97 protein-coding genes, 4 pseudogenes and 1 riboswitch (1 of these 102 running past the window's edge) are annotated in these 115343 nt (G+C 62.0%); of the genes and pseudogenes, 39 read left to right on the top strand and 62 right to left on the bottom strand.

All coding sequences use genetic code 11. From position 1 onward, the window contains the following. The 6 genes from NKH59_RS03990 to NKH59_RS03965 form a co-directional block, all read right to left on the bottom strand. A protein-coding gene (locus NKH59_RS03990; protein ID WP_353021046.1) for a sarcosine oxidase subunit gamma crosses the window boundary here: on the bottom strand, window positions 1-182 show its start. It extends 322 nt beyond the left edge of the window; the window shows 182 of its 504 coding nt (coding positions 1-182); the start codon lies at window positions 180-182; its stop codon lies off the left edge, out of view. After that, window positions 175-3129: a sarcosine oxidase subunit alpha family protein gene (locus tag NKH59_RS03985; RefSeq protein ID WP_353021043.1), complete on the bottom strand. Its 2955-nt coding sequence runs from the start codon at window positions 3127-3129 to the stop codon at window positions 175-177. Before NKH59_RS03985 ends, NKH59_RS03990 begins: the two co-directional genes overlap by 8 nt. Further along, window positions 3126-3407 carry a sarcosine oxidase subunit delta gene (locus tag NKH59_RS03980; RefSeq protein WP_353021041.1) on the bottom strand — a complete coding sequence of 94 codons (282 nt, stop codon included), beginning with the start codon at window positions 3405-3407 and terminating at the stop codon, window positions 3126-3128. Before NKH59_RS03980 ends, NKH59_RS03985 begins: the two co-directional genes overlap by 4 nt. Before the next feature lie 13 nt (window positions 3408-3420). After that, window positions 3421-4677: a sarcosine oxidase subunit beta family protein gene (locus NKH59_RS03975; protein WP_353021039.1), complete on the bottom strand. Its 1257-nt coding sequence runs from the start codon at window positions 4675-4677 to the stop codon at window positions 3421-3423. Between the two features lie 10 nt (window positions 4678-4687). After that, entirely contained in the window at window positions 4688-5836 is a 1149-nt protein-coding gene (locus tag NKH59_RS03970) for a M24 family metallopeptidase (protein WP_353016002.1), read from the bottom strand. 74 nt (window positions 5837-5910) lie between these two features. After that, window positions 5911-7101: a M24 family metallopeptidase gene (locus NKH59_RS03965; protein ID WP_353021037.1), complete on the bottom strand. Its 1191-nt coding sequence runs from the start codon at window positions 7099-7101 to the stop codon at window positions 5911-5913. A gap of 243 nt (window positions 7102-7344) precedes the next feature. On the opposite strand from NKH59_RS03965, the gene ehuB reads away from it, so the two are divergent. The 5 genes from ehuB to NKH59_RS03940 are packed head-to-tail and all read left to right on the top strand — an operon-like array spanning window position 7345 to window position 11157. Further along, entirely contained in the window at window positions 7345-8214 is an 870-nt protein-coding gene (gene ehuB / locus NKH59_RS03960) for an ectoine/hydroxyectoine ABC transporter substrate-binding protein EhuB (protein ID WP_352470567.1), read from the top strand. Between the two features lie 54 nt (window positions 8215-8268). Further along, a complete protein-coding gene (ehuC, locus tag NKH59_RS03955) occupies window positions 8269-8997 on the top strand; it encodes an ectoine/hydroxyectoine ABC transporter permease subunit EhuC (RefSeq protein ID WP_352612531.1) in 729 nt (242 codons plus the stop codon). Beyond that, entirely contained in the window at window positions 8994-9653 is a 660-nt protein-coding gene (ehuD, locus tag NKH59_RS03950) for an ectoine/hydroxyectoine ABC transporter permease subunit EhuD (protein WP_023674259.1), read from the top strand. The genes ehuC and ehuD overlap by 4 nt, the downstream gene beginning before the upstream one ends. Then, window positions 9650-10429 (top strand): ectoine/hydroxyectoine ABC transporter ATP-binding protein EhuA, encoded by a 780-nt coding sequence (gene ehuA / locus NKH59_RS03945; protein WP_023717024.1) that lies wholly within the window; start codon window positions 9650-9652, stop codon window positions 10427-10429. Before ehuD ends, ehuA begins: the two co-directional genes overlap by 4 nt. After that, window positions 10426-11157: a GntR family transcriptional regulator gene (locus NKH59_RS03940; protein WP_353021035.1), complete on the top strand. Its 732-nt coding sequence runs from the start codon at window positions 10426-10428 to the stop codon at window positions 11155-11157. Before ehuA ends, NKH59_RS03940 begins: the two co-directional genes overlap by 4 nt. A gap of 147 nt (window positions 11158-11304) precedes the next feature. On the opposite strand, the gene NKH59_RS03935 is transcribed toward NKH59_RS03940, so the two are convergent. Together NKH59_RS03935 and NKH59_RS03930 are read right to left on the bottom strand one after the other, a co-directional pair. Beyond that, entirely contained in the window at window positions 11305-11736 is a 432-nt protein-coding gene (locus NKH59_RS03935) for a VOC family protein (RefSeq protein ID WP_352470564.1), read from the bottom strand. Between the two features lie 92 nt (window positions 11737-11828). Beyond that, the gene (locus NKH59_RS03930; RefSeq protein WP_353021033.1) at window positions 11829-12500 is read right to left on the bottom strand and encodes an AraC family transcriptional regulator; all 672 of its coding nucleotides are present in this window, start codon (window positions 12498-12500) and stop codon (window positions 11829-11831) included. A gap of 384 nt (window positions 12501-12884) precedes the next feature. Between NKH59_RS03930 and NKH59_RS03925 the strand changes: the two genes are divergently transcribed. Together NKH59_RS03925 and NKH59_RS03920 are read left to right on the top strand one after the other, a co-directional pair. After that, entirely contained in the window at window positions 12885-13250 is a 366-nt protein-coding gene (locus NKH59_RS03925; protein ID WP_353021101.1) for a VOC family protein, read from the top strand. Further along, a complete protein-coding gene (locus NKH59_RS03920; RefSeq protein WP_352470562.1) occupies window positions 13247-13612 on the top strand; it encodes a DoxX family protein in 366 nt (121 codons plus the stop codon). The genes NKH59_RS03925 and NKH59_RS03920 overlap by 4 nt, the downstream gene beginning before the upstream one ends. A gap of 379 nt (window positions 13613-13991) precedes the next feature. On the opposite strand, the gene NKH59_RS03915 is transcribed toward NKH59_RS03920, so the two are convergent. Beyond that, complete coding sequence (locus NKH59_RS03915; protein ID WP_352452141.1) at window positions 13992-14384, bottom strand: GFA family protein; 393 nt, start codon at window positions 14382-14384, stop codon at window positions 13992-13994. Window positions 14385-14551: 167 nt separating this feature from the next. Next, complete coding sequence (locus tag NKH59_RS03910; RefSeq protein WP_353021030.1) at window positions 14552-15400, bottom strand: beta-keto acid cleavage family enzyme; 849 nt, start codon at window positions 15398-15400, stop codon at window positions 14552-14554. Between the two features lie 96 nt (window positions 15401-15496). On the opposite strand from NKH59_RS03910, the gene NKH59_RS03905 reads away from it, so the two are divergent. The 10 genes from NKH59_RS03905 to NKH59_RS03860 all read left to right on the top strand — a co-directional run bounded on the left by NKH59_RS03905 (window position 15497) and on the right by NKH59_RS03860 (window position 27496). Further along, on the top strand, window positions 15497-16402 hold the full coding sequence (locus NKH59_RS03905) for a MurR/RpiR family transcriptional regulator (RefSeq protein ID WP_353021027.1): 906 nt from the start codon (window positions 15497-15499) through the stop codon (window positions 16400-16402). Next, entirely contained in the window at window positions 16399-17730 is a 1332-nt protein-coding gene (locus tag NKH59_RS03900) for an aspartate aminotransferase family protein (protein WP_353021024.1), read from the top strand. Before NKH59_RS03905 ends, NKH59_RS03900 begins: the two co-directional genes overlap by 4 nt. A gap of 94 nt (window positions 17731-17824) precedes the next feature. Beyond that, on the top strand, window positions 17825-18778 hold the full coding sequence (locus NKH59_RS03895) for a TAXI family TRAP transporter solute-binding subunit (protein WP_353021100.1): 954 nt from the start codon (window positions 17825-17827) through the stop codon (window positions 18776-18778). Window positions 18779-18886: 108 nt separating this feature from the next. After that, window positions 18887-21436, top strand: a complete 2550-nt coding sequence (locus NKH59_RS03890) for a TRAP transporter permease (protein WP_353021021.1) — start codon at window positions 18887-18889, stop codon at window positions 21434-21436. Between the two features lie 82 nt (window positions 21437-21518). Next, window positions 21519-22430: a DMT family transporter gene (locus tag NKH59_RS03885; RefSeq protein WP_502908674.1), complete on the top strand. Its 912-nt coding sequence runs from the start codon at window positions 21519-21521 to the stop codon at window positions 22428-22430. 147 nt (window positions 22431-22577) lie between these two features. Beyond that, window positions 22578-23297: a FadR/GntR family transcriptional regulator gene (locus tag NKH59_RS03880; RefSeq protein ID WP_353021015.1), complete on the top strand. Its 720-nt coding sequence runs from the start codon at window positions 22578-22580 to the stop codon at window positions 23295-23297. A gap of 51 nt (window positions 23298-23348) precedes the next feature. Then, window positions 23349-24323 carry a sialic acid TRAP transporter substrate-binding protein SiaP gene (locus NKH59_RS03875; protein WP_023717039.1) on the top strand — a complete coding sequence of 325 codons (975 nt, stop codon included), beginning with the start codon at window positions 23349-23351 and terminating at the stop codon, window positions 24321-24323. A gap of 144 nt (window positions 24324-24467) precedes the next feature. Then, window positions 24468-25040: a TRAP transporter small permease gene (locus NKH59_RS03870; protein WP_352612542.1), complete on the top strand. Its 573-nt coding sequence runs from the start codon at window positions 24468-24470 to the stop codon at window positions 25038-25040. A gap of 3 nt (window positions 25041-25043) precedes the next feature. Beyond that, window positions 25044-26450, top strand: a complete 1407-nt coding sequence (locus tag NKH59_RS03865; protein WP_353021012.1) for a TRAP transporter large permease — start codon at window positions 25044-25046, stop codon at window positions 26448-26450. Continuing rightward, window positions 26447-27496: an L-idonate 5-dehydrogenase gene (locus tag NKH59_RS03860; RefSeq protein WP_352470554.1), complete on the top strand. Its 1050-nt coding sequence runs from the start codon at window positions 26447-26449 to the stop codon at window positions 27494-27496. The genes NKH59_RS03865 and NKH59_RS03860 overlap by 4 nt, the downstream gene beginning before the upstream one ends. Window positions 27497-27688: 192 nt before the next feature. Here NKH59_RS03860 and NKH59_RS33470 read toward each other — a convergent pair. The 12 genes and pseudogenes from NKH59_RS33470 to NKH59_RS03800 form a co-directional block, all read right to left on the bottom strand. Next, window positions 27689-27994: pseudogene (locus NKH59_RS33470) on the bottom strand (type II toxin-antitoxin system RelE/ParE family toxin). Then, window positions 27991-28252: pseudogene (locus NKH59_RS03850) on the bottom strand (CopG family ribbon-helix-helix protein). Before NKH59_RS03850 ends, NKH59_RS33470 begins: the two co-directional pseudogenes overlap by 4 nt. A gap of 453 nt (window positions 28253-28705) precedes the next feature. Next, the gene (locus NKH59_RS03845) at window positions 28706-30448 is read right to left on the bottom strand and encodes a relaxase/mobilization nuclease domain-containing protein (protein WP_352684686.1); all 1743 of its coding nucleotides are present in this window, start codon (window positions 30446-30448) and stop codon (window positions 28706-28708) included. Next, a complete protein-coding gene (locus NKH59_RS03840) occupies window positions 30445-30696 on the bottom strand; it encodes a hypothetical protein (protein ID WP_352470551.1) in 252 nt (83 codons plus the stop codon). Before NKH59_RS03840 ends, NKH59_RS03845 begins: the two co-directional genes overlap by 4 nt. Beyond that, complete coding sequence (locus NKH59_RS03835; RefSeq protein WP_353021006.1) at window positions 30693-31739, bottom strand: lytic transglycosylase domain-containing protein; 1047 nt, start codon at window positions 31737-31739, stop codon at window positions 30693-30695. The genes NKH59_RS03840 and NKH59_RS03835 overlap by 4 nt, the downstream gene beginning before the upstream one ends. A gap of 4 nt (window positions 31740-31743) precedes the next feature. After that, window positions 31744-32070 carry a DUF736 domain-containing protein gene (locus NKH59_RS03830; RefSeq protein WP_023674284.1) on the bottom strand — a complete coding sequence of 109 codons (327 nt, stop codon included), beginning with the start codon at window positions 32068-32070 and terminating at the stop codon, window positions 31744-31746. Further along, window positions 32039-32674, bottom strand: coding sequence for a S26 family signal peptidase (locus NKH59_RS03825; protein ID WP_353021003.1), 636 nt, complete (start codon window positions 32672-32674; stop codon window positions 32039-32041). Before NKH59_RS03825 ends, NKH59_RS03830 begins: the two co-directional genes overlap by 32 nt. Beyond that, on the bottom strand, window positions 32671-33102 hold the full coding sequence (locus NKH59_RS03820) for a replication initiator protein A (protein WP_352470547.1): 432 nt from the start codon (window positions 33100-33102) through the stop codon (window positions 32671-32673). Before NKH59_RS03820 ends, NKH59_RS03825 begins: the two co-directional genes overlap by 4 nt. A 17-nt stretch (window positions 33103-33119) precedes the next feature. Further along, complete coding sequence (locus NKH59_RS03815) at window positions 33120-33410, bottom strand: helix-turn-helix transcriptional regulator (protein ID WP_352502580.1); 291 nt, start codon at window positions 33408-33410, stop codon at window positions 33120-33122. A gap of 125 nt (window positions 33411-33535) precedes the next feature. Beyond that, the gene (locus NKH59_RS03810) at window positions 33536-34060 is read right to left on the bottom strand and encodes a DUF2285 domain-containing protein (protein WP_352684705.1); all 525 of its coding nucleotides are present in this window, start codon (window positions 34058-34060) and stop codon (window positions 33536-33538) included. A gap of 46 nt (window positions 34061-34106) precedes the next feature. Further along, window positions 34107-34292 (bottom strand): transcriptional regulator domain-containing protein, encoded by a 186-nt coding sequence (locus NKH59_RS03805; RefSeq protein WP_352452199.1) that lies wholly within the window; start codon window positions 34290-34292, stop codon window positions 34107-34109. A 168-nt stretch (window positions 34293-34460) separates the two neighbouring features. Further along, on the bottom strand, window positions 34461-34739 hold the full coding sequence (locus NKH59_RS03800) for a DNA -binding domain-containing protein (RefSeq protein WP_352612552.1): 279 nt from the start codon (window positions 34737-34739) through the stop codon (window positions 34461-34463). A 122-nt stretch (window positions 34740-34861) separates the two neighbouring features. On the opposite strand from NKH59_RS03800, the gene NKH59_RS03795 reads away from it, so the two are divergent. Beyond that, window positions 34862-35077 (top strand): helix-turn-helix domain-containing protein, encoded by a 216-nt coding sequence (locus NKH59_RS03795; RefSeq protein ID WP_023674290.1) that lies wholly within the window; start codon window positions 34862-34864, stop codon window positions 35075-35077. Between the two features lie 193 nt (window positions 35078-35270). On the opposite strand, the gene NKH59_RS03790 is transcribed toward NKH59_RS03795, so the two are convergent. The 4 genes from NKH59_RS03790 to NKH59_RS03775 all read right to left on the bottom strand — a co-directional run bounded on the left by NKH59_RS03790 (window position 35271) and on the right by NKH59_RS03775 (window position 39054). Further along, entirely contained in the window at window positions 35271-35600 is a 330-nt protein-coding gene (locus NKH59_RS03790) for a DUF736 domain-containing protein (protein ID WP_352502581.1), read from the bottom strand. An 848-nt stretch (window positions 35601-36448) separates the two neighbouring features. Beyond that, window positions 36449-37384 carry an SLOG family protein gene (locus NKH59_RS03785; RefSeq protein WP_352771556.1) on the bottom strand — a complete coding sequence of 312 codons (936 nt, stop codon included), beginning with the start codon at window positions 37382-37384 and terminating at the stop codon, window positions 36449-36451. Window positions 37385-37696: 312 nt separating this feature from the next. Continuing rightward, window positions 37697-38743, bottom strand: a complete 1047-nt coding sequence (locus NKH59_RS03780; RefSeq protein ID WP_352612732.1) for a DUF7146 domain-containing protein — start codon at window positions 38741-38743, stop codon at window positions 37697-37699. Continuing rightward, window positions 38743-39054, bottom strand: coding sequence for a hypothetical protein (locus NKH59_RS03775; RefSeq protein WP_353021000.1), 312 nt, complete (start codon window positions 39052-39054; stop codon window positions 38743-38745). The genes NKH59_RS03780 and NKH59_RS03775 overlap by 1 nt, the downstream gene beginning before the upstream one ends. 766 nt (window positions 39055-39820) lie before the next feature. On the opposite strand from NKH59_RS03775, the gene NKH59_RS03770 reads away from it, so the two are divergent. Next, on the top strand, window positions 39821-40234 hold the full coding sequence (locus tag NKH59_RS03770; RefSeq protein WP_352470541.1) for an excisionase: 414 nt from the start codon (window positions 39821-39823) through the stop codon (window positions 40232-40234). Window positions 40235-40242: 8 nt separating this feature from the next. Then, window positions 40243-41283, top strand: a complete 1041-nt coding sequence (locus tag NKH59_RS03765; RefSeq protein ID WP_353020997.1) for a tyrosine-type recombinase/integrase — start codon at window positions 40243-40245, stop codon at window positions 41281-41283. Between the two features lie 548 nt (window positions 41284-41831). Here NKH59_RS03765 and NKH59_RS03760 read toward each other — a convergent pair. From NKH59_RS03760 to NKH59_RS03695, 14 genes are all read right to left on the bottom strand, one after another. Next, entirely contained in the window at window positions 41832-42899 is a 1068-nt protein-coding gene (locus NKH59_RS03760) for an ABC transporter ATP-binding protein (protein ID WP_352470539.1), read from the bottom strand. Further along, a complete protein-coding gene (locus tag NKH59_RS03755; RefSeq protein WP_353020993.1) occupies window positions 42899-43687 on the bottom strand; it encodes an ABC transporter permease in 789 nt (262 codons plus the stop codon). Before NKH59_RS03755 ends, NKH59_RS03760 begins: the two co-directional genes overlap by 1 nt. Then, window positions 43687-44556, bottom strand: a complete 870-nt coding sequence (locus NKH59_RS03750) for an ABC transporter permease (protein WP_352470537.1) — start codon at window positions 44554-44556, stop codon at window positions 43687-43689. Before NKH59_RS03750 ends, NKH59_RS03755 begins: the two co-directional genes overlap by 1 nt. A 68-nt stretch (window positions 44557-44624) precedes the next feature. Further along, window positions 44625-45686 (bottom strand): ABC transporter substrate-binding protein, encoded by a 1062-nt coding sequence (locus tag NKH59_RS03745; protein WP_352470536.1) that lies wholly within the window; start codon window positions 45684-45686, stop codon window positions 44625-44627. 39 nt (window positions 45687-45725) lie between these two features. Then, window positions 45726-46712: a PfkB family carbohydrate kinase gene (locus tag NKH59_RS03740; RefSeq protein WP_352502586.1), complete on the bottom strand. Its 987-nt coding sequence runs from the start codon at window positions 46710-46712 to the stop codon at window positions 45726-45728. Further along, the gene (locus NKH59_RS03735) at window positions 46709-47743 is read right to left on the bottom strand and encodes an ADP-ribosylglycohydrolase family protein (RefSeq protein ID WP_352502587.1); all 1035 of its coding nucleotides are present in this window, start codon (window positions 47741-47743) and stop codon (window positions 46709-46711) included. The genes NKH59_RS03740 and NKH59_RS03735 overlap by 4 nt, the downstream gene beginning before the upstream one ends. 27 nt (window positions 47744-47770) lie before the next feature. After that, window positions 47771-48496, bottom strand: coding sequence for a GntR family transcriptional regulator (locus NKH59_RS03730; RefSeq protein ID WP_023679209.1), 726 nt, complete (start codon window positions 48494-48496; stop codon window positions 47771-47773). 849 nt (window positions 48497-49345) lie between these two features. Continuing rightward, a complete protein-coding gene (locus NKH59_RS03725) occupies window positions 49346-50119 on the bottom strand; it encodes a hydroxymethylpyrimidine/phosphomethylpyrimidine kinase (RefSeq protein ID WP_352502600.1) in 774 nt (257 codons plus the stop codon). Beyond that, window positions 50110-50715 (bottom strand): thiamine phosphate synthase, encoded by a 606-nt coding sequence (locus NKH59_RS03720; RefSeq protein WP_353020989.1) that lies wholly within the window; start codon window positions 50713-50715, stop codon window positions 50110-50112. The genes NKH59_RS03725 and NKH59_RS03720 overlap by 10 nt, the downstream gene beginning before the upstream one ends. Beyond that, window positions 50712-51485 carry a thiazole synthase gene (locus NKH59_RS03715; protein WP_352502588.1) on the bottom strand — a complete coding sequence of 258 codons (774 nt, stop codon included), beginning with the start codon at window positions 51483-51485 and terminating at the stop codon, window positions 50712-50714. Before NKH59_RS03715 ends, NKH59_RS03720 begins: the two co-directional genes overlap by 4 nt. Window position 51486: 1 nt before the next feature. Then, the gene (thiS, locus tag NKH59_RS03710) at window positions 51487-51684 is read right to left on the bottom strand and encodes a sulfur carrier protein ThiS (protein ID WP_023679205.1); all 198 of its coding nucleotides are present in this window, start codon (window positions 51682-51684) and stop codon (window positions 51487-51489) included. Beyond that, a complete protein-coding gene (gene thiO, locus NKH59_RS03705; protein WP_352849830.1) occupies window positions 51653-52654 on the bottom strand; it encodes a glycine oxidase ThiO in 1002 nt (333 codons plus the stop codon). Before thiO ends, thiS begins: the two co-directional genes overlap by 32 nt. Beyond that, the gene (gene thiC, locus NKH59_RS03700) at window positions 52651-54486 is read right to left on the bottom strand and encodes a phosphomethylpyrimidine synthase ThiC (protein WP_353020986.1); all 1836 of its coding nucleotides are present in this window, start codon (window positions 54484-54486) and stop codon (window positions 52651-52653) included. Before thiC ends, thiO begins: the two co-directional genes overlap by 4 nt. A 104-nt stretch (window positions 54487-54590) precedes the next feature. Continuing rightward, window positions 54591-54707, bottom strand: a riboswitch (TPP riboswitch). Between the two features lie 181 nt (window positions 54708-54888). After that, window positions 54889-56433: a Fic family protein gene (locus NKH59_RS03695; RefSeq protein ID WP_353020983.1), complete on the bottom strand. Its 1545-nt coding sequence runs from the start codon at window positions 56431-56433 to the stop codon at window positions 54889-54891. A gap of 1134 nt (window positions 56434-57567) precedes the next feature. Here NKH59_RS03695 and NKH59_RS03690 point away from each other — a divergent pair. The 7 genes from NKH59_RS03690 (at window position 57568) to NKH59_RS03660 (ending at window position 65913) form a co-directional block, all read left to right on the top strand. Next, entirely contained in the window at window positions 57568-58023 is a 456-nt protein-coding gene (locus NKH59_RS03690) for a YybH family protein (protein ID WP_353020980.1), read from the top strand. Between the two features lie 525 nt (window positions 58024-58548). Beyond that, a complete protein-coding gene (locus NKH59_RS03685; protein WP_353020978.1) occupies window positions 58549-60546 on the top strand; it encodes a conjugal transfer protein TraG in 1998 nt (665 codons plus the stop codon). 4 nt (window positions 60547-60550) lie between these two features. Next, a complete protein-coding gene (locus tag NKH59_RS03680; protein WP_352502910.1) occupies window positions 60551-60985 on the top strand; it encodes a CopG family transcriptional regulator in 435 nt (144 codons plus the stop codon). A 297-nt stretch (window positions 60986-61282) separates the two neighbouring features. Further along, entirely contained in the window at window positions 61283-62281 is a 999-nt protein-coding gene (locus NKH59_RS03675) for a LacI family DNA-binding transcriptional regulator (RefSeq protein ID WP_352540063.1), read from the top strand. After that, window positions 62278-63795, top strand: coding sequence for a sugar ABC transporter ATP-binding protein (locus tag NKH59_RS03670; protein WP_352502908.1), 1518 nt, complete (start codon window positions 62278-62280; stop codon window positions 63793-63795). Before NKH59_RS03675 ends, NKH59_RS03670 begins: the two co-directional genes overlap by 4 nt. Beyond that, entirely contained in the window at window positions 63795-64850 is a 1056-nt protein-coding gene (locus tag NKH59_RS03665; protein WP_353020975.1) for an ABC transporter permease, read from the top strand. The genes NKH59_RS03670 and NKH59_RS03665 overlap by 1 nt, the downstream gene beginning before the upstream one ends. A gap of 73 nt (window positions 64851-64923) precedes the next feature. Next, complete coding sequence (locus NKH59_RS03660; RefSeq protein ID WP_353020972.1) at window positions 64924-65913, top strand: substrate-binding domain-containing protein; 990 nt, start codon at window positions 64924-64926, stop codon at window positions 65911-65913. A gap of 729 nt (window positions 65914-66642) precedes the next feature. Here NKH59_RS03660 and NKH59_RS03655 read toward each other — a convergent pair. From NKH59_RS03655 to NKH59_RS03605, 11 genes are all read right to left on the bottom strand, one after another. Beyond that, a complete protein-coding gene (locus NKH59_RS03655; RefSeq protein ID WP_352502906.1) occupies window positions 66643-67293 on the bottom strand; it encodes a hypothetical protein in 651 nt (216 codons plus the stop codon). A gap of 32 nt (window positions 67294-67325) precedes the next feature. After that, entirely contained in the window at window positions 67326-73787 is a 6462-nt protein-coding gene (locus NKH59_RS03650) for an RHS repeat-associated core domain-containing protein (RefSeq protein ID WP_353020969.1), read from the bottom strand. 25 nt (window positions 73788-73812) lie between these two features. Continuing rightward, the gene (locus tag NKH59_RS03645; RefSeq protein ID WP_353020966.1) at window positions 73813-76650 is read right to left on the bottom strand and encodes a leucine-rich repeat domain-containing protein; all 2838 of its coding nucleotides are present in this window, start codon (window positions 76648-76650) and stop codon (window positions 73813-73815) included. 65 nt (window positions 76651-76715) lie between these two features. Next, complete coding sequence (locus NKH59_RS03640; RefSeq protein WP_353020963.1) at window positions 76716-78788, bottom strand: RICIN domain-containing protein; 2073 nt, start codon at window positions 78786-78788, stop codon at window positions 76716-76718. Window positions 78789-78852: 64 nt separating this feature from the next. Then, window positions 78853-80898 carry a hypothetical protein gene (locus NKH59_RS03635; protein WP_352612577.1) on the bottom strand — a complete coding sequence of 682 codons (2046 nt, stop codon included), beginning with the start codon at window positions 80896-80898 and terminating at the stop codon, window positions 78853-78855. Next, the gene (locus tag NKH59_RS03630; RefSeq protein WP_353020960.1) at window positions 80895-82235 is read right to left on the bottom strand and encodes a hypothetical protein; all 1341 of its coding nucleotides are present in this window, start codon (window positions 82233-82235) and stop codon (window positions 80895-80897) included. The genes NKH59_RS03635 and NKH59_RS03630 overlap by 4 nt, the downstream gene beginning before the upstream one ends. Further along, on the bottom strand, window positions 82232-86080 hold the full coding sequence (locus NKH59_RS03625) for a coiled-coil domain-containing protein (protein WP_352993709.1): 3849 nt from the start codon (window positions 86078-86080) through the stop codon (window positions 82232-82234). The genes NKH59_RS03630 and NKH59_RS03625 overlap by 4 nt, the downstream gene beginning before the upstream one ends. After that, window positions 86077-87405: a hypothetical protein gene (locus tag NKH59_RS03620; protein WP_352816851.1), complete on the bottom strand. Its 1329-nt coding sequence runs from the start codon at window positions 87403-87405 to the stop codon at window positions 86077-86079. Before NKH59_RS03620 ends, NKH59_RS03625 begins: the two co-directional genes overlap by 4 nt. Further along, a complete protein-coding gene (locus NKH59_RS03615; protein WP_353020957.1) occupies window positions 87402-88532 on the bottom strand; it encodes a hypothetical protein in 1131 nt (376 codons plus the stop codon). Before NKH59_RS03615 ends, NKH59_RS03620 begins: the two co-directional genes overlap by 4 nt. 374 nt (window positions 88533-88906) lie before the next feature. Continuing rightward, window positions 88907-89461, bottom strand: coding sequence for an Lcl C-terminal domain-containing protein (locus NKH59_RS03610; protein WP_353020954.1), 555 nt, complete (start codon window positions 89459-89461; stop codon window positions 88907-88909). A gap of 75 nt (window positions 89462-89536) precedes the next feature. Further along, window positions 89537-89746 carry a hypothetical protein gene (locus NKH59_RS03605; RefSeq protein WP_352993700.1) on the bottom strand — a complete coding sequence of 70 codons (210 nt, stop codon included), beginning with the start codon at window positions 89744-89746 and terminating at the stop codon, window positions 89537-89539. A 1125-nt stretch (window positions 89747-90871) separates the two neighbouring features. Between NKH59_RS03605 and NKH59_RS03600 the strand changes: the two genes are divergently transcribed. Then, complete coding sequence (locus NKH59_RS03600; protein ID WP_353020951.1) at window positions 90872-92458, top strand: serine hydrolase; 1587 nt, start codon at window positions 90872-90874, stop codon at window positions 92456-92458. Window positions 92459-93143: 685 nt separating this feature from the next. On the opposite strand, the gene NKH59_RS03595 is transcribed toward NKH59_RS03600, so the two are convergent. Both NKH59_RS03595 and NKH59_RS03590 read right to left on the bottom strand, forming a co-directional pair. Then, window positions 93144-94157, bottom strand: a complete 1014-nt coding sequence (locus tag NKH59_RS03595) for a substrate-binding domain-containing protein (protein WP_352540051.1) — start codon at window positions 94155-94157, stop codon at window positions 93144-93146. Window positions 94158-94206: 49 nt separating this feature from the next. Continuing rightward, window positions 94207-95565, bottom strand: coding sequence for an ROK family protein (locus NKH59_RS03590; RefSeq protein ID WP_352997916.1), 1359 nt, complete (start codon window positions 95563-95565; stop codon window positions 94207-94209). 352 nt (window positions 95566-95917) lie between these two features. Here NKH59_RS03590 and NKH59_RS03585 point away from each other — a divergent pair, with 352 nt between their 5' ends. From NKH59_RS03585 to NKH59_RS03555, 7 genes and pseudogenes are all read left to right on the top strand, one after another. Continuing rightward, window positions 95918-96745 (top strand): sugar phosphate isomerase/epimerase family protein, encoded by an 828-nt coding sequence (locus tag NKH59_RS03585; RefSeq protein ID WP_352470497.1) that lies wholly within the window; start codon window positions 95918-95920, stop codon window positions 96743-96745. A gap of 41 nt (window positions 96746-96786) precedes the next feature. After that, a complete protein-coding gene (locus NKH59_RS03580; RefSeq protein WP_353020949.1) occupies window positions 96787-97908 on the top strand; it encodes a substrate-binding domain-containing protein in 1122 nt (373 codons plus the stop codon). Between the two features lie 62 nt (window positions 97909-97970). Next, entirely contained in the window at window positions 97971-99140 is a 1170-nt protein-coding gene (locus NKH59_RS03575; protein ID WP_353020946.1) for a levoglucosan dehydrogenase, read from the top strand. Then, entirely contained in the window at window positions 99137-100723 is a 1587-nt protein-coding gene (locus tag NKH59_RS03570) for a sugar ABC transporter ATP-binding protein (protein WP_353020945.1), read from the top strand. The genes NKH59_RS03575 and NKH59_RS03570 overlap by 4 nt, the downstream gene beginning before the upstream one ends. Beyond that, window positions 100713-101684 (top strand): ABC transporter permease, encoded by a 972-nt coding sequence (locus NKH59_RS03565; RefSeq protein ID WP_352470491.1) that lies wholly within the window; start codon window positions 100713-100715, stop codon window positions 101682-101684. The genes NKH59_RS03570 and NKH59_RS03565 overlap by 11 nt, the downstream gene beginning before the upstream one ends. Before the next feature lies 1 nt (window position 101685). After that, window positions 101686-102006 carry a putative quinol monooxygenase gene (locus tag NKH59_RS03560; RefSeq protein ID WP_352470490.1) on the top strand — a complete coding sequence of 107 codons (321 nt, stop codon included), beginning with the start codon at window positions 101686-101688 and terminating at the stop codon, window positions 102004-102006. Between the two features lie 24 nt (window positions 102007-102030). Then, a pseudogene (locus tag NKH59_RS03555) lies at window positions 102031-102755 on the top strand (Gfo/Idh/MocA family protein); the annotation flags it as partial. 225 nt (window positions 102756-102980) lie between these two features. Here NKH59_RS03555 and NKH59_RS03550 read toward each other — a convergent pair. Continuing rightward, on the bottom strand, window positions 102981-103490 hold the full coding sequence (locus NKH59_RS03550; RefSeq protein ID WP_352540049.1) for a ferritin-like domain-containing protein: 510 nt from the start codon (window positions 103488-103490) through the stop codon (window positions 102981-102983). Window positions 103491-103579: 89 nt separating this feature from the next. Between NKH59_RS03550 and NKH59_RS03545 the strand changes: the two genes are divergently transcribed. Further along, window positions 103580-104002 (top strand): KTSC domain-containing protein, encoded by a 423-nt coding sequence (locus NKH59_RS03545; RefSeq protein ID WP_353020943.1) that lies wholly within the window; start codon window positions 103580-103582, stop codon window positions 104000-104002. Between the two features lie 357 nt (window positions 104003-104359). Here the strand turns inward: NKH59_RS03545 and NKH59_RS03540 are convergent, their stop codons facing one another. Continuing rightward, a complete protein-coding gene (locus NKH59_RS03540; protein WP_352997924.1) occupies window positions 104360-104836 on the bottom strand; it encodes a KOW domain-containing RNA-binding protein in 477 nt (158 codons plus the stop codon). Window positions 104837-104897: 61 nt separating this feature from the next. Between NKH59_RS03540 and ligD the strand changes: the two genes are divergently transcribed. Continuing rightward, complete coding sequence (ligD, locus tag NKH59_RS03535; protein WP_502908671.1) at window positions 104898-105095, top strand: non-homologous end-joining DNA ligase LigD; 198 nt, start codon at window positions 104898-104900, stop codon at window positions 105093-105095. 672 nt (window positions 105096-105767) lie between these two features. On the opposite strand, the gene NKH59_RS03530 is transcribed toward ligD, so the two are convergent. Continuing rightward, window positions 105768-106256 carry an SRPBCC family protein gene (locus NKH59_RS03530; RefSeq protein ID WP_353020940.1) on the bottom strand — a complete coding sequence of 163 codons (489 nt, stop codon included), beginning with the start codon at window positions 106254-106256 and terminating at the stop codon, window positions 105768-105770. Then, entirely contained in the window at window positions 106253-106621 is a 369-nt protein-coding gene (locus NKH59_RS03525) for an ArsR/SmtB family transcription factor (protein WP_353020937.1), read from the bottom strand. The genes NKH59_RS03530 and NKH59_RS03525 overlap by 4 nt, the downstream gene beginning before the upstream one ends. 129 nt (window positions 106622-106750) lie before the next feature. Between NKH59_RS03525 and NKH59_RS03520 the strand changes: the two genes are divergently transcribed. Next, on the top strand, window positions 106751-107350 hold the full coding sequence (locus tag NKH59_RS03520; RefSeq protein WP_353021097.1) for a type IV secretory system conjugative DNA transfer family protein: 600 nt from the start codon (window positions 106751-106753) through the stop codon (window positions 107348-107350). 728 nt (window positions 107351-108078) lie between these two features. On the opposite strand, the gene NKH59_RS03515 is transcribed toward NKH59_RS03520, so the two are convergent. After that, window positions 108079-108384, bottom strand: a complete 306-nt coding sequence (locus NKH59_RS03515; protein ID WP_352470477.1) for a hypothetical protein — start codon at window positions 108382-108384, stop codon at window positions 108079-108081. Window positions 108385-109041: 657 nt separating this feature from the next. Here NKH59_RS03515 and NKH59_RS33465 point away from each other — a divergent pair. Further along, window positions 109042-110062, top strand: a pseudogene (locus tag NKH59_RS33465) (IS110 family RNA-guided transposase). A gap of 322 nt (window positions 110063-110384) precedes the next feature. Here NKH59_RS33465 and NKH59_RS03500 read toward each other — a convergent pair. The 4 genes from NKH59_RS03500 to NKH59_RS03485 all read right to left on the bottom strand — a co-directional run. After that, window positions 110385-111278, bottom strand: coding sequence for a hypothetical protein (locus NKH59_RS03500; RefSeq protein ID WP_352997928.1), 894 nt, complete (start codon window positions 111276-111278; stop codon window positions 110385-110387). Between the two features lie 626 nt (window positions 111279-111904). Then, the gene (locus tag NKH59_RS03495) at window positions 111905-112786 is read right to left on the bottom strand and encodes an amylo-alpha-1,6-glucosidase (RefSeq protein WP_353020932.1); all 882 of its coding nucleotides are present in this window, start codon (window positions 112784-112786) and stop codon (window positions 111905-111907) included. After that, window positions 112759-114072: an amylo-alpha-1,6-glucosidase gene (locus NKH59_RS03490; protein WP_353020930.1), complete on the bottom strand. Its 1314-nt coding sequence runs from the start codon at window positions 114070-114072 to the stop codon at window positions 112759-112761. Before NKH59_RS03490 ends, NKH59_RS03495 begins: the two co-directional genes overlap by 28 nt. Window positions 114073-114612: 540 nt before the next feature. Beyond that, window positions 114613-115343 (bottom strand): glycosyltransferase family 4 protein (locus NKH59_RS03485; protein ID WP_353020927.1); only part of this gene is annotated, 731 nt, incomplete at its 5' end.

Here is a 115343-nt window from a genome sequence, read left to right as displayed (position 1 = left end):
CGGATGGTCAAAAGGCCCTTGTGGCGAACCGTCTCTCCCACCGAAGCGGGAAGTTTCGTGTTGAGCGACGCCGAGACGCTCTTTTCGAATTGTCTCAGTGTCGCGTCCCAGCCCTCGATCTGGATAAGCGGACAATCCGCCACGGACAGACTGAAATCCCGAGAAGAGGTCAAGCTAGCCATGCAGCCGTTCTCCCTGCGGATCAATGAATACCGGCCAGACAACGCGGGCGCGAACCGTTTCGGCCTTCATCGGATAGACCGCCACGACCTCGCTTCCTTCTGCCGCGACATCACCGGCAAGCAGGGCCAATCCGACATAGCGGTCGAGTTCTGGGCTAAAGGTGATCGAGGTCACCCGGCCGCGGCCATGGCCCTCGATCTTGTCGTCGGGCAGGAACAGGATCGCCCCGCCGCGGAGGCGCTTGCCGTCTTCGGCGCATTCCAGTCCGACCAGCCGCTGGCGCTCAGGCGCCTGATAGGCCTGGCGGCGGCGCAGTACATCGCCGACGAAGCCGCTGCGCTTGCCGGCCATGCGGCCGAGGCCGAGATCGTCGAGCGTCGTGCGCCCATCGATCTCCGGTCCGGCGACATGGCCCTTTTCGACCCGCAGCGCGCCGAGCGCCTCGACACCGTAAGGCTTCAGGTCGAAGGGTCTGCCGGCTTCGAGCAAGAGGCTCCAGAGCTGTTCACCGGCAGTGGCGCCGACATAGACTTCGTAAGCGCGCTCGCCGGAATAACTGAGGCGCAGGATGCGGAGCCCACGGCCCTGCCACTCGCTTTCGAGTAGCCCCATATGCGGAAGCGCCGCGTCGGAAACGTCGAGACCAGGAAAAGCAGCACCGAGGATTGCGCGGCTGTTAGGCCCGGCAACCGACATCGCCGCCCATTCATCGCTGACCGAGGTAACGGCCACACGCAAATCCGGCCAGGCCGTGTCGAGCAGGAATTCGAGACGCGACAGCACATCGGCGGCCTTGGCGGTCGAAGTGGTCATGAAGAACCGGTTTTCCGCCAGCCGCGTCGTGGTGCCGTCGTCGAAGACGATGCCGTCGTCGCGCAGCATGACGCCGTAGCGGGCGCGGCCTATCGCCAGTTTGGCAAAGCCGTTGGCATAGACGCGGTCGAGGAAGATTGCCGCATCCGGGCCCTGGACATCGATCTTGCCGAGCGTGGAGATGTCCATCAGCCCCGCGGCCTGACGCACGGTACGCATTTCGGCAACATAGGCCTCGTTCACGTCGCGGCCCGACTGCCGGTAGAAATAGGGCCGCATCCAGAGCCCGACCTCGAGCATCTCGGCGCCATTCGCCATGTGCCAGTCGTGCATCGGCGTGCGGCGGATCGGCTTGAAATGATGGCCGACGGCGCGTCCGGCAAGCGCGCCGATCGCCACCGGCGTATAGGGCGGGCGGAAGGTCGTGGTGCCGGTCTCGGGAATCGTTGCGCCGCGCAGCGCTGCCATGGCGGCAAGTGCAGGAAAATTGCTGGTCTTGCCCTGATCGGTGCCCATGCCGAGCGTGGTGTAGCGCTTCAGATGCTCGACCGATTCATAGCCCTCACGATGGGCGAGCTCGATATCCCCGGTCGTCACGTCCATCTGGAAATCGACGAAGGCTTTTCCACGTCCGACCGAAGGGGCTTCGCGAAGTAGCGTCGTAGCGGTCTCGCCGAGATCGAGTTTCGATGGAGCGGGCACCGGCGCCGACTTGCCGCAGGAGGCTGCCGCTTCGATGCCGGCGCGATGGCCGTGCTCGACGGCAGCGGCGGTCGCATAAGCTCCTATAATTGCGCCGGCGCCGAACTGGCTGGCTGAAAAGACGCCCGGCACGAAGCCGTCAATGTCGTCGCGATAGACAGGTTTGACACCGAGGTGGGAGGTGAGATGCACGGTTGGCGACCAGCCGCCGGAGATGCAGACCAGGTCACAGGCGGCCGAGGATTGTCCCTCCGGTCCATTGAGCGTTACGCGCCTGACGGTATGGCCGCCGTGCAGGTCGACGATGCGCGTTGCGGCCCGCACCACCACGCCGAGCCGTGCGGCTTCCGCGGCAAGTGCTGCGGGCGGGACGGCGCGCAGATCGGCAACCGTCACCTCCGCGCCGCCTGCGGCGTAATCGAAGGCGGTGCGCCAGGCACCGTCATTGCTGGTGGCGACGATGATTTTCCTGCCCGGCAGGACGGCGAAACGGTTGAGGTAGGTCCGCGCGGCCGAGGCGAGCATGACGCCGGGCCGGTCGTTGTTCGAGAACACCATTGGTCGCTCGATGGCGCCGGTGGCGAAAACGATGGCGCGGGCGCGCAGCATGGTGACCGTTTGGCGTGTCTCGCCATTCGGCTGCGGATCGGTTGGATCGCGCTGTTCGACCAGTCCAAGCACATTGTCGTCATAGCTGCCGAAAGCGGTCGTCCGCTTCATCAACGCGACGGTTTCGAAGCCCTCCAACTCGGCCTCGGCCTGCCTCAGCCATGCGGCCGCTGCGCTGTCGGACGGTTCCGCCAGAAGCTGGCCGCCAAGCAGGAAATCCTGCTCGATCAGCGCGACCCGCGCCCCGGCCGCGGCGGCCGCCCGCGCCGCCGACAATCCCGCCGGGCCGCCGCCGACGATGGCGACATCGGCGAAGGCATGATGAACCTCGTAGCGGTCGGGATCGGGGCCGGTGCCGGCTTTGCCCAGGCCGGCCGCCTTGCGGATGAAATGTTCGTAGAACATCCAGGCGCGGCGCGTCGGGCCCATGAAGGTCTTGTAGTAGAAGCCGGCGGACAGAAACGGCGCGAAAAGGCCGTTGACGCTTTGCACGTCTAAGGCAAGCGACGGCCAGCGGTTCTGACTCTCCACGACCATGCCGTCGGCGAGTTCCAGCGTCGTCGCCGGCAGGTTCGGCTCGCGCCTGCCGGCGCTCCCGAGCGTAACCAGCGCATTCGGCTCTTCGGGCCCGGCGGAAAAAATGCCGCGCGGGCGATGATATTTGAAGCTGCGCCCGACCAGAGTGACGCCATTGGCGAGCAGCGCGGAGGCGAGCGTGTCGCCGCGATACCCAATCAGCTTGCGGCCATCGAAGGTGAAATCTACCGGCACCTCGGGACTGATGCGGCCACCCGCTGGCAGGCGTTTGCGGTTCGAACTCATGCCGGTTGTTTCCTGACAGTCGATTTCCTGGCGAAGTCGACGGATGCGATCGCGTGGTTGCGGGTGTCGCGTTCGACCACCAGCCATTGCCGGCAGCCGGTCACGTGCTGCCAGAATTCACGGTGCGGGCCGGCCGGGTTTGTCCTGATATAGACGTAGCGGTACCAGGCCTCCGGATCGGCGTCGTCATGGGCCGGACGCGTGACCGAGGCATCGCCGCCATAGCGGAACTCGTCATGGTCGCGCGGGCCGCAGCAGGGGCATTCGATGCGCAGCATTTTGTCCCGCCTCCTATTGCAGCCAGGCGGAAGGGCCGACACCGGCCTCATCGAGCGTGTGGCCGGTGCGGAAACGATCGAGCCCGTAGGCCGCGATCAAGGGATGCGGCTTGCCGGTGGCGATCGTGTGGGCGAAGCACCAGCCGGAAGCCGGCGTTGCCTTGAAGCCGCCATAGCACCAGCCGCCATTGAGATAGAGGCCGTCGATCGGCGTCGGGCAGATGATCGGGCTGGCATCGGGAGTCATGTCCATGACGCCGCCCCAGTGGCGCAGCAGACGGACGCGCGAAATGCACGGCATCAAAGCAATCGCCGCCTCCGCCACCTCGCGCACGACGCCGAGATTGCCGCGCTGGGCGTATGAATTGTAGCCGTCGAGATTGCCGCCGAAGACCAGTCCGCCCTTGTCGGACTGGCTGACGTAGAAATGGTCGGCGCCGTAAGCGACGACGTGATCTACCAGCGGCTTCAGCGGTTCGGTGACAAAGGCTTGCAGGACGTGGCTTTCGATCGGCAGGTCAAGGCCGGCCTTGGCACCGAGCACGGATGTATGACCGGCAACAGCGAGGCCGACCTTGCCGGCGCCGATCCGGCCTTTCGTCGTTTCGACGCCGACGATACTGTCGCGGTCGCGGAGGAAGCCTGTCACTTCGCAGTTCTGGATCATGTCGACGCCATGGCTGTCGGCGGCGCGCGCATAGCCCCAGGCGACGGCGTCGTGGCGTGCCGTGCCGGCCCGGCCCTGGAAGATGGCACCATGGATCGGAAAGCGGGCGGTGTCGGAAAAATCGAGATAGGGCACGAGACGGCGCACCTCGTCGCGGTCGAGGATATCGGCATCAATGCCATTCAGCCGCATGACATTGGCGCGGTGGCTGAAGCCGTCGAGCTGATCGGCCGAATGCGCCGTGACGAGCTGGCCGCGCTGCGAGAACATGACGTTGAAGTTCAGCGCCCGCGACATGCCCTCCCAGAGCTTCATCGAGAATTCGTAGAACTGGGTGTTGCCGTCGAGCAGGTAGTTGGAGCGGATGACGGTGGTGTTGCGGCCGACATTGCCGCCGCCGACATAGCCCTTTTCGAGTACGGCGACGTTACGGATGCCGTGGTTCTCGGCGAGGTAGAAGGCGGTGGCGAGGCCGTGTCCGCCGCCGCCGATGACGATCACATCATAGGATGGTTTTGGCTCCGCCGCACGCCAGGCGCGCTGCCAATTCTTCTGGCCGGCGAGCGCGTTGCGGAAAATCGAGAGTGCCGAGTAGCGCGCCATGCGTGCGGGCCTATCGAACGATCGGGCCGGCCGGCGTGCGGGTGAGCACTTCGGCGCCCGCGTCGGTCAAAAGCACCGTGTTGGAGACGAAGTCATTGCCGCGACCCGTTCCCATCAGCCATGACAGGATGTGGAAGCTCATCCCCGTTTCGATCTCGAGGTCGGAATCGTGTCGCAAGCCGGTCACCGAATTGCCGCCGGTCCATGACGGCGGCTGGCCGGCGCCGACAAGGTAGCCGCAGTGATGGCGGCGATAGTGGGAAAGGCCGGCCTCGTCGGCGACGGCCTGCCAGGCGGCGTAAACATCGCGCGCCTTGGCGCCCGGCCGCAGCGCCTCGACGACCGCGTTGAAGGCCTTGGCGGTCACCTCCGCCATTGCGGCGTCTTCATCGCTGATGTGGCCGATGCGAACGAGCCGGCCGAGCGGGGCATGGTAGCGCGAGATGCACCCGGACAGTTCGACAAAGACCGGCTCGCCCTTGCGGTAGATTCCGTCGCCCCAGGTCGTGTGCTCTTCACCCAGGCGCGCGGCCGGGCGGATGAACGGTCCGAAGCCCGGCGCATGACCGCCGGCGCGGATCATTGCCGCAACACATTGGGCGGCGACCTCCTGTTCGGAAGCGCCATCGGAGATCGCGGCGATCGCGGCACCGGCGGCGGCGTCCGTCACCTTTGCGGCACGCCGCATCAGCGCCTGTTCTTCGGTGCTCTTCACCCGCCGCATCTTGTCGATCAGACCGGAGACATCGCTCCACGTTGCATCGGCTTGCGTCTGGAGCGCCACGGCAAGTCCATGGCTAAGGCCGGCCGTCCAGTATTCGAGACCGATCCGCTTGCCGGACAGGCCGAGCTCCGCAAGCACCCGCGCGGTAAGGTCGGCCGCCGTTTCGCTGTCGGAGTGGCCACGGAATTCCGCTGCCTTCACCTGCTTCTCGATCGTCACCTTCTCCATCGAGCGGGTGACCAGAACAGGTTTTCCCCGGAGCGGAACGACCAGCAGGTGAGGGGCAAAATACCCCCAGTGATCGAGCCCGGTGAGATAGAAGACGTTCTCCGGCGAGGCGAAGACCGCCGCGTCGAGCTCGCGCTCGGCCAGTGCAATACGGACCTTGGCAAGGCGGCCGGCGATTTCGGCTTCGGAAAACGGATTGCGGTCCATCGGGTGTCCTCGTGCTTGTTGCCGGCTTGCTGGCGCGCATGGTCTTTTCGGCAGCCGGTTTCCTGGCCGCCATGTCAGTCGATGACGATGAGTTCGCGCGCCACGTCGCAGAGGCGTTCGCCGCCGCGTTCCGTGACGACGAACGATTCCGAGATGGCGATGCCGAAATCGTCGAGCCAGACGCCGGCCATGAAATGGAAGCACATCCCGGACTGCATCTCGGTAGTATCGCCGGGACGAAGGCTTGCGGTGCGTTCACCCCAATCGGGCGGGTAGGCGAGCCCGACCGGATAGCCGACCCGGCTTTCCTTCTTCAGCCCGTTCCGTCGCAGGACTGCCTGCCAGGCGGCTTCCACCTGTTCGGCGGTGTAGCCGGGGCGCGCCTTCTCGAGGCCGGCGTCGACACCCTCGACGATTGCCTTGGCCATGTCGAGGATGGCTAGCGGCGGCTTGCCGAAATGTATGGTCCGCGTCAGCGCCGCGTGATAGCGGCGCCTCACGCCGGCAATCTCCAGAATGGCGGGGCCGCTGTCCGGCAGCGGCGCGTCGGACCACGTCAGATGCGGCGTGCTGGTGCCCTCGCCAACGGGCATAAGCGGACAGATCGCGGCATAGTCGCCGCCCGCTCCGGGCACCCCCGTGATCTGCGCGTGATAGATTTCCGCAATGACATGGTTCTGAGGCACACCGGGCCGCATTTTCCCGATGGCGCGGTTCATGGCATGCGTGCAGATCGCACCCGCCTCGCGGATCAGCACCAGCTCGGCTTCGGATTTGACCAGCCGCGCCCAGTTAACGAGATCGTGGTTGTTGGCGAAATGCGCGTCGGGCAGCCCCTCGACAAGGTGGGCGTGGCAGCGCGCAGTGTAATAATGCGCGTCCATCTCGACGCCGATACGGGCCTTTCCCCAGCCGCGCGACCGGATCAGTTGGGCGAGTTCGTCATAAGGGTGTTCGACCGGATGCTGCACCAGCCGTTCCGAGAACGGCACGATGTTTGTCTCGGGCAGGCCGGTGGTCAGGCGTGCGCTCTTGGCATCCTGCGCCCTGCCGAACCAGATCGGCCGGTCCTCCTCCAGATGGACGAGCACGCACTGCGGAACGTAGAACGACCATCCGTCATAGCCGGTCAGCCAGCACATGTTGGCTGGATCCTGACAGACGATGAGATCGAAGCCGGCTTGTTGCATGCGTGTCTTCACGCCGGCGAGGCGCTGCCCATACTCCGCTTGCGTGAATGTCCCGAAGCCCTTCGCGGTCGCCACCGAAATCCTGCCTTCCAGGTACGCCGCTTGCTCTTTGATAAAATATGGGCAAGCAGGCCCAAATTGTGCACAACTCGACGTCAATTTGTTGGCGAACTACGAATTATCGCCGAATTTCCATGGTTTCTATATCTCTGCTTGCGAAATGTCTAGGGCAGTTGTATACGTCTGATCAAGCAGGCGTCGACCTCGAAGAAGGCCGCGCCCTGGGAACCATCTACAGTTGTCCAATGGGAGAAAAGCATGTTCAATTCATCGATATCGCGCCGCATGGTCGTGAAAGCGGCTGCCTGCATCGCGCTCGCCGCGACGTCATTGACCTCGCTGTCCGCTCACGCGGAAACCACCCTCGAACGGGCCAAGAAGGACGGCTACATCCGTGTCGGTTTCGCCAACGAGGCGCCGTTCGGTTACGCCACGCCAGACGGCAAGCTGACCGGCGAGGCGCCGGAAGTCGCCAAGGCGGTACTCGCCAAGATGGGCATACCGCAGGTCGACGGTGTTTTGACCGAATTCGGCTCGCTCATTCCAGGTCTCAAGGCCGGCCGCTTCGACATCATCGCCGCCGGCATGTTCATCACCCCGAAGCGCTGCGCCGAGATCAACTACTCCGAGCCGTCCTACGGCATCGGCGAGGCTATGCTGGTGGCAAAAGGCAATCCGAAAGGCATCAAGGATTTTTCCAGCATCAAGGATAATCCGGATCTCAAGCTTGCCGTGATGGCCGGCGCCGTCGAAGGCGGCTTCGCCAAAGAAGCGGGCGTTGCCGATGGGCAGATCGTCTCCTTGCCCGACCAGTCCAGCCTGGTCGCCGCCGTCCAGTCGGGCCGCGCCGATGCTGCCGCGCTTACCGCCCTTTCGATCGCCGACATGGCCAAGAAGGCCGACGGTGTCGAATCGACCAAGCCCTTCGGCGAGGTCGCCGGCAAGTCGGTGAAAGGCCATGGCGGCTTCGGCTTCCGCAAGGAAGACACCGACCTGCAGCAGGCTTTCAACGCCGAGCTGAAGAAGTTCATCGGTTCGCCGGAGCATATCGCGCTGGTCGAGCCACTCGGCTTCGGCAAGGATTATCTGCCCAACAAGACCACCGCAGAGCTCTGCGCTGGCAAATAGGTTCCCAACTGCTGGCGGCGCGAAAGCGCCGCCCTTTTTTCCCGGGGGAATCGCATGGGAATCCGTACGCTCATTGCCATGCTGGTCATCGCGCTGGTCGTGATCGGCGCGTTGGCAACGCAGGACAGCTATAGAGTGTTCATGCCGGGCCTGCTGCAAGGCGCGGTCCTGACGGTCGAGATCGCCGTCCTCGGCAGCCTGCTCGCAATTATCATGGGCGTGCTTGCAGCACTTGCAAGGATGTACGGCCCGACGCCGCTCAGATGGCTGGCCACGGTTTACGTCGAGATCTTCCGCGGAACGTCGGCGCTGGTGCAATTGTTCTGGCTGTTTTTCGTGCTCCCGCAATTCGGCGTCACGATCAACGCATTCGTGGTGGCAGTGCTGGCGCTTGGCCTGAATGTCGGCGCCTACGGATCGGAGTGCGTGCGCGGCGCGATCCAGTCCGTCGCCCGCGGGCAGTGGGAAGCGTGTACGGCATTGAACATGAGCCGCCCACAGATGTTGCGCCGGATCATCCTGCCGCAGGCCTTTGTCGCGATGATCCCGCCCTGGGGTAATCTGTTCATCGAGCTTCTGAAATCGACGGCGCTGGTTTCGCTGATCACGCTTTCGGACCTCGCCTTCAAGGCGCAGCAAATGAACCAGAACACGTTCAAGACCATTCCGATCTTCACCCTCGTCCTTTTGATGTACCTGGCAATGTCGCTGGTTGTGACCATCGGCATGCGGCTTCTCGAAAGGCGAGCGTCGCTCGGACTGGCGCGGGGGAAGGCGGCATGATCTGGGATTGGGGATTTGCCCTGGAAATCCTGCCGGTGCTTGCCCGCGCCGCCGTCATTTCCATCGAAGCGACGCTGATCGGCTTTGCGCTTGCCGCCTCGCTCGGCCTGGTGCTGGCCGTTGTCCGCATCGCCGTGCCATGGACCAGCTGGACGATTTCGGTGCTGGTCGAGCTGATCCGCTCGACCCCGCTGCTCATCCAGATATTCTTTCTCTATTTCGTTTTTCCGAAATTCGGTGTCGTGCTCGACGCTTTCACCGCCGGGGTGCTGGCCATCGGCATCCACTACGCCGCCTATTGCTCCGAGGTCTATCGCGCCGGTTTCGACAACATCCATCGCGGCCAGTGGGAAGCTTCGATCGCGCTCAATCTCTCGTCCTGGACGACGTTCCGCGACATCATCATTCCGCAGGCGATCCCGCCGATCGTTCCGGCGCTCGGCAATTATCTGGTAGCCTTGTTCAAGGAAACGCCGTTGCTTTCCGCAATCGCCGTGATGGAACTGATGCAGACCGCAAAGATCATCGGCTCCGAAACGTTCCGCTACACCGAGCCGATCACGCTGGTCGGCCTGTTTTTCCTTGCCATGAGCCTGGTTTCGGCGGCGCTCATCCGCTCCCTCGAAGGGCTGCTCAACCGGAGGACCACGCGATGACTGAACAACCGATGGTCCGCTTCGACAATGTATCGAAACGCTACGGCACGTTAACCGTTCTCGACGGGCTCAATCTCGAAATAGCGCGCGGCGAAAAAGTCTCCGTCATCGGTCCGTCGGGTTCGGGCAAGACGACGGTGCTGCGCATGCTGATGACGCTGGAGACGATCAATGACGGCGTCATCTGGGTCGAAGGCGAGCCGCTGACCCATATGGAGAGGAACGGCAAGCTTGTTCCCGCCGATCTCGCCCACATCCGCAAGATCCGCGCCAAGATCGGCATGGTGTTCCAGTCGTTCAACCTGTTTCCGCATATGACGGCGATGCAGAACTGCATCGAGGCGCCGATAACGGTGCTCGGCATGAAGCGGGCGGACGCCGAGGCACGAGCGGCCGAGCTGCTGGAGCTGGTCGGTCTGGCCCAGAAGAAGGACCACTATCCGTCACAGCTTTCCGGCGGCCAGCAGCAGCGCGTCGCCATCGCCAGGGCGCTGGCAATGCGGCCCAAGATCATGCTGTTCGACGAGGTGACGTCGGCGCTCGACCCGGAGCTTGTCGGCGAAGTGCTGCAGGTGATAAGGCAAATCGGGCGCGAGCATGATCTCACCATGCTGATGGTCACCCATCAGATGGGCTTCGCCAAGGAGTTTTCCGACCGCGTTTGTTTCTTCTATCAAGGCAAGATCTGCGAGCAGGGACCGCCAAGCGAACTGTTTGGTGCTCCCAAGAACGAGCGGACACGGCAATTCCTGCACGCTGTCCTGGAGGCTGGGTGACGATCGAGACAGAGGCCAAGCCGCCTACGACGGTGACCGCGGCGCCGCCGCGCCCGCTCTCCGCGCGGGAGCGGTTCGAGCGCATCTACCGGATATTGCGCGACCGCATCTGCCTGCTCGATTATGCGCCGGGAAGCCACCTGTCCGAGGAAGAACTTGCCCAGGAATTCCAGATCAGCCGCACGCCGGTCCGGCGCGTGCTGGCGCGCCTTGAATCCGAGGGTCTGGTTCAATCCGTCCACGGCGTCGGCACGATCGTCACCGACGTCGAGATCGAGGAATTGCAGCAGGTCTATCATCTGCGCCTGGAACTGGCGCTCCTCGTCGGCAAGCTTTCGCCGATTCCGCGTACGGCGGACGATCTTGACCGGATACGGGCGCTCATCGCGCGCTGCGATGCCGATATACTCAATCCCGACCAGCGCGCTTTCCTGCGCCTCAACATGGATTTTTTCTACGAGCTCACGGCGATGACCGGCAACCAGCCACTGCGCGAGATCAGCGAGCGCCTGTATTTTCAGGTCGCGCGCGTCGTCCTGAAGCTGATGCCGCAATTGGGCCTTGTCGAGGAATTCACCGCATTCCGCCGCGAAATGGAAGACGTCCTTGCCGCCGCCGAAATCGGCGACTGGGAGTCCATCGGGCACATAAGGCGGGCGCATATCTCAATGAGCTTCCGCCGCATGATGCGCCATGCAGGCGTGGCGAATCTGGATAGAGCTACATAATCAGCCCCCGTAAGATTGTGCTGGTGGACTGCCGTCGAACTGGCTTCGTTTGCCAGGGAAAGCAGGCCGCCCGCCCCGATCCCGATAGAATTTTGCCAGCACTGGGAATGACCGGAACGGCCCGATCCTACAGGGCCATACCTGCCCTCAGAGAGCGTCCTCATTCGGTATGTTGGCGGGGTTCCAGACGACCTCCCACAGGTGTCCGTTCGGATCGCGGAAGTATCCGGCATATCCGCCAAAGAACGTGTCCCGGGCAGGCTTGATGATCTCGGCTCCGGCGCGAGCGGCCTCATCCATCACTTGATCGACTTCTTCGCGGCGCACAACGTTGTGTCCGACTGTGAACGAGGTCGAGCTGATCGGCGCCTTGGGCAGGCCAGTGTCGTAGGCGAGGTCGTCCTGCGCCCAGATCGCGAGCTTCAACCCGCCGGACAGCGTGAAGAACGCGACGGCGCCATGCTCGAACTCGCGGCCGATGATCCCTTCCGTTGGCAAGCCGAGACCGTCGCGGTAGAACGCCAGAGAACTCTCGAGGTTGGCGACAGCGATAGTCAAAACCGAAATGCGCGGTTTCATGGCGATCTCCTCTGGTTGTCGGAGACACCAGGATAAAGTCGGGCGACAGTGAAGACTTGAACAAAACGGCCAATGAAGAGCGCGACGAGGTTTCACCCGTTCTGCAGCAGGTGATGAATCTGTCGCGGGGTGCTTCCTGTCAGGCGTCGGCTCTCGCGGACAAGATGCGCCTGATCGGAATAGCCCGCCTCGGCTGCCAGGATGGCCGTAGCGCTGTTTGATTGGCTCGAAAGCCGCAGAAAGCGCTGGTAGCGGAGGATACGGTCAAGCGTTTTGGGGCCATAGCCGAAGCTCTCGTCGAAGCGCCGGCGCAACGTTCTTTCGCTCATCTCGAGTGCGCGCATCAACCAAGGGACGAGCGGCGCGTCGGGTGGCGGCCCGCGCTCGATCAAGCGATATGCCGCCTGCATGGGAGCGTCTGGCGCGCGGGAGGCCGCCTCCTCAGCGACGACCTGTTCGAGCGAACAGGCCAGATCTTCGAGATTGTCGCCAGCGCGCACGCGGCTGGCGAGGCGCCGGGCTCGCGCTCCCCATAAATCGTCGAGCGACAGCCTCTTGCCGACCAGTTCGATTTGCGGCACGCCGAGCCATGCCGCCGCCGTGGCAGGATGGAAGCGCAAGCCGATCACGATCTCGTCTGCCGCCAGGACCTCGGTCTGCGGCTCCTTGTCGGGGCCGGCAATTCGGAAGCTGCCTCCGATCCATTGCAGGTCGATCGTTGCATCGGGCATGACGACGATTGGCGGTGCGCCCGCCGGGTCCATTCGATGCGCCCACACCGAAGCAAAGCTTCCGCGAAGCCGCGCCGACGCTGGACGTTGCTGAAATGAACCCGTTGCCTGCGCTGGGACGGGATCGCTCATCTCGCTCCTCTTCGGATTACCGGCGGTGAACCTACGACGCAGTGGCAGCGCCCGCCGTCGCTCGAGGCAATAATCTGCACGACCGACAACGTCTGCCAATCGAGAACGGTTGCAAGAATCGGTTGTTTTCTTCCGGCCGGAAGGAAGAGGGCAGGTGAATAATCATGTCAGATGCATCGCCTCGGCGGCGCCGTGTGAAGCCATACGTCGATGGCCGTTTTGTTCAATCCGGCAGGCGAGATGCGTGCTTATCTTTCGCCGTCGTACATCACACGAGAGGTATGCATCATGAGCAACAACAACGATCAACGGATCGACTACGTCGAATTCAACGTGAAAGACATTCAGCGGTCACGCGACTTCTACGGAAAGGCCTTCGGCTGGACCTTCACTGACTACGGCACGCAATATTGCGAGTTCAACGACGGGCGCTTGTCAGGTGGCTTCGCCGCTGGCCCAGCGAGGTTCGGCGGAGGCCCGCTCGTCATTCTCTATGCCGATGATTTGCCGGCAACGGTCAAGCGGGTCGAGGAAGCGGGAGGCACGATCGTCAGGCCGATTTATGAGTTCCCCGGCGGCCGGCGCTTTCATTTCGCGGATCCGGATGGTTACGAGCTAGCGGTTTACACCGAGGACGGCAGCAAGGAATGATCGCGTTCCTCCACCACCTTGGATTGGTTTTGCTCGGCGGCGTCTTTATCTGGGCGGGCGCCGAGCATTTCCTCAGGTTCCGGGCAGTTACAGCGTCCCTGGCCGAGCGGGGCTTTCCTGCTCCCAGGCCTCTTCTCGCGGCCGGATCGGTGCTGGAGATCGCAGGCGGCTTTTGCCTAGCAGCGGGCCTTGGTGGACCCTTTCCCGCCGCGACCTTGGCCGTATTCACCATTGCGGCGTCGTTCATGGCGCTCAACTTCTGGCGCTACAGCGGCGATGAACGCGAAGCGCTTCGTACCGGCTTCACCATCAATGTCGCCGTCTTGGGCGGGTTGATTGTCGCCGCGACCACTAGCCTGTGATCATCGTTTCGAGGCGGCGGGCCACTGGACCTCGACAGAGCCATTCCACGACGCTGCGCTGCTTGGGCATTTCGTTGATGGCTTCCGCAAGGCCGATCTTCCGGCGTGACCTCCTACACGGCCAGCTTTGAACGCGGCGCTCTGTACAAAGCCTGCGTCAGGATCGCGACGATGAATCCCATCCCCTGCGATCCTCCTCTAAGGTCCGGCGCCTTGGCTGTCACGGGTCGCCTTAGGCGCTCACGAATGCCCATGGGGCAATGTGGATGAAGGCAGCGCACCTTGTAAGCATGCAAGTTCACATTTTAGCGGCGTGAGCAGGCGGCCTGTGAAAATCCATGTTCTGATGTCGTTGCCTCCTCGGCACCGTTCCTGCGACCTATTCCTCAAAGCGACCCGTGGCGTCACGATCGCGCTCGTACCGTCTGGTGAGCGGAAACGGCGGCAACCAGGACTCGCGTCGGATGATCCAGCTTTCGTAGGTTGGCATCAGCTGGTCAGGCGCATCCAGGGACCCCAGGTTTACTTCGATTTCGTCTGCGGTGCGTCCGAAAACGGAGGAGCCGCAGCGGGGACAGAAAAACCGCCCGGCGTAGTCGCGTGTTTCGCCGTCGATCGTCACCGCATCCTCAGGAAAAATCGCGGAAGCGTGAAAAAGGGCGCCATGATGCTTGCGGCAGTCGAGACAGTGACAAAGGCCGACCCGGTATGGGCGCCCTGACGCGACAATTCGGACGTTGCCGCACAGGCAACCGCCGGTGAATCGGTCCATGCTGCGTCTCCTCCAATATCAAGCGGCCGGAATGGTTACAACGACCGGCACTGTTGTTGCAATCGCCGCGCCGCGGGCGGGGACGCGTCGTTCTTCCGTGGCGATGACATTGCAGCCGCCTCTCTATGCCTTGCGCGAGCTTGCCGCCGAAAATAGGCTTTGGTTTGTCATACGGAACGAAACGGCGCGTTCCATTGAGCCGCCAACTCGGCGGCCGAGGCGATCTTGACGCCGCAGTCGGCGAGTATGCGTGCGACGGTCGCTACCAGTTCGGCGTTGGACGAGGCTATGCTGCCGTCCGGAAGGAAAAGATTGTTTTCGAAGCCGACCCGGACATGGCCGCCAAGCAACGCTGCGGCGGTCACGCACGCCGCTTCGTTGCGGCCGAAGGCGCAGACGCTCCAATGGTCGAAGCGCGGCATGTTCGCCGCGAGGAATGGCAGGAGATCGGCAGGAACGGACGCCTGTCCCGGCGTGTATCGGCCCAGCACGTAGAGAACCGGTATGCTTGCCCAGGGGATCAGTCCGCGCTGCTGCATGTCCGAAAGCCTGACCGCCTCCTCGGGCGAATAGAGGATGATCTGCGGCGCAACCCCCTCGGTGTGCAGCCAGGCCATGAAGCGCACACAGGCGAGTTCCGATCCGGCATCAGGAACGATTTCGCGAAGCGCCAGCGAGACAGCTTGCGGCTTCACATCTTGTACGACGGCCATCTGTTGGGCCGGCGAATAGATACCGAGCGCTTCGGAGGTGATCTGAATTATCAAGCGGTCGCCGGCAGCACCGCGGATGGCGGCGATCGTCTGGCGGTAGGCGTCGGGGTCGAGCAGATGATTGCCGCTTCTGTCGCGGACATGGACGTGGATCATAGCCGCACCGGCATCGGCGCATTCCGCGGCCGTCCTCGCAAGTTCGGCTGGTGTCAGTGGAATCGCCGGATGGTCGGCCTTGCTGCGACGTCCCCCATTCGGGGCGACGGCTATGGCGATGCGGTCGAGACCAGTGGCCGGCTTCATGGGGATGTTCTGTGCGTGACAAGATTCATATGAATCAATCTTTGATCACACTGAAACAGACGTTGCAATCGTTGGTCTGGCGAGCTAGCAATATCCATGGACCAGGGAGAGCTTGCTGGACAGATCGTCACTGCCTTCGACGGCATGTCGGCGCAGCTTCGGTCCGCTGCACGCTATGTCCTTGATAAGCCGTATGATGTCGCGCTGTTGTCCATGCGCGAGCAGGCTCGGCACGCAGGAGTGCAGCCGGCGACGATGACGCGGCTGGCCCAGCATCTCGGCCTTGATGGCTACGAGGCGGTACGCGATATCTACGCCGCCGCGATCCGGGACGGCGAAATCGGTTTCGCTGGCAAGGCGGGCCTTCAGGTGGCCAGCCAAAAGCTCAAGGGCGACCACGCGCTGGCGGCCGACATTCTGGATTCGATTTCCAGCCAGCTTTCCCATCTGGCCGAAAGCAGGTCGATCGACCGTCTGGTCGACACGGCCAGGGCGCTGAGTGCGGCAAGGCGCGTCTATTGCCTCGGCCTGCGCTCGAGCCATGCGGTGGCCTGGCATCTGCATTACATCCTGTCGCTGATCGGCGAGAAGTCGGTGCTGCTGCACGGCATCGGCGGAACTGATGGCGACGCTCTGACCCATGCGACCAAGGACGACGTGCTGATCGCCGCCAGCGTCCTGCCCTACACGCGCTTCACCATCGAGCTTGTCGAGTACGCTGCCGGCCGCGGCGTACCGGTCATTGCGATCACCGACAGCGGGGTAGCGCCCTTGGCGCTGCTTGCCGATCACCTAGTCGTCGTGCCGACCGGCAGCCCGTCCTTTTTCCACACCATGACGCCAGCTTTCATCGTTGCTGAGATCCTCGGTGCTCTTGTCGCAGGACAGGCAGGCGAGGGCGCCGTTGAGTCGCTGCGACGTTTCGATGAGCAGGGCGCCGCTCTCAAGACCCATCTGAACCAACGTCCGCCGAAGAAAATGCCCGTGAGGGACCGTCGATGACACACATTCTTCATCGAACCATCCACTCGACGCTGCCGGTCGCCGCTCGCGGCCAAGGCATCGAACTGTTCGATGCCGAGGGCAAGTCCTATATCGATGCGTCGGGCGGCGCCGCCGTGTCCTGTCTCGGCCACGGCCATCCCGACGTGATCGCTGCACTGCACACCCAGCTTGACCGCATCGCCTACGCCCACACCAGCTTCTTCACCACCGAGGTGGCGGAGCGCTTGGCGGATCGGCTGGTCGAGGACGCGCCGAAAGGCTTGGACCACGTCTATCTGGTCAGCGGCGGCTCGGAGGCGGTCGAGGCCGCGCTCAAGATGGCCAGGCAATATTTTGTCGAGAAAGGCGAGCCGCAACGGCGCCATCTCATCGCACGCCGGCAGAGCTATCACGGCAATACGCTCGGCGCTCTCGCCACCGGCGGCAACGAATGGCGGCGCGCCCAGTTCAGGCCGTTGCTGATCGAGACCCACCATATCGACCCCTGTTACGCCTATCGCTATCAAAAGCATGGCGAAAGCGACGAAGCCTATGCGGCGCGCGCCGCCCAGCAGCTCGAAGACAAGATCCTCGAACTCGGCCCGGACGAGGTCATCGCCTTTGTCGCCGAGCCGGTGGTGGGTGCGACGCTCGGCGCAGTGCCGCCGGTCGCGGATTACTTCAAGCACATTCGCGCGATTTGCGACCGCTACGGCGTGCTGCTCATTCTCGACGAGGTGATGTGCGGCATGGGCCGTACCGGCACGCTGCATGCGTGCGAACAGGACGGCATCGCCCCCGACCTGCTGACCATCGCCAAGGGACTCGGCGGTGGCTACCAGCCGATTGGCGCGGTGCTGCTCGGCCGGCATATCTTCGATGCCTTTGCCCAAGGCTCGGGCTTCTTCCAGCATGGGCATACCTATATGGGCCATCCAATGGCAGCGGCGGCCGGCCTTGCTGTGCAGGAGGTCATCCGGCGTGACGGTCTACTCGACAACGTCAGCGCAATGGGCGCGCAGCTGGACGAACGCCTGCACCAACGCTTCGATAACCACCATCACGTCGGCGACATTCGCGGGCGGGGTCTGTTCAGGGGAATCGAGCTGGTGGTTGATCGCGCCAGCAAGGAGCCGTTCGATCAGAGGCTTGAACTCAACGCCCGCATCAAGCGCGAAGCAATGGCCCGCGGCCTGATGATTTATCCGATGGCCGGGACGATTGACGGTGTGCGGGGCGTTCATGTGCTTGTGGCGCCGCCTTTCATCATTTCCAAACAGGATATCGATCGGATCGTCGAACGGCTCGGTGAGGCAATCGACGCTGCGATTGCTTCAGCGGCCTGACCCGCACGACGCGGACCGCCTCAAACCAGTTCCAACGCGTCATCGGCGATGGGCCGGGACACCCACCAGAGAGGTAGCAACCATGTACAGTTCGATGAAAACCCTGATCGGCGCGGCGGCCTGCATGCTGCTGGCGCTGCCATCCGTCGCTGCCGAGCAGCGCTTCGTCACGGTCGGCACCGGCGGGGTCACCGGCGTCTACTATGCCGTCGGCGGCGCCATTTGCCGACTGATGAACAAGGACCGGCAGAAAACCGGCATCCGATGCTCGACGGAGTCGACCGGCGGTTCGGTCTTCAACGTCAACTCCATCCAGACCGGCGACCTCGATTTCGGCTTGACCCAATCAGACGTCCAGTACCAGGCCTATGAGGGGACCGGAAATTTCGACGGCAAGCCGTTCAAGGATCTGCGGGCCGTGTTCTCTGTCCATCCCGAGCCGTTTACCGTGCTGGCGCGGCCAGACGCCGGCGTCACCAAATTCGAGGACTTCAAAGGCAAACGCTTCAACGTCGGCAATCCCGGGTCAGGCACCCGCTCGTCCATGGAGGAGTTGCTCAAGCAGATGGGCTGGACGCTCGGCGATTTCTCGCTTGCCGCGGAGCTGAAGGCGGACGAGCAGGGCAGCGCTCTGTGCGACAACAAGATCGACGGTTTCTTCTACGGCGTTGGCCATCCTTCCGCCGCGATCCAGGATCCGACCACGGCCTGTGGCGCCAAACTCATCGCGCTGACCGGTCCGGCAGTGGACGCGCTGTTGGCAGCTCATCCGTACTATTCAGTCGCCACCATCAAGGGCGGCATGTACGCCAACAATCCGGACGACGTGACGACATTCGGCGTCCGCGCGACAGTGGTGACGAATGCCAGCACGCCCGATGAGGTGGTCTACGAACTGGTGAAGTCGGTCTTCGAAAATCTCGACGACTTCAAGAAACTGCATCCGGCTTTCGCCAATCTCGATCCCAAGGAGATGATCAAGACCGGTCTGTCGGCGCCAATGCATCCGGGCGCGGAGCGCTATTACAAGGAAAAGGGCTGGCTCTGAGGCCTTCGATGCGAGGCGCCACGGCCGCTCTCGCATCGCAAATAATTGTGGGGAACGATGACAGATCAAAGCCAGCGAGCGGCAGGGCCTGACCAACCCCTTATCGACATGGACAAGCTTAGCGAGCTCGTCGCCGAGGCCGACACCGGTGGGCGCAAGCCGACCGGCCGCACCGCGAAGCTGATCCTCGGCGTATCGCTGGCATGGTCGCTGTTCCAGCTCTGGTATGCCTCGCCCCTTCCGTTCATGCTCAATTTTGGTGTCGTCAGCGACGGCATCGCCCGCTCCATCCATCTGGCCTTCGCCCTGTTTCTGGCGATGCTGACGTTTCCGGGCTTCAAGACCTCGTCGCGCAGCCGGGTGCCGCTGCCCGACTGGGTGCTAGGCATCGCCGGGGCGGCGTCCGCCCTCTATCTGTTGGTCTTTTACAGCGATATCGCCCATCGGCCGGGCCTTCCTACTACGGCTGACCTGGTCGTCTCGATCGCCGGCGTCCTCATCCTGCTCGAGGCCGCCCGTCGCGCCGTCGGGCCTGCCATCACCGTCATCGCGGCGATCATGCTGATCTATATCTTCGCCGGGCCCCACCTTCCTGGCCTGCTTGGCCACAAGGGCGCGACGTTATCGCGCGCAGCCTCGCAGATGTGGCTGACGTCGGAGGGGGTCTTCGGTGTTGCCCTCGGTGTGTCCACCAACGTGGTCTTCATGTTCGTCCTGTTCGGAACATTGCTGGAGCGCGCCGGCGCCGGCGGCTTTTTCATCCAGCTTGCCTTCTCGCTGCTCGGCAAATACCGCGGCGGGCCGGCCAAGGCCGGTGTCGTGGCTTCCGGCCTGACCGGCATGATTTCCGGGTCGTCGATCGCTAATGTCGTGACCACCGGAACCTTCACCATCCCGCTGATGCGCCGGGTCGGATATTCTGCGGTGAAGGCGGGCGCCATCGAATGCGCGGCCGGCGTCAATGGTCAGCTGATGCCTCCGGTGATGGGCGCCGCCGCGTTCTTGATCGCGGAATATGTCGGCATCTCCTATGCCGAGGTGGTCAAGCACGCCTTCTATCCGGCGCTGCTGACCTATGGCTCGTTGTTCTACATCGTCGATATCGAGGCGATGAAGACGGGGATGAAGGGCCTGCCGTCACGCAGCACGCACTCCGCATTTCAGGGCGCGCTGCGCGGGCTGATGGGCGTATGCGGTTTCATCATCCTCGCAGGGCTTGTCTATTACGGCATTGGCTGGACGAAGATCGTTTTTGGCGCGGCCGCGACCTGGATGATCACTGCCGCGCTGATCGCCGTCTACATCGGCCTTGTCGCCTACCGGGCGCGTTATCCGGACCTGCCGCTGGAGGATCTGGAGGGCGAGATCGTCAGGATTCCCCACTTCGGCGAGACGGCACGCACCGGCCTGCATTTTCTGCTGCCTGTGATCCTGCTGATCTGGTGCCTGATGGTGGAGGAGTTGTCGCCCGGCCTGTCGGCATTCTGGGGCGCTGTCGCCCTTATGGCGCTGATCGTCACGCAGCGGCCGCTCACCGCCTTTTTCCGCAAGGACCGCGCGCTGGCGCAGCATTGGCTTCACGGTTTCGACGATCTGGTCGGTGGGCTGTCCGCCGCCGCACGCAACATGACGACGGTCGGCATTGCCACTGCGACGGCCGGCATCATCGTCGGCACGGTTCTGCTCACGGGCATCGGGCTGGTAATGACCGAGCTGGTCGAATTCATCTCGGGCGGCAGCTTCATCGTCATGCTTTTGTTCACCGCGGTGATCTGCATCATTCTCGGCATGGGCATGCCGACCACTGCAAGCTATGTCGTCGTCGCCACCTTGATGGCGCCGGTCATCGTCGATTTGGCGGCGCAGAACGATCTTGCCGTGCCGCTGGTCGCCGTCCACATGTTCGTTTTCTATTTCGGGCTGATGGCGGACGTGACGCCGCCAGTGGGCCTGGCGGCTTATGCAGCTGCGGCAATTTCCGGCGCCGATCCGGTGAAGACCGGCATTCAGGGCTTCAAGTACGAGATCCGTACCGGCCTGCTGCCGTTCATCTTCATCTTCAACACCGGACTGCTGATAATCGATCTCGAAGGTCCGTTCGATTTCGTCGCGATGGTGGTGACATCGACGCTGGCCATGGTCTCGTTTGTAGCAGCGACGCAGAATTGGATGCTCGTGCGCAACCGCTGGTACGAGACGATTGCGTTGCTTGTGGCCTGTTTCATCTTGTTCAGGCCGGGATTGTTGCTCGATCAGGTGAGTGAACCGTATCGGGTAGTACCCGCCACCGAACTCAGCCGTATCGTCGACGAGACAGCCGAGGGAGGCGCGGTTCGCTTGCGCCTGACGACACTGAACCTCAACGGCGATGAGATATCGAAGCTGGTTCGGCTGCAGCTCGGGCCTGCAAATTCATCGGCCGAACGCCTGAAGGCTGCGGGCCTGGACGTCAGTGCGCTTGGCGATAGCGTGACGGTCGGCGTCGTGCGACTGGGCAGCCAGGCGGCCAAATTCGGCCTGCAGCCCGGCGACGAAATCAACCAGGTGCTAGTCCCTGCGGAACGGCCATCGCGCTATTGGTTTACCATCCCGGCCCTGTTGTTGGTCGGTCTCGTCTTCTGGGTTCAGAAGCGGCGAAGGAGGACAATCGGTCTGTAAGCGTCTTGTGAGCGGAAGAGTGTTGGCCAGCATGTCAGTAACAAGAGAACCAAACGGCGCCGCGGAACCGGCTAGCGTGGAAATGCGCTTGACGACGCACGACCGCCCCTTCGAACCGGTCGACTACGGGCTTTACGCGCTGACGGTCATTGCCTGGAGCGCATCGTGGTTCGCGATCGAACTTCAGGTCGGCAGCGGCGTGTCGAACGAGGTCAATCTGGTCTGGCGCTTCGCCATCGCCACGCTGCTGATGTTTGCCTGGGCGGGCTTTTCCGGTCGGCGGCTCCGCTTTCCGATCACCGACCATTTGCGCTTTGCTGTGCTCGGCATCCTCATCTTCTCGTCGAACTTCCTGTTTTTCTATTACGGCGCCGGCTATCTCGTCAGCGGCTTGCTCTCAGTCGTCTTCTCGCTCGCCTCGGTCATCAACATGCTGCTCGCTGCCTTGGTCATCGGCGAGCGCCCGGCGCCGCGCATTCTCGCCGGCGGCACCATCGGCTTCGCCGGAATAGCGCTGATGTTCTTTCCCGAAATCGCCGCCAACGGGCTTTCCGGCGGCACGTTGGTGGGTCTTCTTCTGTGCCTCTGCGGCACGCTGAGCTTCTGCGCCGGCAATCTCGTCTCCGTCGCCAACCAGCGCCGCGGCCTGCCGCTCGTTTCAACGAGCGCCTGGGGCATGCTTTATGGCACTTTGTGGTCGGCGTTGCTGGCCTTCCTGCTTGGTGAGCCGTTCGTGTTCGCGACGACCGCCTCTTATATCGGCTCGCTGGTCTTCCTAGCCGTCATATCGACCGTCGTGGCTTTCGCCGCCTACCTGACGCTGCTCGGACGCATTGGCGGCGCCCGGGCCGGCTATGCGACCGTCATATTTCCCGTCTTTGCGCTTTTGATCTCCACAGCGCTGGAAGGCTATGCCTGGACTGTGTACGCGATCATCGGGCTCGTCCTCGTCGCCGCCGGGAACGTCCTGGTCATTCGCGGGGGACGGCGCTGACGCATGGAATGCTTGCGCAATGCCGCCGCGTTCCGGTTGTGCGGGCCGCGGTTCTATCGAGCTTGACTCTCCGCATCCTCTGTCTAAGCTGCGGTCAATGGGTCAGACCAATGTACCAGGGTTGGCCCGGGAGGGAACTAAACGCGTATGCCGATCCAGGCCGTTGAACCACGCCGGCTTTACCGACAGGTCGCCGATCAGCTCAGGCAGCTGATCGATGCCGGCGAGTTTTCCGTCGGCGACCGCCTGCCGACCGAGCGGGATCTGGCCGACCAGCTCGGAATTTCCCGCCCGACAGTCCGTGAAGCGCTGATAGCGCTGGAGGTTGAAGGCCGCATACGCATCCGCGTCGGCTCGGGTATCTACGTCACCGATCCGCCGAGCGCCGCCGCCTCCGAACCCGAAATAGAGGAAGGCCCGTTCGAGCTGTTGCGCGCGCGCGAATTCGTCGAAGGCGCGATCGCCGCCGAAGCGGCCCTCCATGTCCGGCCTGCAGATATCGAACGGCTCGACGACGTGCTGCGCCGGATGGAGGCCATGCGTCACCCCAACAAGATGACCATTGCGCTCGACCGGGAATTCCACACCGCCGTCGCCGGCATTCTCGAGAACGCGGTGCTGGTGCGCTTCATCGGCGAGCTTTTCGACCAGCGCATGAACCCGTACTTCGAACGCCTGTCGATCTATTTCGAGACCAGCGATTCCTGGCAGGTCGCGGCAAAGGAACATCGTGCCGTGCGTGATGCAATTGCCGCGCGCGACCCCGAGCGGGCCAAGGCCGCCATGCAGCAGCATCTGCGCCAGTCGCAAATCAGATTCTCACGCAATTTCGATGAGAGAGCCGCAGCCAAGGAGGTTGCGGAATAGCAGTTGGCCGGGGGGAGATCCGGCCGTCAAGTTCAACCAGGGAGGAATTAGATGCTGAGAAAATACGCAGTTCTGCTCGGTGCGATCGCCGCAATTGCCATACCCATGGCGTCGGCCTCGGCGGAAACGGTCCTGAAATGGGCGCATGTCTACGAGACGACGGAGCCCTTCCACACCGAATCCGTGTGGGCGGCCGACGAAATCAAGAAGCGCACCCAGGGCCGCTACGCCATCGACGTCTATCCGGCCTCGCAGCTTGGCAAGGAAGCGGACATCAACCAGGGCCTGATGCTCGGTACCGTCGATATCATCATTTCCGGATCGAGCTTCGCGGCGCGCGAATATCCACCGATCGGCGTCACCTATTTCCCATACACTTTCCGCGATGCCGACCATTTGCTGAAATACACCAAGAGCGACGTCTACAAGGCCCTGACCAAGGGCTATGAGGACAAGACCGGCAATCACATCGCTGCCACCACCTATTACGGGACGCGGCAGACCACCTCGAACCGTCCGATCGCCAAGTGCTCCGACATGCAGGGCCTGAAGATGCGGGTTCCCGACGTGCCGGCCTATCTGGCCATGCCGCGTGCCTGCGGCGCCAACACCGCGCCGATTGCCTTCGCCGAGGTGTATCTGGCCCTGCAGAACGGCACGGTGGAGGCCCAGGAGAACCCGCTGACCACCATCGAGGCGAAGAAATTCTACGAGGTGCAGAAGAACATCGTGCTCACTGGCCATATCGTCGATCATCTAAACACCATCATATCGGCGTCGCGCTGGGCCTCGCTTTCCGATGAGGACAAGAAGATCTTCACCGAGGTGATGCAGGAGGCTGCCGCCCGCGCCACGGCAAAGATCGTCGCCCGCGAAAAGGAACTGGTGCAGGTATTCAAGGACCGCGGCATCAGCGTAACCGATGTCGACCGTGCCGACTTCGAGAAGAATGTGCTGGAGAAGGTCACCTTCGAGGAGTTCGGCTACAACAAGGCCGATTGGGAAGCGATCCGCGCCATTAAGTAGGGCACCGGGAAATCAGATGCTTGATCAAGAGGATAGAGCGGCAATCGGATTTGCTGCTTTAACCTGCTCTTCGGTCCGGCTCCAAATTGCGCCGGACGGCCTTTTCAATCCTTGACGACCCACCAGCTTCGGGAGCCCGCGCCGATGGCCGAGGAACACCACATCGAGATCACCGTCGAAGAGATCGCGCACGCCTTCGAGGAGGTGCCGGTACACGTCGATCTGTCGGACCACGGCGTCGAGGACTGGATCACGCTTGCCGTTTTCTGGGGCATGGTCGTGTGTGTCTTCCTGCAGTTCTTCACCCGCTATGCGCTGAACAACAGCCTTGCCTGGACCGAGGAGATCGCCATCAACGCGCTCGTCGTCGTCGTTTTTCTGGGCGCCGCCATGTGCGTGCGCCTTTCGCGCCATATCCATGTCGACGTGCTTTACCACTATCTGCCGGAGCGCGTCGGCCGCTGGCTGGCGCTCGCCGTCGATGTTATCCGCATTGCATTCTTCGGCTACGGATCCTGGTTGATGTGGCGCTACGTCACGATCGTGGCGCATGAGCGCATGGTCACCGTCAACCTGCCGCGGCGCTGGTTCTTCTACGCCGTACTGGCCGGGTTCGTGCTGATGCTTCTGCGCTCGATCCAGGTCTTCATCGGCAATTACAGGCGCGGCTATTCGGTGCTCGAGCGTCCTGGCGCGTTCGAGACGGCGGGGGTCTGAGCGATGCTGCTTCTGGTCGGGGGCTTTCTTGTCCTGATGCTCATCGGCGTGCCGGTCGCCGTTTCGATGGCGGCCGCTTCGATCCTTTACCTCGTCATCTACGGCGTCGCGCCCGATATCATCGCGGCCCAGCGCATGATCGCCGGGGTGGAGAGCTTTCCGCTGCTCGCCGTTCCGTTCTTCATCCTGGCGGGCAACCTCATGAACATCGCCGGCGTCACCGGGCGCATCTATTCCTTCGCCCTTGCCCTGGTCGGCTGGATGAAAGGCGGCCTGGCGCAGGTCAACATCATCGGATCGGTGATCTTTTCCGGCATGTCGGGCACCGCGCTCGCCGACGCCGCCGGCATCGGCACTATCGAGATCAAGGCGATGAAGGACCACGGCTATCCTATCGACGCCGCGGTCGGGGTTACCGCCGCTTCCGCCACGCTCGGACCGATCTTTCCGCCCTCGCTGCCCTTCGTCATCTACGGCATGATGGCCAATGTCTCGATTGGCGCGCTGTTCATGGCCGGCATCCTGCCCGGCGTGGTCATGACCGTGCTGATGATGATCACGGTCGCCATCTTCGCCTACAGGCGCGGCTGGGGCTCCGACACATCCTTCGAGCTTCGGCGGCTTGCCGAAGCGGCGGGCGAGGTGCTGGTGGTGGCTGCCTTTCCGATTGGCTGCTATGTGCTGGTGCAGCTTGGCCTGTCGATCAATATCGCGGTCGGCATAGCGCTGCTGATGCTGATCGTGGCGGACTGGTATTTCGATTTTTCCGCGGTCATGGCGCTGATGACGCCGGTCATCCTGATCGGTGGCATGACGATGGGCTGGTTCACGCCGACCGAGGCGGCGATGGCGGCTGTGATCTGGTCGCTTTTCCTAGGGTTGGTGCGCTACCGCACGATGACGCTGCGTTTGCTTGCCAAGGCCAGCTTTGACACGATCGAGACGACCGCCTCGGTGCTCTTCATCGTCACCGCCGCATCGATCTTCGCCTGGCTGCTCACCGTCAGCCAGGCAGCACAGCTGTTCTCGAACTTCATCTTCGCGCTCACCGAAAACAAGTGGGTCTTCCTGATCCTGGTCAACATCCTGATGCTGGTGGTCGGCTGCTTCCTCGATACGATCGCCGCGATCACGATTCTGGTGCCGATCCTGCTGCCGGTCGCCGCCGTCTACGGCATCAACCCTGTGCATTTCGGGCTGATCATGACGCTCAACCTGATGATCGGGCTTTTGCACCCGCCGCTCGGCATGGTGCTCTTTGTGTTGTCGCGCGTTGCCAAGCTCTCGGTTGAGCGCACCACCATGGCGATCCTGCCGTGGCTGGTGCCGCTTATCGTGGCGCTGCTTCTGATCACCTTCATACCCGCCATCACGCTTTGGCTGCCGACCGAGATGGGCTTGATCCGGTGAGTGGCCAGGCGATTGCCGCGACGCTGTTCGGCCCGCAGGACCTGCGCGTCGTGGAGCGTCCGCTTGAACCGCTGGCACCAGGTATGGTGCGGGTGCGCTTTGGGGCAGGGGGCATCTGCGGCTCCGACCTGCATTATTTCCGCCATGCCCGTACCGGCGACTTCGTCGTCACTTCGCCGCTTGTCCTCGGCCACGAAATCTCAGGCGAAATCGTCGAGATCAACGGCGCCGCGCCCGGCCTCGGCATCGGCGACCATGTCGCGGTCAATCCGTCGCGCTGGTGCGGGCGTTGCGCGCGATGCCTGGAAGGCCGCGCCAATCTCTGCGAGAACATCTATTTCATGGGCTCGGCATCGAAGACGCCGCATATGCAGGGCGGATTCGCCAGTCTGTTCGACGCCACGCCCGCGCAATGTTTCAAGGTTCCATCTGACGTGGCCTACCAGGCGGCCGCACTTGCCGAGCCGTTGGCGGTCAGTCTGCACGCCGTCGCGCGGGTGGGCGACGTCAGGGGCCGCAACGTCGTCCTGTTCGGTGCCGGCCCCATCGGTCTCTTGACCATGCTCGCGGCCAGGCTTGCCGGCTGCGCTGAACTGACCGTCGTCGATATCGCCGCCGCGCCGCTCGCCTTCGCCCGCCGGCTTGGCGCCGACAGGACGATCGACCTTTCCGGCGGCGACGCCGAACTCCAGGCGCTTGCTGCCGGGGATTCGCTTGATGTCGCGTTCGAGATTTCAGGCACTGCCGCCGGCCTTGCCGCGGCGATCGCCAGTGTCCGGCGCGGCGGCACGGTGGTCCAGGTCGGCAATCTTCCCGGTGGCCACATCCCGCTGCCTGCCAATGCAGTAATGGCCAAGGAGATCGACCTCAAAGGCACATTCCGCTTCGGCACGGAGTTCGGCCGGGCGGTCGATCTCATCGTGTCGGGGGAGGTGGACGTCCTGAAGCTGATGACAGCGGAGCGCACGCTTTCTTGCGCCACCGATGCCTTCCGACTTGCCGCCGACCGTTCACAGAGTGTCAAGGTCGTGCTGACCGCGGACTGAATCGTGGTTCTTGCCAGATCGTTAGCAGCCATAACTCATTGCGAACGGACGAAACTCAGAACGTGCTCGACGTATATGCTCCCACCACCCAGGTCTCCGGTTAAACTCGGGAGCAATACCCGGCAGCTTGCTGTCAAAATTGTTGGCAGCAAATCCGCTCGCGATTAAAGCCCCTTCGTCGCGAGATTTCGTTCAGTTCGGCCATTCCTCGTCCTGCCAATCGCGCGCTGCGTGGATCACCCGCAAAATTGAAATGCTTTCTCGGGCGCCCTTGGCGGTCACGGCATAAGCGATGATGTAGGGCAGGCGACTCACAGGTTTTTCATAGGTGCCGGATACACGGCCGGGTCGCCCGGTTGCCATTTCCCCAAGCGCGCCCCTGCGTCCAGAATCCGGTCTGCTACCAGGCGCGCAGCGCGCGGATTATCCTGCGATATAGCCGATCTGTTCCTTGATGTCGTCCAGCTCACCGCGAGACCACTGAACGGCTCGCGTCACACCTTGCGGCCCGTGCCGGCATCAATCGCGGCATAAATTTCTGCCATAGCCTTATCATGAGACACGATGCGCCCAGCTTCGACATCAGCAAGGCCGCAGTTGATACCTTCAATGATTTTCAAGCTCGCGATCGACATACGCTGCGACGGCTTCACCTGCGAGGAACGACTTGCTACGCCGGGTGTCGGTTGCGATCCGGTCGAGCTTTTCCTTTACATCGGGACTGACGCGAATTGTCATAGTGGTGCTAGCGGCCATAGCGGTGTCCTGTGTTGATCTGTGTACACCTTAGCACAGAGCGCCGCGCTGGTTCATTATCCCCTGACCGCCGAGCCGACGATCGAATCCACAAAGAAGCGCTGCAGCAAGACGAAGAGCACCAGTGGCGGGAGCACGGCAAGCGTCGCGCCAGCCATCACCAGTCCCGTGTTTAGAGCGCCTCTGTTGTAGCTGAGCAGGCGACTAAGGCTGATGACGATCGGATATTCGTGTGCCTTGCCCTGTAGAACGGTCAGCGGCCAGAGATAGCTATTCCAGTGATAGACGAAGGCAAACAGCGCCAGTGCTGCGATTGCCGGCGCCAGACTGAATCGAGGATGCGCAAAGTCCCTGTTTTTTGCGAGGCAATCGGCGCTTCACTGTGCAGGTACAAATAGAATGTGCGACCGTGCTGGCTTCCCAGCATCAGGATAGAGCATACGCCTGGAACCTTCATAGCCCGATGCCGCGCTTCTTTCCCAGGTTCCAATCCACGCCCCCCATATCCGAGCACACGACCCCGATGACTTGATTACCCAATCGCTTTTCGAGCGACGGCGACCAGGGCACGAGCTTGAATTCGAGTCCATTGTCGATCATCGCGAGCCGGCCTGAAGCCAGCGAGAAACGCCGCCGGTAAATCCCAGCCACATGATCGCCGTTGGCAGCCTTCGTGAACGAGAGGCCCGTCTGGGCGGCGAGGCGGGCACCGAGCGATTCCACCTCATGATCGTGTAAAGTATCGATCAGATTGCGCACAAGAATGACGCGCTGTCCCTCGCGCCTGGCCAGATCGCGGCTGACAAGGTGGTCGACCCGATCTTGCAGTGCCTGTCTTACGTCCCTACCAAAGCCGCCGTCACCGAATTCGGCAGGCTCGCGTGCAACGAGTTGGCGATCGAGCCAAGTCGCGCCGGAAGCATGGACCTGCTGTTCGATTGACAGGTCGGAGCGGACCGCGAGCGTGACCCGGCCACCGCCATTTGCACTCGCATCGCGGCACAACTCCACGACCGAGCCCGGGTCGGAGTCTCCGGCCGCATCAGGGTCATGGAAGCGAATGTGGTGCGTGCGTCCATCAATGCCATCGACGATGGCATAGGCCGCGCCGCGCCGTTCGTCATAAAGGCCGCGTTCGAGCAGTCGGCCGATCACGGGCGCATCAATCCTTTCGGCGGCTAGCACATAGTCGGCCGTCCCTTTTTCTAGCCCATGCACAGTGAGGCTGCGGTGCATGCGCTTGATGATGTCGCCGCGTTCACCGAGGGCGCGCAAAGTGGGCTCGGCCTGTTCGACCACTATCCACTGGCCGGGACGGATCTCGTTCGCGAGGCCCAGGCTTTCCAGTTGCCGCAGCCGGCCGACTTTGAGCCCCAGGAACTCGTCGGGCCGGCGATCAGGATGTGGCGCGAGATCAATGATACCATGACGGTCGGCGTCACGAACAAGCTGGCGATCGAGCTGCGTCCAGCGCTCAGTGTCGACCTGGCGCTCGATGGCCCGGCGGATGTCGAGGTCCATGCGGAGCCCAAGCGTCTGGGTGAGAATGTCGCTCGCCCGATCGCGCATGCCCTGGCGGATGTAGTCCCGCGAGATGACAAGGCTCTCGCCATCGTCGGCAACGCCGCGAACGAGGATGTGAACGTGCGGATGTTCGGTGTTCCAGTGATCGACGGCTATCCAGTCGAGCCTCGTGCCGAGGTCGCGCGCCATGTCGGCCATCAGGTCACAAGCGAAGTTCTTGAGGTCGCCGAGCTCCATTGCATCGTCTGGCGAAACGATGAAACGGAAGTGATGCCGATCATCCTTGCAGCGGTCGCAGAAGGCGTCATGATCTGCATCTTTGGTGTCGGGACCGAACATCCTCGCCTTCTCACCATCACGTGTAACACCTTCGCGGCGAAGATATTTGAGATGGGTGGCGAGTGGCCCAGACCCTCTGAACTGCCGTACCACACGGGTCTTGACGACGGCGCCGCGTGACCGGTCAGAGATGAGGCGACTGGCGCGGATGCTCGCTGACCTGCCGCGGCCAAACGTTGAAGCTCGCGGGGAGGTGATCCGACCCTCGCGTGTAAGGTGACCGCCGGCGCGCTGTGTGGCCGCAAGAGCCTGGAAGATGAAGGGTCGTGCGCGCTGGCCGGCGCGGGAGCGGATGCGACCAGGGCGGACGCGAAAGCTATCGTCACGCTTCATGCTAGACGGCCACGAGGTGCGGTTTCCATTGAAACACTGAAAAATTGGGAATAGCGCACATCGCTGATTGTGCCAGCACATTGCGAAATGAGACGAAAATTGTAAGGAAAACAATCGGCCGAACCGAGCCGCACCTCGCGGCCCTTTATCCTGCCAATCTCTCTGTTCTCATCCACAGCCAACCCTTCCGCCGGAATTTCCGCGACGGAACAGGCCGGAATGCAATTGAGGAGGAACGTGGCGATCATTGCGATATGGCTAAAGAGGGCTGAGCGAATAGGCCGGAACCGGCGTGGTTCGATTGGAAATCGGTTTCACCCGGCTGTGGCTCGATCGCGGTCAGGTCCGCAGCAGGATTGCCTATTGGCGACCGCATTGCAGACGAATGAATCGCCGCAAAGATCGTCTCGGCATAACCATTGCCATCCGATGCAGCGGCGTTCCGAATGTCATGGGGATGCGGAAAGATCGTTGCACGGAGTGAGCTGGCTCTGCCCCTTCCGTGCCGCGCGCGCCGCGGAGTGAGAACTGCACCATCGAGCAGCGGCGCAAGTTTCCTGACGTAGTCGACCGTCTCGCGTGGCAGCGGACGGCCGGTTAAGAGATGTTCCGTGTACCGACCAGGACCGGCATTGTAAGCGGCAAGAAAGCCGCTGCGCCCGAAGCTGTCGAGCATTTCGCGAAGATATGCTGCACCTGCAAGAATGTTGTCACGCGGTTGATACGGATCGTCACCGAGACGGTATTTGATGCGCAGTTCTTGCCACGTCGCCGGCATGATCTGCATCAAGCCCATTGCGCCCTTGCTTGAAAGCGCACGAACATCGCCGACGCTCTCAACATGCATGACGCCGCGCAGCAACTGCTCTGGAATGGCGAAGCGTTTTGACGCTTCCCGGATATGCCGCGACCACGGGCCAGCCGACAAGATCGTCGACTCGGAGTGCGCCGGCCGTTCACCAGCAGAGGAAGCCGCTGCACCAGTTTCGGGCGCCACGAAGCCGAGCATCACACATGCGGCAAACGTCGTCATGCCTCTGTGGGCTGCGTCCCGCAGACCGCAGAACCGATGCGCCGCCAGCCTGCGACGGTGTTCGCTTCCGTTAAGGGCAGGGGCTCGCCAATCGAACCGGCTTTGCCAAAATTGTGATGAAATCGGCGTCCGCAGCCACAAGCAAGTGTCCGGCCCCCTCTGGGCTGCCTCGCGGGCGGTCGGGTCGAAGGGTTTGACCGGCGCGCAATGGATCAAAAGGGTTGGCGAGAAAGATTCGTCGAAGGGCTCCAGAAGCATCTGTTCAGCCTCGCCCGTCGCGCTTCGATGATCGGTTCCAGTGCAGGCTCCAGACGCTGTTCTCTGCATCGGACCGGAACAGCTTGGCGCGGATCGGCTGCGTAAAGGACGGGTCGTCAATTGAGACGGAGAGGTAATCCCCAGCCTTGTCTCCGGCGCGGTCCCAAGCCGCACCGACCGCCATCCCTTCGCAATAGATCAGATGGTCGGGCGCGTTTTCGGTTTTGGATTTCTCGGCAGGCAGGATGGCAATCTTCGCCTCGATTGTTAGCGTGGAGAGATTGCCGAAGAAGCCGTCATCATTGCGCGTGAAGGTTCCGATCTGGGTCATTGCAGTGCTCCTTTCTGAGTGTTGGTGCGCGTCGAGCCGAGCCCTCACGGCTCGCTAGCGAGGGATCGTTGGTGATATCCAGTACCGGAGTGGTGCGCTCCGTGGTCCAGACGGGAACCGCGCGGCCAACTATCGATGAGAGCGGGAGCGGGCCGAAATAGCGGCTGTCAAAACTGTCGGCTGCACCCGGGTTCATAAGGAAGACGTCGGCCTCGGCAACGTCGCGGCAGCCCTGCCAGATGGGCAGGGATCGACCACGACTGTCACGCTCGCGCGCATGTCCATAGGTCTTGCCGTTGACGATGATCATTGTGCCTTGGCGACAGACGGTTGCGCCCCCGAGTGCCAAAACATGCTTGAGGAGCGGCACATTTTTCGGCAGATAGCCGCGTCTTGCCATGAAGGCCGCCAATGGCTCGGGCGGCATGATGACGGCGATATTGGCAATACCGATTTTGTCGGCCGGCTGGACGCGATAGAGCCCGACGGGGATGCTCGCCGATGCGTTCCAGATGGACAGCGGCGGATGGCTAATCCATGCCGGCGCCGCGGCGAGCACTGCGCCGCCAACCATGGTGGCGATGATCTTTGTGCGTTTGCTCATGACTCGATCCCGGGGCGCAGCAGGAAAGCTTTACGACGCTTGCCGGTGTATGGACTCGGCTGCTCGCGTGCGGCTATCCGGCTGTGGACGTGCCGCCGTTGACGCGGCGACATGAAGGTCAGGATTTGCTGCTGTTTCGCCGCTACCAAGCGGCGCGGTTGCAATCTCCTGGCTTGCGCGTGGATGGTTTGCGACGCAGCCCAGACCAGGATGGCAGCGTTCCAAATCGTTCCCATGCCGTGCACACTTGCCGCCTCAACGCAGGTCGATTCTTCGCCCGCATGAGGGTGGATCGGTGTCAGGCGGCGGGATTTCACCAATAAGACGAGCTGCCGCGCCACGACGTCCCGCGTGCCGCGTGGAGGGAAGCCGGTTGAGGGGACATAAGACAGCGCAAATTGCTGCTGAACGGTCTCGCGATACTGCATTTTCGGTGCGCCACAGATCAGGAGCTGCGGTCGCGCCGGCCGACATAGGCGGGCGCGCGGGCTGCATGGGGTTTTGCCGGCGGAACATAGGTCGCGTTGGCATCGCTGGTGGAGGTGCGTGCGCCCAGCTCTATCCAGGCGTGCAGGTCGTTGATGTCGTAGAGAACGCGCCCGCCGACCTTCCGGTATTTTGGGCCGGTGCCGTAGGTCCGGTGCTTTTCGAGTGTGCGGACGCAGAGCCCGACGATGGGTGCTGCCTCCTTCGTGCGCAAATACTTTTGGGGCGCGTCCGCGGGACCCTTCGACATCGCTCGATCTCCATTCGGTTCTGCTGTCGTCCTGGCCTGCCGGGACGCGCGAAGTGGACCATGATCGAAATGAGGAAAGGCGAGGGAGGGCAAAGATTGGGGGGCGCGTTTTTGCTACCCCTTTGCTATCCCGAAGAAGGACTTCGGCGGCCGGACTTTTCGCTGCGGTTGTGGGGATAGAAGAGAAGATCGCGATAGCCGCCGGCGACTAAAAAAGCTGCACGGCGTAAGATAGCTCGGACCTTGTGGCGGAGATGATGATCACGCCAATCTCGCGGCACAATCGGCTCTTGCGAAAACAGCACCTCCGCGAGCTGACGATAGGTTGCACCCATGCGGTGACCATCATGTGCGCGCAAATTGAGGATATGCCTGGTCTTGGTCTGTTGCGGCAGCGCGCCGTAAGATGAACTTCCTGCCCGGCCGTTCAGTGCGCGCCAGAACCGGCGCGCTGCATCGAGCCGCGTCTCGAATGCAGCGTCGAGCGGCAGAAGGGTAGCGTTGAATTCACCGGCGCGGTCATCAGCGACGAGATGACTTTTCCCAATTAAGGTAGACCAAGTAATGTGAAGGCCTTCGTCCTGCGGCCAAACGCTGGCTCCGGCAAGGCTGGAAGGTCGAACTGTTTGATGGGATGTAGATACCCGCATGACCCGGAGCACGCGCGGCGAGGCCTGTTCCGTCCAGATGATATTGTCAGCTTTCGGAAGTCCGGCACCGGCAGTTTTGAAATCGCGCGCCCCAACGGGCGGCGAGATCGGGCTGACCGGCAGGTTCTCCAGAACCAGCGAGTTGCGATGCAAGCTGGCTGCACTCTGCCACGAATTCGTCATTCCGGATCAGATACTCGGCAGCGAATTCCGTAGCCTGGTAGCTGCACATGTGTGCATACGCCGCCGGATCGGTCCAATCGCCTTGCACTGTTCCTGTCCTCTCCGCGTACCCGGATGTGAGGCGTCGGCGTCAACATTCCCGGCGGATAAGGAAGTTGAATAGTTGGAGAGTCGGCAAACCATTATGCCGACTCAGCAAAGTGGAGCGCCGGCCGCGTCAGTGCGGAGCGCCGCCAGCGAGAAGATATCGGTAGCCGCTGGTCGTCATCCATCGCGCGCGGGCAAGATGGGTTTCCCAGGACCGGTACGCTCGTTCCGGCTCCTGCTCCGGGTCTATATGCAAGACGATCCTGGCCACCTCTCGCCAATCGGCATCTTCCGCCGCCGCGTCAAGCAGGCGAATGTAGGTGAGCAGACGCTCCTCGTCATAGCCGGTCAGGACCGAGGCATCCGGCGCAATGTCGGCGACGTCAGGATCGAGCAGCGGTTTAAGCATGGTATTTGACCATATTTCGATCGCGATCTCGAAGGAGCCGTCCTTTAGATCGAGCACCAATCATAGCGAATAGGAACGATCATTCCTAGAACGATAGTTCCCTTTCTGGTCCCTAATCCGCCATGAATCTCAAGGAGATCATGGCGGCCAACATGCGTCGCCTGCGCCATGACCAGAACGTGACGCAGGAGGAACTGGCCGCCCGCTCTGGACTGAGCATGCGTTACGTCGGATCGATCGAGCGCGCTCGGGTCTCGGCCAGCATCAGTGTTCTTGGGAGGATCGCAACTGCGCTGAATGTGGACCCATGCGAGTTGATCAGAAAATCGGCACCGTGAGTTGACGCGGGAAACACCTCGAATTTTCGATGATCGGCGAGGCGACATGCAGGAATGAAGTCTCCAGTCGCGAACACGACAGGTAGTCGCCCCAAAGTCCGACGGAGCTCGTTGGGCAGCGACTGCGCTCATCTTGCCGTGAAAAGGAGGACGGCCCCGCCCTGTTCGTCCGGGCGGAGCCTTGGTCGGGGCCTTACTCCGCGTTGCGGCGGCCGTTGGGGCGGGACCAGATAAGGCTGTAGTCTTCGCCTTGCTCATCGTTGAAGAGGTTGGCGTAGATCGGAGCCGTGAAGCTCGGATCGTCCACCTTCAGGCCGAGAAAGTCGCGGCCCTCATTGGAGCGCTTGGACCAAGCGGCGCCGATCTCGACCCGCCCGACGAAGACACGGTGACTGGGGGCGTTGTCGCCAGAGCGGTTGGCCTCGGGGACGATGCGGACGTTCTTGGCCTGGAGCGAGAGGGTGACGATTTCGCCGGTGAACTCGTTGTTGCCGGTTCTCTTAAAGCTTCCGATTATCGCCATGAGTTTTCTCCTTGAACTCTGTTTCGAGCCCGCACCATTGCGGCCTCGATAGCGATCGGCGGGCCGGAGGCGATCGACGCCGCATCGCTTGCGACCGCAGCGCCAGCGGAGGATGGCAGCCAAGCGACTTTGTTGTTTGGCGAGGAATGACGGCGCAGCCGGCAGGGGAAGAAAGTCGATCGGCGCCATTGCGGCTTAGGCGATCGAGGCGCAGCCGACCTTCGGCCAGATCAGCCCATTAAAGAGGCCGTTTGGAGCGGCCCACCAGATAGAGACATCAACGGAGAACCTGGCGATACCGTCGCTGGCGAAATCCCGGCTACGACGATCACCGGCGTCGATGCTCCTCTGTACAGGCATCGCGAAGCCGCAAGCTGTTGTCGGAAACGCGCATAAGACACGCACGTGACGGTTCAAGTCACGGCTGACGTGCACCACCGGATATGCGCTATCTTTGGAGCGAGACGGCACGCCGTTGTGGATTCGAACTGTGCGTCGCGCGATGCCGTGTCAGCGACGATCCTAACAATGCGATGGCCGAAAAAAGCATCCTGCCCACGCCGGTTGTTCGGTGAGTTCGCCTAGATCCAGGCCCTGTTCGGTTGAACGGGCGTCGTTATTCGCAGCTGTGATGCCAGCTGCGACGCAGCTGAACGTTGACGGCAAGCGTGACGGCGTCGCGCGCCTTTGCTAGGGCGCGGACTTGAGTATCGCAAAAAGACGGGCGGCGCAGGAAGCCGGAGATCCGGCATCCCGGGCCAAGCACTCCAGCGAGCTGCAAATACAGTACCCGCTGCCCGATCGCGGCCGTATCGTACAATCGAAAAAAGGGTAGCGGCGGGCAGCGCTTACGCGCCGCCTCCCTTGGGGCGGAAGTCGAGGACTGGGATGCCGAGCTTCTTTGCCTTGTCTGCAAGATTGTCCTGAATTCCGGTCCCGGGAAAGACGATGACGCCTATCGGCAGCGCCTCCAGCATTGCATCATTGCGCTTGAACGGGGCGGCTTTGGCATGCTTTGTCCATTCAGGGGCAAAGCCGATTTGGGGTACCTTGCGATGGTCTGCCCAACAGGAGGCGATCTTTTCGCCACCCTTCGGCGATTTCCCGTGCATCAATACCATGTCGGGATGCCTGGCGTGGACCTGGTCGAGCTTGGCCCAGATCAGCTGGTGGTCATTGAAGTCGAGCCCAGCGGTGAAGGCGATTTTCGGGCCAGGTGGCAGAAGGACTTCCTGCGAGGCGCGTTTCTTGGCGCTGAGAAAATCGCGGCTGTCGATCAGCGCAGAGGTCATGTTGCGATGGTTGACCATCGATCCGCTGCGCGGTCGCCAACTCGATCCGGTGTGGCGCTCGTAGTGCTCCGCGGCCTGATCACGCATCAGTTCGAAGGCGCTTTGGCGTTCGATCAGCGTCTGCCCTTCGGCCGTCAGGCGTTCCAGCTCGACGGATTTCACTTCGCTGCCGTCCTGCTCACGCTGGCTGCGGCGTTGCGCCTGCTCGTTGTGATCGAGTTCGCGCTCGATCCGATCTGCGGCGCGGTGAAAGATGTTGACGGTCGACCACAGAAGATCGTCGAGATCGGGCTCGAGGCGAGTGTCTTGCAGTGCCACGATGAGGGCGTCGAAGATGTCGGCCATCGCGCCGGCGACGCAGTGGCCCTCTGGAAGCGGTCGAGGATCAGGCTCATCCACGAAGGGACGGTAGCCATAGAGCTGGAGTTCGGTGAGGACGTGGTCGATGGGTGAAGACGAGTGCTGTGGTTCGTAGTCGTCATGCTCGCTCATTGGATGCTCCGCCGGTTGGACCGCGACCCTCGCGGCCTTCATGGCGACGGAAGCCGGCGGACGGACGGACCTGCACCCGCAGCGAAGCGAAGGGCCGGAGTGTCAGCGGAGGAGGGTGGAGGCCGGCTATTTTGCTTCGCGATGGAAAGCGCTCCCTTGGGGAGCGCGCCGGAAAATAGTCGGCCGGAGACATTGCGGGGCCGAGTCGTTTGCTGGCCGATCGCCCTCTCGAAGGCCCGCAGGCGCGGTTCTCTCCGACTTCAGGAGCATCCAAGTGATGATGGCGACAGCGGACAGGCTGTTCGTTCCGAGTTATCCCGCCACTGCCATGAAACGGGCGATGTCCTGCGGGGCGAGCTGAACACGGACTGCTGCTCGAACGGCATCCAAGCCTAGCGTACAGAGATCTTCGTTGAGGTCCCCAAGTGCCGGCGAGAGCACGACCGGCTCGATCCCGGCAGCATTCGCTCTTTCGATCAAGGTGTCACGCGCGCCGTTACCGGCTGGATCGGCGTCGCGCACGATGTAGAGCCGTCTCAGTGTGAGGGGGAACAGCATGGCAGCAAGATGGGCGGCCGAGAGTGCCGCTGCCATGGCCATATCGGGCAGGATGCACCGAAGCGACAAGACGGTCTCGATGCCTTCGCCGCCCGCCATGACGTCGCCCGGTAGGCCAAAGCGAACCGCGTGACCGAGAAGATCGCCCATCGCGCGCCTCGGCGTACTGACCGGTGCCTTGCCCCTGCCGGAAGGATCAAGCCATGTGCGATGTACGCCAGTCAAATGGCCGTCGAGATCGGTAACGGAAGCGATCATCGCCGGCCAGGTCTCAGTCGGCGCTTGTTCGTCGGGCCGGTAGTAGCAGCGCGGGTGAAAACGCAGGCTTCCGGTCCCGTGCAAAGCGGCAATACTGCGGTTGTGCAGATACGCCTCTACGACCGTACCCGCAATCGGCTGCGACATCGCAAACAGCCGACGCGCTTTCTCCGACATTTCCGACGGCGCGGCCAGCAACTTCGACCGCATTGATGTCTGCTCTGGTCCGGGATGCGGTAGGCCGAGAAACGTTATTGCCTCATGGGCAACGTCCCTGAAGTCGCTCAAACCGCGGCTTTCGCGGATGATATCGAGAAGATCGCCATGCTCCCCGGTCGCCGCGTCAGTCCATTTGCCGGCTGCGCCCTTTCCGCTCTGCGAGCCGACGAGCCGCACGAACATAGAGCGACCCGGCGTGTTTCGGACATCGCCAACAAGCCAGTAGCGTCCCTCGCGATGTCCGTTCGAAAGATAGTGGCGACAAACCGCTTCGGCCTGTCGGCCCAGGCGGTGGGCCAGTTCGGACGCGTCGCGTCGGGGCATCATGCATCCTCCCGCGAGTCGATGCGCTGATAGCGCTCCAGCACCTTGCCCAGAATTGCGGGTTCGGGCGCCTGTGGCTCAGTGGGACTGGCCGACCCTGCGCGAATCTCGACGGCAAGGCGCTCGATGCAACCACTGGTCGTCTTGCGCACGAGGAGGTGCGAGTGGGTCGTCACTTCGGCTACGAGGTCAGGTAGGTCCTCGATCCAGATGTCAGCCTTGACGCGGACCTGGGACATGGAGAACTCCACGTTCTTGAAGGGAATGTCTCGCGAGGACAGAAGGGTAATTTTCTGAGGGGTAGTCGCCATCGGGATGTACTCCGAGACGGGCAGTCGAGAGCCTCTCTCTCGACCTTCAAACTCGTCATGGAGATCCCGGCACTCCTCGTCCTCTTGTGCTTGGCAGCCAACCGAGGTTGTTGCGGGGTAGCAACTCAGTGACGGCGTTCCTGTTTACAAACGCGGCTGCAACATACAAACGTGCAGCAGTAGCGATTAAGGACCACAGCGCGGCGATGAACGACGAGCGGGCCGGTCGCCCCATTGGAAGTATCTGCGTTCTTCATCACGCCTTCGGCGCTGTGGCGTGCGACACCGAGGGCATGCGGCTGAGTTCGAGAGCGAACAGAGCGCTTTTTGCGACGGGAAATCGATTTGGACGTGGTTGGTCATCACGGGCGGCTTGCCGCTAATCGTCGCCAGCAATGACGCTGCCAGCCAAGAAGCGAAGGAGGTACTCCGCTGCCCTGCTCGCCTGAACGCGGCGCGGCGCGCGCGGGCGTTGCGACGCAATAGGCCCTGCCGGCCGTATCGATACTGAAACGATGGTCGGATCCCTTTAGGAGTGTGTCTGGCCGGACTGGAAGCAGAGGCCAGCCATAGACTTGTTGCGCAACCACTCCGATTGACAGGTCGAAGGGGCCTCTTCGCCGCAGCACCTCCGGCGGGCGGTTTTCGCAGCCGGTTTTTTGGAGAAGAGTTCTCCGGCAGGACCGTGTCCAGAACGGCGAGACAGGACGGAGTGCTCAACGAGGTCGGCGAACAGCTCAGACCTAAGAACTGCTGAGGACTTCTTATGAAAATCCCCGACCAATTCGACGAGACCACACCACTGCGCGTCGAAATCGCTGCGCGAATTGCCTTTCCCGACGGCTCGATGAGCGCAGCAGGCCTACGCAAGGAACGTGACGCCGGTCGACTTGAAACGGAGCTAATCGCCGGAAAGGAATACGTCAGCTTGATGGCAATCGCGAGGATGAGGGAACTATGCCGCGGACTTCGAAAGGGCCACGCCTGGTATGGCGTGACGAAAGCTGGAAAAAAGATGGAACGCGCCGAAACAAAGCTGGATGGTTTATCCGCGATGGAACCAGCTTCATCAGCGCTGGCGGCGGCGAAAAAGGCCGTCCAGGAACTGAAGCTGAAAAGGCGCTCGCCGCCTACATTGGAAGCAAATACCACCGAGCGCGGGGAGCCGAGGACGTCTTAATTGCCGATGTGGTCAACCTCTACCTTAAAGAGGTTGCACCGAAGCACGCGACACCAGAAGAGACGGCGGCTCGGCTGGATAAGGTCCTTGATTACTTCGGGGAAAAAACTCTCGCCGCCATCAATGGCAAACTCTGCCGCGAGTACATTGCGTCGCGCCCCACCGAAGCCGCGGCGCGCCGCCAACTCGAGGATCTTCGTGCCGCCATCAACTACTACCGCAAGGAGGGTTATACAACCGCCGCACCGGTCATCACCCTGCCAGACAGGGCCGCCGCCCGCGAACGCTGGTTGACCCGCAGTGAGGCGGCCGCACTGATCTGGGCAGCTTGGCGAATGAAGCAGACATGGAAGGGCCAAGAGAGTGGCCGGCGCACTGGGCGACATCTCGCGCGCTTCATCCTCGTCGCACTTTATACAGGAACGCGCTCGGCCGCAATCTGCGGTGCCGCCATACGCCCAACGAAAGGGCGCGGTCATGTGGACCTAGACCGCGGTATCTTCTATCGCGGTGCCACCGGCGCAAGGAAGACCAAGAAGCGCCAACCCCCTGTACCGTTGCCCGAGCGGCTGCTGGCGCACCTCCGGCGCTGGGCGCGCACTGATCTTCACATCGAGACCAAATCGCGCGGCAAAAGTGCGAACATCGGTCGCAAGATATCGCAGGATTTTGTCGTGGAATGGAATGGAAAGCCGGTGCGGTCGATAGACAAGAGCTTCAAGACGGCGCGCGAAATCGCCGGCCTAGGGCCCGACGTTACTCCGCACGTGTTCCGCCACACCGCGGCGACTTGGATGATGCAAGCCGGCACCGATATGTGGCAGGCTGCGGGCTTTCTTGGCATTACAGTGGATGTCCTGATCGAAACTTACGGCCATCATCATCCTAATTTCTTGGCAGACGCCGCCGAGAAGATCACGAAGAAGCCAGTTTTCTCCAAGTCGCCGCAAACCGTTCCGAGTATAACTCAAATCGCAAGACACGAACGCGGTGTGCTCATCCCACAGGTTTCCCACAGAAACGGCGAAAGGAAACGCGACCAGTCGTGAGCGAACGTGGCGAAGGAGCCCAGGAACAATAACGACTTGCTGGTAAACCCACATCGTTCGGGACGATGGGATCGCACGTTCAAAACTGCCATCCGCACCCCGCTCAAAGGTCTACTCCGGCTCCCCAGGGCGCGTGCTCGCAGCCGTGCCTTGGATCGGTTTGCCGGGTCCCGAAAGCGACATTGAATGTGGGAGGATTAGAGGCAAAGATCGTGATGCCTGGCTTGACGGAGGCTTGTCTTCGAGGCCAATGAATACGCGCCTGGCCAAATCTCAAAACAGCAGCAAACGGCGCACTAGCCGCAAGCCCGGCGCACCGCTTCTGAGTGAAACTGTCAATCGGCAAGACCTTGGCCATGCCAACCATGTCGTTGTCCATCATCATTGCCGGGATCGGTTGCTCCGGGCCGCAAGACCACCAAAAAACTGGCATGGTCTCGTAGGCGGGACGTATCGGCGTTTCTGGCGCGGACCTCAACCAGGAGGTCGCAATCTTTTGCCATCACAAAAGCCCCATCTGAGTCGGTCAGTGGTCCATCTCTGGCCTGCTACCCCGCGACGATCAAGACTGTGCTTTCCGGCGACCAATGCAGCACGACATCCTGACCTTCCGCCAGCCTGACAGCGCCGGTATTCTGCACAATCACCTTGAGCGTCTGGCCAGCACGCTCGACAAAGTAGGTGCTGCTATTTCCGGCGAAGATGCGCTTCGATACCTGGCCTCGCAGCAGATTCGCGTTGGCCGCATCCGGAGCCTCGGCATCGGTGAAGATGCGGATGCGTTCGGGCCGCACGGCGCAGCTTGCCTTGGCCCCAGCGGCAAGCTTGGTACCCGAGCCGACGGCAATCGCTGTGCCGTCCGGCAGCCGGATGCCGTTGCCCGTGCTGTCGCCGCGAAGGATGTTGGCGTCGCCCAGGAAGGTGGCGGCAAACTCACTCGTCGGCCGATCGTAGATCTCCTCGGGCGAGCCTTCCTGCACCAGCTTGCCATCGCGCAGAATGCCGATGCGGTCGCTCATCGTCAGCGCTTCTTCCTGGTCGTGGGTGACGAAGATGGTGGTGATGCCGATCTCGCGCTGGATGCGCTTGAGCTCGATCTGCATGTCGACGCGCAGCGCCTTGTCCAGCGCGCCGAGTGGCTCGTCAAGCAATAGCACGCGCGGCCGGATGACGATCGCGCGAGCGAGCGCAACCCGTTGGCGCTGGCCGCCGGACAGCTGATGCGGCCGGCGGCCGCCGAGCCTGCCGAGTTGCACAAGGTCGAGTGCGCGCTGTACCTCGCTGGCAATCACCGCCTTGGGCTCGCCGCGCACCGACAGGCCAAAGGCGACATTGCCAGCAACGCTCATGTTGGGAAATAGGGCGTAGTTCTGGAACACCATGCCGATGCGCCGTTTTTCGACTGGCACCCGTTCGACGCTCTCACCACCTATGGTGATGCGGCCGGAATCGGGAAAGTCGAAGCCCGCGATTTGTCGCAGCAGCGTGGTCTTGCCGCTGCCTGACGGCCCGAGCAGGGCATAGAAGCCGCCATCGGCGAAATCGATAGACACATCGTCCAGCGCCTTGTGCGTGCCAAAACTGCGCGATACATTCGATACCTGCACGCCCGCCATTATTTCTCTCCGCCGAATTTGAAGAAGCGCGCTGTCAGCAGCATCAGCGCCATCGACACGACAATGATGATCGTCGAGACAGCATTGATCTCGGGCGTGAAACCTTTGCGGATCGCGGCGTAGATTTCGACCGGCAGCGTCGTCTGGCCGGGCGTCGACAAGAAGTAGGATACGACGAACTGGTCGAAGGACACGGCGAAGGCGAACAGCCCACCGGCAATGACGCCCGGCATGATCCAGGGCAGCGTGACGCGGTTCGTCAACTGCCATTGATTGGCGCCGAGCGAGCGCGCCGCCTCTTCCAGCTCGTGCGCGAAGGTCTGCAGTCGGGCCGACACGACGACAATGACGTAGGGAAGCGCAAGCGCGACGTGGCCAAGCAGGATGGCGAACAGGCCGCGCCCAATGCCGACGCCGAAGAAGAAGATCAACATCGCCGTGCCGGTTATCAGCCACGGAATGGCGATTGGGGGAAACAGCAGCGCCTGGAGGAATTTCTTGCCGCGAAACTCATAGCGGTAGAGCGCAAGTGACGCCGCCGAGCCAAGCACGACGCAGATGATGGTAGTGATGACTGCGATTTCGACACTGTTCCCGGTGGCTGAGATAAGCTGGTCGTTCTGCCACAGCGAGACATACCATTCCGCCGTCCATTCGAACGGCAGCTGGTAGAAGGGCGAAACGTTGAAAGACATTAGCGCCATGATGATGATTGGCACATAGAGGAAGGCGAGCAATAGCCAGATGTAAAGGCGGCCGAGCCATTCGAGAACACGTGTCGTCGCCATCACGTAGCCCTCCGCAGCACCGGCGAGGCAACCGCCAGGATGACCAGCACGACGGCCAACAGGATAAAGGAGAGCGCAGCACCCAGCGGCCAGTTGAACACGGCGACGAACTGGTCCTCGATGACAGTGCCGTAAAAGGTGCCGGTACGGCCGCCGAGGATGCGCGGTTCCATGAACGAACCAACAACCGGGACGAAGACGAGCGCTGCGCCCGCCACCAGCCCCGGCATCGACAGCGGAATGATGACTCGATTCAGCACCTGCAGCCGCGAGGCGCCGAGCGAGCGCCCGGCTTCGATTAGCGAGTCATCGATGGCCTGCAGGGTCAGATAGCAGGTCAGCACCATGTAAGGCACGTAGGAGTGCACCAGCCCGATGATTACGGCCGGATAGGAATACATTAGGTCGATGTTGATCTTGAACGGCAGGACGGCGTTGAGCGCAGTGTCGAGAATGCCGCCTTCACGCAACACCATCGCCCAGGAGAAGATACGCACCAGCCCGTTCGACCAGAACGGCAGGATGACGAGCAGGAAAATCGCCTCTCGGGTGCGGCCTTTCAGCACCTTGGCCAGCACATAAGCGGCGGGATAACCGATGACGATGCACCACAGCGTCACCTCGAGGCCGAGGCGCAGCGAGGCCAAAAGCAATGTCAGATAAAGGCTTTGTGAAAAGAAGGCGGCATAGTTTTCGAGCGTGAACGCCCACGGCTTTCCCGACAGCGGCAGGTCGGTCATGAAGGAGAAGAAGACCATGGCTGAGAGCGGCAGGAAGATCGCAACCGTCAGCCAGAGATAGGCAGGCGCCAGCAGTGGCAAGGCCGATCTCAATCCGCTGCGCGACGCGGCCGCAACCTGTGCTGCCATGACATCCACCTCCCAGGATGGGGAAGCATCAGCCGACATGGATGGTCGGCTGATCCCGGCTTCTGCTGTTACTTCACGTCGACCTTGAGCTGCTGCCAGAGCGACAGATAGGTTTCGCGCTGGGCGTCTGTGATCGGCGCCTGGAACTGAATGCGCTTGGCGACTGCCGGGTCACCCATCACCTTGCGGTTGAACGCATCCCCGGGAAGTGCTTCTACAGCCTTGGTGTTGGCGGATACCGGGGCTCCGACCTTGGTGACCCATTCGACATAGAACTTCGGGTCGATCATGTAGTTGATGAAGGCCTCGGCGCCGGCGACATTCTTGGAACCGACCGGAATTGAGAAGGCGTCGAGCCAGGCGACAGCGCCCTCCTGCGGGATCACGAGCGAGACCGGCAGCTTGAAATGGGTCTTGGCGCGATCGGCCGAGCCGCTCCAATAGGTGCCGATGTCGATCTGGTTAGAGGCAGCCATCTGGTTCCAGTCGTTCTCCGAGCTCCAGAACGTCTTGATCTGCGGCATCAGCGAGGTGAGCTTCGCCTTGACCGCCTCGATATCCTTGATGTCGTTGATGTTCTGGCCGGTGGCAATGGCGCCGAACTGAACCGCCTCGACGGCATCATCACGGATGGTGACGCGGCCCTTGTGAGCGGGATCCCACATTTCGGCGATGCTCGTCGGCGGCTTATCGAAGGATTTTTCATTGATGGCGAGCGCCGTCAGCCCCCAGACCCACGGCACGCCATAGACCTTGCCGTCATGGACGAGCATCGGCGATCCGGCCTTGTCCTTGCTGATGTCGGGAAAGTTCGGCAGCTTGGACGTGTCGATCGGCTGGATCAGCTTTTCCGCCATCGCCTGGTCGTTGAAAGCGGCGTTGATCATGACCACATCGTAAAGGCCGGGATTGGTCCTGAGCTTGGTCAGCATCTCCTGTTCGGAATTGAAAAAATCGTTGACGACCTTGTGGCCGGTCGCCTTCTCGAAGGCTTCGATGGCCCACGGCTCGTCGGCGCCGTAGCCCTTCCAGTTGAGTACGTGCACCTCGTCGGCCTTGGCGGCAAATGCGAGTGCGGAGGTGAAGACGGCGGTCGCCGTCAGCAGGGCAGTCAAGTCGGGCATGCGCATGTTCGTTCCTCTCTGTGTTTGCCCGCTTCCCGGGCTTTGTCAGGCTGTCGGGCGTTTGGCCTCTTGCTTCCGGCCATGGAGGCCGATCGGCGGACCGCCGGCATGGCTTAGGAATGTCTGGATTTCGTGGTCGGTCGGCGCTGATGAACCACCGTGGCGGGTGACGGAAATGGCCGCCGCCGCATTGGCGTAGCGCGCTGCTTCAAAAGGCGGCGCGCCGCGCGCCAGCGCACTGACGAAAGCGCCGATATGGGTGTCGCCGGCGCCATTGGTGTCGATGGCGTCGACCTCGAAGCCGGCACTCGTTTGCGCCGAGCCATCGGCCAGCCGTATGTGGCAGCCTTTCGCTCCGGCGCGAATAACGACGCCGACGGCCTTCGGGGAGTGGTCGCTAAGAAGCCGTGACGCGAGTGCCTCGACGTCGCCCGGACCGGCAATCGCGGCCGCTTCCATCCTGTTGCAGCTCAACCAGGTGGTGCGGGCGAGTATCCGAGGCAGGATAGGGCGGGGAATGTCGACGACGACAGGTGTCGGGTCGAGGACAAGCGGTGTGTCGGCCGGAAGTGCCTCGATCCAGTCGACAAGCGCGTCTCGGCTTCCCGGATAGCTAAGCGTATAGCCGGAGGTGAACACCCAATCCCCCGGGGCGACCGAGACGGGCGCCATCATGTCAAGGCTGAGCAAGCTCTCCGCACCAGGCCACGAGACGAAGGTGCGCTCGGCATCGCTGCTGATCATGGCGACGCAATTGCCGCTGTCCATGACGGGCGATGGCGTCGTCAGCGTCTCGATCCCCTCATTGGCTAAGGCCGTGCGCAGGAAGTCGCCATTGGGTCCGCTGCCGAGCTGGCCGCCGAACACCACCTTCATGCCGGTGCGGCTGGCCGCGACCATCATGTTGAAGCCGCCGCCGGCGACTTGCGTGTAGCTCGACGCCGTCTTCTCCGTACCCGGCGCCGGCAAGGCGTCGATGCGGTAGACATAGTCGACCACCGCGCTGCCGACATGGACGAGACGCCCACTCATGCCGCCGCATCCTTGCCGGGACCCGTCCTGTCGGCACGGCGCTTGGATATACGGGCCGCAACAAGGTCGGCGGTGAGCGCGCCAACCGCCGCAATGTCGATGCCCTTGAGGTCTGCAATGCGGTTCTGAGGCAGTCGGGAAAAGCCGGTGCAGGCGCCGGCCATGCCGGTCGCGATGGCGCCGATCGTATCGGTGTCGCCGCCGAGATTGGCGCTGATGACCGCCGCTTGCCAGGGATCACCGCCGGCGACTTCCAGCACGGCGAATGCAGCCGGAACGGACTCCTGACTGGCGACGCCGGTGCCGACCAGATCGGTGATCAGCCGGATCGCGTCCTTCGTCGCCTTGCCGCGCACAAGCTCCTGCGCCCACCCAATGCGCGCAGCAATGTCACCGCCGGTCACCCAATGGCCGAGCGTTGCTCCGCACCTCGCCGCGGCGATGGCGCTGTCGGAAGCGGCGCGCCAGTCGCCGCCTGCGACGCCGCGGCTGACGGCCGCCGCAACGGCGGCTGCGGCCGCAATGGCAACCGAGGTGTTGTGCGTGGCCCGGCAGGTCTCGGCAACTTTGGCGACCAGCGCGTCCAGCGGCTCTGGCGGCATCATGATGCCGACCGGCGCAATGCGCATGGCCGCACCATTTGTGTCGCCGCTGCGCCCCGCTTCCTCGGCCGGCACGCCATTGTTGATGGCGTCGATGGCGCGTTTGGTCGATGGTCCCAGCAGATCGTAGCTGCCGCGCGCTTTGACGTCGCGCTCCCAGTCGAGCAGCGCGTTGACCCACCGCGCATGATCGAAGCGGTTACCGGATTCAACCAGGATACGGCCAAGCAGAAGCGCCTGTTCGGTGTCGTCGGTGATCGTTCCAGCGGGAAGCCCCTTCGACACCGGATGGTCGGCGAAAGGAGCAATGAAGCCCTCTACATGGGCGTAGAGTTCGGCAATCCGGGCCGGCGACAAAAGCTGCGTCGGCATGCCCAGCGCATCCCCCAGTGCCCCGCCGACAAGCGCCCCCATGGCCCGATCAGTCATATTCCCGGTGTTGTCGTCCGGCATCACTCAGAACCTCATATGCAGCGCAAAATGCGCCGGGTTGAGCAGGCTGGTCACATATTCGATCGGCCGGTCATCGGCGGCGCGGGTCAACCGGCGACCGCGAAGGAACGGCGTGCCTTGCGGGCAACCGAGGATTGCAGAGTCCTCGGCGTTGAGCATTTCGATGCCGACCCATTCCTCGCCATGGTCGGGAATGAGGCCCGCGCCGCGCAGCGTCTGGTGCAGCGAGCCTTCGCGCAGGCCGCGCAACGGCACGTCCTCCAGTTCCGGCGACAATGGCAGGCGGCTGCGCTCGATGGAGATGGCGTGGCCGTCGCTGGCATTGGTGCGCACCCGGTCGACAGCGATGAAAAACGGGTTTTCTATACCAAGCAGTGCGGCAAGACCGGGGTCCTCGATCACCTCGAGCCGCAGCGTCCGCGTCTCGGCGTTGGCGCCGGCGTTGGCGAGCGCCCGCGACCAACCGATGGAGTCATCAACGGGCTTGCCATCGAAGGTGACGAAAGAGCCGATGCCGACTTTGGTCGTGATCAGCCCGCGGTTGGACAGTTCCTCGAGGCCTTTGCGGACGGTGTTGCGGCTGACGGAGAAACGCTGGACGAGCTTGTTCTCGCTTTGCAGCCGGTCGCCGAAGCCGAGAACACCGGAGCGGATTTCATGTTCGAGAACGGTGGCGATCTGTTCGGGCTTGCCCGTGCCGGGAGACAGTTGAACCGAGCGCCGCTTCATATGGGTACCTGTTCAGTGAGCCTGTATAATCCTGTTCATATCACGGCAGGCTTGTCAACGAGTGCCGGATGGAGCTGCCATCGGGCTTGATTAGGCGTCGCGACGAGCATAGTTGCCGGTTCCGTCGCCGTGGGACGTGGCGTCCAGCGCCAGCTCCGCATCATCGGCAACATAGCGGGCATTGCGGTAGTCGCGAATGAAGCTGATCCGACCTTCACACCACTCGAGCCACATAAAGTGGTTGGGTTTCGCGTCGGCTCGGTCTCGAACACCGCGATCACCTCCCGGCCCTCGTGCCAAGCCGGCTTGAGCCACACGCCCTCGCTCTTAACCTGGTGAAGAACCTGCTGACGTCTGCTGAGCCTGAGCGAAGCGGATGCAAGGACGGATGAAGCTTCACTGTTTTTCGAAGCCGATAATCCCTTGAATGACAGGGATGGCCTGCATCGCTTGAGCACATCGGCGGTGACGATGAAATGGCCGTAAGACGGACAATGTTCATTCATTGTCGGAGGCAGTTCGTGATCCCGAGTCCGATTCAACAGGACGGCCTAGGGAGCGTCAGCCTAGCGCCGCCGCAGCCGAGACGCGGGATCGACCGCTCCCGTCGAGGGGCGTCGTTTAGCAGGAGCTCGCGACCAAGGTGAATTCCAGGATCGCAGTCGGATGTGGGGAAAGGATGCCAACGCACTAGATACGGCGCACGACGGCCGCCTCGCCATCGTTGATCTCGCGGTCGCCGCCTGGCGAGGCCGTCAAACTACTCCTCTCGAGTGAGGTGAATTACGAGGCGAAATTACCAGCCCGGACCCGCGAGAGGCAGGCGTGTCTTTCGAGAGTTGGAAAATTTTACAAGTTTCGTCGGTCTGCTGCATTCTTCTTAAACATGGCCAAGACAAGCCGCTTGCCTTCGCGCACACTGTCTTCGAGCGGCTTCGCCTTCGCCAGATGCGCCGCAATCGCGCTAGCCAGCATGCAACCCGTCCCGCGGATTGATGCGACAAGACGAGGTGCGTCGAAGCGAATTGGTTCTTGATCGGAACGCAACAGAATATCGGTTGATCGAGGTCCTGATGCGTGGCCCCCTTTGATCAGCAGGCCCGGCACGCCGGCTGCCAGCAATTTCCGTCCCAGTCTCACCGCGTCGCTCTCGTCGGCTGGCGGTTCCGCACCAACAAGGAGCGCCAGCTCGAGGAGATTGGGGGTCACAAGGCAGCAAAGCGGCATCAGGTCGCGCCTCATGGCAGCGATGGCACCTGCTTCCAGAAGCCCCCGGCCGGAGCTCGAGGCCAGCACCGGATCGAGCACTGCCGGCACCTGCGGATTTTCGCGCAGCACGCCGGCAATGGCAACGACGATCTCGGCCGTTGCGAGCATGCCGATCTTAATTGCCGCCACCTTGTTGGCCTGCAGCGCGGCGCACATCTGATCGGCCACAAGATCGGGCTTCGAAGGATGGATTTCCATTACGGCTTCGTGCGTCTGCACCGTCAGCGCTGTGACAGCCAGGCAGGTGCGCATACCAATGGAAGAGATCGTCTCGATATCACGTGCAATTCCAGCCCCACCGCTGGAGTCTGATCCGCCAACCACGAGCACACGCGGTTCTCGCCTCAGCGCCATGGCTTTGTCTTTTCGATCCATTCTCGCGTGCGCGCTTCGGGATCGGCATTCAACGTGATGTCGGTGACCACCGCCGCGCTGTCCGCACCAGCCTCGAAGACACCGTCGAGCCGGTCGGGGTTGAGGCCGCCGATGGAGACCAATGGGATCGGCGCCACCCGATGGTTCCACTCGCTGATCCGCTCGAGCCCTTGCGGCGCCCATTTCATCTGCTTCAGGATGGTGGGATAGATGGGGCCGAGTGCGATATAGTCGGGCTCGGCAGCGATGGCCGTTTCCAGTTCGAGATGATCGTGCGTGCTGAGCCCGAGCTTCAATCCGGCGTACTTAATCGCCAGCAGGTCAGCCGCAGCCAAATCCTCTTGGCCGAGATGGACGAAGTCGCAGCCTTCCTCAATGGCGAGCCGCCAATAGTCGTTGACGATCAGTTGGCAACCATGGACCGCGCAGACGCCGTTCGCGCGGCGGATTTCCGTCCGCAGCGTGGCCTCGTCCCTATCCTTGATGCGCAACTGAACCAGCTTGACGCCAAGTGGCACCAGCCGTTCGATCCAGGCGGCGCTGTCGACGATCAGGTAGAAGGGATCGAGCTTCATGAGAAAACCGCCCTGCCGAATGTTGGTGTCGATGGCACCGCGACGTCGCGGGGTTCGAGCATCCCCGAGCTGAAAGCTTCTCGACCGGCGTCGACCGCCTTGCCGAACGCACGCGCCATGCCGACCGGATCGGCCGCCTTGGCGACCGCTGTGTTCAGGAGCACGGCATCAAAGCCGAACTCCATGACTGTTGCCGCGTGCGATGGCCGTCCGAGACCAGCATCCACGATCAGCGGGACATCAGGGAAATGTCCGCGCATCGAGCGCAGCGCCGTGATGTTGACCGGCCCGAGGGCGGAACCGATCGGTGCGCACCAGGGCATCAAGACCTTGCAGCCCGCCGCAAGCAGCCGCTCGGCGACGACAAGGTCGTCGGTAGTATACGGGAACACCGCAAAACCGTCCTCGCACAGGATGCGGGCGGCTTCGAGCAGACCGAACACGTCCGGCTGCAGCGTGTCGTGATTGCCGATCACTTCGAGCTTGATCCAGGGCGTGCCGAAGACTTCGCGCGCCATTTGTGCGGTCGTGACCGCTTCCTTGACGGAGTGGCAGCCAGCAGTGTTGGGCAGGATTCTGACACCAAGCGACCGGATCAACGACCAGAATTTTTCGCCAGCCCTGCCGCCTCCCATCTCACGGCGCAACGAGACGGTCACCACCGAGGTGCCCGATGCCCTGACTGCATCGGCAAGGATGGCCGGCGAAGGATATTGAGCGGTGCCGAGAAGCAGGCGGGAGGGAAGCGTCGTCCCGAGAAGATCGAACATGCTAGCCTCCCTGCATCGGCGAGAGGATTTCGATCCGGTCGCCGTCGTTCAATTGGAATTCCGCCCGGCTGGCTTTGTGCACGAGGTCGTTGTTGACGGCGGTCGCGAGCCAATCGCCCTCATAGTCAAGCGCGGCAAGCAGCTCGGCCAGCGTGGTGGCGGCAACCTCATGCACTTTGCCGTTGACCATCAGTTTCATGAGCAAGCTCCACGGGTTTGTCGTGATTGAAGACAATTTCGCCCGCCAGGCGCGCCATGGCGGGGGCGAGAAGAAAGCCATGGCGATAGAGCCCGTTGATCGCGACGGTGTCTCCGCTCATTTCGACGCGCGGCAGATTGTCGGGAAAGGCTGGACGGACGCCGACGCCGGCTTCAACGATCCCGGCCCCGCCAAAGGCCGGATGGAGGGCATACGCAGCACCCAGAAGCTCCATCATCGAACGCGCCGTGACCGGTCTGGCGGACCGGCTTTCAATCATCGTCGCACCGATCATGAACTGGGCGTCGGCACGCGGTACCGCATAGAGCGGAAAGCGCGGATGCAGCAACCGGACCGGGCGCGACAGCGAGAAGTCTGGCGTGTTTAGGATCAGCATTTCGCCGCGAACGCCGCGAAGCCTGTCATCGACGGCGGCCATCCCCGGGCAGTCGATCTGACGATCGAAACCGGAAACATGCCGGGCGTCGGTGCCGAAGTGGAATTTGACACCCATGGCTGCGAGCTTGTCATGAAGTGCTGCCATCGCCTGGCGCGGGTCGAGATGAGCCTCATCTGGGAAGAGCAGTCCGCGCCGGAAGCGGCCGGCGAGGTCGGGTTCCAGGAGCGCAATTTCGTCTTCATCGACACGCCGATGGCCCGACGTGCGGCTGGCGAAGCGGTCGAGCTCGCCGGCATCACGCGGGGCGGCCACGACAAGTGTTCCGCCCCGTGTCACCTGACCCGGCAGCACCGCATCCCACCAGTCGGCAGCGTCACGTCCAAGGTCCAGCACCGGCTGCTCGGCGCTTTCACGCTCGCACCATGGCGCCAGCATGCCGCCGGCGAACCACGACGCATTGCCTCCAAGGCCATGCCGGATCTCGGCGACCGTGACCGTCGCGCCGCGGGCGGCGAGTTCGAAGGCGGCGGTGAGGCCGGCGACGCCGGCCCCCTTTATCAGCACCTTCATGATGGCTTACCTGGCTGAGGCGTGAGCGGTGCGCCGATCTCGTCCGCTGGCACGTAGAGATCGCCGCCCTCGCGGTATTTCGCCGCCATCGCCGCCATGCCCTCTTTCTGTGCCTCGGCGCGGATGTCGTGAGAGATACGCATCGAGCAGAATTTCGGTCCGCACATCGAGCAGAAATGCGCCAGCTTGTGCGCCTCCTTGGGCAAGGTCTGGTCGTGGAAGGACCGTGCGGTTTCGGGGTCGAGCGACAGGTTGAACTGGTCCTCCCAGCGGAACTCGAAGCGCGCGCGGGAAAGGGCGTCATCCCTGACTTTCGCCGCCGGGTGGCCCTTCGCCAGGTCGGCCGCGTGCGCTGCGATCTTGTAGGTGATCACGCCGGTCTTGACGTCATCGCGGTCGGGAAGGCCGAGATGCTCCTTGGGCGTGACGTAGCAGAGCATGGCCGTTCCGAACCAGCCGATCATCGCCGCGCCGATGCCGGAAGTGATGTGGTCGTAGCCCGGCGCGATGTCGGTCGTCAGCGGTCCAAGCGTATAGAACGGCGCCTCGCCACAGACGGCGAGCTGCTTGTCCATGTTCGCCTTGATCTTGTGCATCGGCACGTGGCCGGGCCCCTCGATCATCACCTGGCAATCTTTCGCCCAGGCGATCTGCGTCAGCTCGCCGAGCGTTTCCAGCTCGGCGAATTGCGCCGCGTCGTTGGCATCGGCGATCGAGCCGGGACGAAGGCCGTCGCCGAGCGAGAAGGAGACGTCATAAGCGCGGCAGATGTCGCAGATCTCCGCAAAGTGCTCGTAGAGGAAGCTTTCCCGGTGATGGTGCAGGCACCATTTTGCCATGATCGAGCCACCGCGCGAGACGATACCCGTGACCCGGTCAACGGTCAGCGGGATGTAATGCAGCCGCACGCCGGCGTGGATGGTGAAATAGTCAACGCCTTGCTCGGCCTGCTCGATCAACGTGTCGCGGTAGACCTCCCAGGTCAGGTCCTCGGCGATGCCACCAACCTTTTCGAGCGCCTGGTAGAGCGGCACCGTGCCGATCGGCACCGGCGAGTTGCGCACGATCCATTCGCGGATGTTGTGGATGTTGCGGCCGGTCGACAGATCCATCACCGTGTCGGCGCCCCAGCGGATCGCCCACACCATCTTTTCGACCTCTTCAGCCATCGACGATGTGACGGCGGAGTTACCGATATTGGCGTTGATCTTGACCAGGAAATTGCGGCCGATGATCATCGGTTCGCTCTCGGGATGATTGATGTTGGCGGGAATGATCGCGCGTCCGCGCGCCACCTCGTGGCGCACGAATTCAGGCGTGACGAAGTCGGGGATCGCCGCGCCGAAGGCCTCGCCGTCGCGCTCAAGCTTGCCGTGCAGGATCTCGCGACCAAGGTTCTCGCGGATGGCGACGAACTCCATTTCGGGCGTGATGATGCCAGCGCGCGCATAGGCAAGCTGTGTCACCGCCTTGCCGGTCTGGGCCCGGAGTGGCCGGTTGCGGACTGGAAATTCCGGTGTTAGGCGCTCGCCTGCCGCAAACCCATTGTCTTCTGGCCGGACGTGGCGGCCGTCATAGGCTTCGACATCGCCGCGCGCGGTGACCCATTCATGGCGAAGCCGTGCAAGGCCGTTTTCGATGCTGGTTTCGACAGTCGGGTCGGTATAGGGGCCGGACGGATCGTAAGCGGTCACCGGCGGCTCGCCTGCCGTCGGATGGACGGAGATTTCGCGCATCGGCACCCTGAGCTGCGGGTGGATGGTACCGGATTTGTGGATTTTGCGTGAGGCAGGCAGCGGTCCCGTCGACACGGCGGGGGTGAGGGCATTCATCTTGAGGCTCCTTTGCTCGTTGCATTGGAGACCCAGTTCTGTGCCGGAAGGATGAAAAGACGCTTCTAGCGACCTGCCGAAACAGGACCTCGGGCGTAAACTCCCGCAAAGCGCTTGCACCGTCCCTACGCCAGTATGAACTGGATCAGGTTCAACGGGTCACTGCGCCGCGAAAGCCAGCAGTATCTCAGCCCCTTGCCGGGACTCCCCTGGTGAATGCGTGAGGTTGGACGGGACCGCTCCGGTTTGTCAAGCGCGTTCTGGCCGCGGCTGATCGGCGGCCGGTCAGACCGTGCGGAAAAAATCGTGCATGTCTCGGCGACAAGTCAAGCATCGGAGATGAAGGCAGGGACAAGGGAATCGCAAACCGTCGGACTAAAATCGATCCTGATGATCACACCTTCAATGGGCACCAAAGGTTTGCGCGTAGATCGCCTCGATTCTTCCTGCCTCGTCACTGGTCAGCGCGGCGAATTCCTTCTCGCGCGCGCGGTTCGATAGATGGCCATCATTCTGGTGAAGAAAACGGAAGAGCAGATCGGTCAACCGCTCGGGCATGTCGATAAAGGCGTCCACCTGCTGCCGGAACTGATCGTAGCGCTGCAGAAATGCGGTTTCCTCGGGAAGGTCCCGTTCGATCGTCCGCTGAACGCAAGCATAGAGGAATTCGGCGTGCGGGGTTGCATCGAAGAACCGGTAGAAATCACCGGTGTCATTCAGCACCCGGACGTTGAATTGCGGCGTCGGTTCCCATTCCACCAACGGCAGAAGGCGCTGCGAATAGCTCTCGAGCACGCCCCTGTACTCGTTGATCTGGTCCAGGATCGCGGCCGAGACGGGAAAGACCACTCCCGGCGGATTGAAGCCGCGCATGGCAAGGACGTGGTGGATTAGGTAGCGGTGAATGCGGCCGTTTCCGTCCTCGAACGGGTGAATATAGACAAAGCCGAAGGCGAGGATTGCGGCGGCTACGACTGCATCAAGCTTTTGCGCGGGGCCCTGATCGAACGCCGCCATTCCATCGATTAGCCGCGGCAGGTCCTCGGGCCGAGCGCTGATGTGATCGGGCAAGGGCGTACCGTTGTCTCGATCATGCTCACCGACGAAACCTCCTTCTTTTCGGAAGCCAAGGTTTACGAAACGAGCGTCACCAAGTACAATTCTTTGCAGACGCAGCAGCTCATCGCGATCGATCGGCCAGCGGCCGGCTTCGCCGATGGCGCGGCCCCAGCGCTGGATGCGATCTTGCGGCGGGTGCTCGCCCTCGATCGCGTAGCTTGATCGCGAGTCTTTGAGCAAAAGAAAGGCGGCGGTCCGAGCAAGGAGGTCGCGCGGCACGTCCGCTACGATTGCCTCCGCGCGCCGCGGTAGTTCAAGGCCGATGAATTTTTCGAGAATCTTGGTGCGGAACACCAGAGGGCAGAACTCACGCGTGCCGGGGAGATTGTCCCTTACGCGATAGCGCGAAGCGGTCTTGTCGGGTCCGGGCCACTGCAGCTCGGGATCGACAACCGGAATGTATCGTCCGGCCTCCGCGTCCGGCAGATCGATACGCGCGTCCCTCAGCCATTCATATAAAAACCAGATGCGGCGGGCATAACTGCCGGTCGGGCTTTCACGGACCAGCGCCTCGATCGGCGCGGGACCGGTCACTTGGAACAGCCGCTTGAGGACGGCAAGGTCCAGTCCCTCGTACTTGAGCGCAAAGGTCAGGTGGCCTTCGAGGGTAGGATTTGGGGCATGGCGGGGGGTCATGATCCGCCAGCCATCCCGTTCGGTAATGCGATGATGCTCGCCAGTGGCGAACAACCTACGGGGCAAGGGCGCGGCGAGCCTGTAGGCTCCGATCAGGGCGCTGTACCCGGCCGGGGTCGCCGTTTCAGGAAGGCGGATTTCCTGAAAAACGGTAACAGGACCTGAAAATTGGTGCTGTTGCACCGCAGGCATGAAACGCGAATCCTTCCATTGAATTTTGGTTTAGTCGGCAAAACCTATGAAAAATGATCCTATCCCATGAAAAATGATGCCACAAGACAAATTTTCCGAAAACCGATTCTAAAACAGTGCTGAGGTCGATCAAGCAAGAACTCCGCCACCGGCTCAAGGAAGCGACTTCAGACCAAAAAGGTGAGTCCAGGAACCGCCATTCGCCCGTCTTAGTCACGAGGCCGGCACGGATGGCCCGCCTTACGTCGAGCCGGATTGCTCGAGCGCGCCGTTCGGGGCTCACTCATAGAGCGCTCCGGTGCGCGATCCCGATTTGATAGCCGCGATCACGCTCGCGACTGATCTTGGTGACGTGGCGGCGTCGGAGTAGAAAAGTGATGCAGGATCTCGGTGGCGTCGTGTGTGTGTGTGACCTGAAGTGAGTTCTCTGCGGTATGGGGGGCGGCACGCAGCGCGCGTCTTCTCGGCAAACAGATCGACGAAGCGGCACCGAAGGGAAGTTCCTGGCATTCATTCTCGCCATCGCTGCCCCAATTTGCCGATCGGACTGCCGATCGATCTCGCCCAATACTTTGCGCGCGCAAGGGCCGAAGCTGAACTGGGCGGCACCTGCTCATTCGGGAGCTGACTCATGCTTGGTGCCCGAGAGAGCTGTGCCTGATCGAATGCGTGAAATCGTAGCTCGGAGTGGAGAGGCTGACGCGGTCATCTGTCACCCGCCTTCGGGCTGTAACGGAAAGCGCGACATCGTCTCCAATGCTCGTTCCCCACGTCGAGGGGCCCAGCGGCTTGGCTACGGGGGGGACTGTCAGCTAGTGGCCGCTGGGCCTTGACGACCAGCGACCGTAAGAGGAGGCCCTGTGCTGGCTGACGAAAACTTGCGAGCAAAGCCACGGAAAAGCATCATTCGAACGAACTCTTTCGTCGAGACGAGGAGGGCAGTGAGGCGGTAGCCGCCGCTTTGAAGTTCTCCGGCAGCTGCTACGCTGGTCATTCCGAGGGTCGCAGTTGCGCTTGCGCCGTCATATCAGATAAGTCTAATAAAATAGGCGCCTGGCCATCGAACGCGCCGCGGCGCCCTTGGGTCGGCGCTATTCATCGGGTGGGCATGTCGGGCACGCAAGGGAGGACGAAATGAGACTGGTTCAGTCATTTGCATTTGCTGCTGTGCTGCTTCTTTCGTCTGCATTGTCTGCGGCCGCCCACTCGGCTCGTGAGGACATCGAAGCGGCGTTGGTAAAATTCATGGACGCCTTCAACAGCGGAAACGCAGCAGCGGTAGGTCAAATGTATACCGACGATGCCGCCCTGCTGCCACCCGACGGCAAACGCGTCGATGACCGCAAGGGCGTGGAAGAATTCTGGCAGGGCGCAATCAAGGCCGGGATGAAGAATCTCACCCTGAAGGCGCTGGAAGTGGAAGAGAGCGGGAATCTCGCCTACGAAGTTGGCGCATTTACGCTCGGTGTGCCGAGCAAAGGCGGTGCCCCTTCCACCGTTGCGGGCAAGTACATTGTCGTTTGGAAAAAAGAGGACGACGGGACGTGGCGCCTGCATCGGGACATCTGGAACTTTGGTGCGGCCCAATAGATTCCGCGACCCGTGAGGCCGGCGCGCGCAACAGTTCCAACGAAAGTCCATGGCAATAGTTTATGTGACTGAATTGATTAACAAAATTGAACGGACTTGATGGGTCTGCTCATCGAGTCGGCTCTGGATCTATCGCGCTACCGATCAGGGAGGCGGTAAGATTCGAGCTCAGCAGAACGGAAATTCCGGCTGACCACCACTTGCCGGGACTAGAGCGTTCTCCGGCTCGGCGCGCCGCTGAGGGCTCTTGTTCATTTGGTCGTGGGCAATCCGCGGTTCTCCAAGAACCCGTCCATCTCGTCAAATGCCATCTGAGCCGAGACAACTAATTATCATTGGGCAAAGTAGCGGCTCAACGGCTCCAGAAGAAAGCAGCCCCCCGATGCTCGTTCAACATTCGAGCCCGCATCGGGCAAGTCTTTCCACGTCCGGGTACGCCATGCTGCTTCGACCGCCCCTTTCTTCTTGCGGATTTAGGAATTCGAGCTTTTCGGTTGTTCCGATCATCCATTTGGGAAACGATCGATGCCGGCAAGCAAGGTTTTATGGGGCCAGATACTCACCGCCTTTCTGATCGTCGTCGCGACGACATGGGGAGCAACACAGTGGACGGCAGGGCGGCTCGGCTTTCAAAGCCAACTCGGTCCGCCGTGGTTCGAATTGGCTGGACAGCCCGTTTATCCGCCGCCAGCCTTTTTCTGGTGGTGGTTTTTCTACGACGCCTACGCGCCGAAGGTCTTCCTGGAGGGCGCGGCGATTGCGGCGAGCGGAAGCCCCATGGCTATCGTCGCAGCGATCGGGATGTCGCTGTGGCGGGGGCGCGAGGCAAAGGACACCACGACTTACGGCTCGGCGCGCTGGGCGACGCGAGACGAAATCAAGGCCGCTGGGATGATCGGTCAGGATGGGGTGATCCTGGGTATGTTGGGCCGACACTATCTGCGCCACGACGGTCCGGAACACGTGCTATGTTTCGCACCGACCCGAAGCGGCAAAGGCGTCGGCCTGGTCGTGCCGTCACTACTGACCTGGCCGGGTTCGGCAATCGTCCACGACATCAAGGGCGAAAACTGGGAACTGACGGCCGGATGGCGGGCCCGTTTCGGCCACGTGCTTCTGTTCGACCCGACCAATGCTGGATCAGCAGCCTACAATCCTCTGCTGGAGGTGCGACGGGGCGAGTGGGAAGTTCGAGATGTGCAGAACGTGGCGGATGTCCTGGTCGACCCAGAAGGCACATTGGAACGCCGCAACCACTGGGAGAAGACCAGCCATGCGTTGCTGGTCGGCGCAATACTGCACGTGCTCTATGCGGAGAAAGACAAGACCCTCGCAGGCGTGGCGAACTTCCTTTCCGATCCAGAGCGGCCAATCGAGGCAACGCTGCGCGCCATGATGCTGACGCGGCATTTGGGTGATGCAGGCCCGCATCCCGTCGTGGCGTCGGCTGCTCGGGAACTGCTTAACAAGTCCGAGAACGAGCGTTCCGGCGTGCTCTCGACAGCCATGAGTTTTCTGGGCCTCTACCGCGATCCAGTTGTGGCCAAGGTGACGTCATGCTGTGACTGGCGGATCGCAGACCTTGTCGAGGAGGCACGGCCGACGACGCTTTATCTGGTCGTACCGCCATCGGACATCAGTCGCACAAAGCCGCTGATGCGACTCGTGCTTAACCAGATCGGCCGCAGGCTCGCCGAAGATCTTCACGCGAAGGATCACCGGCAGCGTCTTTTGATGCTGCTGGACGAGTTTCCCGCGCTCGGCAGGCTCGATTTCTTCGAAAGCGCGCTGGCCTTCATGGCCGGGTATGGCATCAAGTCGTTCCTGATTGCACAATCGCTCAATCAGATCGAGAAGGCCTACGGACCGAACAATTCCATCCTCGACAATTGTCATGTGCGGGTGAGCTTCGCCACCAATGACGAAAGGACGGCCAAGCGCGTCTCAGACTCTCTGGGGACCGCGACCGAGTTGCGCGCCATGAAGAACTATGCGGGGCACAGATTGTCGCCCTGGCTCGGGCATCTGATGGTGTCGCGGCAGGAAACGGCGCGTGCACTGATGACGCCGGGCGAGATCATGCAACTGCCGCCGACCGAGGCGATCATCATGATCTCGGGCCAGTTCCCAATCCGTGCGAAGAAGGCACGCTACTTTGCCGACCCGCGTCTTGCCGAGCGTGTCTTGCCGCCACCAAGGACCGGAGGGACAACGCAGAACGCTCGCCCTGACGACTGGACCGACACGACACTTCTTGCTGGGCCGGAAGGCAAATCTCGCAAGCTGAGGCTTGCCAGGGATCAGCAGGACGAGGATCCGGCCAATGGCGGCATTCGCCGCCAGCCCGAGCTTCCCGAACACGAAGACATCGCGCCGGAACGAACGGCACGCTGCGACGATGAGTTCGACCTCGACAGGGACGAGCCCGATGATGACGCCGTTCGTCGCCGCAGTGTCGATCAAGCCATGAGACGCGCAGCTCGTCAGGCCGCCCTTGACCCCAATGATGGCATTGAGCTTTGAGCGCATGAAGAACGCCAAGAAAAGACGTCTGTCTGCCTATCTCGACCCTGACATAATGAGGGCACTGGCGGATTACGCTGGGCGGCGCGAGGTCTCGCTGTCACTGGTCGCCGAGGCTGCGCTCGCGTCGTTCCTGTCGCCTGATGCCGAAGAACGAAAGCAAGCGGCGATCACTCGCCGCCTCGACCAGATCGATCGACGCGTGCAGCGGGTCGAGCGGGACGTCGGAATTGCTATTGAGACGCTAGCATTGTTCGTCCGGTTTTGGCTCAACTCGACTCCAGCCTTGCCGGAATCGGCGCAAGCGGAGGCGCGCGCCAAGGGCTTGCAGCGCTACGACAATTTCGTCGATGCGCTCGGTCGCCGGCTCAGCAAAGGACCAAGGCTCAGGCAGGAGATAGCCGACGATGTCCCGCCAGTGCCGCCAGCGAGCCGATAAGGCGCGTGACGCCAGATTGAAGCGTCTCTCGGGACCGTGATCTTTCCGACGGGTTGGTATCTGCTCGCGCACCGTTCCTAAACGTGCCCACAAAGTTCGGGTGGTAAGCGAGCGGACGTCGTATGTCTGCTTTGCTCCATTCCAGACAACATTAGTCTAATCAGATCAAAACGACTATCGAATCGATTGCGCAAACGTTTCGATGGCACTATGGTTATTGTATCCGCCAGGACAGAGCGGGTTTAAAGCGCAACATCAGGGAGGAGCGCTTGCGAGTAGCACTCCGTTTGAGCCGCAATGGCAACGATGGTTGAGGTAGCCCGTCGTGCCGGGGTGTCGGTCTCAACGGTGTCACATGTGATCAACCGCACGCGCTTTGTCTCGCCTGCGAAATCGAGAGCCATTAACGAAGCGATTGCTTTGCTTGGATATCAGCCCAATGGGCTGGCGCGTTCCCTCAAGGTCGCTTCAACCAACAGCGTCGGCTTGGCGATTTCGGCGATCTCGAACCCGTATTTCACTGACATCATCTGTGCCGTGGAAGCGGAATGCGCGCGTCTTGGCCTCATGGTTTTCCTTTCCGACACGCAGGACGATCCTGATCGGGAGCTTGCGGTCGTTCGCGCCTTCCATCAACGACGTGTTGACGGCGTTATTTTGGCGCCCTCGGGTGCCCCAGAGCGAGCCACCAATTACCTTGCCGAGAAAATGGTTCCCTGCGTTCTGATCGACCGGTTTGCCGACGAACGATTTGACCAGATCGGCGTTGAGAACCAATCTGCGATGCGCGCTCTTATCGATCACGTCGCATCCTTCGGCCATCAGCGGATTGGGTTCATTGCAGGGCAGCCGGGCCTTGCTACGACGCGCGAACGTATCGATGCGTTCAAGTCAGCTTTGATGGCTAACGGACTTGCCTACGTGTCGGAATATCTGCAGCCAGGGAACGTCGACACGGCGAGCGCTACGGCATCGACCCGCGCGATGTTGTCGTTGCCTTCGCCGCCTACGGCCTTGGTCACCGGCAACAATATGGCGACGATCGGAGCGGTCCGAGCGGTTCGCGAAAAAGGTCTCGAAATACCTCGGGATCTTTCACTTGTCGGCTTTGACGACTTCGAATGGGCCGATTGTTTTGAGCCGCAACTGACCCTTATTGCGCAGCCTTGCGCCGAAATCGGGCGGCAGGCCGCATCGCTGCTTAGCGCCCGAATTGCATCAACGGATACAGAGCCCCGCTCGGTGCGGCTTCAGGCGACGCTGCATGCCCGTCAATCCTGCGGGAGGCCGGCATGAGCGCGCCGCTTCTATCGGTGACAGGGGCCGTGAAACGCTTCGGCGGCGTTCAGGCACTACGCGGTGTCGATTTTGATCTCAAGCCAGGCGAGATCCACGCCCTGCTGGGCGAGAACGGCGCCGGCAAATCGACATTGATGAATCTGCTGTCGGGAGTTTACGCACCCGACGAAGGTACAATCCAGATTGACGGCAAGCCGGTGCGGTTCAACAACCCGCGCGAGGCGCAGACGGCCGGAATTGCGACCATTTTTCAGGAGCTTGATCTCGTTCCAACGCTCGATGTGGCGTCAAACCTCTTCCTTGGCCGCGAATTGATGCGCTCGGGCGGACTGCTCGATGTGGCGGGGATGCGCCGCGAAGCTCGCAAGCGTCTGGAAGCTATCGAACTGGCTATCGATCCCGCCGGGCTAGTCGGCGACCTCTCGATAGGGCAACGCCAGGTCGTTGCGATCGTCAAAGCGTTGTCCTATGCGACGCGGGTCCTGATCATGGACGAGCCGACGGCGGCCCTAACGGTGGGCGAGGTCGAGAGGCTGTTCGACATCATGCGCAAGCTCGCCGCCAGTGGCGTCGGCATCGTCTATATCTCCCACCGTCTGGAGGAAGTGCCGCAGATCGCGGACCGGGTGACGGTGATGCGGGACGGACGTGTAGCTGGCATCACCGATCCGCACACACCGCAGGCCGAACTGGTGCGGCTGCTCGTCGGGCGCCCACTGGACGAACTCTATCCCCAGCGCACGACGGCCGTCGGCCGGGCTCTGCTCAGCCTGCGCAATGCCAGCTTCCGGCTAGCGCGCGAAAGCGCCGGCTGGCAGGCCCCGACAGGGCTTTCACTCGAGGTGCATGAAGGCGAGATCGTCGGGCTGGCCGGCATCATGGGGGCAGGGCGCACCGAGCTCCTGAGCGCGCTTTACGGCACCGGCCTTTCCGGCCAATGGGAGGGCGGCGTGGTCATTTCCGGCCGTCCGATCAAGCTTGATTCGATCAGAGCCGCGCGCCTTGCCGGCATCGCCTTCGTCACCGACGACCGCCGTGGCAGTGGCCTAATGCTGAGGATGGCGGTTGGCCTCAACCTCGTCATGTCGGTGATCCGGCGAATATCGCCGGGCGGACTGATGTCACCGGGCCGCCAGGCCGAGGCGGTGAAACAATCGTTCGGCCAGTTCGACATTCGGCCGAAGAATCCCGACATCGCGGTCGGCGCGCTGTCCGGCGGCAACCAGCAGAAGGTGGTGCTGGCCAAGGAGATACTTGGCAATCCCCGGCTCTTGCTGCTCGACGAGCCGACGCGCGGCGTCGATGTCGGCGCCAAGGGCGAGATCTATCAGCGGCTGCGGCAGTTGGCTGCACAAGGCCTGGGCATCCTAGTTGCCTCCAGCGAAATGCCGGAGCTGATTGGCCTGTGCGACCGCATCGTGGTGCTGCGCCAGGGGCGCAATGTAGCGGAATTCACCGGTGGCGTTGACGAGCACACCGTGATGGCAGCGGCAAATGGCAGGGAGGCGTGATGTCCGAACAGAAGATTTCGGTTGCGAGCGGTCCGGTGCTAGCCGCACCGGCCGCAAAGCATCGCGATCCACTCGCGCTGATCGTGCGCTTCCAGAGCTTGATCGGCCTGGTGCTGGTGGCGATCGGCGGCGTCATCTTCTCGCCCAGGCGCCATGGCGAGATACTGTTCCTTGCGCCCGACAATATGGCCAACATCGTGCGCGCCGTGTCGGAGACCGGCATTATCGCCGTCGGCATGACCTTCGTCATTATCACCGCCGGCATCGACCTTTCGGTGGGGGCAGTGCTTGGTCTCTCCAGCGTCGTCACTGCGACGATGATGATCTCCGGCGGCTTCGGGCTTATCCCGACCATTCTCGCGGTGCTGGTAATGGGCACCGTCTTCGGCGTGATCCAGGGCACCATTTCCAGCCGCTTTCGGCTTGAGCCGTTCATCGTCACGCTCGCCGGCCTGCAGGCGGCGCGAGGTCTCGCGCTGGTCGTTTCCGGCAACCAGTACATTAATATTTCCTATGGCGAGGGGCCCGGCCTGGCGCCACCTGTCTTCGCGGTACTGGGCGAGCGCCTGTTCAACAACACAGTGCCGGTGGCGACCATCGTCTTCATCGTCTTCGCCGCGATTGCTACCCTGGTACTGAATACCACGCGCTTCGGCCGGTATGTCTTTGCCGTCGGCGGCAACGAGCGAGCGGCGCGCATTTCGGGCGTTCCGGTCTCTATGGTCAAGATCTCGGTCTACGCCATTACCGGATTTGCCGCCGCCCTTGCCGGCATCGTGCATGCGGGTCAGTTCAACTTCGGCAGCGCCAATGACGGTATGGGCTATGAGCTCACGGCCATCGCGGCCGTGGTCATCGGCGGCACCAGCCTGTTCGGCGGCGCCGGCTCGATGATCGGCACCGTTGCCGGCACCATCATGCTCGGCGCGCTCGCCAACATCCTTCAGCTCAACAACATTACCCCCGCCATGCAGCTGCTCGCGACCGCCGCGATCATCGTTCTGGCGGCAGTGCTTCAATCCCTCGTTCGCCGCCGCGAGGGTTTGGGACGATAGGAGGCCGGCGGCAGCATTTGGAAGACCATGAAACCAAGGTCTGGCCATAGGCCCGACGAGGAGGAGAGCAAGCATGACAACGATGGAAAAAGGATCGAGGCGCGCCCTGCAGGTCGCCTTTCTGGCAGGCTCTTGCCTGTGCATGGCGGGTGCTGCCCAAGCGGCCGACCCGATGGTCAAGGCCTGCGCCAAGGACGGCCAGTTCATCATCGGCTTTTCGCAGGCGAACAATGCCGAGCCCTACCGCCAGCATGTCAATGACGAGCTGACCGCGGCGGTCAAGGATGTGCCGCAGTTCACGCTGCAGATCGCCGACGGCGCCGGCAACGTCAACACGCAGACCTCGCAGGTGGACAACTTCATAACCCAGAAAGTTGATCTGCTGTTGATCTCGCCCTTCGAGGCAGCACCCATGACCCCGGCGGTGAAGCGCGCGATGGATGCCGGCATTCCCGTCATCGAACTAGACCGCAAAACGGTAGGCGACCCCGGCAAGGACTACACCGCCTTCATCGGCGGCGACAATTACAAGATCGCGCTCGAAGCGGGCAAATACACCGCAAAGACCCTGCTCCCGGAAGGCGGCGAGGCGGCGGTGCTTGAAGGCCTGCCGAGTTCGACGCCAGCGGTGGAGCGGCTCAACGGCTTCAAGGACGGTGTGAAGGAGAATGCCAAAATCCAAGTGGTGGCCGAACAGGCCGCCGACTGGGTGCCCGACAAAGCTCAGACCGCCTTTTCCGCCATGCTGCAAGCGCACCCGGACATCAAGGTGCTCTATGCCTCGAACGACATGATGGCGGCGGGTGCGCTGCTCGCAGCCAAGGGCGCTGGCAAGCAGGTCAAGATCATCGGCACCGATGGCCTGCCGGGTCCGGCCGGCGGCATCGAGGCCGTGGCCAAGGGCGACTGGGCGGCAACCTTCACCTACCCGACCGGCGCCAAGGAAGCGATCGAGATGTCGAAGAAGATCCTGCTTGAGTGTGCTTCGTCGGTGGAGCCGACGGTGACGGTGGACACGACCGCGATCACGCCGGAAAATGCCAAGCAGATGATGGGAAACTGAGGGCAGGGCCGACAGCAGAGTTGATACGGCAAGGCCCCGGGAGTGGGCCTTGTTGTTTTTGGGAGCGAGCCGGCGTGGTCGTCGTCACTCAAAACTCCGGCTAGAAAAATCCCGGCGGTCGAAGGACGGCAAGCAGTTGAGCGCGTAGACGGCTTCAGCCCGTCTCGCCGCGATTTCAGCTGGATCTTGCAAGCAGCCTTGTCACGGGCTCGTTTCCATTTGGTTGGCGCCAGGCACTCGCGCAAAGCGCGAAAAGCGCCTCTATTCCGGGTTAAACCCGTGACGCCGATGACCGCCACCGTCACCGCCGCCGCCCTCTCGAGAAAAACTTCGGCGCTTATGAAGATACCTCCGTCCGCAATCCGGTCGTCATCACCAAAACGGCGGCACGCGCCGTGCTGCTGGCCTACGGGGGTTTTGTCCGGCTGTTGAGCGCGACAGGCGGGTCGAGCTGATAGCGGAGCTCAACAAGGACGATATCGCTGCGGTCGAAGCCTCCGCATGGAGCCCAGTCTCGACCATCTCACGACGAGCTCTCTGAGCCAAAACCAAAGTCGCACAGGTCTTCCGATATTCCTATCTCTGGCATTGGCACACCGGGAAGGCGCGGAGAAGGCGACAAGGACCGGCCCGCCTGGTGCTGGCGCTGGTCGGCCCCACAAAGCACGTGGACAATACAAGTCTAGCGTTTCGTCGGCGCCAGGTGTTGCTTGCTACCTCGCGGCTAGCCTACCGCAGGTCCAGCTGCAACAGGCCGCTATAATCCTCCGTCGCCAGGAAGAAGCCCTCGTCGATCGCCTTGGCTCTGAAAGCGGGATCGTCGCCGAGGTTGCGAAATTCCGGCTTCAATGTGCCTGATGCATCGAAGTAGCGATCTCGAAAGGTCGCCCGGTCAAGCCCGGCATAGTCTTTACCCTGACCTGCGACCGTGCAGGATTTCAGTTCGGTTTGGTCGGCAGCGTCCGCCGGGAAACTCTTCCTTGCAAAATCCATGGGACCGATGCCTGGAGCAATGCTGCGGGGGAATTGCGTGACGCACCGCTTCGTCGCGTCACCCGCAGCGATCGTCAGATCGAAATAGGGAGGCCTCAGCCCCTTGGTCGCGAGGTAGGCAAAGGCACGAATGCGATTGGCTGCCTTCAACGTATCAAGGTCGGTCGTCTCCAGAATGCCGCCATCGATGGTGAGCTTTCCCGACCCGCCAAGTGCGGCAATTTGCTTCTGCAGCCAGTCTGCGTCACGATCGATCCAGGTCAGGAAATCGAGTGGCATCGCTTGCGGCTCCTTCATCTGCGGGTTCATGGATTGAGCGAGGGCCGCCGCAGTGATGAGCATCGCCAGCCCGGCCAGCGCTGCCGTAGAGAGAGGGAAGTTACGCATGTCATGCCTCCGTCCTTCTGCGTTGCCGCGAATCAGTTGTAGTGGTTGCGCGGCTTGATACCGAGCATGTCGCGCAATTGGTTCTCCGTTATGTCGTCAGGCCGCGGCGTTCCGCCGACACCGACGGTCCGCGCTTCCTCGTCCATGGAGGTATGTGGCTTTCCATCAAGCCCGTTGTAGGTGGCTGGACCCATGCCGGAAATCTGTCCCGCCTGGATGTGGGAGGCGTGGATCTGCTCATGGGCGAGCACGATGCCGGGATCGGCCGGGTTTGTCGCGACCGTGCCGGTCGATTTGTCGAACTCGCTCGACGTGCGGATACGAGCTGCCGCCGGATCGTAAGAGATGACCGCTCCTCCCGGTGTCGTCGTCGGATCCTTCGTGTGATCGGCGAGGTCGGTTCCGGTGCGGCCGGCCACGTTCTGGATCGTCACCGTTTCTGGGCTGTCGACAATCCTCTTGGTGAGTTCGCGCCCTGTATCCATCCCGGTACCGGGTACGAAGAAGTCCTTGACGTCGAGCCAGGCGCCGTGGAGCCAGCTTTGCGAAACCTCGCCGGTCTTGCTGTCGACTCGGGCAGTCGGGTCTGTGCGTTGGATATCCTCCTCAACTTGCCGCCGATAGGCGGCATCGCCGGCCACGATCTCCTTGAGACCTGTCGGGTCGATATAGGCCATCGGATTATTGTTGGCATATGCGAAGAGATTGCATGATGTGGGGTTGCCGGTGCAGCGCTCAGGATCGCCGACATACAGCGGGTCGGGTGAGACGAAGCGGCCAAGGGCCGGATCGTAGTAGCGGGCACCGAAGTAGTAGAGCCCGGTATCGTCGTCGAGATATTTGCCGGTGAACCGATGGTGGGTTTTTTCGCGCGGCAACTCGCCCGAAATATCCGTCAAGTGATCGGCCCAGGCAGGAGCCAGTACTTCCGGCTTGTGCTCGGTTCCGTATGCGCGATAGAGCATTTGCTCGACCGGGGCGCCGCCCGAGGCGATCACATAGTCGCTGCTCTCGATATGATCCTTGAGGTAATAGAACCATTTACCGGTGCCGTGCTCGAGCCGCACCAACTTGGTCGAGGCAATGTTGACATAGCTCTCTTCGCCCTTTGGGCCGACCTCGAATGTCTCCACTGGATAGAGATAAAGCTGGTCTGGCTTCGATCCGTCCGGAGTAACGACCTTCTTGTATAGGCGTCGACCGGTCTGGTCGTAGCCGTAGAAGACGTCGTTGGTCGCGGTTTGCGCTCGGATGAGCCGGCCGTTGATGTCAAAGACAGTGCCGGTAAGGTTCGGCGACGTCGCCAGCTGGCCGAAGCCATCGAAACCATATGGCTTGGACGCGCTGCCGGTCGGAATGAGGCCGGTCGCGCTGGCTGCCGCCGGGACAATCCGTGCTCCGGGATCGAGCTCGTCATTGCGGGCGAAGGTGCCGGCAGGCGAATAGCCGAATTCGGCATGCTTGCCATAGCGATCGATACTCACGAGCTCGTTCTTGAAGTCATAGTGAAAGGTGCCGGAACGGTCGACATGGGTCGCGTCGCCGGCGCCACTGCCCAGCGCATCGACGATCTGTGTGATGGAGCCGTTCGAGTTGAAAGCCATGGTCAAGTCCTGCAGCGGAACGCCTCCCGCTTGCGAGACGATATGCGTCAGGAACAGCGTCGTCGGATCGTAGGTCATCTGCGTGAAGGCGCCGAGCCGGTAGTTGACGCGCTCGACCCGTCCTTCCGGATTGTACGTGATGTTCTCGATCACTTTCTGCGGGCCGGCGAAGTCCGGATGGGATACCGTCACGGAGCGGAGATTCTTGTCCGGTCCGAGCGCGAATTTCGACGTCAGGCCGCGTGGGCCGATCGATGAATCGATCCGGCCATCAAGCGTGTGATGGAAGCGATCGGCATACTTTGCGTGGTTGATCTCCACCTCGTTGGCGGTCATGCGGCCGTTCGCGTTGTAGGCGTAGCGTTCGGCCGCATCGAACAGGCCGTTGGGATCGTGGATGATGACCTCGGTTATTTTATCGAGCGGCAACGCGATCGGCACTTCGAACCCGGCCGCAGAGGCTATCTCGACGCCCCGGTCGTAGCGGTATTCGAGATGGAGGACACCGTCGTCAACCTCTGTGAGCTTGCGGTTAAGGAAGTCGTAGGTGGACGTCTGCACGGAAGCTTCGCCGTTCACGCCGACGCGCGCGATCGCTGATTGCCGCCCGCGCGCGTCGTAGAAGGCGTACCGGTCGCCCATTCCGGGGATCGACTGGAATTCGATGTCGCCGACCGAATTGTAGATCAACCGTCGAGGCGCAGTTTCGCCCGGCAGCCAAATCTCGCTCAAATAGCCGAAGGAATCGCGCACGAAGCGGGAAATTTGCATCACGCCGTCGCCATTGGCGGCGATGAAGCCGGTCACCCCGTTCTCGTTGCTGAGCGAATATTCCTCGCTCCGCACCGTACCGTCGAACTGATCGGCATAGGTCGTTATTGTGTGCGTGCCCCAAGGCCCGAAGGTCATCTCGGAAACCTTGCCCGACGGGTAAGACTCACGCACCATGCGGCCCGTTGCGTCGTAGGTATATGTGTTGCCGATTTCGTGATCCGGACGCGGAACGTCGCCCAGCTCGAAGACCTTCTGCAGGTTCAGATCGTCGATACCGCCGAAGCTCCTGACGACGAATGGGGTCCAGCGGAAGACCAGTTTCTCGTTGCGATTGTAGAGCGCGAAGTTGCGGACCCGCACGCCCCCCTCGGCAACGCTTTCCAGGTCGGCGATCTGGTTGCCGCGGGCGTTGTAGGCGGCGAGCTCGGCAATGAATTCGCTCTCGCTTTCCGGAGTTTGGGCAGCGCTTGCGTAACGGCGCTTCGATGTCAAGATCAGTGAGGGCAGGCCGCTCTCGCCGATCTTGTAGCTGTAGAATTTCTCCGCACCGTCGGCTGCCACCTCATGGATCCTACGGCCGAGCGCGTCATAGTCGTTGGTGACGACCATGCCGAGGGGAGTCATCATCGTTCGCACAGCTCCGGCCCGTGGCCCGTCGTAGGTCATTGACGTGATCTGGTTGAGCTCAGGCGCACCACCCGCCATCTTGGTGTGGCTCATCGGCAAGGTGCCGGTCTCTTCGTAGAGAACGGCCTCTGTCTGCCCAAGGTCGTCCGACAGCGCGGTGGTGTTGCCGAAGACGTCATAGCCCATTCTCTTGGTGAGGGTGCGGGTGGCGTTGCGGAACTGCTCGAGCGACGCCGGCAAGTTGCTGAGGCCGGAAAAGACTTCGAGTGTCCGGGTGCCCATGCGACCGCCCGCGTCGGCTAGATAGGTGAAGCTTTCACGGCTGAGCAGTCGCGTTCCGGTTAGGATACGGCGCTCGGATGCGGCGTTGACAATGCCGAGCGCGGCGAGATCGGCACGCGACTGCCCATACCCGGTCTGGGTGGTGCGGCTAAAGCCCTGAACGGTCAAATCCGCGGGTCCCGGGATATCGCGAACCTGCACAGTTTCCGAGGCGGGCATATTGAATTCGTCGAAATCGGCATACGTCTGGACCTTCACCGGGTCCTTACATTCGGGATCGGCCGGGTCCTGCTGTTCGGCGTCGCCGGCGGAACCGGTCAGCGTCTCCTTGACCTTTCTGAGATAGGACGAGCCGTCGCCACGCGAAAACGTCTCCCACACCGACGACTCGCACTTCAACATCATCCCGGTCGTCGGCAGCTTCTGGGTGCGCGTGGCGGTCGACAGCGAGTGCAGCGCCGCCGCCGACGGATCGAGCGTCTCGGTCGTCTCCGCGCTCGCGACGAGCGTCGCCTCGGGCTTCACTTCATAGGTCTTGCGGATCTTCAGTTTGCCGGCGAGGTTCAGGTCAGCCGCCGTTTCCGCGAAGGTGTAATACTGTTCGCGATCGAGGCTTGAGCGCTGCGTGACCCGCTGGCCGGCCGCGTTCTCGTCGCCGTACGCGATCCTCTCGACGTCCGAGAAGCCGATAAAACGGCGATTGATCACATCGTAAAATGGATTGTGGTAGAAATATTCGTCCGTCTGCACTTGGGCGCGAACCTGGCCGGGTATGCCCTGCGACGTGACGAGTTGCTTGGCAACGACAACGGGAAAATGCAGGTTGCGCGTCGGCTGGCCGTTGGCGCGGTCGCGCAGCATCTCGTCGATCGAAGTCGCATAGCGAATGTCGTGCCGGCGGCCGGAATCGAAGTCGACGACCGTGAGCAGGTTGGCCTTGACCAACTGCACCGTGTCGGTGCGATTGAAGTCAATCACGACGACGGGCTTCACCTCGTCGCCGGACGGCTTCTGGAACACGATGATTTCGCTCTGGCCGTCGCCGTCGATGTCTGCGACGCGCGAAGCGAAGGTCTGCGTCGACGCGCCAAGTTGAACCCGCAGATTGAGCGCGATGCTGAGCGGATCCTTCAGGTAGGTCCCGTCGCCGAAGCCGAGCCAGACGCGCATCTGGTCGGTGCGCTCGCCCATCGACGCGAAATCGATGATGCCGTCGCCGTTGGCGTCGATGTACCACATTGTGGCGAGATTATCGCCGGGCTGCATGCCGCCAATCTTCGAGAAGCTGCCGTGACCGCAGACCGGATCGTTGATCGCGACGTCGCCAAACAGCAGCGCATTCGGGTCCTTCGAGAACATGTTGCCCTGGTTCTCATAGAGGCAGAAGCCCTGATCAGCCGGACGGATGACGACGAGATCGGGCAGCCGGTCGCCATTGATGTCAACCATCCGCACATTGTTGCGGCCGAGTATCTGGCCGTCCTGACTGTTGAATGGGAACGCTTTGGTAAGCGCTCCGAAATTGACGCTGTAACCCCCGTCGGCCTGGCGCCGGGTGAGATTGAGAAATATCCGCCATTCCGTGCGGCCATCAGCATTGAGGCGCGTCGTGACGATGTCGGACAGGCTGTCCATATTAACGTCGGCGAAGCGGCCGTTGCCGCCCGCGAATGTCGTCGGCGAGACGCCGGGCAGCGGGATCGAGCGGCCGAGATAAGAGAAGGTCCCGTCGGCCTTGCCATCATAGACGTGCATCAGCCCGTCTTCGATTTCGACGATATCGACGAAGCTGTCGCCAAGGATATCGGCAAAAGCGAAGCGATTGTCGGTGAGCCGGGGGGCGATCTGGCGCATTAGTCCAGCCTCGGTCGGACGCGACAGCACGAGTTGGCTGGTGTCGCCAAAGGCGCTGTTCAGGTCGCCGCTTCCGAGATGCACTGTCGCGCCGTCATCCTTGGTCTGCACGATGTCGACCAGTGCATCCATGTTGAGGTCGGCCAATTCGAAATTCTGCGGCGGGATGTCGCCGGCGAACGCCATTTTCGGCGCTTCGAACACCACGGGGCGCGACGCCAGTTCGGCGCTTGTCCACGATGAATAGCCGAAATGGATGTCCGGGAACTTCAGCGTCGATTGCGCCAGCGCCTCGCCGCCGGTGTCACCATACCGGTAGAGCACGCGAAGCTGGTCGAGCACATTGACCGACTGCGCGTCGATGAGCGGCGTGAGGTCGGCCTGAGCCTTCGCCAGGCAGTCCGGATGCGCCCGGACGACGAACTTCGACGTGTCACTGGTATCACGGCCGACATATCCCATGCACCATTGGGCGTAGACGGTGTCTTTGAACTTGGCCGTCACCTTGCCGTAGAGCCGGGCGTTCTCCTGTTTGCTGCCATTGGTGTGGCTTACGAGCGTCGATTGCGTCTCGATCAGCTCGAACTGATAGCTGCTCTGACCGCCGGCGAAGCTGGCCTTTGTCAGGTAGCTGCGTCCACCGAAACGCTGGTACTCGTAGCGGATGGCTTCGCGGTTGGCATTGAGCTGCAGCACCAGCGGCCATTTCGTGACGTAGGGCGCGGCTACATCGAAATTGCCCTCCGCCACGGAGGAATCGCCGCTGAAGATCAGCCGTGTTCCGTTGGCGTTGATCACCTCGAAACCGGAGGAGATGGTGTCGGTGTGTAGGCCGCCCGTCAGGTCGAGCGAAAGGACGTCGAACGCGCCAGTGTGGTAGAGGATCTTGACGAAATCCTCGGCATATTCGGGCTTGTACTCCCAGACGCCGTTCTGGTTGCCGAGGAAGATGAGTCGCGCGCCCATATACGACAGGCGGGAGAAGAAATCGCCGCCTGGCTTGGTGCCGGGCACGGCCGTGCCGAGATCGTCATTGACGGCGATCGCCTGGGTATTGAACTGCCAGCCGATACCGAGCCCGTTGCCGGTATCGCCCGCGAACTGGCTGTAGGTGAGGCTCAGTTGCGGCCCGAACTGGCCGCGCGTCGGCAGGGTGGGTAGCGGCACGGTGAAGTTCGCCGATCCCGTATTGTTGTTCAGCGTGAAGCTGCCTTCCTCCTGCGTGACAGTGCCGCCCGCAGCGGGCAACTGCACGATCGACGTCGCAGATTTGTCTTCGGCGCCGGCCGGTGAGCCGAGTACTGCGGCGCCAGCGGCCAGGGCTGCGAGGGCGGTAAGGGTCTTTGTGAACATGGGACTACCTCTCCGGATGCAGGCACTACTGATGAATTTGCGGACCCACGATGATGAGCTGTAAGCAGTTCGGGCGCGGACAGATGACCGAGGGCTGGACGGCGATCGCGTCGTGCAAGTGAATGTTTCCATCGAAGATGCGCCACGGCTCACGGTTGCAGGCTTCGGCGACTTGAGGAAGGAGCGGCTGCGGGAAGGAGCAGATCGGATTGTTGCCCAGATAGGTCTTTCCGATCACCGGATGGACGCTAGCGAAGTTCTCGATCCGATTGCCTCTCAGATCGACGACTGACAGCGCCGGAAGCGAGCCGAGCGGCAGCGCATCGAAGACCCGGTTGTTGCGCAGATCGATATCCGACAACGCCGGCATGTTCGATAGATTGCCGACATTGGTGATCTGGTTGTCGTTCAGGTAGATGTATTTGAGCCCGCTCGATCCGAAGCGCGGGATCGCGGATAGCCGGTTGGTGGCGAGGTTCAGTTTCTGAAGTCCTGTCAGCGAAGCGATCGGCGACGCGTCGGTGATCACATTGTCGAAGAGGTTAAGTTCGCCCAGCGCCCGGAAATGGACCACGGGGTTGACGGCGATGATCGATTTCTTGTTCAGAGTCAGGCTGGTCAGTGACTGCGCCCAGTTCTGCGCTGCACTGCAATCTGCGCTGTCGACGTGGTCGGCCTGCATGCGGCTGTCGAGCGCCGCCATGAAGCCGCGGGCGTCGCCGAGCGCAATAGAATCGAACCGGTAGACGATGCAGTATTCAGCGAAGCTGGCGTATTGCAGCGGCAGATTGCGCATGCCGGCATCCTCGAGCAGCGGCAGGTCCGCCAACGGCGTCACGGATTGTACGTGTGTGTTCGAGAAATAGAGCTTTGTCAGCTTGTTGAGCATCCCGATGCCGATCAGGTTCGACAGGGGATTGCCGTCGATGTTCAGTTGTTCGAGGCGGCGCAGCTGGAGGATGCCCTGGATCGAGGGGATCTGGTTGTTGCGGATCCAAAGCTTCGTCAGCCCCGGTACCGCCGACAGCGCCGAGACGTCGGACAATTGGTTGTCGGACAGGTCGATGGAGGTCAGATTTCCCATCACTGGGAAGAGCGAGACGCTGGTCAACCCGCGGTTCTTCGCATCGGCGAACTGGCGCGAACTGAGATCGTCATAGGCTCTGCCGCAAACAGTCTTGCCCGAGATCGATAGCAGCGCGTTCACTTCCGCGGTTTGCGCGGGCGTTAGAAAGTCGGTCTGGTTCCGCATCATACATGCCGACAGGAAGTCGCTCGCCTGCACGGGATTGTCGGAAAGATCGAGACTGATCAGGCCCGACAGCGCTGCCAGCGGTCTGACATTGGCGATCGAATTCTTCGACAGGTTGAGTGTGCCGAGATTGGTCAGGCCGGCAAGCGGCGAGACGTCCGTGATGGCATTGTTGGACAGGTTGAGCGAGGTGAGTTGCGGTAAGGTGGCGAGCGGACGCAGGTCGCTGACGATCTTCGACGACAGATCGAGTGCGGTGGTCGCCAGCAGCTTGTTGCCGACCACCAAGCACGTCCCGCCACCCTCCAGTTCGACCATGGCTCGTATGGTTTGCCCAAGCGGGGTCGCCGCGTCGCGGTGCAGCACGCACAGGTCAACGAAGCTCTGCCCGCCATTCGCCACGATTGGATTGCCGCTGAGATTGATGGCCAGCGTCGAGGGGAAGCTGCCGAGATTGGCGAAGGTCTCGATCTTGTTGTTGGCGAGGTTCAGACTGGTCAGGCCGCCGAGCGCGCTGAGCGGATCGAGCATGTCGCCCGTGAGGCCATTGTTGGCGATGGACAGGATCGAGAGCGCCTGCAGGAATTGCAGCGGCTCAAGGCTGGCGATCTTGTTGTCGTCGAGTGTGAGGTTCGTCAGCAACGCGAGCGCCGACAGCGCGCGGATGTCGGTGATGTCGTTGTCGGAGACGTCGGCCCGCGTCAGCGCGATCAGTGGCGCCAGGGCGTTGATGTTGCTGACGTGATTGCCGGAAATATCAAGAAAGGTCAGTGTCTTGAGCTTGGCCAGCGGCCCGAGTTCGGCGATCGAGTTGTTGCCGGCGATCGACAGGCTGGTGAGGTTCGTCAGCACCGCAATCGGCTCGAGTGATTGCACGCCCTTGCCGCTCAGGTTCAGCGTCGTGATCGATTCCAGGAAGGTCTGTGCGGTGGCGCAGGCGGCCGGGTTGCCGAGCGCGGAGACTCCGCCGGGCGTTGAATCGAGCACCGCCATCACGGTCGCCGTTTCAGCCGGCGTGCGGTCGCCCTTGATGCACCATTTCGCGAAGGTGGTCGGCTTGTTGACCAGCGGCGCGCCCGAGAGGCACGTGATGGTGTGGATCTTGCCGGCGAAGAACGGCGTGGGGTCGGCGTTCAGCGCCTGGTCGAGATTGAGCTTCAACTCGGTGACCAGCGGTGCGCAGGATGGAATGTAGAGCCGGTCGGAAAATGTCGTCGCGCCGAAGTCTGAGGGAAATTGCAAGTAGTAGATGAGGCCGCTGCCATTATCGTACGCGAACACCTTTATTGGGTATGTCTCGCCCGAGGGGCACAGCAGCGGATTGGCGGCCGGATCCGCGGCGGCGATCGCGCTGTCGACGGCGGTCAACACCTCCGAGGGAACCGTCGCGAAGCCAAGTCCGCGGATCACTGCTTCCTCGTCCGCCTGGTCCTTGCAGCGGATGCGGTAGCCGCGCCCGTCGGAGATAAGCAACGGATAATGCAGCCGGTTCGCCTCCAGCGCCGGATCCTCGAACAGCACAACCTTCGGCTCGTCCGCGCGGGCCGGGCCGGCGGCGGCGGCCACGAGCATGACCAGAACAAGGAGCAGCGATTGGCCGATGCGGTTCATCTGGTTTCTCCTTTCGAGGCTCAGGCTGATCGATGCGGCTCAATCAGCCCGAACCAATGGCAGCGCTACATCTCGTCCGCGGTCTTGATGGTCCAAAAGCTCGACGGCTCGCGATCGCAAGTGAACTGAAGGGCCGGGATGTTGTTCAAGTTGCTAACCCCGCCGGCAATGATCAGGCACTTGCCTGTCTGGACGTTTTCCGCCTGAACTCCGTCGCGCGTCTCGACAAGGTTCCAACGACGCGAAGGATCGCTGTCACAGTTGAACTGCAAGGCCGGGATGTTGTCTTCGGTACTGACTCCGCCGGCAATCGTCAGGCACTTGCTTGTCCGGACGTTGGCCACCTGGAAGCCATCGCCCGTCTCGACCAGCCTCCAGCGCTGCCATTGACTGCCGTCGCAGTCGAATTGCACCGTCGGTGCATTGTTGTCGGTTCGTCCTTCCGCGACCGAAAGGCACCTTTCGGTTTGCCGGTTCACCAGCAACACTTCCGGGTCGGCCGCCCGGATGCTCCAGAACCGCGACGGATCGCGGTCGCAGTTGAATTGGAGGGCAGGGACGTTGTCATCGGTGCTCACCCCGCCGGCAATAGTCAGGCATTTGCTCGTCTGCATGTTTTCAGCCTGGAAGCCGTCGCCGGTTGCGGTCAGCTTCCAGCGCCGCGACGGATCTCGGTCGCAGTCGAATTGAAGGGCCGGGATGTTGTTGTCGGTGCTGACACCGCCGGCAATCGTCAGGCATTTTCCGGTCCGCACGTTCTGTAACTGAAAACCGTCATTCGTCTCGACCAGCTTCCAGCGGCGCCACTGGTCGCCGTCGCAGTTGAACTGTACGGCCGGCGCGTTGTTGTCGAGGCGCCCCTCGGAAACTGCCAGGCATTTGCCGGTCTGCATGTTTGCCAGCACCACGTCTCCCTCCTTGATCGCCGTGATGCAGGCTTCGAAAATTTTCCCGGTGGCCGCGGTCGATTGCTCCGGTCGACTGATGCAGACCGGATTGCCGTCCAGCGAAGGCTTGAATGGCAGGATGGCGCTGACGGACTGCACCGTGGCCAGACGGTTCGCGCGCAGGTTAAGAGAGGTGAGTTCGGTAAGGCCAATCAAGGCGCGCGCATCCGTGACGCGGTTTTTCGACAGGTCGAGCGCCGTGAGCTCTTGCAGAAACCGCAACGGCGACACGTCGGCGATCTTGTTGCTGGCCAGAACCAGTCGCGTCAGCGCCCGCGCCGAGGCGAGCGGCCGCAGGTCGGCGATCTGGTTGAAACTGAGGTCGGCGTCGGCCAAATCCTTCATCACGCCAGTCACGTTGATGTTGCTGATCCTGTTTCGCGACAGATCGAGAAAGGTAAGCTTGGTCAGCTTTTCCAGATCGCGCGTGTCGGCTATTTCATTGCCGGACAAGGTCAGGCGCGTCAGATGGGTAAGTGTCGCCAGCGGCTCGAGATTTGTCAGCCGTCGCCCGGCAAGGTCGAGCGTCGTGCTCGACGCGAGAAAGTCCTGCGCGCTTGCGCACGCCGCCGGATTGCCCAACGCGGAGGCACCGCCGGGTGTCAGCTCGAGCAGCTCCTCGACCGTCGTCTGCTGGGCAGGATCAAGGTCGTTCTTGATGCACCAACTGGCAAAGGTCGTCGGCCGTCCGACAAGCGGCGGGCCCGCCAGGCATGCGATGGTATGGACCTTTCCGGCAAAGAAAGGGGTAGGGTCGGCCTCGATCGCCTGATTGAGCTTGAGCTTTAACCCTTCGACCAACGGCGCGCAGCCGGGAATGTAGAGTTGGTCGGAAAAGGATGTTGACCCGAAATCGGTCGGGAACTGCAGGTAGTAGACGAGCCCGCTGCCGCTATCATGCGCAAAGACCTTGATCGGGTAGTGCTCGTCGGATGGGCACAACAGCGGATTGGCGGCTGGGTCGGCCGCGATGACCGCATTGTCGACGGCGCTCAGCATTTGCGACGGGACGGTTACTAAGCCCAGTCCGCGGATCACTGCTTCCTCGTCCGCCTGAACACTGCAGCGAATGCGGTAGCCGCGTCCTTCGGAGATGAGCAGGGGATAGTGCAAGCGAGTGGCGTTCAGCGTCGGGTCCTCCAACAGAACGAGCTTCGGTTCCTCGGCTCGGGCCCGACCGGCGCCGATCACCGCAAGCAGCGCCAGCAGGAGCAGCGATCGGGCTATGCGGGTCATCTGGTTTCTCCTTTCCGCTCTATTCGACCAGGCTGAAGCGGCCTGGCCCGCAGGCCCGGCTGGTATTGTCGTGTGCAATGTCGTTGCCCGGCAGCAGGAAACTGGCGCTGGAGGCGCTGTCGGCGAAACTGACCGCGCAGCGGAAGCCGGACACCGTCGAGGTGGTGAAATTCGCCGACGAACCGCGCTCGAGCTGGATGGCGGAGCCGACCGTAAGGCCAGCGGCCATGGGCGCGAGCCCGTCCGAGCGACCCGCCACGACCGCGCCGCGCAGAACTAGCGGATTGGCGGCGGCGATGTCGGTGAAGGCCATCCGCATCAGGCTGTCGGAGGTGAGCACCGCGCCGAAGCGTGCGCGCACAATGCTGGAGCGGGCAGGCGCTTGGGCCGAGATCAGCAGCCGTGCCCGAACGCCTTGGATCGCCAGCATGTCTGCTTCGACCCTGAGCCCGCGCGCATAAAGGTCCGCCAGGCACAGCGACGCGCCCCGCGCGATCGGCGACAGTCCGTCCGCCACGGTGCCGATAGTCACATCGTCGAGCGCGACCGCGCCATTCTGCGCGATCACGGCGACGACCTCGTCGGTCGTTTGAGCGGCTGCCCGCGCCAGATCGATCCGCTCGAGTTCGAGCCGCGGCAATCCATCGGCGACGATGATCACGCCTGTGGCTGACAGGATGCATGACGACGTGCCGGCAGGCACTCGGTTGGCGGTGCCGACGAGCCGCGTGCGGGCAACGCCGGGGGCCGGCGCCATGTGCACGGTCTTGAACGGCAATCCCTTCAGGATTAGCGTCTGCGGCATCTGGACCGATGCGGGCAGTTCGAGCCTGAGATTCGCCCGCCCGGCGCAATCGCCCTCGGCAGAGAATTGCGCCAGCGTCAGCGTGCCGCCATCATTGATGCGGCGAAGGCACGTATCGCCGGCCGAACCCCGACAGTCGAACCCGGTACCCGGCGCCGGAGCGGCTGTCAGCGCGCGATCCGTCTCGCCCATCCAGTCGCCAATGCCGGGGGCGGAGAGGCCGAGCGCCAACGTCAGACGCGGGCAACCCGTAAATGACAGGCTTCGCCCCTCCGCGAAGATCCAATCCAGCCGCGCATTGCCGAGGGAGTCAAGCGAGGTGATGGACAGGCCGGCTGACAGCGGCGTCAGGCCGAGGTCGATACCCGGCTGCGCGAAGGTCGAGTGCTCGCGCTGATAGCCATCGCAATTCGACAGACACAGGTCGACGAAGGGCGCCGAACGAAGCGCCGCCACCGCGTCGGCGCCGAGCAGGGTTACGGCCTCGGCCTCAGCGATGCCGAAGAATGATCGCAGCTTCTTCTCCGCCGCTTCCGCTCCGGCTGCATCGGCAATGATGTCGCGCGTCGCCTTGCCGTCAAGGCGCACAATCGGCAGGTAGGAGGGCTGCGCACCTTCGCCCGGCGGCGCGTAGCGCACGACATAGATCGTGTCGCCAATGCTTTCGGCGCTGAGGAAGGTTTCAAACCGGTGCAGACTCCAGCGCGCCGCACTCGCCACCGCTACATTCGATGTGCCGCCAAGATCGGCGCGCCCGCAATCGAACACGAAGGGTGTCCCGACATCGGGCGGCGCGACGAAGCCCTGCAGTACGCCAGGGAGTTGCAACCGCTCGCGGATGGCGAGCGCTGCCTTGATCTCCGCGCAGGCGGCGGGGACGGCGAAATAACCGCTGCCCGAGACGGCGGGGAGATAGTAGTTGCCCGATGCCTCGACATCGGCCCAGATGGCGGTCGTCGCCGGCCAGTCGATATCGAAGGCCGTGCCGGGGCATGGCAAGCGCGGCTGCGCGCCGAAGCCGTTTTCGGTCTGAAGCTTGGCGAACGTTGCCTCCGAGACGATAGCGGTGTCAGGCAGGTGCAGCAGCCGCTTCGCCTGGCCGGCGCTGGCGCAGCCGGCAAGCTCCACCGCCTTGCCGTCGAAAAGCGCGACATAGACGTCCTTGTTCTGATCGGTGACGAAAGCGTCAAGCTGCGGCTCGGCGGGGGCCACCGAAGTGCTGGCGAGAAACAGGGTGAGCAATGCGGCCGCCTGTCTCATCTCAGTTCGCTCAGGCAGCTTGCCGCACGGGTGGGCTCCATATTGACTTCGGTCATCAACGGATCGAGGCCGGCCGACTGGCACAGCTCCTTGACCGAGATCGAGTGCGGCCCCTGGAAATCGACCTTGAGAGTTCCATTGCTCATCTGCCCGTTCTGGCCGATGCACAGCGGATTGTTGGCGAGCGCCGGCCGACGGCAGGTGCGGATGACGTCGGCCATTGCCCGGCGGTTGGTCAGTTCGCAGAAGTAGATGCGGCAAAGCGCGGCGACTGCGGCGCGGTTCTCGGCGTCGGCATTGATGATTCGCTTGATGTCGGTGATCAGGCCGCTCGCATTGGCTGCGAATGCTAGGCCTTCGACGCGAGTTTTCTCGCCCGCGATCTCGCCCGACCGTTCGGTGATCTTCGGCATCAGGTTGATGTTTTCCGAGGTTATGAACAGGCCGCCTTTCCAGCGGTCGAACTCGTCGAGGATCGAGGTCGCCCTCAGGATCGCTTGGCGGTAGGCGTTGTAGATCGGCCCCATCTTGGTGTCGCGCGCCGCCTCGTAAACCTGGTTTAGCGCAGCGTATTCCTTGTTCACCGCGTCGGCGCCCGCCTTGATACCGTCGATGCCGGCGCGCGAACTCTGCACCAGACCCTCGGCACGCTTCAGCTTGCGGGAAAACATCGCCGTAATCGGGCTCTCGACGCTGGCGAAGTAGTTTTCGATCACCTTGCCGGCCGCTCCGTCGGCGAAGGCATTGATCTCGGTGTCAGACAGATTGGAGATCAGGCCGCACTGGGCGTCGAAATCGGCGCTCAATGGCCCGGCCTGGCAGGCGCTCATCTCCGCCAGTCTCTGATCGAGCGTCCGGTTCGAAGCGAGCCCGTCGGCATACTCGAACAGCGCATGGTTCCATTCGATTGCATTCAAGTCAGCCTGGCTGTGCCGCCGGTCGCGGCAGAACAGCGTCTGCTCCATCCGGCTCTGGTTCCCCGAAGCGCGGTAGGCGTCGAGGTGACGCGTCGCCTCGGCGCAGGTCGCCAGACCTGAAATCAGCCCGGCAAGCTGCTGGTGGACGGGCGGCAGTCCGCGTGTCTGCGCCTCCCGCATTAGATTGGCGGCGCGTTGGCTGTCTTCGGGACTGCGGGCCGGGCGGTGGAAGACGCAGAGGCCTTGCTCGAAGGTTTTCAGCGTGCCGTCCGGAATGGCCGGCCCCTCGCAGTTTGGAGCGTCGAGAACACGCGATTCGATGCTATAGCCGGCAAGATTGTCGACGAAGAGGTCGCGCGCGGCCGCTCCCGTCGCGCCAAGCGCCATGCCGAGCGCCGCTGTGGCGATGATCGCTCTCATGGCGCGCTCGCGAAGATGAAATAGAGGGTGAACACAGCGCCGTCGAAGGGGCAGTCGCTCGGCTGCAGCGACAGCCGGTATGAGCCGATCAGCGGCGCGCCGAGATAGGGCAGGATCAGGCTGGTGTCGTTCGACGGTCCGGGTGCGCGGGGGAACTTGCGCGCCTGGTAGCGATCCTGAACCCAATAGCGGATGATCCGGCTGATCTCGTCGCCGCTGTCGGCTTGGTTGAAAAAGGTCTGCAAGGCGACCCGCTCCGGCCCGACCGAAATGTCGGCGCGGACCTCGTTCGACCCCTTGGTCAGCGGCTTGAACACGAAGCCGCTGCCGCGGTGTTGCAAGGCGAAGCGGTTCCACTGCGCGCCAGTGCACTGGTAGTCGGTGCCGACGAAGACATCGATCAGTGTCAGATTCTTGCGGTCGCGGAATTTGTTGGGCGCCCATAGCGCGAAATAGCCGTTCGCTTTCATCAGCCCGTCGGTCGATGCGAAGGGCGAAACCTCGAACTCGACATTCTCGTCGAGCGCCAGCTTGCGGGCGAAACCGGAATTGGCGGGCACTACGATCTGGGCGACATCGATATTGATCTGCCGCTCGTCGAAAAAGCGCTTGGCGACAATGTCGTCGATCATTGCCTGCAGCTGGGTTGCGTTGCGCACATAGACCTCGGGCACAGTCGCGGCCTCGCCGGTGAAGGCCTGCACCACTTCAAAGCGGCGGCGCATCAGGTGCATCAGTCGGTTGGCGGTCTCAAGCACGCGCCGCTTGGTCACCAGATATTCGGGAATGCCCTTCATCAGGTCGGCTACGGTGTCCTGGGTCGCGATGAACAGATTCTTGCCCGTCGCCGGATCGTCGATTTGGGTAACGAGCTTGGTCATGTCTTCTTGCTGCTTTGTCACCTCCGCCTGAATATTGCCCTGGAACTTCAGGATGCTGTCCTGGAGCGCGCGGCTCTTGAGACCGAGATCCTTGGCCTGGTTCAGGCCCGCGACGAGTTCCTCGGTGTTGCCGCGCGACTGCGTGATGCGCTGCTCGACGAAGGCGAGTTCGGCATCGTTCAGTGCCAGCATCTTGTCCCTCTGCCTGTCGCGTAGTTCGTTGATCAGGTTGGTCGAGGCATTTGATTTCTCGGCGAGGCCGGTAACGGTCGTCTGCGCAGCGCGAACGCGCTCGATGCGGCCGTTGGTTGCCGCGACCAGTTCGGCAACACGTGCATTGTCCTCGTTGAGCTGAGCTTCCGACAAGGACAGCTTGTCGAGTTCGAGATTGAGGATCGCGATCTCATTGGTCAGCCGGTCGATCGTGCGCTGCTGGTCGGTGATCTGGAAACTGAGCATGTCGTTTTCGCGCGCCTGAAGATCGAGTCCGGCAAGTATTCGTTCATGGTCGGACGTGAGCCGCGCCACCTGTTCGTCGATGCCGAGATCCTGGCTCTGGCAGTCGACCGCCGCCATCGAGCCCTGCAGTGTCAGCTCCTTGATCTCTTCGGCCCCTTGCGCCAGCCGGCCGGCGAGTTGGAAATGCGTGTCGATCAGCGCCCGGGCCTTGAGCGCCTTGTCGAGGTCGAGTTCCTCATTCGCTTGGCGCAGCTGCGTGATCCTCTGCTGCAGGCCGTTGATCTGGTTGATGTTCTCCTGCGTCACCCGCCCGGTCGCGATGATCGTCGACAAGATCGACTGTGCCGCTTCGAGCGACGCCTTGACGACCTTGGAGGTGTCGATCTTGGTCGCCGCGCCGCTGGCGAGCCCGCAGGCGCAGACGTTGACCTCGGGTATCGCCGCGGAGATCGCGTAGGCGGCCTGGATGGCGGTGAGCGTGATCTGCGCGGCCTGCGTCGTGCCGTTGAACGCAGCGAACCAGGCGATCACTTCGGTCAACTGGCCGTCGACCTGGTCGCGGGCTTCCTCAAGGTCCGCCTTTTTCTTGGCATAGGCGTCACGCTCGGCTTCATAGAGCTTCTTGGCGAAGTCGGTTTCCGTCTGTGTGAACGAGCCGCAACTGACGTTCGCCAGTTCCTGCGGCAGCGAGACGTTCGACGTGATCATCTGCTGGTCGGACATCAGCGGCTCGACGTCGGCGAAATCGGCGTCACCGATGACGCACTTCATCAGGAAAGCCCTGGCCTGGGTCTGTGTGGCCAAGAGCTGAGCCCTGAGGCCCGACTGTCCATCAGGGCCGCACATCTGGGCGACATACTGGTTGCGCGTGAAGGCCGGCGTCACTGTCTGGCACGGCTGTTCGCCCGCAAGCAGCGGGGTGAATGGATGGGCCGGCGCCTCTCCGATCAGGGCGAGCTGGTTCTCGATACCGCAAAGCTGTTCGCGGTCGACGGCCCGGCGGCGCTGATAGAGATCGGTCTGGCGCAGTTGCAGTTCGGTGATTGCGTCGTTGGCGCGGGCGATCGCACCCTGGTTGTTGGTGATCTGGGTTTGGAGGATCTGCCGCTGGCGAACCGCCTGTTCGAGCTGGTTGGCGTTGCGCTCGGTCTGGCGGGCATATTCGGTGATCTGGCTCTCGAGCGAGGAAATCTGCAGATCGAGGTTCATCTGAGTCATTTCCCAATTCAGCAGCCAGCGCAGTTCGTTGCGCCGCTCGACTTCGGCCTCCTTGGAGAGGACGATGAGATCGAGTTCCTGCCTGTCACTGATCTGACGGCGCTGGTTCTCGAACTCGGCGATCTTGGTGCCGAGCTCGATCTCCAGCGACCTGATCTGCTGGCGATAGCCGAACGTGTCCTTCTCGGCGTCGACCGCGTTGATCTCTTGCTGGACGGTGGTGGCGAAGGTCTGCGCCTCGTGCTCCAGCTTGCCGATTTTGTGGGCGATCAGGTTGACTTCCTGGCTGCGGATCGTCCGCTCCTCATCGATCGCGCGGGTCGCTTGGCCTTCCTTGTTCGCGTACCACCGCTCAACCAGCGCCTCGACATTGCGCTCGACCTCGGTCAGTCGCTGTTCGCTTTCGGCCAGGGCCTGCTGCAGTTCTTCGAACGGGATCGTGGTGAACTGCATGGGGTCGATGTTGAGGAACAGGAAACCCTTGTGCACGCTGTCCATGCGGGCATCGAGGTCGCTGTGCTGCAGCAGCAGGTCGGCGCGCAAGTCGTCGTAGGTGGACTCGCCCGGAATATCCATCTGCGTCTCGACCAGCACCCACATTGCGGCCTCGTAATTGGTGTAGGCCTTGGAGAGGTTGGGTTGGCTGTCGAGGCCGGCGCCTCCGACAGCGCCCAACGTATCGTAGACCAGGAAGTCGAGCGCCTTGACGCGCGCCTCCGAGAGGGTCTGGTACCAGACGTCGCCGGTGTTCATAAGCAACTGGATCTTCAGCGAGGACAGCGCCGTCAACTGCCGCACGAAGCTGCGGTAACTCGCATCCGCTCCCGCCGCGGCTCCCTGGTCGTTGCCTTGTTGCCGCGCGAGAATGCGAAGACCCCTGTCGACGATCTCGATGCCTTGCCGGCCGAATTCCTGCGCCGCCTGCGGCGAAACCGGCGTATCGTTTCGGCTGACACCGCTCGCCGACGACAGGAAGGGCATGTCGGCCGCGAGGAACAGGCGGTAGCGCCCGAGTTGCAGATGGCAGTCGAAATCGCACACGATCGCCAGCCGTCCGGTCGCCTCGTCGCCGCAGGTCGTCAGGAACTGTTCGAGTTCGGTGGCGACTTCACCCATATATTTCACGTCGGCGCGGAAATTAGCGATCTTCAGCAGGGTCGTCAGCTCGCCGGCATGGCCGGCCGCCGCGTCGACGTCGAGCGCCATGCAGTCCTGCGCGCGCGCCATTCCCGCAGCGCCGAAGACGACGCCGGCAACCAGTCCGCAAAGCAGGAAAAACCGTCTCATGGCTGCCCCGTCGTCAGAAGAACCTCGGAAATCTGGCGCACGTGCCGGGCAAGTTCGGCCATCTGCGCCTTGGAAAGCGAAGGATTCTGGAACCGCCCGACCACCGCCCGGGCATGATTGATGCAGTCTTCGTAGGGCCCATTGATCTTCGCAGTCAGCGCGCCGGTGTCCAGCGTGAGGTCGAGCGTCGAATACGCGCCGGCCAGTCCTGCGCAGGAAGAAAGCTCTGACGTGATCGTCGGATCGTCGACGACATGCGCGAGGCCGGACAGAGCCGTCATCACCCCTTCGATTTGTCCGACGATCTGTGCCATCCTTGCCTTACCGTCCTCGAACTCCTTCAGCGAATCCGGCTGGTTGAGGCTGGAGAGATCGACGGCCTGCAGCGTGGCGATCGTCTCGGCTGCTTTCAGCTGGTCCTCCTTGACAAGCACCATGTTGGCCTGAGCGTTGCCGAGTACTCGCTCCAACTCCATCACCTCGGCCGACTTGATCGTCACGTCCATCTCGTTGACCAGCGACTGATATTGGGTCGAAGCGGCGTTCATCAGGTTGAGCGTGTCGTCGACCTTCGTCCTGACCGCCTTGACGATCTGTTCGCGCACCCGCGTCTCGATGAGGCCGGTCGTCTCGGCCCGCCCACGCACTGGCTTGGCCGAACAGACCAGCTTTGCCAGCGCGTCCGAGCCGAGCCGTGCACGCACCGCCCCAACGATCGGGAATAGCGGGCGCCAGGCAGCAGGCAGCGCATCCGCGCTTGCGCCCGACAAAGGTCCAGCATCGATCTCGTTCATACGCGTCAGATGCCGGCATTTCTCCTGCAAGTCGGCCCCGGAAAAGTAAAGCCGCCCGGTGATCAGGTAAGCCTCGATCGCGGCTGCGTATTGTCGCCCGACGAGGGCGGCGAGTTCTTCAGCGTTATCGGTCGAGACCGGGGCGAAGAAGCGGTAGCGGCTGAGATAGATCTCCGCCCAGGCGAGGCGGCGCATCAGCACCGAGGCGTCGTCGGCCGAAAGCGGGATGACCGGAAAGCCGACGCTGCGGCTGCCGCCCGAGGGGGCAGATGCCTCGCCGATCACCTCGCCGGCGAAGGGCAGGCCGAAATCGGGCTGCGTCGCCTCGTGACTCGGTTCGACGGCGACGGGGCCGGGGGCGAGCAAGCTGAACCGGGTCGTTTCGGGCGTCGCGTTCGAGAGCGTGGCGTTCCAGAAGCCGTCAAGTTTTTCCGATGTGTAAGCGCGCTCCAGAATCGATGCGCCGCCGGCTTCGCTGGCCAACACGCAACTGACGATGACGAATAACGCGATGTCTCGGAAGCTTGTCATCGGCAGTACCACACCCTGTCGGCTGCGCCTGCCTGGGCGCAGATGCCGGTCGCAGCGCCGTGCGCCTTCCAGTCCGCCTTAATCTTGGTGAGATCATTGAATGCGCCCTGTGCCACGTTATCGGCATGAACCTCGGCATCCAGTCGCCAGAAGGGCTTTGCCGGATCGGTCGGCAGCAGCACCCCGATCATATTGATGTGGAAGGCGGAGACTTTGAGAAAGTCCTCAGCGCTAGCGACGTTCTTGCGATTAAGATTGGCGTATTGCTCAGGCGTTACGTTGCCGAGCGCCCGCTTGAACTCTTCCTCCGAAACTTCGACGGAGCGCAGCATCTGCGTCGTCTTCGCTGCCAACCCGTCGAGGATTGAGGTGTTGGCGACCAGCATCGCGCCCGCACCGCTCACCGGTCCGAAGATCTCCGCGAAAATGGCGCGGATCGCCTTCAAGTGCGTGTCGGCCGACTTAATCTCGACGCGGCGCAGCGCGATGCCCGTTTCGAGGTCTGACGCCCGACTGACGAAGCCACTCAGCGCGCCTTGCAGCGTTTCGAACGAGGAACGGGCTTCCGGCGGCGGCTGCAGGAACACCGAGCGCGCATAGCGTACGGCCTCACTGCGGGCGATGTCCTCGACGGCGGCGCGTGTGAGTGCCGATTCCGGGCAACCGGTTACGCTGCCGAGGTCGGTCAGCATCTGCGCGGCATGATAGATTTGATCCATTTGTCGCACCGTGCCGAAGGAGCCGCTGGTGGTGAACTCGGTCTCGACGCCGGACAGATAGTCGGTCAGGTATTCGCGCGCGAACTTCACCATCTCGCACTGCACGCCGGCGGCACGTTCGCGAATGTGGCGGCCGTAGAATGAGGCGCCGACGAAGTATTTCTGGTCGGGCGTCGGTTCGAACCGCTCGACGAAGAGCGACTGGATAACGGTATCGTATTCACCGCACGCATAGGTGCGTTCAAGGCATGCGGGGTCGGTCTGCAGGTCGCACTGCGATAGCGCGGGGCCGCAGATTTGCTGGGCTGCAGCGGGGTCAATTCCTTCGCCGTGCACAAGAAACGCCGCAACGATGATCGCTCGATTGAAGATGTACCTCTTCAACGCAACGACCAAAGGAAAATGCACAAAAGCCTCCCTCACCGTCGAAACGGCGGCCTCATTGCTCTTTACTGGCAATATGCTAGCAGGCTACTTCTGGTATTTGTTCGCTACAGCGGAAATTGGCCGCCGAAGGCGTGGCCAATTCAAATTCAGCTTCGCTTTAAAATGCACTGCTAAAGTAAGATAGAACGGTTTGTCTGTCGATACACGTGGCTTTTTGCATTCCGTTACGGAAATGCGTGCCTAAGTGTTGATGCAGTTAACGCATCGTAAAGAGTTGTCTTTTCCGCTCTCTTGGCCCCGTCCAAGCATCGTGCGGCGCCCACGGTTCGAATGCGGGAGGTCACGATCTGGCCTTGGGCCCTAACCTCAACCAATCTGCGCGGGCTGCCAGGCAGCTAGTCCAAGCCTGTGGCGGGCGCCCCAAAAACGCACCATACGCCTGCCTTCTTGGACGCTTCAAGCGGACGCACCAGAGTGGTGGGGGCACTGAAGGCAACGACCGCAAAGGACCCTGCCAGGCCCGGCCATTCAGTGCGGGTCCAGTATTCGGTTTCGCTACGTGCGAGCGGCGGCAGCTTGTATTGCGCGAACGCCTCGCGCTGACTTGGCCAGTCTGCCGAATCGAGGCTCGTCAGTTCCGCCATCGTCGGAAGCTCCCAGCCCATGTCGCCGTGCGGCCCGCCTTGCCCGAGCGTGGCGCAGTACCCCATCGCATCGCTCAGCGTTGCGGGTTGATCAAGCCTGTCTAGCCGGGCAACGAGGCAAGTGCGTTGGTCGACGAAAGCTTTGCCGTCATGTTCAGCGAGCAACCAGAAATTTTGATCACTCAGCGGCTGGCGGGCTTGCTTGTGCACGATACCGCAAGGTGCAGCTTGGGATTGTGACGCTGATAAGGTTGCAAAAAAGGCAAGCCCTATGCTGAAAGTCGCAAGAGTGGCGATCCGATGCATGCCTTCCTCCTCCTTGGCCGCGCGTTCGACATGGCAATCGGAAGCGTACTTGAACCGGCGAACAATTGAAAGTTCCTACACTTCCCTGGTTGCCTTGTAGATGATCGAGGGCCTTGGTCCGACGAAGTGTGTGCGTGCAGCAATCCTCGAGCCGAACACCGAACGATCAATTCTGGTCTGGAAGTAATCCTCGGCCGTTTCTGCGCCGTCGAGCCAGAGAACAAGCTCGACCGCACGCGTCCGTATCTTCGGACCGATGACCAAGCTTTCGATGTTGGTCTTCACAATGGTCACATCCGCGCAACATGCGATGGCGAGATTCAACAAAGCTTGATGACGCGAGCGACCATCTCGATCGGGAAGCGAGCATGAGGGTTGAGATCAAGCTGGGCCAGTCTGCGATGCGGTAGCGGGAAATGGCTTTCCAACGCAGAGGGCGCGTGTCTCAAGTCTACAGGGGTAAGGTTGACATAGTTGAACGACAACGGTGGCCACGCCCTATGTGAACGAAGACATCCTCACCCACTGGCTACCGGTTACGTCGTGTGGACACTTGTCTGATCGATAGGACGATGCGCAGGCGTCAAAGCGGCAACAGCGCGTCGGGCTTCACATCACCGATCGATGCGAAACTATGCGTTTCCCTGACACCAGGAAGCAGCAGAATGACCGCTGCAGGCCAGACCCCGCGGGTGCTTACCAACTTGGAAGCGTGGACCCGCCGAAGATTGCGTAGGTATCTTTGGCGGCAATGGGGAACGGCCACAACCGCTACAAGGAGTTGCGCCGTCGTGGCGTGCCAAAGCTCCGGGCCGCGGTTGCTGCCGGTTCACCGACGGGATTCTGGCGCATGTCAGGACACCCGGCAGTCCAACAGGCCCTGCCCAACCAACACTTCGAGTCGCTCGGTCTCCCCCGTCTCTATGTCTCTGTCCAAGCTTAATCCGGTCGAACCGCCGTGATACGTGATCCGTATGCCGGGTGGTGTGGGAGAGGCGGCGCCGCGAGGGGTTCCTATCCCGATCTCCGGCCTCGTGCGGCAGGCAGGATCGGCGAAGACGAAGCGTCCCGGCCCCTCGGCCATTAGGACCCTTGGGTACAGGCCATCTGCCTCATATAGTCGGCTTCGATGACTTTCTGGTTGGCCGCCTGCCCGTTGGCGAACAACTGGTGATCGGATGCCATTTGCCGCTCGGGCTTGGAAAGTTGACGTTCTCCCGCGCAATCCCATCCAATTGCCGGGCGCGTAGGTAACGCGGATACTTCGCCAGGTCCCGAAATCACATGACACGCAGCCGCCGTCTCTGTCCGATCCTTGGACTTAAACATATCAGTAGAAAATAGCTGTAACCATCTTTCATCTTGCCGCGTATGATCCGATCATCTGCCGTGCAAGTTTGAGGACATGCAATGAACAAGGCCGCTGCTCTCGTCGTGCTTTCCCTGGTTACCATGCTGCCCGCCATGGCAGCCGCCCAGTCCTACGTGCCGGAGCTTGGGCCATCGCCGCCGCAGGATGCTGTGCAGCTGTATCCCGGCGGTATCGAGAAGGCGCTGGCCGCGCTGCCGGACATCGTCAAGAAAGTCAAGGAAGCATCCGACGTTCCCGGCTTCGCCGTGGCGGTGGTGCATGGCGGCAAAATGATCTTTGACGAGGGCTATGGCCTTCGCGACAACCGGGACGACACTTCTAAGGTCAGCAGCACCACCATTTTCCAGGTCGCCTCGGTGTCGAAGTCGATCTCGGCCACGGTGGCCGCGATCGCCATGACGAAGGACCGCAGCTTCGACTGGGATACCCCGGTCGGCAAGGTCTGGGACGGCTTTCGCCTCAATCTCGACTATGTCTCGGGCAACGCCACCATCGGCGATTTCTTCGCCCATCGCTCGGGCCTGCCGATGGCGGCGGGCGACGAACTCGAGGATCTCGGCTTCCAGCGCAAGCAGATCGTCGGGAGCCTGTGGATGGTGCCGCTCGATCCCTTCCGCATCTCCTATCACTACGCCAATTTTGGCACGACGATCGGCGCCGAGGCAGTGGCCCACGCCGAGAAACAGCCTTGGGAGCCGCTGGCCGAGAGCCTGTTGTTCGATCCGCTCGGCATGCGCTCGAGCAGCTATCGGCACGAGGACTTCATTGCCGCCGGCAAGAACCGCGCCCTGCTGCATGCGCGCGTGGCGGAGAATGTGTTCGAGCCGCTCTATGACCGCGACCCCGACCAGCAGGCGCCGGCGGGCGGCGTCTCCTCCAGCGCCCAGGATCTTGCCAAGTGGATGATCCTGCTGCTTGGCGACGGCACCTATAGCGGCCAGCCCATGATCGACCCGAAGATCCTGCAGCCCGCCATCACACCGCAGAGCGTGACCTACCGCGGCGAGACGCCCGATACGCGGGCCAGCTCCTATGGCTATGGCTTCAATGTGGCGGTGAACGCCAATGGGCGCACCACCATGGGCCATTCCGGCGCCTTCCTGCTCGGCGCCGGCACCACCTTCCAGATCTTGCCCTCGGCCGATGTGGGCATCGTCGTGCTCACCAACGGCTCCCCCGTCGGCGCCGCCGAGGCGGTCGCCGCCAGCTTCATGGACATCGTGCAATATGGCCAGGTCACCCGCGACTGGTATCCCTACATCAAGCCGCGGTTCATGGGCTACTACAAGCCGGTGGGCGACCTCGCCGGCAAGGTCAAGCCGACGAACCCCGCCAAGGCGGGCAGTCCATCCTTCTACGAGGGCCAATATACGAGCAGCTATTTCGACACCGCCACCGTGCGGGCCGATGGCGACAAGCTGATGCTCGAACTCGGCCCCAAGCCCATGCAGTTCACGCTCGAGCACTGGGACGGCGACACCTACGCCCTCACGCCCCGCGGAGAAAACGCGCCGACCGGCTCGCTGTCATCGGTGAAGTTCGTCGGTTCCTCCGGCGGCATTCGCGCGCGGGTGATGACGGTGGACTATCTCAATGAGAACGGGTTGGGGCATTTTCAGAGGTAGGGGTGGGGCGTCGGGTGCTCCATACACCCTATGCCGTCGAAAAGGCGAACCGGCCGTCTGCAAGGTGATGCCTGAGATGGCGGATTTGTGACGGTTCGCTTCCGGGCGTGGAAATCAGGAAGCCGGCATTTGCTCGCGAGCTTCCGACAAGCTACGTCGGCTTTGGCCAGCCGCTGATCCGAAGCAACCGACGGCTCCCGGCCCACAAACGCGACACTTGGGGGTTGGCTCGGCGAGAACAGCTCTTGGCGCAAGCACGACAACGCTGAATGTCGTTTCGGCTCCTCGTAAGAAGGGCGACTTACAAAGTGGCCAGGTCCGCGTCGTGCGATACGGACTGAGGTACAACTGTGATACAAATCGCTATGGAATTCTAGAAAAAATCCTTTCAAATCAACTTGCGAGGCGGTGCGGCGTTGCATCTCGACAGACATTTTGGCGTCCGACAGCGCGAAGAGGACGCTGAAATATGGCTTTATATATTTTGGTGGCGATCAGGTTTGTTGTATCGGGAAGTTTCGTACATTGAGGCGCGTTAGCAGTAAGCCGAGGGCTTGAGAATACTGCTGATCTTACTGGGTCAACTGACTTCCTAAAAGCAGAACTTTGAGCTGGGGCTCATGGCCCCGCTAGGCGCAACGGGCAGAGATCGCATCGCAGGTAAACTGCGTTCTGCAGTCTTGCGCTAAGGTATGCTTTTTCGCGGCTTGCGCGCCCGCAGCAGGGCGGCGGGGGCCGGCGTGCGCCAAACGACCTGATATGCCTCTACGACATTGTTCGCGGTTACGCTGAGGCCGGGAAGCGCGATCCAGGGCGGCGGCTGGCGCCCGAGAAGCCCGAGAATAGTGGCAATTCCGGCGGCAACACCCTGGTCGTAAGGCAGTTGCGCTGCAATGCCCTTGATCAAGCCGCCACTGGCAAGGTCGGCCGCGACATCGTTGCCGAGGTCGACGGTGGTGATCGGGATCGCCATTCCGGCATCATGGATCGCGGCGACGGCGCCGGTCGCCGGCACGTCCCAGACAGCGAACAGGCCGGCAAGATCGGGATTGGCTTGCAGCAGACCTGCGGTTGCAGCCTTCGCGTGAGAGACATCGGCAAACTTGCCGCGCACCAGCGAAAGGTCAGGCCGGTGGGCTGCCATCCATTTGCGGAAGGCGATCTCGCGCTCGTGGGTCGCGAAAAAATCAACGCCATAGGCCAGCACGCCGACCTTGCCGCCTTGGGTTACGTGCGGCGCCAGCAATTCCGCGCCGATCTGGCCCAGGCCGAAATTGTCGGCCGAGATGACGCTGACATAGTCCTTGCCGGGCAGCATGCCGGTGGGAGCATTGTCGAGTAGCAGAAGCTTCTTTCCCGCCGCCGATATGGCACGATGGTCATCGGCGGCCCGGCTGCTGCCGATCGGAATGGAAACCACCGCATCCACGGCTTCGCCGGCAAGCCGCTTCAATTCGGAAATCTGCCTGTCGATATCGAAGGCGCAGTCGATGACCTCGACCACCGCCGCGCCATAGCGGCCAAGCGTGGTGACGATCCCGGCCAGTTCCTCCTTGGCCCAGTCGCTCATCGTGGTGTGGAGAACGACGGCGACCGAAAAGTGCCGGCCGCGGGCAGCATCGGCATCCGCATCCGACAGGCCGACCTGGTCGGCCGGAACCGCTCGTTCGCCATGCGGCCCCAGGCCGGTGATTGCCATTGCTCAATCCTCCTGAGGCGCTCGCAGCGCTCGATCGATTCTGCGGATATTATGCAAGCGTCCCACCCGGTGGCCGGGGTTTGGCCGGCCTGGCGCTGGTGTCGAGTGCTGCCCGTGAGAGAAAATCCTTGAATTCGGGATGCTCACGTGGCGAGCCCAGCGTAATCCATCCCTGCAGGAATCTCGTATCGAACAGCGCTTCGGCCACGACCTGCGCGGCGCCGACCAGTCCGGCCGAACCGCCCATCTGCGAGCGCACGATGCGCAGGTCGCGCGTGACCACCGGATGCGACTGGCGATAGACCGCCTCGCGCACGGCCGCCAGCAGGATATCCCCAGTCTGGGCGACGCTGCCACCGAGCACTATCAGCGCGGGGTTGAGCAGATTGGCCATCGGCGCCAGCACCTCGCCAACCGCCCGGCCGCTGCGCCCGAGCAGGTCGATGCAAAAAGCGTCGCCTAACTGGGCGCCATGGCCGGCATCGGTGACGGTGACCTCGCCAGCACGCGCCAGTACCTCGGTCAGGTAGGGACTGCGGCCGCTTTCGGCTGCTTGGCGGGCCTCGCGGCCCAGCGCCTCGCTACCGGCGACAGCCTCGAGGTTTCCACCGTCGATGAAAGTGTAGCCGATCATGCCGGCAGCGCCTTGGGCACCGCGGTGCAGCGCGCCTTCCGAAACAACACCGGCACTGATCGACCGTCCGAGCTTGACGAAGATCATATCGGTCAGACCGATGCCGCTGCCCGATTTCAGCTCGCCCATTGTCATCGTCTGGACGCCGCTTCGCACCCAGACCGGTGCGCCAACAAGCGTGGCCAACTGCTCGACAAAAGGAAATCCATCCCAGTTCTGGAAGGCGCTCAGCGCCGGGGCAAAGAGGCGCTGACCGTCAGGCTTCTCGACCGGACCAGGCACGGCCAGCCCAATACCCCAGATGCCGCCCTCGCTACCGTGTTCCTCCAGCATCCAGGCAAACAGCGTCGCCAGCCGTTGGACCACCGGCGCGGGTCCCGCCGCCAGCTCCACGGCCTCGTGATGCTCCGCCAGCAGACGGCCGGAAAGATCGGAAATGCCGACCGCCAGCGAGGAATGATCGAGTACGGCGGCAAGGATCATGCCCATGCGCGGCCGGAAGCGAACATGGCGCGGCGCCCGTCCGCCGATCGCCGGCCCGAGTTCGCCTTCCTCGATCAACCCGATACGAAGCAGAGTTGCTAGGCGATCGGTGACGACGGCGCGTCCAAGCTCGGACTGGTTCTCCAGCTCCTGGCGGGTCGTCGCCACTCCGTTCCGCACGAGGTTGAGCAGCGAGGCCAGACTGCCATGCGCGGATTCGCTGGCGCGAGGCCGGCCGGCGGTACGACGCGGCTGGGCGGTCTCTCCGTCTGCGGTGCTGCGCTCGTCCATATCCTTGCCGCGTCTCGTTCCCTGATCCGGCGCATCACGTCTTCCATCGCGCGAGAAAGGGATCGCTTTAATGGTTGTCGTCAGGCCATTTGGCATGGGTAACGTGACCTCATTTACGGATCAAGTGGCAACTTTTGTCGTTTATCAGCAAAAGATTGCCAACTTTTGCATTTTAAATGTTGACGTATCGTGTAAGCCGCGCATAAGTTCGGCCGAGGTTCGGAGGAGAGCCTACGCCCCGACGCCAAGGACAGGGATTGCCGCACGGGCAGTCACGGCATCTCTTCAAGCCGATAATGCCGGGATCCACACGCAGCGTGGTTGCCAATCGGCTATGCTTGGAGGAGACGACATGCAGGTGAAGCTGGCCTATCATGCCAATTGCTGGGGCGCGCTCGGTGGCAATGCCGTCGGTGTCACCTCGATCACCCAGCTAACCTATCGCACCTTTGGCGACATGGAGCAGGCGATCGGCGAGATCGGCGCGGCTGGATATATTGGCACCGAACTCTTCGATGGCAATCTTCTGGACTACGAAGGCCGCTATGGTGTGCTGCGCAGTGCACTGAAGCAGTCCGGTGTCGCGCTTGTTGCCGCTTATTCCGGCGCCAACTTCGTCTTTGAAGATATCCTTGGCGAGGAATTGGCGCGCATCGAACGTGCGGCGGGTGCAGCGGCCGAACTCGGCGCTGAACATCTGGTCGTCGGCGGCGGCGCCAAGCGCGCCAACGGCCGCCAGCCCGACGATTTCAAGCGCCTCGGCGCTGCACTCGACATGGTCATCGACATCGCGGCCAAAGCGGGCCTGCGTGCGCACTACCATCCGCATCTGTCGACCATCGTCGAAGGTCCCGACGAGGTCCGCGAGGTCTTTGGGCACACCGCAATCGATTTCTGCCCCGACACGGCGCATCTGGCTGCCGCAGGCGGCGATCCGGCCGCGCAGATCCGCGAATTCAGGAACCGCATCAGCTACGTGCATCTCAAGGGCTGGCAGCGCGAGCCCTTTGCCTTCACGCCGCTCGATCGTGGAGATCTCGACATGGCGCCCATCGTCAAAGCGCTCAAGGACACCGGATATTCCGGCTGGATCGCTACCGAACTCGACGCCTGGCCCGACCCCAGGCAAGGGGCGGAACTGAGCATGAGCTATCTGAAGAAGGCCATAGGGCCGAGTTGAACCGACGGGCATAGCGCGCCTGTCACAGGGAGGAGACCTAAATGACACGTTTCAAGACAATAGCCGGAGCTTTCACAGGCGCACTGCTGGCCACTGGCCTCTACACCGCAGCCCCCGCCTTCGCCGACCCGGATTCGGCGCTGGCTGAATTGCAGAAGACGGTGCTCTCCAAGGGCCCGAACGGCGAAACCCCGGCGTCGGCGGCATCCGTCAAACTGACGGACGAAGAACTGGCAAAGATCAAGGACATGAAGGCGACGGCGGCGATCGTCATGCACTATGGGGGCAATGACTGGTCGCGCGCGCAGATCGCCGGGCTCAAGGACCAGTTCGGCAAGATGGGCATCGAGGTGATCGCCACCACCGATTCCGGCTTCAAACCGGAAAAGCAGGTCGCCGACCTCGAAACGGTGATGGCGCAGAACCCCAAGATTATCGTTTCAATCCCGACCGATCCGTCGGCAACCGCCTCCGCCTACAAGGCTGTCGCCGACAAGGGCGTGAAACTGGTGTTCATGGACAATGTGCCGACCGGCTTTGTCGCCGGCAAGGACTACGTCTCCATCGTATCCGCCGACAATTACGGCAATGGTGTCGCGGCGGCGCATCTGATGGCCAAGGCGCTGGGCGGCAAGGGCGACATTGGCCTCGTCTTCCACGCCGCCGACTTCTTCGTCACCAAGCAGCGCTATGACGGCTTCAAGAAGACGATCGCCGACAACTATCCCGACATCAAGATCGTCGCCGAACAAGGCATTGGCGGGCCGGACTTCACCGGCGACGCCGACAAGGCGGCCTCGGCGATCCTCACCTCTCACCCGACCATCAACGGCATCTGGGCGGTGTGGGACGTGCCGGCCGAAGGCGTCATCTCGGCGGCGCGCACCGCCGGTCGCGACGACCTCGTCATCACCACTTGCGACCTTGGTGAGAACGTCGCCATCAACATGGCGAACGGCGGCTTCGTCAAGGGCCTGGGCGCCCAGCGTCCGTTCGACCAGGGCGTCACTGAAGCCCTGCTCGCCGGCTACGGCCTGCTCGGTAAGGCGGCTCCGGCCTTCGTCGCCCTGCCGGCGCTCCCGGTCACCAAGGACACGCTGCTCGAGGGCTGGAAGGCCGTCTACCACGCCGAGGCGACCGACAAGATCAAGGGCAGCATGTAGCGCACCCTACGGCCGGCGCACTCCCTGCCGGCCGCTCCACTTCAGTTCCACAGGAGACTATCATGACCCGGACGCTCAACGTGGCGATGATCGGCGGCGGCTTCATGGGCAAGGCCCATGCGCTTGCCTATGCGGCGATGCCGATGTTCTTCTGGCCGGCGCCCGCCATTCCCGTGCGCAAGGTGGTGGTTGACGTCACCGACGCGCTGGCCGACGAAGGGCGTCGCCGCTACGGTTTCGAGGAATCGTCTTCAGACTGGCGGGCGGTGGTGAAGCGGCCCGATATCGACGTCGTCGACATCGTCACGCCGAACGACAGCCATGCGGCGATCGCGATCGCGGCGGCGGAAGCCGGCAAGCATATTATCTGCGAAAAGCCGCTGGCGCGCGGCGGCGACGAGGCAAAGACCATGCTCGACGCGGTGAAGAAGGCCGGCGTCATCCACATGGTCGCCTTCAACTACCGGCGCACACCGGCCGTGGCGCTCGCCCGCCAGTACATAGAGGAGGGGCGGATCGGCAAGATCCTGAACTTCCGCGGCACATATCTGCAGGACTGGTCAGCCGATCCGGATTCGCCTCTGTCTTGGCGCTTCCAGAAGAAGATCGCCGGCTCGGGCTCTATCGGCGATATCGGCACCCACGTCGTCGATCTTGCCCGCTACCTGGTTGGCGAGATCGCCGAGGTCAGCGCGCTGGTGCGCACCTACAACAAGACGCGGCCGATCCAGCGCGGCAATCTCGACAGGCTGGGGGCAGCCGAGAAGAACACCGGCGCCGCGTGGGCCGAGGTCGATGTCGACGACGAGGTGGTGACACTGCTGAAATTCGCCGACGGCGCGATCGGCTCGCTCGAGGCCACCCGAAACGCCTATGGCCGCAACAATTTCATCACCTTCGAGATCCACGGCACCAAGGGCTCGATTGCTTTCAACTACGAACGGCGCGACGAATTGCAGGTGATGTTTGCCGATGATCCTGCCGATGCGCGCGGCTTCAGGACTGTCTATTCCGGTCCGGCGCACCCTTATGGGGCAGGCCTGTGGCCAATCCCGGCGCTCGGCATTGGCTATTCCGAAACCAAGATCGTCGAGTGTTTCGATTTCTTCTCGGCCATCGCCTCGGGCAAGCAGCCTTCACCCAATTTCGAGGATGGCTATAAGACCGAGCGCGTCGCCGACGCGCTGATCGAATCCGGTGAATCCGGGCTGTGGACCACAGTGCGGTCATGAATAGTGCGGCGCCTGTTCATGCGGTGGAAATGAAGGGCGTCACCAAATCTTTCGGCGGCGTCAAGGCGCTGGTCGACGTCGACCTGCAGGTAGAGAAGGGCGAAATCCACGCGCTGCTGGGCGGAAATGGTGCCGGCAAGTCGACTATTCTGAAAGTGCTGAACGGCGTGCATGTGCCGGACACCGGCACCATTCTGGTTGACGGCAAGCCATTGACAGAGATCTCGCCCGAGGCCTCGCGCCGGGCGGGTATCGCGATGATTTTTCAGGAAATGAGCCTGATACCGACGCTGACGGTGGCACAGAACGTGTTTCTTACCCGCGAAGCCAAGGGCCCATTCGGCCTGATCGATGACCGCACCGCCGAGAAGCGCGCCGGGGACCTGTTCGACATGCTCAAGGTTGAGGTCGATCCAAAGGCGATGGTCGGCAATCTGGGCGCCGGCCAGCGGCAACTGACCGAGATCGTCAAGGCGATCTCGCAGAACGCCAAGGTGCTGGTGCTCGACGAGCCGTCGACGGCGCTCGCGGTATCCGATGTCGAGCGGCTGTTTGCCTTCCTGCGCAAGCTGAGATCGGAAGGTGTCGCCATCATCTATGTCTCGCATCGTATGGACGAGATCGCCCGCATCGCCGACCGCGCCACCATCCTGCGCGATGGCCGCCACGTCATCACGGCACCGCTGTCGGAATTACCGATCGAAGCGATGATCGAGCACATCGTCGGCAAACGCTCGCGTGGCCTGTCGGATGTGGTGCGCGGTGAATCGAGTATCGGCAAGCCACTGCTTGAGCTCGAGAATGTTTCGGGAGCGCTGAAGCCCAGGAATGCCAGCATCGTCGTCCACAGTGGCGAGGTTGTCGGCCTTGCCGGCCTGCTCGGCTCCGGTCGTTCGGCGATCGCGCGCGTCATCGCCGGCATCGACCCGATCATCGAAGGCGAGATCCGCATCGCCGGCAAGCCGGTGGTGATCACGAGGCCAAGTGATGCTATCGAGGCCGGCGTGGCGCTGGTGCCGGAGGATCGGCTGCGCCAAGGCGTCATCGCCGACCATTCGGTCGCCTCCAACATGACGCTCGCCGTGCTCGACCGGTTGAGCAGCAACACGTTCGTGTCGAACAAAAAGGTGCGCGACGTGACCGACGATCAGGTCGCAAAACTGCGGGTCAAGACCGCGTCGCGCGACAGCGCGGTGCGTACGCTTTCGGGCGGTAACCAGCAGAAGGTCGTCATTGGCAAATGGCTTTCGACCGAGCCGGAAATCCTTGTCCTCGACGAGCCGACTTCCGGCATCGATATCGGCTCGAAGTCGGAAATAATCATGCTGGTTCGCGAGCTCGCCAAGGCCGGCAAGGCAATCGTCATGATCTCCTCCGAGCTGTCCGAGATGCTGTCCGCCTGCGACCGCATCCTCGTTATCTCGGATGGGCGTGTCATGGACGATATCAGCCGTGCCGATCTCGACGATCCGTCGGCGCCAAAAGACGATCCGGTCGCGCAGTTGCAGGCCGCCGAGCGCAAGCTGCAGATCGTCATCCAGAACGCTCTGACCAAAAGCCAGGGAGGGACACATGTCCACTAGTGCCAGCGCATCCGCACCCTCGCTCACGGCGAGGCTCGGCCTCACCAATTGGCGGCAGAACATCATCTATATCGGCTTCGTGATCATCTTCATCATTTTCGCGACCACGCTGTTCGACAAGGGCTTTCTCAATCCCAACAATCTGCTCAACATCGTGCGCCAGACGGCGATGATCGCGGTTATGGCGACGGCCATGACCTACGTGCTTTCGGCCGGCGAGATCGACCTTTCCGTTGGCGCCGTGGCCGGGCTGGCCTCCGTGACGACAGCGATGGCGATTGACGCTGGAGGACCGCTCACCGGTGTGTTGGCGGGGCTCGCCACCGGCGCCCTCGTCGGAACCTTCAACGGCCTTTTGACAACGCGGATCGGCATACCGTCGTTCCTCACCACGCTGGCCACGATGGGCATCGCCACGGGCACAGCCATGTGGATCAGCGATACGGCTGCGGTACCGATCATCTCGAAGAGCTATTCCTGGATTTTTGGCGGCGGCAATGTCGGACCGGTGCCGGTGCTGCTGATCTGGATGCTCGTGCTGGGCGCTGTCGGCCATGTCGTGCTGAGGCGAACGAGCTTCGGCCGGCGCGTGCTGGCCACCGGTGGCGGCGAGATCGCGGCGCGCTATTCCGGCATCGACACCAAGTCGATCAAATTCCGCGTCCTCATCATCTCGGCCATGGCGGCGGCGCTGGCCGGCATGCTCTATGCAGGGCGGCTGCAATCCGGACGCTTCCAGCTCGGCCAAGGCGACGAGTTGTCGGTCATCGCCGGGGCGGTCCTTGGCGGCACCAGCCTGTTCGGCGGTTCCGGCACGGTGATCGGCACGATTGTCGGCGCGCTGATGATCGGTCTCATCAACAATGGCCTGATCCTCATGGGGCTGGAGTTCAGCCAACAACTGATCGCACGCGGCGCTATCATCATTCTTGCCGTCGCCCTTAGCCAAGGAAGAAAATGAGATGATGGTCCCTTACACGGTCATCGGCACCGTCGTCGCCAAACCCGAAACCCGCGAGGAACTGCAAAAAATCCTGTCGAGTTTCGTCGAGCCGACGCGGGTCGAGGACGGGTGCATCAACTACGACCTCCATGTCGACCCGGTCGACCCATGCGTGTTCATGTTCTACGAGAACTGGCGCTCGAAGGACGACCTCAACCGGCATCTGGCGATGCCGCATCTGAAGCCGCTGTTCGGGCGCCTCGATGATCTCGTCGCACGGCCGGTCGATGTCCGTCGCTTCGTCATGCTGAGTCATATTGCAAAGCAAACCCATGACTGATCGCTTTGCCCGATCCGCTATGGCATGATCGGCGGCGGACAAGGCGCCTTTGTCGGCGCGGTGCACGGTATCCCGGCGCGTATGGACAACGAGTTCGTGCTGGTCGCCGGCGCTCTGTCATCGAATCCGAAGCGCGCCAAGGCCTCGGCGGCCGAGCTTGGGCTGGATCCGACACGCAGCTACGGCTCCTGTGCCAACATGGCCAAAGGCGGAGGCCAAGCGGCAGGACGGCATTGAGGTGGTGGCCATCGTCACGCCGAACAATGTGCACGTGCCGGCTGCCAAGGCTTTTCTCGGGGCCGGCATCCACGTCATCTGCGACAAGCCACTGGCGACGACGCTGGCCGAGGCAAAGAGGCTGGCGGCGCTGGTCGAAAAGGCCGGCAAGGTGTTCATAACTACACGCGAGATAGTGGGCCAAGGGACAGCTCGGCGATATCCGCATCGTGCAGTCGGAATATCCGCAGGACTGGCTGACCGAAGACCTGGCCGCCACCGGCCAGAAGCAGGCTGCGTGGCGCTCTGACCCGAAGCAGGCGGGTGCCGGCGGTGCGCTGGGCGATATCGGCACGCATGCCTATAACCTTGCCCGTTTCGTCTCCGGGCTGGAGCTCGATTCGTTGTCGGCCGATCTCGATGCCTTCGTGCCGGGGAGGCTGCTCGACGACAACATCAATGTGCTGCTGCGCTTCAAGCCGGTCGGCGGGTCGCATCCGGCCAAGGGAATGATCTGGGCAAGCCAGGTGGCCCGGCCAAGCGGCTTCACCACCAAGCTCCACGCCCGCTGCGACGGACATGGTCGGCCGCTCGGCTGTGTAGGTGTCGAGGGCCGAAAACAAACTGAGATACTCCACCCCGTCGTTTATGGGTTCACGGCCAAATCGCCGGGTTCGTTTGCCCAGCGTTCACGAAGGAGACGCGCTAGCCCGACGAATCCCCATTATCCACTTCACGATCCCTACGTTCCCACCCGCTCACCGCTTGGCGCTGTCGCTGTCCGCTTCGGCCCGCGCAAGGAACTGCTCGGTCGTGGAGGGAAGACGGGATTTCAGCCAATCCGCCATCGCGACTTCCTCTCGCAGATTCTCTTCGCAAGCCCGAAGAACCTCGGTTTCGCCGAGCGATCGAGCAGCGGCAATCAGGATCGTGTAGGAGGCGATTTCCATGTGCTCGAACGTGTAGCTCGCGAGCGATCCTTTCATCACCTCGTCTCCGGCGAAGACACCGCTCAGCGATTGCGCCATCGCCGTCAGTTTACCGCCAGCATCCTTCATCATGGATGAGCCCTCGTCCATCCGATCGAGACAAGTCTTCAGCCGAGCAGCCTGCTGTTTGGTTTCGTCGAGGTGCTGTCGGATTCGGTCGCTCAGTTCGGGATAATTCTCAATACGGCTCAACTGCCCGTTCAACATCGTTTCAGCCTGCTCCTCCATGGCATGAGCATCTCTAAGCCATTGGACAAACCATTCGCGCGTTTCTGACATTTCGAATCTCCTTTGCGATGTAAGGAAAAACTTTCAGAAGAAGACATTGTTCCGGAAAACAGCCCTGATAGTCCCAGAGGATCAGTGTCGTGGCGGGTCTCAATTCACCTTGCGAAAATCCCGCAGCGATGCGTGGGGAAGGCCAAGACCGCGAAAGATCGGCGCAAGGAAAACGGCCCGATCGCGACCGCTGGCGCTCCGCATTGAGCCTCGTGCCTCACCGCACCACCATAGTCACAAGGAACGCGACGGCCTCTCCGCTCGTTGATTGCTTTTCGACTCGAGCCGCCGTCATGCCCTCCACATCGATACGCAAAACGGAATACGATCCTCACAGAAGAATCCTCTCGGTCTGGTTCGTGGCCAGCGGCAAACGCTACGAGTTTGAGGAAGTGCCGCCGGAAACCTTTGCCGCGTTCCGGGCGGCGTTCGCCAAGGGCCGCTATTTCAACGACCATATCCGCAACAATTTCCGCTACCATCTGGTTGCGAGCGATAGCGACCCGGGATGACCTGACCTGCCGGTGGCTCAATCGTCCTGTCGCTCCAACCGGCGGTTGACGGATGCGTTGCCGCTGTTGCTCTAGGTTCGCTTTCGGTCCGCGCGCACTCGCAAAGCCCATCTGCCTGGTGCAAAGGCGCTTGATCGGTCCCGCCGCCCTGGCAGTGTGCGGCCGGTTTTTTTGCGCCCCAGATGGAACACCGGGGCGCGGGTAAGGTTCGGCGCACGCAGTACATCCTGTCTCAAAGGGAAAATTCCATCGCACGAAGTTGGAGTGGTATTGAGGTCACCCATTTTCTCCGAATCCAACGTCGCTGGCGCGCTGAAGGGTTCAAGGTCGATCTGCCGCCGGAGCTCAACTGCTGGACTATTGCTCGACCGGAAGCGCCTTGTGCTGCGGCTCAGCGTGGTGGAACACCTGTCCAAGATCGCGCGCGTCGAACGTTTGGCCGCAGACTGGGCAGCGCACAAAGTGCTTCGACTCGTCCTCTACCGGCCCGTCATGCGGCCTGCCCTCATAGCCTGTCGCGATGTTGTCGGTTCTAATCCGGGGCATCGGCAAATGCCTTTCGTCGTTTTGGCGGCCGATAGTTCTCATCAACCGGACCTTCTCACGGTCGACCGTGACCAATGGCCCGAGGTCGATCGTCACGGTGTCCTCGTCGATGCGCGTGACCTCGCCTCTTAGCTCGATTTGCTGGCCTCGGTTCACCTTGGTGTGATCGATGATGGAATGTGGAAAGTCGTAACGTGGGATCGAGACGCTTACGCGGTCCTCTGTTACCCGCCTCAGAACCGTGGCTGTAATGGCCACCTGGTCAGCAACGCCTATTCCGCGAGCCATGAATTGAGTCTGGAGCGGACTGGGCGATGTTCAAGGTGTTTCTAACATACGGCACCGCAATTTGGCTCTGGCCGACTCTCGGTTGCCCGCCTCCAATTCTCCTCAGAAAGATCCCGACCGCTATCTTTTGCCGGCTGCGCCGTCGGCTCGTTGTGGGCGTATTTTTCTGGATTATCTCCGCAGAGGCCGCGGCAACACAGCTGTCGGCGTTTACTCGCCTCGAGCTCGTTCAGGCTTTCCGATAGCCGCTCCAATCTAAGCAGCTCGAAAAGGGAATTTTGCCAGACGCGTTTACGTTGGAGAGGCATGTCGGCCGGCGGAGATGGCCTGGTCCACGCGCAAACACCGATAGCAATTGCGAGATGTTAGTCCCATGCGCGATGGCTTTAACGCCGGCGTCACTGCGACCACGGCAAGTGGCCGGCGTCATTGGGGGCAGTTGGGGTAAATGCCAAGTAGACGCCGGCCCAGCGGGTTGGGGTCCGCCACGGGAAATAATAGTGGGCTTGGAGATTCAGGTAATTCCGTGATCACGGAAGACGAGCCTTTGCGGTCCCTCCGTTTCACTCTTCGTCTATCGAGCGCACGCGGCAGGAAAGCGTTCTGTCCAACCGCTGCCGCAGCACGATGCCAAAAGGCCCTTGGCCGTTCTCATTTCGGGTTGCCTGTGCCAGCGCCTCGACCGAGTTCATGTGAACGCGGTCGATCCTATAGAGCCGGTTGTCGTCGTCTGCCGGGACTACCGGTCCTGCCAGCGCTCTTGCAAACCCCTTTTGACGAACCTGAGTAGACTGCCAATACGACAGATAGCAAATAGAGCGCGAGCACGCCGAGAAGACTTAACCAATAAGACTTCCATGTTGTCTCCACTGCCTGGAATCGCAGTGGACCAGACGGTGCTTGCGAGTGATGCTCGCAAGGGCGCGGACGGTCAGGCCGCCGCACCGGGGAAAAGGCCCTGGAACCGCCGCAGGTACAGCGGCCAGCCTTGATCGCTATCAACCCCCACGCGCACGCCCTCCCAGCCTTCGCCATGGCGCTCGAGGTTCCGGTGCTCGATCTCAACCCGGGTTCGGTTCTGCGTCTCAGCCGTGAACCTGACTTCCCATTCGCTGGTTTTGTTCAGATCGCTCTCAATCTGCCACCGAGGGCTGATGTCCCAGCTCAGAATCAGCCGGCTGGGGGGATTGTAAGCCAACACACGAGCCCGGCGGCATTCGCTGCCGTCCACGCCACGATCGTAAACGTGGCCCCCGACCCAGGGTTCGAAAATCGTCTCTGCGATCGGTACGGCAAGAAGATTGTGCTCGCGAGGTTTGAATTTCCCGAAATCCTCGATGAAGACCTTGAAGGCACGCGCGATAGGTGCCTCGACAACGACGAAATGCCTTACGGGCGCGGTTGCAGGAAGCTTGCTCATGGCTGGTCCTTCTTTGGGTGCTCGACGGCCAGTTTGTAGCTCGCCAGGGTCTTGCTCCAGAACTGATCGATTTCCGCGCGCAGACTTGCTAGGCCGTCCGGATCGATACGGTATATTCGTTCCTTGCCTGAGCGCGTGTCGGCCACAAGCCCGGCATCCTTAAGTACTTTCAGGTGCTGGGAGACCGCCGGCCTGGTTACAGGCAGCACACGAGCAAGTCCGCTGACCGAACAAGGCTGTTCGACCAACAATTCGAATATCGTGCGCCTCGTCGAGTCTCCGAGCGCTGTCCAAAGTTTCGCGTTAGTGGCCACTAACGCGAACTTAAATCGATGGGCCTGCGCTGTCAACCTGGAGTGTTCCATGTCGCGCTACTCGGTGACTAAATGTAAAGCACGCCCGCCTCGACCACCGCACGGTTACCTCAGGATTTTCCGCGGGCCTGCGGGCGACGACAAGAACCCGATAGGCCGGTACCGCCCACGGCGCGTGCACTGATGATGCCGGGCGAGATGATGCAGCTGCCGCCGACCGAGGCGATCATCATGATCTCGGGCCAGTTCCCAGTCCGTGCGAAGAAGGCACGCTACTTTGCCGACCCGCGTCTTGCCGAGCGCGTCTTGCCGCCACCAAGGACCGGAGGGACAACGCAGAACGCTCGCCCTGACGACTGGACCGACACGACACTTCTTGCTGAGCCGGAAGGCAAATCTCGCAAGCTGAGGCTTGCCAGGGATCAGCAGGACGAGGATCCGGCCAATGGCGGCATTCGCCGCCAGCCCGAGCTTCCCGAACACGAAGACATCGCGCCGGAACGAACGCCACGCTGCGACGATGAGTTCGACCTCGACAGGCGCAATAACTTTGAAACAAATCCCGCCGACAAGCGTTCCAGCATAGCGGGCGGGTTGCCGGAGGACCCAATGCCCGACGATGACATCGTCATTCCCCAAGACCACGACGCTTCGCCACTTCGGGAGGAGGAGTATTATGTCGTCTGCCCGGCGTGCGGCCAGGCGTTCGATATCAGGTGTATGGCAGAGGCGCTTCATCACAACGAGCTGGGCCACGAGCCCTACGACCTCGACTCGTAGTCGGCAATGCCGACGGTCGTCGACGAACGTCGACCCTGATCGAGACCAACACCGAGTTCTCGCTCATCTGGCCGGCGTTGCCGTCCGGTCGGCCTACAACGAATCCCCGTCGCCAGGGCGGAGCTTCGCCGGCACGCTATGTCGTGACAGACACCTTGCGGGCTTTCAGCGACGACTTGATTGCCGTTGCGGGCGTTGTCGATGCGGTTGTGGCCGTCACCGACCGGCATGGCCGTCACTGACCGGGTTGTTAACCAAGGGGACGCTTACTCCACTGCAATAGGTCGCGCAGTTCCCGCGCGACGCTCCGAAGCAGACCTTTGCCGGCATCGCGGGCCGGGACGAACATGTGATCTCCACAATGCGTACCAACCGGAGCCTATCGCGATTGAAATTGCTGATCGGCTAACAGGCGCTCGTTGCAGAGAAAGGTTACGATCGGTCGCGATGCCCGGGTGCCTTCACGCGAAGGCACATGCTACGCGTCTTGGACGGGCGGGCCGCCTGTTGCCGAGAGCGGACAGCAGGTGAAGCGCGCTTGCGTTGGCCCGAATCTGACTTGCTTCACCAGTAACCCGGAAGACGCCAGGGAGGCGCTGCGCTGGACGCGTGCCCTAGCCGTCGAGCTCCCATCTATCGGTTCGTCCGCTCCATCCGGCCGCACCCTTGGGCTGCTCAAAGGCGCTCGCATCTTCCCTGCGCCGACACCGGCCGCTGTATCCGGAGCGTCAACCCGCTGAAGTCCGGTTGTGCTTTCTCAGCCGAGTAATCGCCGACTTGTCGACAGTGATCACCCCGCCGCAGTCAATCCGCACAGTGAGTTTGTTCACCCCGCGATCGACGCGGGTGACGTCCCCAACAAGAACCACTCTGTCGCCGGCCCGGACTTTCGGTGGGGGATCAATCGTATAAGGATGGTCATACGAAGGAATGCTCACCCTGGCGCGCCCACTGGGGAGAATCGCGATGACGATACCTGCCAGCGCCACCTCATCGCCGACCTCAAATTCGCGAGGCATGTTAACGTGCAGCATGGTCTTCCTCCCGATGCCTTCCTAATTCACGCTTTGCTAAATTAATGCCCGGCCAACCAGGTTGGTTGCTTGCAATCGACTTCGTACGGTTCCGCACAATTCCAAGCTGGTGTGCACTCCCAGTTGGCCTCGGATCGGCCTTGTGCGTCAAAATTCTGCACAAACGGTTTGACGTTCAGGACGACCTTGGCGCGCCCGCCACGCGGTAGCGGAGCGGCGGACTTCATCGCAGTCCGGCGATGGCCATAAACGCTGAGCGTGGAGCGGAAATGAATCTTTCGCGTTCAGGTACATCGTTCTAGTAAATTCGAGGAACGCCACGCCGGAAGCAGGAATCGTGTGCTGTTCCCAAGCTCCCTCGGAAGGGAAGTTGACCACCCGCCCACCGTTAGTCTAGGTCCGGCCGGTGCGTTCCAAACGTCATAGAAGCCGGTCGATGGCTTTACTGCCACGCGGGTTATTGGAGCCGGATCATCGATGCTGGTGTCGTGCGCCTACGCGCACGTCAGGTTCGGTTTCATGCATGGGAACTTCAAGGCCAGCGACGTCATCATCGAGCAATGTTCAGCCATATGTTGTTCGCAGATGGGGTGATTGGGGTCGCTCCCAGGTCTTGGTCTGCTTCGCGCAATATGATGATCGAGAAGGGAGCAGGGCATGAAGCACTATGTCGGTCTGATGTGTCGTTGGCTGAAACCGCAATCTGTGTGGTCGACGAGGATGGTATCATTTTCCGGGAAGGAGTAGCAGCCTCGGAGTCCAAACGAGATCGCCGACTGGCTCGAGCGGCTCGATCTGAACCTGGCAAAGGTTGGGCTTGAAGCCGGCGCAACCGCAGCTTGGCTGTACAACGGCCTGATGAAACGCGGACTGGCCGCAATCTCCATCGATCCGCGGCGGCTGCGGGCTTGACCAAGACGATGCCGATCATGAACGACCGGAGTCGCCGGCTGCATGCGCATGGCTGGTTCTCCATCGTCCATGTCAAAAGTGATGAGAGCCAGGAAATCCGGATGCTTCTCTGCAACCGCCTTACGCTTCAGACGAAACAGATCGACATCGAGAACGACATCCGCGGGACACTCCGTGTTTTCGGCATCAAGTTCGCCGGTCGCATAACCTCCGGCCCTTTCGAAGGGCGCGTTCTAGAGCTGATCGAGAACACGCCTCGCCTGGCGGCCATGGTGAAACCGATGCTGATCGCCCGAGCGGCTCTTCGACAGCAATGCGCGGTGTTGCACAAGATGATGCTGGACATGGTTCGGAAGGACGAAACGTGCCGTCGGCTGATGACCATCCCTGGCGTCGGAGCGATCACCGCCGTGACCTATCTCACGACCATTGATGATGAGCCCGTTTTGAACGTTCTCGAGACGTCGGTGCACACCTTGGCCTGACGCCGAAGAAATACGCTTCCGGTGAGGTCGACCGAAACAGCGGCATCTCCAAATGTGGTGACGTCGCGATGCGGTCTACCCCCTACCAAGCCAGTCTCGCGTTACTGACGCGCTCGACCAAGAACTCGGGCATCAGGGCGTGGGGTCTCGCAGTCGCGAAGAGACGCGGCTTTCGGCGGACAGTGGTGGCCGTCGCTCGGAAGCTCGCCATCGTCATGCATCGCGTCTGGGCGGACGGAACCGAATATCATTGGGAGAGCAAAGCCGCGACTGCCAACTGATTTGGCGTGAATCGAATTCCAGAATCTGCCTGAGGCAGAGTGATGTCCCGCAAGGACCTGGTCGAAGTGACTGCGCTGCAACGATTGTGCTCCAGTGCACGCTTTCGTAGATAGCAGCCTTCGATTATCGGACCACCATCTTGAGGCGATCAAGCATCGAGCTCGTAGACAAGAGAGAGCCTCGCGGGACTTGACGTGCAGTTGGCAGAGGGAGCTGCGGTGACAATCGCAATCAGACAAATCGTTGCACATCGAAGGCTCCGGTCGGGGTGACACCTCAACACTAAGGCAACCGGACAGACGGTGGAAAACGGCCCCAGCTTCAAAGGCTAGAACAATGCCATAAGCCTTGTGCCCTTCTTCGCACCAGGCTTCGAGCTCTTTGGCGAGCTATCCTGAGTTCGGGCAGCGTTGGTTGCCACCAGCCTCGCTGCCGTTCCGCTAATCCGGCAGCACGCCGAGCGGGCCATGTTCTAATCAATTCAGCCAACGTCGCCGGACGCCATCGGCCCCAGACGTGGTCGACGTTCGCCTCGATCAAATGCGGATAGAACGCTGCTATCTGCGAGGCGTCCACGAGTTCACCCGAAATCTCGGTGAAGACCACGATACCGTATTGCTCCGTTGCCACGGCACGGCCAAGCAGGGGTAAATCGTCTGGGGGCAGTGGATAGCGACGTCGCCTGCGTTCGGCATACCGCAATCTGGCGGCCTTATCTTCCTCGGAGTCTTTGGAGGCTTCTCGTCGCCGTTTCCTCTCCTCCGGTTCTGCGCGGCCTGCGGCCCTTTCGATGCTTGGCCAATGGCGCTTCAACTCCTCGTATGAGCGGAAAGGCACCCTCCAGGCCCGCAGTTCGTCGTCCCAGCTCGCCCATGGAACGGCTCGCAGTTCCTCGAGAACCGTCCGCGAATAAGGCGTGCGGATGCGAAGGTCGTCCGCGACTTCCAGATACCGGCTCGACAGAGGATCGAAGGCGAAGGCATCCCGTCCCTTGCTGTCATCATGTGCTGCTCGTAGATCCGCCTCTTGCGCAAGCCAGCGCTGGATGCGCCGCGCTGCAGTCTTTCCTGGCACGAACCAGGTTCTGCGCTCGTCACTCCACCTGGCGCGCGGGAATCTCTGTCGAAACCGCTCAACCGCCGCACGATCGTACGGAAAGCGCGCTTCGGCGCCAGGAGTTGTCTGCGGTTCAGCAGGGGCGTCGGATTTTTCCATCAGTCAGATTGCGAAGCACAGCATGCGCGCAAACAACGCGGTGCAGCTCATTTGGGTCCAAGAACATCAGAACGTATAGTCAGACCTGCAAGGGGAAGCCGATGAGGCGATCGGTGAAACTGCTCAACACGCTAACGTGGCGAAACCTTCGCTGCGCCGGACCGTTTATATTGCTCCAGGAGAGGTCCATCCATGCCCAGAAGACATGCAAAAAACCCAACGGCCGGACTGCCAACGGGCCCTCGCTCGCGTCCCCTGAAAGGCGAGGAGACGGAAGTGAACCACATCGTCGAAACGCAAAGTATATCGCCAGCCCAGGCGCGAGAGCTTGTGCGGCGCCACGGAAACGATTGGCGTAAGATCGATGAAGCCGCCAAGTCTTACAAGGACGACAGCTAAGCACTTCCGAGGCGGGCTTGAGGTGACGAATGACCACCGTCGCAATCTTGACGTAAAGGCTGTCGGCAACTGCCCAATGACCGCAGACGAATTGTTGCCTCCAGGAATTTAAGATGCGGAACGAGAAGTCCCTATGATGCCCGCAACGATGCTGGTTACGGCGCTTCACGGGCAAGAAGGCATCTGCTCCGCCGAGGCGACAGGGAGCGAACCCGCCGGGGCTCACCTCATACGCAGGCCGAGCGCAAGTTTGCCCCGGTGGCACAACTTCGCGCTTCCACCAGTGAAGGATCGCCGCCGCGTACTTGCCAACGGGTCGCGGCGCCGACGCGCCAGAAATGGAGTTCGAGGCGGTTGTTGCCCAGGCGCATGTCGTTCAAGGTGAGTTCCTCGATCCAGTCGGGCAGCCTGGGATCGATGTACAGTTTGCCATTAGGAGCATCGGGCTGGAAGCCGATGATCGCCTGCAGAAGCGAAAAGCAGGATCCGGCTGCCCATGCCTGCGGAACGTTCGCTCCCTTATACTGCACGGGGAAAGTCGTGGGCGTTCGCGACAATCCGGCGAACAGCTCTGGCATTCGATGTTGCATGATGTAGATTGCGGCGCTGCTCACGTCGCGAGAGAGGCGGCAGGCATTCGCGAAAAAGCCATAGCGCCGGAAGCCGAGCGCGATCAGCCCGTTGTCATGCGGCCATACAGAGCCGCGTTGATAGGAATGTGGATTGTAGGCCGGGTGATCGGCCGAAAGTGTCCGGATTCCCCAACCGCTCCACATATCCTGCCTCATCAGCCTATGCACCACCCTGGCGGCTCGTTCGGGTGGGACTATTCCCGACCAAAGACAGTGACCGGGGTTGGAAGCGACGCTCAGCACCGGCTTCTTGTCGCCATCCAACGCGAATGCGTAGAAGCCGGACGCCTCGTCCCAGAAGACCTGGTTGAATCGATCGAACAGGTTTTTGGCTTTGAGGCGAAGCTGCCCGGCACGAGCGCCATCGCCTGTGGCATCGAAGATTTCAGCCATGCGCTGCCAAGCATCATAGACATAGCCTTGCAATTCGCAAAGCGCCTTGGGTCCCTTCACCAGGGTGCCGTCGGGATAAACCAAGGCGTCACCGAGTCTTTCCAGCTCTGGTTCTCGTACCCCGCAACCGAGCGGGTTTCGTATTCCTGGAAACCGTCGCCGTCACGGTCACCATACCGGTCAATCCAATCCAGGCACTTCTCGGCCGTTGCCATGTGTCGCTCGAGCAGGCTGGCGTCACCGGCGCAACGCCAGGTATTGTGGAGCACGATAAGATACAGAGGGGTGGCATCGGCCGTGCCGTAATAGGGCGTATGGGGGATCAAATTGAAATGAGCGAGTTCGCCGCTGCGAAGCTCATGCATTATCTTTCCCGGTTCCGCATCGCGGTAGTCGTCGCGTTCGGTGGCCTGAAATCGCCCTAAAACGTCCAAGGCACCGCGCGAAAAATCTGGGTAGACCAAAGCATTCTGAAGCGAGACTATCAGGCTGTCGCGACCGATCAGGCTTATGAACCATGGTAGTCCGGCGGCCGGGACGTATTCGAGCTCGTCCGTGCCTTCGATCGGCAGCCGCAGCGCCGCCATGTCTTCGACCGCCTGATTATAGAAGCTGTGAAATTCGTCATTGGAACAGTGGAACTTCAATGCGCTGCCTTGGCATCCCGCGAGGCGTTTTGCAGCCTTCGACTCGAGGCATTTGTCAATGCAGGCTCGCGGTGCCCGATAGATTGTCTCGCCGTTGCCAAAGTTGTAAAGAAGGCAAGCATGCCATGTCGCGCCCGGTTCGAGCTCGATGTCGAAGCTGATCCGGCCATTGGCATAGACGGGCCTTGTGGCCGTCCGGCGGACCTTGGCAATGACGTCTCGCTTGAAGTCCCGATTGACGTAGGAGGTACGAAGGCTCGCCGCTCTGGACAACCATTCCGTGGTGATACGTCCGCGGCGGATGATTGCGTCGGCCTTGACTTCGAAAAGATCGGCAAAGTCGCTGCGCATGGCAACTTCCAAATTGAAGCGCGCTGCCATTTGCCCGTGGTTTACGAGTTCAAAGTCCTCATGCAGCCCCCCATCCAAGGCGCGGCCGATTACCAGCCCCAGGTTGCCTGCTGGTACACGGTTCGTTTCAGTAGTGAACGCCTGATTGACCAGATAGATCTTGGCGGCGAAGTAGGCGATGTTTCCGGAATTGAGGAGGTCCCATCGTTGCCCATTGGCAAAGATCTGCCAGCTGGATATCAGGCGTGTGTCAGACGCATACAACCCGTTGTACGTCGGCCAGGCGATCTGGCCATCCGGTTCGGTGACAAGGAAGCTGCGTCCCTGGTTAATTGCCAGGCGGGGTGGTCCGACTGTGAGCTCTAGCGTCATTGGTTCAATCGTCACCCTTGATCGGCATCCACGGGAACAGATTGAACAGCCATTGTGCGCCGGCATCGCGATCTTCGGCCACGAGAACTGACGCCTGCCTTGAACGCTTGGCCCCAGACCGTCACAAAATCATCCATCGAGAGTTCGAACAATCTGCCGCCTCGAGCACCTAGCCGCGAACAGAGGCGGACAACCCTTCGACGTGTCTTCAGATCAAACTGGTGTATTCTGGGCGACTGTCAACGAGGAGAACGGCAGGCCGCGCAACGCATTTTGCACTCCATAAACGAAGGCCAGCCTAAAGCGCGCCCGTTGGCTGAGCAGAGGTGCGTCCCAGTTATATGGGCAAGCGCCGCCCGGAGCGAGGCCTACATTGGCTGCATGCTCCACGTTGCGAACGACCACTGCGGTTCTGAAAACCAGGCGAGTCCGATATTCCCACCGAGGCTAGACCCGAAGGCGTGAAGTCGCGCAGCCCAGAACGATGGACACCACATTGGCAGCACCGTCTGCACCAGAGTGTTCGAATACGGCGGCACTTCAGGGACCAGGTGGCGTGCGATGACCATTCCGTGCATGGGCAGGCAACCGTAACGGCGCGGAGCGCGCTCGACGGCGCATGCTCTCATGGTGATCGGACCCAAGTGTTGCTATCCCGGTGTTCGTGAGTGCTCGGTAGAGTGCCAGATAATCGCTGCACATGCGCTCGACCGTGAACCGCTTCTCGAACGTCTGCCGCACTCGTGCGCGATCGAGGCTGTCTATGCGCCGGAGCGCGCCGACGGCTTCCTCCACCGTATCCACGATCCATCCGGACACACCGTCATCGATGATCTCCGGGACGGCGCCACGCCGGAACGCAACCACCGGCGTACCGCAGGCCATTGCTTCGATCGTTACGAAACCGAAGGGTTCCGGCCAGTCGATCGGAAACAAAAGCGCTTTCGCATTGCCCAGAAAATCCGCCTTTTGCCGCTCATCGATCTCGCCAATGAACTCCACGTTCGAATGCCGCAGCACTTGCGGCTCGACCCTTTCCTTCCAGAACGACTGGTCCACCTTGTCGATTTTGGCGGCGATCTTCAGGGGAAACCCGGCCCGCGCTGCTATTTGTATGGCCGCTTCCGGCCCCTTTTCCGGCGAGATGCGACCGAGAAACGCAAGATAGCCGGAGGTGTTCGGGTGAAATGGCAGAAGATCGCGGGGTAGGCCATGATGCACGGTTCCAACCCAATTGACGGGCGGCATGGGCCGGCGCTGGTCGAAGGAAA

The organism is Mesorhizobium sp. M0998 (assembly GCF_040318885.1).
GTDB lineage: Bacteria > Pseudomonadota > Alphaproteobacteria > Rhizobiales > Rhizobiaceae > Mesorhizobium.
This window is presented reverse-complemented; position numbering and strand designations above follow the sequence as displayed.

Coding starts and splice junctions, on each gene's coding strand:
- NKH59_RS03905 (WP_353021027.1), top strand. CDS start 15,497: ATGGACCAGGGAGAGCTTGCTGGACAGATCGTCACTGCCTTCGACGGC.
- NKH59_RS03565 (WP_352470491.1), top strand. CDS start 100,713: ATGTCCACTAGTGCCAGCGCATCCGCACCCTCGCTCACGGCGAGGCTC.
- NKH59_RS03935 (WP_352470564.1), bottom strand. CDS start 11,736: ATGAAACCGCGCATTTCGGTTTTGACTATCGCTGTCGCCAACCTCGAG.
- NKH59_RS03685 (WP_353020978.1), top strand. CDS start 58,549: ATGCCGGCAAGCAAGGTTTTATGGGGCCAGATACTCACCGCCTTTCTG.
- NKH59_RS03975 (WP_353021039.1), bottom strand. CDS start 4,677: ATGGCGCGCTACTCGGCACTCTCGATTTTCCGCAACGCGCTCGCCGGC.
- NKH59_RS03830 (WP_023674284.1), bottom strand. CDS start 32,070: ATGACCCAGATCGGAACCTTCACGCGCAATGATGACGGCTTCTTCGGC.
- NKH59_RS03600 (WP_353020951.1), top strand. CDS start 90,872: ATGAACAAGGCCGCTGCTCTCGTCGTGCTTTCCCTGGTTACCATGCTG.
- NKH59_RS03515 (WP_352470477.1), bottom strand. CDS start 108,384: ATGCTGCACGTTAACATGCCTCGCGAATTTGAGGTCGGCGATGAGGTG.
- NKH59_RS03725 (WP_352502600.1), bottom strand. CDS start 50,119: ATGGCGCTGAGGCGAGAACCGCGTGTGCTCGTGGTTGGCGGATCAGAC.
- NKH59_RS03805 (WP_352452199.1), bottom strand. CDS start 34,292: ATGTGCAGCTACCAGGCTACGGAATTCGCTGCCGAGTATCTGATCCGG.
- NKH59_RS03585 (WP_352470497.1), top strand. CDS start 95,918: ATGCAGGTGAAGCTGGCCTATCATGCCAATTGCTGGGGCGCGCTCGGT.
- NKH59_RS03665 (WP_353020975.1), top strand. CDS start 63,795: ATGTCCGAACAGAAGATTTCGGTTGCGAGCGGTCCGGTGCTAGCCGCA.
- NKH59_RS03590 (WP_352997916.1), bottom strand. CDS start 95,565: ATGGACGAGCGCAGCACCGCAGACGGAGAGACCGCCCAGCCGCGTCGT.
- NKH59_RS03885 (WP_502908674.1), top strand. CDS start 21,519: ATGCGCTTGACGACGCACGACCGCCCCTTCGAACCGGTCGACTACGGG.
- NKH59_RS03815 (WP_352502580.1), bottom strand. CDS start 33,410: ATGTCGAAGGGTCCCGCGGACGCGCCCCAAAAGTATTTGCGCACGAAG.
- NKH59_RS03875 (WP_023717039.1), top strand. CDS start 23,349: ATGCTGAGAAAATACGCAGTTCTGCTCGGTGCGATCGCCGCAATTGCC.
- NKH59_RS03880 (WP_353021015.1), top strand. CDS start 22,578: ATGCCGATCCAGGCCGTTGAACCACGCCGGCTTTACCGACAGGTCGCC.
- NKH59_RS03570 (WP_353020945.1), top strand. CDS start 99,137: ATGAATAGTGCGGCGCCTGTTCATGCGGTGGAAATGAAGGGCGTCACC.
- NKH59_RS03845 (WP_352684686.1), bottom strand. CDS start 30,448: ATGAAGCGTGACGATAGCTTTCGCGTCCGCCCTGGTCGCATCCGCTCC.
- NKH59_RS03865 (WP_353021012.1), top strand. CDS start 25,044: ATGCTGCTTCTGGTCGGGGGCTTTCTTGTCCTGATGCTCATCGGCGTG.
- ehuA (WP_023717024.1), top strand. CDS start 9,650: ATGACTGAACAACCGATGGTCCGCTTCGACAATGTATCGAAACGCTAC.
- NKH59_RS03680 (WP_352502910.1), top strand. CDS start 60,551: ATGAAGAACGCCAAGAAAAGACGTCTGTCTGCCTATCTCGACCCTGAC.
- NKH59_RS03490 (WP_353020930.1), bottom strand. CDS start 114,072: ATGACGCTAGAGCTCACAGTCGGACCACCCCGCCTGGCAATTAACCAG.
- NKH59_RS03675 (WP_352540063.1), top strand. CDS start 61,283: ATGGCAACGATGGTTGAGGTAGCCCGTCGTGCCGGGGTGTCGGTCTCA.
- NKH59_RS03540 (WP_352997924.1), bottom strand. CDS start 104,836: ATGGCTCGCGGAATAGGCGTTGCTGACCAGGTGGCCATTACAGCCACG.
- NKH59_RS03525 (WP_353020937.1), bottom strand. CDS start 106,621: ATGGAACACTCCAGGTTGACAGCGCAGGCCCATCGATTTAAGTTCGCG.
- ehuB (WP_352470567.1), top strand. CDS start 7,345: ATGTTCAATTCATCGATATCGCGCCGCATGGTCGTGAAAGCGGCTGCC.
- NKH59_RS03840 (WP_352470551.1), bottom strand. CDS start 30,696: ATGATCGCCACGTTCCTCCTCAATTGCATTCCGGCCTGTTCCGTCGCG.
- NKH59_RS03910 (WP_353021030.1), bottom strand. CDS start 15,400: ATGAAGCCGGCCACTGGTCTCGACCGCATCGCCATAGCCGTCGCCCCG.
- NKH59_RS03915 (WP_352452141.1), bottom strand. CDS start 14,384: ATGGACCGATTCACCGGCGGTTGCCTGTGCGGCAACGTCCGAATTGTC.
- NKH59_RS03720 (WP_353020989.1), bottom strand. CDS start 50,715: ATGAAGCTCGATCCCTTCTACCTGATCGTCGACAGCGCCGCCTGGATC.
- NKH59_RS03730 (WP_023679209.1), bottom strand. CDS start 48,496: ATGAAGCGGCGCTCGGTTCAACTGTCTCCCGGCACGGGCAAGCCCGAA.
- NKH59_RS03630 (WP_353020960.1), bottom strand. CDS start 82,235: ATGAGAGCGATCATCGCCACAGCGGCGCTCGGCATGGCGCTTGGCGCG.
- NKH59_RS03835 (WP_353021006.1), bottom strand. CDS start 31,739: ATGCTTCTGGAGCCCTTCGACGAATCTTTCTCGCCAACCCTTTTGATC.
- NKH59_RS03595 (WP_352540051.1), bottom strand. CDS start 94,157: ATGGCAATCACCGGCCTGGGGCCGCATGGCGAACGAGCGGTTCCGGCC.
- NKH59_RS03825 (WP_353021003.1), bottom strand. CDS start 32,674: ATGAGCAAACGCACAAAGATCATCGCCACCATGGTTGGCGGCGCAGTG.
- NKH59_RS03770 (WP_352470541.1), top strand. CDS start 39,821: ATGAAAATCCCCGACCAATTCGACGAGACCACACCACTGCGCGTCGAA.
- NKH59_RS03715 (WP_352502588.1), bottom strand. CDS start 51,485: ATGTTCGATCTTCTCGGGACGACGCTTCCCTCCCGCCTGCTTCTCGGC.
- NKH59_RS03575 (WP_353020946.1), top strand. CDS start 97,971: ATGACCCGGACGCTCAACGTGGCGATGATCGGCGGCGGCTTCATGGGC.
- NKH59_RS03820 (WP_352470547.1), bottom strand. CDS start 33,102: ATGCAGTATCGCGAGACCGTTCAGCAGCAATTTGCGCTGTCTTATGTC.
- NKH59_RS03985 (WP_353021043.1), bottom strand. CDS start 3,129: ATGAGTTCGAACCGCAAACGCCTGCCAGCGGGTGGCCGCATCAGTCCC.
- thiO (WP_352849830.1), bottom strand. CDS start 52,654: ATGAAGGTGCTGATAAAGGGGGCCGGCGTCGCCGGCCTCACCGCCGCC.
- NKH59_RS03500 (WP_352997928.1), bottom strand. CDS start 111,278: ATGGAAAAATCCGACGCCCCTGCTGAACCGCAGACAACTCCTGGCGCC.
- NKH59_RS03900 (WP_353021024.1), top strand. CDS start 16,399: ATGACACACATTCTTCATCGAACCATCCACTCGACGCTGCCGGTCGCC.
- NKH59_RS03735 (WP_352502587.1), bottom strand. CDS start 47,743: ATGACTGATCGGGCCATGGGGGCGCTTGTCGGCGGGGCACTGGGGGAT.
- NKH59_RS03655 (WP_352502906.1), bottom strand. CDS start 67,293: ATGCGTAACTTCCCTCTCTCTACGGCAGCGCTGGCCGGGCTGGCGATG.
- NKH59_RS03530 (WP_353020940.1), bottom strand. CDS start 106,256: ATGAGCAAGCTTCCTGCAACCGCGCCCGTAAGGCATTTCGTCGTTGTC.
- NKH59_RS03780 (WP_352612732.1), bottom strand. CDS start 38,743: ATGCCCCGACGCGACGCGTCCGAACTGGCCCACCGCCTGGGCCGACAG.
- NKH59_RS03795 (WP_023674290.1), top strand. CDS start 34,862: ATGAATCTCAAGGAGATCATGGCGGCCAACATGCGTCGCCTGCGCCAT.
- NKH59_RS03695 (WP_353020983.1), bottom strand. CDS start 56,433: ATGCCTGCGGTGCAACAGCACCAATTTTCAGGTCCTGTTACCGTTTTT.
- NKH59_RS03740 (WP_352502586.1), bottom strand. CDS start 46,712: ATGAGTGGGCGTCTCGTCCATGTCGGCAGCGCGGTGGTCGACTATGTC.
- NKH59_RS03810 (WP_352684705.1), bottom strand. CDS start 34,060: ATGCGGGTATCTACATCCCATCAAACAGTTCGACCTTCCAGCCTTGCC.
- NKH59_RS03750 (WP_352470537.1), bottom strand. CDS start 44,556: ATGGCAGCACAGGTTGCGGCCGCGTCGCGCAGCGGATTGAGATCGGCC.
- NKH59_RS03645 (WP_353020966.1), bottom strand. CDS start 76,650: ATGAACCGCATCGGCCAATCGCTGCTCCTTGTTCTGGTCATGCTCGTG.
- NKH59_RS03625 (WP_352993709.1), bottom strand. CDS start 86,080: ATGAGACGGTTTTTCCTGCTTTGCGGACTGGTTGCCGGCGTCGTCTTC.
- NKH59_RS03870 (WP_352612542.1), top strand. CDS start 24,468: ATGGCCGAGGAACACCACATCGAGATCACCGTCGAAGAGATCGCGCAC.
- NKH59_RS03550 (WP_352540049.1), bottom strand. CDS start 103,490: ATGTCAGAAACGCGCGAATGGTTTGTCCAATGGCTTAGAGATGCTCAT.
- thiC (WP_353020986.1), bottom strand. CDS start 54,486: ATGAATGCCCTCACCCCCGCCGTGTCGACGGGACCGCTGCCTGCCTCA.
- NKH59_RS03930 (WP_353021033.1), bottom strand. CDS start 12,500: ATGGACCCGGCGGGCGCACCGCCAATCGTCGTCATGCCCGATGCAACG.
- NKH59_RS03970 (WP_353016002.1), bottom strand. CDS start 5,836: ATGGACCGCAATCCGTTTTCCGAAGCCGAAATCGCCGGCCGCCTTGCC.
- NKH59_RS03800 (WP_352612552.1), bottom strand. CDS start 34,739: ATGCTTAAACCGCTGCTCGATCCTGACGTCGCCGACATTGCGCCGGAT.
- NKH59_RS03895 (WP_353021100.1), top strand. CDS start 17,825: ATGAAAACCCTGATCGGCGCGGCGGCCTGCATGCTGCTGGCGCTGCCA.
- ehuD (WP_023674259.1), top strand. CDS start 8,994: ATGATCTGGGATTGGGGATTTGCCCTGGAAATCCTGCCGGTGCTTGCC.
- NKH59_RS03920 (WP_352470562.1), top strand. CDS start 13,247: ATGATCGCGTTCCTCCACCACCTTGGATTGGTTTTGCTCGGCGGCGTC.
- NKH59_RS03635 (WP_352612577.1), bottom strand. CDS start 80,898: ATGAGACAGGCGGCCGCATTGCTCACCCTGTTTCTCGCCAGCACTTCG.
- NKH59_RS03690 (WP_353020980.1), top strand. CDS start 57,568: ATGAGACTGGTTCAGTCATTTGCATTTGCTGCTGTGCTGCTTCTTTCG.
- NKH59_RS03620 (WP_352816851.1), bottom strand. CDS start 87,405: ATGACAAGCTTCCGAGACATCGCGTTATTCGTCATCGTCAGTTGCGTG.
- NKH59_RS03610 (WP_353020954.1), bottom strand. CDS start 89,461: ATGCATCGGATCGCCACTCTTGCGACTTTCAGCATAGGGCTTGCCTTT.
- NKH59_RS03755 (WP_353020993.1), bottom strand. CDS start 43,687: ATGGCGACGACACGTGTTCTCGAATGGCTCGGCCGCCTTTACATCTGG.
- NKH59_RS03745 (WP_352470536.1), bottom strand. CDS start 45,686: ATGCGCATGCCCGACTTGACTGCCCTGCTGACGGCGACCGCCGTCTTC.
- NKH59_RS03560 (WP_352470490.1), top strand. CDS start 101,686: ATGATGGTCCCTTACACGGTCATCGGCACCGTCGTCGCCAAACCCGAA.
- NKH59_RS03775 (WP_353021000.1), bottom strand. CDS start 39,054: ATGGCGACTACCCCTCAGAAAATTACCCTTCTGTCCTCGCGAGACATT.
- NKH59_RS03980 (WP_353021041.1), bottom strand. CDS start 3,407: ATGCTGCGCATCGAATGCCCCTGCTGCGGCCCGCGCGACCATGACGAG.
- NKH59_RS03760 (WP_352470539.1), bottom strand. CDS start 42,899: ATGGCGGGCGTGCAGGTATCGAATGTATCGCGCAGTTTTGGCACGCAC.
- thiS (WP_023679205.1), bottom strand. CDS start 51,684: ATGAAACTGATGGTCAACGGCAAAGTGCATGAGGTTGCCGCCACCACG.
- ehuC (WP_352612531.1), top strand. CDS start 8,269: ATGGGAATCCGTACGCTCATTGCCATGCTGGTCATCGCGCTGGTCGTG.
- NKH59_RS03580 (WP_353020949.1), top strand. CDS start 96,787: ATGACACGTTTCAAGACAATAGCCGGAGCTTTCACAGGCGCACTGCTG.
- NKH59_RS03650 (WP_353020969.1), bottom strand. CDS start 73,787: ATGTTCACAAAGACCCTTACCGCCCTCGCAGCCCTGGCCGCTGGCGCC.
- NKH59_RS03660 (WP_353020972.1), top strand. CDS start 64,924: ATGACAACGATGGAAAAAGGATCGAGGCGCGCCCTGCAGGTCGCCTTT.
- NKH59_RS03785 (WP_352771556.1), bottom strand. CDS start 37,384: ATGAGCGAGCATGACGACTACGAACCACAGCACTCGTCTTCACCCATC.
- NKH59_RS03670 (WP_352502908.1), top strand. CDS start 62,278: ATGAGCGCGCCGCTTCTATCGGTGACAGGGGCCGTGAAACGCTTCGGC.
- NKH59_RS03790 (WP_352502581.1), bottom strand. CDS start 35,600: ATGGCGATAATCGGAAGCTTTAAGAGAACCGGCAACAACGAGTTCACC.
- NKH59_RS03890 (WP_353021021.1), top strand. CDS start 18,887: ATGGACAAGCTTAGCGAGCTCGTCGCCGAGGCCGACACCGGTGGGCGC.